General features: G+C 63.6%; 103 protein-coding genes, 3 tRNA genes and 1 pseudogene (2 of these 107 only partly in view). 56 read left to right on the top strand and 51 right to left on the bottom strand.

Annotation, left to right across the window (positions count from 1 at the left end):
• The 5 genes from FPZ54_RS06725 to FPZ54_RS06710 form a co-directional block, all read right to left on the bottom strand.
• Window positions 1-529: the 5' portion of an SDR family NAD(P)-dependent oxidoreductase gene (locus FPZ54_RS06725; RefSeq protein WP_145845928.1), read on the bottom strand. 257 nt of this gene lie to the left of the window's left edge; only the first 529 of its 786 coding nucleotides appear in the window; its start codon is at window positions 527-529; its stop codon lies off the left edge, out of view.
• Between the two features lie 4 nt (window positions 530-533).
• Window positions 534-1,736: a zinc-dependent alcohol dehydrogenase gene (locus FPZ54_RS06720; RefSeq protein ID WP_145845926.1), complete on the bottom strand. Its 1,203-nt coding sequence runs from the start codon at window positions 1,734-1,736 to the stop codon at window positions 534-536.
• Complete coding sequence (locus FPZ54_RS06715; protein WP_145845924.1) at window positions 1,736-2,344, bottom strand: SRPBCC family protein; 609 nt, start codon at window positions 2,342-2,344, stop codon at window positions 1,736-1,738. The genes FPZ54_RS06720 and FPZ54_RS06715 overlap by 1 nt, the downstream gene beginning before the upstream one ends.
• A 148-nt stretch (window positions 2,345-2,492) precedes the next feature.
• Window positions 2,493-2,663 carry a hypothetical protein gene (locus FPZ54_RS19765; protein ID WP_186456934.1) on the bottom strand — a complete coding sequence of 57 codons (171 nt, stop codon included), beginning with the start codon at window positions 2,661-2,663 and terminating at the stop codon, window positions 2,493-2,495.
• A gap of 84 nt (window positions 2,664-2,747) precedes the next feature.
• On the bottom strand, window positions 2,748-3,809 hold the full coding sequence (locus FPZ54_RS06710; protein WP_239019742.1) for a Crp/Fnr family transcriptional regulator: 1,062 nt from the start codon (window positions 3,807-3,809) through the stop codon (window positions 2,748-2,750).
• A 52-nt stretch (window positions 3,810-3,861) separates the two neighbouring features.
• On the opposite strand from FPZ54_RS06710, the gene mobC reads away from it, so the two are divergent.
• The 3 genes from mobC (at window position 3,862) to FPZ54_RS06695 (ending at window position 6,952) form a co-directional block, all read left to right on the top strand.
• Window positions 3,862-4,245, top strand: a complete 384-nt coding sequence (mobC, locus tag FPZ54_RS06705) for a plasmid mobilization relaxosome protein MobC (protein WP_145845923.1) — start codon at window positions 3,862-3,864, stop codon at window positions 4,243-4,245.
• Entirely contained in the window at window positions 4,242-5,789 is a 1,548-nt protein-coding gene (locus FPZ54_RS06700; RefSeq protein WP_145845921.1) for a relaxase/mobilization nuclease domain-containing protein, read from the top strand. The genes mobC and FPZ54_RS06700 overlap by 4 nt, the downstream gene beginning before the upstream one ends.
• A gap of 122 nt (window positions 5,790-5,911) precedes the next feature.
• On the top strand, window positions 5,912-6,952 hold the full coding sequence (locus FPZ54_RS06695) for a hypothetical protein (protein WP_145845919.1): 1,041 nt from the start codon (window positions 5,912-5,914) through the stop codon (window positions 6,950-6,952).
• A gap of 95 nt (window positions 6,953-7,047) precedes the next feature.
• Here the strand turns inward: FPZ54_RS06695 and FPZ54_RS06690 are convergent, their stop codons facing one another.
• Window positions 7,048-7,356 carry a hypothetical protein gene (locus FPZ54_RS06690; protein ID WP_145845918.1) on the bottom strand — a complete coding sequence of 103 codons (309 nt, stop codon included), beginning with the start codon at window positions 7,354-7,356 and terminating at the stop codon, window positions 7,048-7,050.
• A gap of 190 nt (window positions 7,357-7,546) precedes the next feature.
• Between FPZ54_RS06690 and FPZ54_RS06685 the strand changes: the two genes are divergently transcribed.
• Window positions 7,547-8,452, top strand: a complete 906-nt coding sequence (locus FPZ54_RS06685; RefSeq protein WP_145845916.1) for a hypothetical protein — start codon at window positions 7,547-7,549, stop codon at window positions 8,450-8,452.
• Between the two features lie 229 nt (window positions 8,453-8,681).
• Here FPZ54_RS06685 and FPZ54_RS06680 read toward each other — a convergent pair whose 3' ends face one another.
• On the bottom strand, window positions 8,682-9,086 hold the full coding sequence (locus FPZ54_RS06680) for a hypothetical protein (RefSeq protein ID WP_145845915.1): 405 nt from the start codon (window positions 9,084-9,086) through the stop codon (window positions 8,682-8,684).
• Window positions 9,087-9,373: 287 nt separating this feature from the next.
• Here FPZ54_RS06680 and FPZ54_RS06675 point away from each other — a divergent pair, with 287 nt between their 5' ends.
• Complete coding sequence (locus FPZ54_RS06675; RefSeq protein ID WP_145845913.1) at window positions 9,374-10,999, top strand: DUF6119 family protein; 1,626 nt, start codon at window positions 9,374-9,376, stop codon at window positions 10,997-10,999.
• 319 nt (window positions 11,000-11,318) lie between these two features.
• Here FPZ54_RS06675 and FPZ54_RS06665 read toward each other — a convergent pair whose 3' ends face one another.
• Entirely contained in the window at window positions 11,319-12,020 is a 702-nt protein-coding gene (locus FPZ54_RS06665) for a DUF2726 domain-containing protein (RefSeq protein WP_145845910.1), read from the bottom strand.
• 60 nt (window positions 12,021-12,080) lie between these two features.
• Here FPZ54_RS06665 and FPZ54_RS06660 point away from each other — a divergent pair, with 60 nt between their 5' ends.
• The 3 genes from FPZ54_RS06660 to FPZ54_RS06650 all read left to right on the top strand — a co-directional run bounded on the left by FPZ54_RS06660 (window position 12,081) and on the right by FPZ54_RS06650 (window position 13,801).
• Window positions 12,081-12,698 (top strand): tyrosine-type recombinase/integrase, encoded by a 618-nt coding sequence (locus tag FPZ54_RS06660; RefSeq protein WP_145845908.1) that lies wholly within the window; start codon window positions 12,081-12,083, stop codon window positions 12,696-12,698.
• A gap of 228 nt (window positions 12,699-12,926) precedes the next feature.
• On the top strand, window positions 12,927-13,142 hold the full coding sequence (locus tag FPZ54_RS06655) for a hypothetical protein (protein ID WP_145845906.1): 216 nt from the start codon (window positions 12,927-12,929) through the stop codon (window positions 13,140-13,142).
• A complete protein-coding gene (locus FPZ54_RS06650) occupies window positions 13,139-13,801 on the top strand; it encodes a DNA methyltransferase (protein WP_145845904.1) in 663 nt (220 codons plus the stop codon). The genes FPZ54_RS06655 and FPZ54_RS06650 overlap by 4 nt, the downstream gene beginning before the upstream one ends.
• A gap of 66 nt (window positions 13,802-13,867) precedes the next feature.
• Here FPZ54_RS06650 and FPZ54_RS06645 read toward each other — a convergent pair whose 3' ends face one another.
• Window positions 13,868-14,236: a hypothetical protein gene (locus tag FPZ54_RS06645; protein WP_145845902.1), complete on the bottom strand. Its 369-nt coding sequence runs from the start codon at window positions 14,234-14,236 to the stop codon at window positions 13,868-13,870.
• Between the two features lie 207 nt (window positions 14,237-14,443).
• Here FPZ54_RS06645 and FPZ54_RS06640 point away from each other — a divergent pair, with 207 nt between their 5' ends.
• Window positions 14,444-14,776 carry a hypothetical protein gene (locus tag FPZ54_RS06640; protein ID WP_145845901.1) on the top strand — a complete coding sequence of 111 codons (333 nt, stop codon included), beginning with the start codon at window positions 14,444-14,446 and terminating at the stop codon, window positions 14,774-14,776.
• Window positions 14,777-16,148: 1,372 nt separating this feature from the next.
• Here the strand turns inward: FPZ54_RS06640 and FPZ54_RS06635 are convergent.
• Window positions 16,149-17,930, bottom strand: a complete 1,782-nt coding sequence (locus FPZ54_RS06635) for an SIR2 family protein (protein ID WP_145845899.1) — start codon at window positions 17,928-17,930, stop codon at window positions 16,149-16,151.
• Window positions 17,931-18,235: 305 nt separating this feature from the next.
• Here FPZ54_RS06635 and FPZ54_RS20315 point away from each other — a divergent pair, with 305 nt between their 5' ends.
• Window positions 18,236-18,367, top strand: coding sequence for a hypothetical protein (locus FPZ54_RS20315; protein WP_277872326.1), 132 nt, complete (start codon window positions 18,236-18,238; stop codon window positions 18,365-18,367).
• An 85-nt stretch (window positions 18,368-18,452) separates the two neighbouring features.
• Window positions 18,453-20,060: a type IV secretory system conjugative DNA transfer family protein gene (locus FPZ54_RS06630; RefSeq protein ID WP_145845898.1), complete on the top strand. Its 1,608-nt coding sequence runs from the start codon at window positions 18,453-18,455 to the stop codon at window positions 20,058-20,060.
• On the opposite strand, the gene FPZ54_RS06625 is transcribed toward FPZ54_RS06630, so the two are convergent.
• Entirely contained in the window at window positions 20,035-21,240 is a 1,206-nt protein-coding gene (locus FPZ54_RS06625) for a hypothetical protein (protein ID WP_145845896.1), read from the bottom strand. The two genes, FPZ54_RS06630 and FPZ54_RS06625, sit on opposite strands and share 26 nt — an antisense overlap.
• Window positions 21,241-21,735: 495 nt before the next feature.
• Between FPZ54_RS06625 and FPZ54_RS20455 the strand changes: the two are divergent.
• A pseudogene (locus tag FPZ54_RS20455) lies at window positions 21,736-22,752 on the top strand (recombinase family protein); the annotation flags it as partial.
• Between the two features lie 57 nt (window positions 22,753-22,809).
• On the opposite strand, the gene FPZ54_RS20020 reads toward FPZ54_RS20455, so the two are convergent.
• The 3 genes from FPZ54_RS20020 to FPZ54_RS06610 form a co-directional block, all read right to left on the bottom strand.
• Window positions 22,810-22,986, bottom strand: coding sequence for a hypothetical protein (locus FPZ54_RS20020; RefSeq protein WP_222428356.1), 177 nt, complete (start codon window positions 22,984-22,986; stop codon window positions 22,810-22,812).
• A gap of 271 nt (window positions 22,987-23,257) precedes the next feature.
• Window positions 23,258-23,333 (bottom strand) — tRNA-Thr (locus FPZ54_RS06615).
• Window positions 23,334-23,379: 46 nt separating this feature from the next.
• Complete coding sequence (locus tag FPZ54_RS06610) at window positions 23,380-24,240, bottom strand: hypothetical protein (protein WP_145845894.1); 861 nt, start codon at window positions 24,238-24,240, stop codon at window positions 23,380-23,382.
• Window positions 24,241-24,347: 107 nt separating this feature from the next.
• On the opposite strand from FPZ54_RS06610, the gene treF reads away from it, so the two are divergent.
• The gene (gene treF / locus FPZ54_RS06605; RefSeq protein WP_239019740.1) at window positions 24,348-25,928 is read left to right on the top strand and encodes an alpha,alpha-trehalase TreF; all 1,581 of its coding nucleotides are present in this window, start codon (window positions 24,348-24,350) and stop codon (window positions 25,926-25,928) included.
• Window positions 25,929-25,979: 51 nt separating this feature from the next.
• Here the strand turns inward: treF and FPZ54_RS06600 are convergent, their stop codons facing one another.
• Both FPZ54_RS06600 and FPZ54_RS06595 read right to left on the bottom strand, forming a co-directional pair.
• Complete coding sequence (locus FPZ54_RS06600; protein ID WP_145845893.1) at window positions 25,980-26,594, bottom strand: response regulator transcription factor; 615 nt, start codon at window positions 26,592-26,594, stop codon at window positions 25,980-25,982.
• A gap of 78 nt (window positions 26,595-26,672) precedes the next feature.
• Window positions 26,673-30,224 (bottom strand): CHASE domain-containing protein, encoded by a 3,552-nt coding sequence (locus tag FPZ54_RS06595; protein WP_145845892.1) that lies wholly within the window; start codon window positions 30,222-30,224, stop codon window positions 26,673-26,675.
• A 581-nt stretch (window positions 30,225-30,805) separates the two neighbouring features.
• Here FPZ54_RS06595 and FPZ54_RS20015 point away from each other — a divergent pair.
• Window positions 30,806-31,135, top strand: coding sequence for a hypothetical protein (locus FPZ54_RS20015; protein ID WP_222428355.1), 330 nt, complete (start codon window positions 30,806-30,808; stop codon window positions 31,133-31,135).
• Between the two features lie 98 nt (window positions 31,136-31,233).
• On the opposite strand, the gene FPZ54_RS06585 is transcribed toward FPZ54_RS20015, so the two are convergent.
• Window positions 31,234-31,310: transfer RNA gene (locus tag FPZ54_RS06585), tRNA-Pro, on the bottom strand.
• Between the two features lie 173 nt (window positions 31,311-31,483).
• Between FPZ54_RS06585 and yajC the strand changes: the two genes are divergently transcribed.
• The 5 genes from yajC to FPZ54_RS06560 all read left to right on the top strand — a co-directional run bounded on the left by yajC (window position 31,484) and on the right by FPZ54_RS06560 (window position 36,029).
• Window positions 31,484-31,825, top strand: coding sequence for a preprotein translocase subunit YajC (yajC, locus tag FPZ54_RS06580; protein WP_145845890.1), 342 nt, complete (start codon window positions 31,484-31,486; stop codon window positions 31,823-31,825).
• 17 nt (window positions 31,826-31,842) lie between these two features.
• Entirely contained in the window at window positions 31,843-33,480 is a 1,638-nt protein-coding gene (secD, locus tag FPZ54_RS06575) for a protein translocase subunit SecD (protein ID WP_145845889.1), read from the top strand.
• A gap of 11 nt (window positions 33,481-33,491) precedes the next feature.
• Window positions 33,492-34,478: a protein translocase subunit SecF gene (secF, locus tag FPZ54_RS06570; protein ID WP_145845887.1), complete on the top strand. Its 987-nt coding sequence runs from the start codon at window positions 33,492-33,494 to the stop codon at window positions 34,476-34,478.
• A complete protein-coding gene (locus tag FPZ54_RS06565) occupies window positions 34,475-34,837 on the top strand; it encodes an MTH938/NDUFAF3 family protein (protein WP_145849614.1) in 363 nt (120 codons plus the stop codon). The genes secF and FPZ54_RS06565 overlap by 4 nt, the downstream gene beginning before the upstream one ends.
• A 67-nt stretch (window positions 34,838-34,904) precedes the next feature.
• Window positions 34,905-36,029: a DUF3089 domain-containing protein gene (locus FPZ54_RS06560; RefSeq protein ID WP_145845886.1), complete on the top strand. Its 1,125-nt coding sequence runs from the start codon at window positions 34,905-34,907 to the stop codon at window positions 36,027-36,029.
• Here the strand turns inward: FPZ54_RS06560 and FPZ54_RS06555 are convergent.
• The 3 genes from FPZ54_RS06555 to FPZ54_RS06545 form a co-directional block, all read right to left on the bottom strand.
• Window positions 36,026-37,192: a glycosyltransferase gene (locus tag FPZ54_RS06555; protein ID WP_145845885.1), complete on the bottom strand. Its 1,167-nt coding sequence runs from the start codon at window positions 37,190-37,192 to the stop codon at window positions 36,026-36,028. The two genes, FPZ54_RS06560 and FPZ54_RS06555, sit on opposite strands and share 4 nt — an antisense overlap.
• Window positions 37,193-37,241: 49 nt before the next feature.
• The gene (locus FPZ54_RS06550; RefSeq protein ID WP_422396560.1) at window positions 37,242-37,625 is read right to left on the bottom strand and encodes a glycine zipper 2TM domain-containing protein; all 384 of its coding nucleotides are present in this window, start codon (window positions 37,623-37,625) and stop codon (window positions 37,242-37,244) included.
• Window positions 37,626-37,729: 104 nt separating this feature from the next.
• Window positions 37,730-38,056, bottom strand: a complete 327-nt coding sequence (locus tag FPZ54_RS06545; RefSeq protein WP_145845883.1) for a glycine zipper 2TM domain-containing protein — start codon at window positions 38,054-38,056, stop codon at window positions 37,730-37,732.
• Window positions 38,057-38,148: 92 nt separating this feature from the next.
• On the opposite strand from FPZ54_RS06545, the gene FPZ54_RS06540 reads away from it, so the two are divergent.
• Together FPZ54_RS06540 and FPZ54_RS06535 are read left to right on the top strand one after the other, a co-directional pair.
• Window positions 38,149-38,583 (top strand): cupin domain-containing protein, encoded by a 435-nt coding sequence (locus FPZ54_RS06540; protein ID WP_145845881.1) that lies wholly within the window; start codon window positions 38,149-38,151, stop codon window positions 38,581-38,583.
• 1,092 nt (window positions 38,584-39,675) lie between these two features.
• Window positions 39,676-40,419: a sulfite exporter TauE/SafE family protein gene (locus FPZ54_RS06535; protein ID WP_145845880.1), complete on the top strand. Its 744-nt coding sequence runs from the start codon at window positions 39,676-39,678 to the stop codon at window positions 40,417-40,419.
• A gap of 214 nt (window positions 40,420-40,633) precedes the next feature.
• Here the strand turns inward: FPZ54_RS06535 and dnaJ are convergent, their stop codons facing one another.
• Both dnaJ and dnaK read right to left on the bottom strand, forming a co-directional pair.
• The gene (dnaJ, locus tag FPZ54_RS06530; RefSeq protein ID WP_145845879.1) at window positions 40,634-41,740 is read right to left on the bottom strand and encodes a molecular chaperone DnaJ; all 1,107 of its coding nucleotides are present in this window, start codon (window positions 41,738-41,740) and stop codon (window positions 40,634-40,636) included.
• A 189-nt stretch (window positions 41,741-41,929) separates the two neighbouring features.
• On the bottom strand, window positions 41,930-43,843 hold the full coding sequence (dnaK, locus tag FPZ54_RS06525; RefSeq protein ID WP_145845877.1) for a molecular chaperone DnaK: 1,914 nt from the start codon (window positions 43,841-43,843) through the stop codon (window positions 41,930-41,932).
• Window positions 43,844-44,018: 175 nt separating this feature from the next.
• Between dnaK and FPZ54_RS06520 the strand changes: the two genes are divergently transcribed.
• Window positions 44,019-44,447 (top strand): copper chaperone PCu(A)C, encoded by a 429-nt coding sequence (locus FPZ54_RS06520; RefSeq protein ID WP_145845876.1) that lies wholly within the window; start codon window positions 44,019-44,021, stop codon window positions 44,445-44,447.
• A 16-nt stretch (window positions 44,448-44,463) separates the two neighbouring features.
• On the opposite strand, the gene FPZ54_RS06515 is transcribed toward FPZ54_RS06520, so the two are convergent.
• Together FPZ54_RS06515 and FPZ54_RS06510 are read right to left on the bottom strand one after the other, a co-directional pair.
• Entirely contained in the window at window positions 44,464-44,880 is a 417-nt protein-coding gene (locus FPZ54_RS06515; RefSeq protein ID WP_145845875.1) for a hypothetical protein, read from the bottom strand.
• Window positions 44,881-44,947: 67 nt separating this feature from the next.
• Window positions 44,948-45,490: a pseudouridine synthase gene (locus FPZ54_RS06510; protein ID WP_145845873.1), complete on the bottom strand. Its 543-nt coding sequence runs from the start codon at window positions 45,488-45,490 to the stop codon at window positions 44,948-44,950.
• Between the two features lie 46 nt (window positions 45,491-45,536).
• On the opposite strand from FPZ54_RS06510, the gene FPZ54_RS06505 reads away from it, so the two are divergent.
• Window positions 45,537-45,998 carry a vgr related protein gene (locus FPZ54_RS06505; RefSeq protein WP_145845872.1) on the top strand — a complete coding sequence of 154 codons (462 nt, stop codon included), beginning with the start codon at window positions 45,537-45,539 and terminating at the stop codon, window positions 45,996-45,998.
• 6 nt (window positions 45,999-46,004) lie between these two features.
• Here FPZ54_RS06505 and FPZ54_RS06500 read toward each other — a convergent pair whose 3' ends face one another.
• The 4 genes from FPZ54_RS06500 to FPZ54_RS06485 all read right to left on the bottom strand — a co-directional run bounded on the left by FPZ54_RS06500 (window position 46,005) and on the right by FPZ54_RS06485 (window position 52,012).
• Window positions 46,005-47,804 (bottom strand): hypothetical protein, encoded by a 1,800-nt coding sequence (locus FPZ54_RS06500; protein WP_145845870.1) that lies wholly within the window; start codon window positions 47,802-47,804, stop codon window positions 46,005-46,007.
• A gap of 111 nt (window positions 47,805-47,915) precedes the next feature.
• Complete coding sequence (locus FPZ54_RS06495; RefSeq protein ID WP_145845869.1) at window positions 47,916-48,218, bottom strand: hypothetical protein; 303 nt, start codon at window positions 48,216-48,218, stop codon at window positions 47,916-47,918.
• Complete coding sequence (locus tag FPZ54_RS06490; RefSeq protein ID WP_145845867.1) at window positions 48,215-51,418, bottom strand: type ISP restriction/modification enzyme; 3,204 nt, start codon at window positions 51,416-51,418, stop codon at window positions 48,215-48,217. Before FPZ54_RS06490 ends, FPZ54_RS06495 begins: the two co-directional genes overlap by 4 nt.
• 57 nt (window positions 51,419-51,475) lie before the next feature.
• Window positions 51,476-52,012 carry a hypothetical protein gene (locus tag FPZ54_RS06485; protein ID WP_145845865.1) on the bottom strand — a complete coding sequence of 179 codons (537 nt, stop codon included), beginning with the start codon at window positions 52,010-52,012 and terminating at the stop codon, window positions 51,476-51,478.
• 86 nt (window positions 52,013-52,098) lie between these two features.
• Between FPZ54_RS06485 and uvrA the strand changes: the two genes are divergently transcribed.
• The 3 genes from uvrA to FPZ54_RS06470 all read left to right on the top strand — a co-directional run bounded on the left by uvrA (window position 52,099) and on the right by FPZ54_RS06470 (window position 57,567).
• Window positions 52,099-55,161 carry an excinuclease ABC subunit UvrA gene (gene uvrA / locus FPZ54_RS06480; RefSeq protein WP_145845864.1) on the top strand — a complete coding sequence of 1,021 codons (3,063 nt, stop codon included), beginning with the start codon at window positions 52,099-52,101 and terminating at the stop codon, window positions 55,159-55,161.
• A 453-nt stretch (window positions 55,162-55,614) separates the two neighbouring features.
• Complete coding sequence (locus FPZ54_RS06475) at window positions 55,615-57,108, top strand: hypothetical protein (protein ID WP_222428354.1); 1,494 nt, start codon at window positions 55,615-55,617, stop codon at window positions 57,106-57,108.
• A gap of 60 nt (window positions 57,109-57,168) precedes the next feature.
• On the top strand, window positions 57,169-57,567 hold the full coding sequence (locus FPZ54_RS06470; RefSeq protein WP_145845859.1) for a cupin domain-containing protein: 399 nt from the start codon (window positions 57,169-57,171) through the stop codon (window positions 57,565-57,567).
• A gap of 490 nt (window positions 57,568-58,057) precedes the next feature.
• Here FPZ54_RS06470 and FPZ54_RS06465 read toward each other — a convergent pair whose 3' ends face one another.
• Both FPZ54_RS06465 and FPZ54_RS06460 read right to left on the bottom strand, forming a co-directional pair.
• A complete protein-coding gene (locus FPZ54_RS06465) occupies window positions 58,058-58,417 on the bottom strand; it encodes a DUF1622 domain-containing protein (RefSeq protein WP_145845857.1) in 360 nt (119 codons plus the stop codon).
• Window positions 58,414-58,926 (bottom strand): DUF421 domain-containing protein, encoded by a 513-nt coding sequence (locus tag FPZ54_RS06460; protein WP_145845855.1) that lies wholly within the window; start codon window positions 58,924-58,926, stop codon window positions 58,414-58,416. The genes FPZ54_RS06465 and FPZ54_RS06460 overlap by 4 nt, the downstream gene beginning before the upstream one ends.
• Before the next feature lie 118 nt (window positions 58,927-59,044).
• Here FPZ54_RS06460 and FPZ54_RS06455 point away from each other — a divergent pair, with 118 nt between their 5' ends.
• The 4 genes from FPZ54_RS06455 (at window position 59,045) to FPZ54_RS19760 (ending at window position 60,357) form a co-directional block, all read left to right on the top strand.
• Entirely contained in the window at window positions 59,045-59,479 is a 435-nt protein-coding gene (locus FPZ54_RS06455; RefSeq protein ID WP_145845854.1) for a hypothetical protein, read from the top strand.
• 243 nt (window positions 59,480-59,722) lie between these two features.
• A complete protein-coding gene (locus tag FPZ54_RS06450; RefSeq protein WP_145845852.1) occupies window positions 59,723-59,935 on the top strand; it encodes a cold-shock protein in 213 nt (70 codons plus the stop codon).
• Window positions 59,936-60,010: 75 nt separating this feature from the next.
• A complete protein-coding gene (locus tag FPZ54_RS06445; protein WP_145845850.1) occupies window positions 60,011-60,211 on the top strand; it encodes a hypothetical protein in 201 nt (66 codons plus the stop codon).
• A complete protein-coding gene (locus FPZ54_RS19760; protein WP_186456933.1) occupies window positions 60,208-60,357 on the top strand; it encodes a hypothetical protein in 150 nt (49 codons plus the stop codon). The genes FPZ54_RS06445 and FPZ54_RS19760 overlap by 4 nt, the downstream gene beginning before the upstream one ends.
• Before the next feature lie 9 nt (window positions 60,358-60,366).
• Here FPZ54_RS19760 and FPZ54_RS06440 read toward each other — a convergent pair whose 3' ends face one another.
• The 4 genes from FPZ54_RS06440 to FPZ54_RS06425 form a co-directional block, all read right to left on the bottom strand.
• Window positions 60,367-60,978: a hypothetical protein gene (locus tag FPZ54_RS06440; protein ID WP_145845849.1), complete on the bottom strand. Its 612-nt coding sequence runs from the start codon at window positions 60,976-60,978 to the stop codon at window positions 60,367-60,369.
• A 114-nt stretch (window positions 60,979-61,092) separates the two neighbouring features.
• Window positions 61,093-63,537 carry a TonB-dependent receptor gene (locus tag FPZ54_RS06435; RefSeq protein WP_145845847.1) on the bottom strand — a complete coding sequence of 815 codons (2,445 nt, stop codon included), beginning with the start codon at window positions 63,535-63,537 and terminating at the stop codon, window positions 61,093-61,095.
• A 134-nt stretch (window positions 63,538-63,671) separates the two neighbouring features.
• The gene (gene ligA, locus FPZ54_RS06430; protein ID WP_145845845.1) at window positions 63,672-65,804 is read right to left on the bottom strand and encodes an NAD-dependent DNA ligase LigA; all 2,133 of its coding nucleotides are present in this window, start codon (window positions 65,802-65,804) and stop codon (window positions 63,672-63,674) included.
• A gap of 20 nt (window positions 65,805-65,824) precedes the next feature.
• Window positions 65,825-67,954: a S9 family peptidase gene (locus FPZ54_RS06425; protein WP_145845843.1), complete on the bottom strand. Its 2,130-nt coding sequence runs from the start codon at window positions 67,952-67,954 to the stop codon at window positions 65,825-65,827.
• Between the two features lie 149 nt (window positions 67,955-68,103).
• Between FPZ54_RS06425 and FPZ54_RS06420 the strand changes: the two genes are divergently transcribed.
• Window positions 68,104-68,568 carry a hypothetical protein gene (locus FPZ54_RS06420; RefSeq protein WP_239019739.1) on the top strand — a complete coding sequence of 155 codons (465 nt, stop codon included), beginning with the start codon at window positions 68,104-68,106 and terminating at the stop codon, window positions 68,566-68,568.
• Window positions 68,569-68,761: 193 nt separating this feature from the next.
• Here FPZ54_RS06420 and FPZ54_RS06415 read toward each other — a convergent pair whose 3' ends face one another.
• Entirely contained in the window at window positions 68,762-69,304 is a 543-nt protein-coding gene (locus tag FPZ54_RS06415; protein WP_145845841.1) for a DUF3617 domain-containing protein, read from the bottom strand.
• 78 nt (window positions 69,305-69,382) lie between these two features.
• Window positions 69,383-70,594: an SH3 domain-containing protein gene (locus FPZ54_RS06410; RefSeq protein WP_145845839.1), complete on the bottom strand. Its 1,212-nt coding sequence runs from the start codon at window positions 70,592-70,594 to the stop codon at window positions 69,383-69,385.
• A 450-nt stretch (window positions 70,595-71,044) separates the two neighbouring features.
• Here FPZ54_RS06410 and uvrB point away from each other — a divergent pair, with 450 nt between their 5' ends.
• From uvrB to FPZ54_RS06385, 5 genes are all read left to right on the top strand, one after another.
• Window positions 71,045-73,234: an excinuclease ABC subunit UvrB gene (gene uvrB, locus FPZ54_RS06405; RefSeq protein WP_145845837.1), complete on the top strand. Its 2,190-nt coding sequence runs from the start codon at window positions 71,045-71,047 to the stop codon at window positions 73,232-73,234.
• Window positions 73,235-73,301: 67 nt separating this feature from the next.
• Window positions 73,302-73,718, top strand: a complete 417-nt coding sequence (locus FPZ54_RS06400; RefSeq protein ID WP_145845835.1) for a DUF2924 domain-containing protein — start codon at window positions 73,302-73,304, stop codon at window positions 73,716-73,718.
• Window positions 73,715-73,996 carry a type II toxin-antitoxin system RelE/ParE family toxin gene (locus FPZ54_RS06395; protein WP_145845833.1) on the top strand — a complete coding sequence of 94 codons (282 nt, stop codon included), beginning with the start codon at window positions 73,715-73,717 and terminating at the stop codon, window positions 73,994-73,996. The genes FPZ54_RS06400 and FPZ54_RS06395 overlap by 4 nt, the downstream gene beginning before the upstream one ends.
• The gene (locus tag FPZ54_RS06390; protein ID WP_145845831.1) at window positions 73,971-74,288 is read left to right on the top strand and encodes a HigA family addiction module antitoxin; all 318 of its coding nucleotides are present in this window, start codon (window positions 73,971-73,973) and stop codon (window positions 74,286-74,288) included. The genes FPZ54_RS06395 and FPZ54_RS06390 overlap by 26 nt, the downstream gene beginning before the upstream one ends.
• Window positions 74,289-74,339: 51 nt before the next feature.
• Window positions 74,340-74,885 (top strand): hypothetical protein, encoded by a 546-nt coding sequence (locus tag FPZ54_RS06385; RefSeq protein ID WP_145845829.1) that lies wholly within the window; start codon window positions 74,340-74,342, stop codon window positions 74,883-74,885.
• A 384-nt stretch (window positions 74,886-75,269) separates the two neighbouring features.
• On the opposite strand, the gene FPZ54_RS06380 is transcribed toward FPZ54_RS06385, so the two are convergent.
• The gene (locus tag FPZ54_RS06380) at window positions 75,270-75,833 is read right to left on the bottom strand and encodes a hypothetical protein (protein ID WP_145845828.1); all 564 of its coding nucleotides are present in this window, start codon (window positions 75,831-75,833) and stop codon (window positions 75,270-75,272) included.
• 65 nt (window positions 75,834-75,898) lie between these two features.
• Here FPZ54_RS06380 and FPZ54_RS06375 point away from each other — a divergent pair, with 65 nt between their 5' ends.
• Window positions 75,899-76,489, top strand: coding sequence for an NADPH-dependent FMN reductase (locus FPZ54_RS06375; protein WP_145845827.1), 591 nt, complete (start codon window positions 75,899-75,901; stop codon window positions 76,487-76,489).
• Between the two features lie 7 nt (window positions 76,490-76,496).
• Here the strand turns inward: FPZ54_RS06375 and FPZ54_RS19755 are convergent, their stop codons facing one another.
• A complete protein-coding gene (locus FPZ54_RS19755) occupies window positions 76,497-76,655 on the bottom strand; it encodes a hypothetical protein (RefSeq protein ID WP_186456932.1) in 159 nt (52 codons plus the stop codon).
• Complete coding sequence (gene mutS / locus FPZ54_RS06370) at window positions 76,655-79,231, bottom strand: DNA mismatch repair protein MutS (RefSeq protein ID WP_145849611.1); 2,577 nt, start codon at window positions 79,229-79,231, stop codon at window positions 76,655-76,657. The genes FPZ54_RS19755 and mutS overlap by 1 nt, the downstream gene beginning before the upstream one ends.
• Before the next feature lie 234 nt (window positions 79,232-79,465).
• Here mutS and FPZ54_RS06365 point away from each other — a divergent pair, with 234 nt between their 5' ends.
• Both FPZ54_RS06365 and FPZ54_RS06360 read left to right on the top strand, forming a co-directional pair.
• A complete protein-coding gene (locus FPZ54_RS06365) occupies window positions 79,466-81,724 on the top strand; it encodes an NADP-dependent malic enzyme (protein WP_145845825.1) in 2,259 nt (752 codons plus the stop codon).
• Between the two features lie 47 nt (window positions 81,725-81,771).
• Window positions 81,772-83,682 (top strand): CocE/NonD family hydrolase, encoded by a 1,911-nt coding sequence (locus FPZ54_RS06360; protein ID WP_145845824.1) that lies wholly within the window; start codon window positions 81,772-81,774, stop codon window positions 83,680-83,682.
• 47 nt (window positions 83,683-83,729) lie between these two features.
• Here the strand turns inward: FPZ54_RS06360 and FPZ54_RS06355 are convergent, their stop codons facing one another.
• Window positions 83,730-84,836 carry a lactonase family protein gene (locus tag FPZ54_RS06355; protein ID WP_145845822.1) on the bottom strand — a complete coding sequence of 369 codons (1,107 nt, stop codon included), beginning with the start codon at window positions 84,834-84,836 and terminating at the stop codon, window positions 83,730-83,732.
• 185 nt (window positions 84,837-85,021) lie between these two features.
• Between FPZ54_RS06355 and FPZ54_RS06350 the strand changes: the two genes are divergently transcribed.
• Entirely contained in the window at window positions 85,022-86,095 is a 1,074-nt protein-coding gene (locus FPZ54_RS06350; RefSeq protein ID WP_145845820.1) for an AI-2E family transporter, read from the top strand.
• Here the strand turns inward: FPZ54_RS06350 and FPZ54_RS06345 are convergent.
• From FPZ54_RS06345 to FPZ54_RS19750, 3 genes are all read right to left on the bottom strand, one after another.
• Complete coding sequence (locus FPZ54_RS06345; RefSeq protein ID WP_145845818.1) at window positions 86,092-86,880, bottom strand: SDR family oxidoreductase; 789 nt, start codon at window positions 86,878-86,880, stop codon at window positions 86,092-86,094. The two genes, FPZ54_RS06350 and FPZ54_RS06345, sit on opposite strands and share 4 nt — an antisense overlap.
• A 16-nt stretch (window positions 86,881-86,896) precedes the next feature.
• Window positions 86,897-88,042: an acyl-CoA dehydrogenase family protein gene (locus tag FPZ54_RS06340; protein ID WP_145845816.1), complete on the bottom strand. Its 1,146-nt coding sequence runs from the start codon at window positions 88,040-88,042 to the stop codon at window positions 86,897-86,899.
• 125 nt (window positions 88,043-88,167) lie between these two features.
• Complete coding sequence (locus tag FPZ54_RS19750) at window positions 88,168-88,326, bottom strand: hypothetical protein (RefSeq protein ID WP_186456931.1); 159 nt, start codon at window positions 88,324-88,326, stop codon at window positions 88,168-88,170.
• A 178-nt stretch (window positions 88,327-88,504) separates the two neighbouring features.
• Here FPZ54_RS19750 and FPZ54_RS06335 point away from each other — a divergent pair, with 178 nt between their 5' ends.
• From FPZ54_RS06335 to FPZ54_RS06290, 10 genes are all read left to right on the top strand, one after another.
• Complete coding sequence (locus tag FPZ54_RS06335; protein ID WP_145845815.1) at window positions 88,505-89,887, top strand: helix-turn-helix domain-containing protein; 1,383 nt, start codon at window positions 88,505-88,507, stop codon at window positions 89,885-89,887.
• A 125-nt stretch (window positions 89,888-90,012) separates the two neighbouring features.
• A complete protein-coding gene (locus FPZ54_RS06330) occupies window positions 90,013-91,083 on the top strand; it encodes an efflux RND transporter periplasmic adaptor subunit (protein ID WP_145845813.1) in 1,071 nt (356 codons plus the stop codon).
• Window positions 91,083-94,184 (top strand): efflux RND transporter permease subunit, encoded by a 3,102-nt coding sequence (locus FPZ54_RS06325; RefSeq protein ID WP_145845812.1) that lies wholly within the window; start codon window positions 91,083-91,085, stop codon window positions 94,182-94,184. Before FPZ54_RS06330 ends, FPZ54_RS06325 begins: the two co-directional genes overlap by 1 nt.
• A 38-nt stretch (window positions 94,185-94,222) precedes the next feature.
• Window positions 94,223-94,774 carry a TspO/MBR family protein gene (locus FPZ54_RS06320; RefSeq protein WP_145845811.1) on the top strand — a complete coding sequence of 184 codons (552 nt, stop codon included), beginning with the start codon at window positions 94,223-94,225 and terminating at the stop codon, window positions 94,772-94,774.
• 10 nt (window positions 94,775-94,784) lie between these two features.
• Window positions 94,785-95,096 carry an accessory factor UbiK family protein gene (locus tag FPZ54_RS06315; RefSeq protein WP_145845809.1) on the top strand — a complete coding sequence of 104 codons (312 nt, stop codon included), beginning with the start codon at window positions 94,785-94,787 and terminating at the stop codon, window positions 95,094-95,096.
• Window positions 95,097-95,207: 111 nt separating this feature from the next.
• A complete protein-coding gene (locus tag FPZ54_RS06310) occupies window positions 95,208-95,714 on the top strand; it encodes a type III secretion system chaperone family protein (protein ID WP_145845807.1) in 507 nt (168 codons plus the stop codon).
• A gap of 43 nt (window positions 95,715-95,757) precedes the next feature.
• Window positions 95,758-96,669 carry a glycerophosphodiester phosphodiesterase family protein gene (locus FPZ54_RS06305; RefSeq protein ID WP_145845806.1) on the top strand — a complete coding sequence of 304 codons (912 nt, stop codon included), beginning with the start codon at window positions 95,758-95,760 and terminating at the stop codon, window positions 96,667-96,669.
• A 34-nt stretch (window positions 96,670-96,703) separates the two neighbouring features.
• Window positions 96,704-97,351, top strand: a complete 648-nt coding sequence (locus tag FPZ54_RS06300; RefSeq protein WP_145845804.1) for a glutathione S-transferase family protein — start codon at window positions 96,704-96,706, stop codon at window positions 97,349-97,351.
• A 114-nt stretch (window positions 97,352-97,465) separates the two neighbouring features.
• Window positions 97,466-98,272: a pyrroline-5-carboxylate reductase gene (gene proC / locus FPZ54_RS06295; protein WP_145845803.1), complete on the top strand. Its 807-nt coding sequence runs from the start codon at window positions 97,466-97,468 to the stop codon at window positions 98,270-98,272.
• A 50-nt stretch (window positions 98,273-98,322) separates the two neighbouring features.
• Window positions 98,323-98,964 carry a hemerythrin domain-containing protein gene (locus FPZ54_RS06290; RefSeq protein ID WP_239019738.1) on the top strand — a complete coding sequence of 214 codons (642 nt, stop codon included), beginning with the start codon at window positions 98,323-98,325 and terminating at the stop codon, window positions 98,962-98,964.
• A 36-nt stretch (window positions 98,965-99,000) separates the two neighbouring features.
• Here FPZ54_RS06290 and FPZ54_RS06285 read toward each other — a convergent pair whose 3' ends face one another.
• Window positions 99,001-99,483: a MarR family winged helix-turn-helix transcriptional regulator gene (locus FPZ54_RS06285; RefSeq protein ID WP_145845799.1), complete on the bottom strand. Its 483-nt coding sequence runs from the start codon at window positions 99,481-99,483 to the stop codon at window positions 99,001-99,003.
• Window positions 99,484-99,541: 58 nt separating this feature from the next.
• On the opposite strand from FPZ54_RS06285, the gene FPZ54_RS06280 reads away from it, so the two are divergent.
• A complete protein-coding gene (locus tag FPZ54_RS06280) occupies window positions 99,542-100,630 on the top strand; it encodes a branched-chain amino acid aminotransferase (RefSeq protein ID WP_145845798.1) in 1,089 nt (362 codons plus the stop codon).
• Between the two features lie 93 nt (window positions 100,631-100,723).
• A tRNA-Gln gene (locus FPZ54_RS06275) sits at window positions 100,724-100,798 on the top strand.
• A 19-nt stretch (window positions 100,799-100,817) separates the two neighbouring features.
• On the opposite strand, the gene FPZ54_RS06270 is transcribed toward FPZ54_RS06275, so the two are convergent.
• Window positions 100,818-101,801, bottom strand: coding sequence for an aldo/keto reductase (locus tag FPZ54_RS06270; RefSeq protein ID WP_145845796.1), 984 nt, complete (start codon window positions 101,799-101,801; stop codon window positions 100,818-100,820).
• A gap of 121 nt (window positions 101,802-101,922) precedes the next feature.
• Between FPZ54_RS06270 and FPZ54_RS06265 the strand changes: the two genes are divergently transcribed.
• Entirely contained in the window at window positions 101,923-102,354 is a 432-nt protein-coding gene (locus FPZ54_RS06265; protein WP_239019737.1) for a MarR family winged helix-turn-helix transcriptional regulator, read from the top strand.
• A gap of 189 nt (window positions 102,355-102,543) precedes the next feature.
• Here FPZ54_RS06265 and FPZ54_RS06260 read toward each other — a convergent pair whose 3' ends face one another.
• The 4 genes from FPZ54_RS06260 to FPZ54_RS06245 all read right to left on the bottom strand — a co-directional run bounded on the left by FPZ54_RS06260 (window position 102,544) and on the right by FPZ54_RS06245 (window position 108,619).
• On the bottom strand, window positions 102,544-104,631 hold the full coding sequence (locus FPZ54_RS06260; protein WP_145845792.1) for an acetate--CoA ligase family protein: 2,088 nt from the start codon (window positions 104,629-104,631) through the stop codon (window positions 102,544-102,546).
• Window positions 104,632-104,821: 190 nt separating this feature from the next.
• Window positions 104,822-105,658 carry a p-hydroxycinnamoyl CoA hydratase/lyase gene (locus tag FPZ54_RS06255; protein ID WP_145845791.1) on the bottom strand — a complete coding sequence of 279 codons (837 nt, stop codon included), beginning with the start codon at window positions 105,656-105,658 and terminating at the stop codon, window positions 104,822-104,824.
• 111 nt (window positions 105,659-105,769) lie between these two features.
• Window positions 105,770-107,194 carry an aldehyde dehydrogenase gene (locus FPZ54_RS06250; RefSeq protein WP_145845789.1) on the bottom strand — a complete coding sequence of 475 codons (1,425 nt, stop codon included), beginning with the start codon at window positions 107,192-107,194 and terminating at the stop codon, window positions 105,770-105,772.
• A 33-nt stretch (window positions 107,195-107,227) separates the two neighbouring features.
• Complete coding sequence (locus tag FPZ54_RS06245) at window positions 107,228-108,619, bottom strand: MmgE/PrpD family protein (RefSeq protein WP_145845787.1); 1,392 nt, start codon at window positions 108,617-108,619, stop codon at window positions 107,228-107,230.
• Window positions 108,620-108,676: 57 nt separating this feature from the next.
• Between FPZ54_RS06245 and FPZ54_RS06240 the strand changes: the two genes are divergently transcribed.
• Window positions 108,677-109,945 (top strand): alpha/beta hydrolase, encoded by a 1,269-nt coding sequence (locus tag FPZ54_RS06240; protein WP_145845785.1) that lies wholly within the window; start codon window positions 108,677-108,679, stop codon window positions 109,943-109,945.
• Between the two features lie 213 nt (window positions 109,946-110,158).
• On the opposite strand, the gene FPZ54_RS06235 is transcribed toward FPZ54_RS06240, so the two are convergent.
• Entirely contained in the window at window positions 110,159-111,139 is a 981-nt protein-coding gene (locus FPZ54_RS06235; RefSeq protein ID WP_239019736.1) for an alpha/beta hydrolase, read from the bottom strand.
• A 62-nt stretch (window positions 111,140-111,201) separates the two neighbouring features.
• Window positions 111,202-112,194, bottom strand: a complete 993-nt coding sequence (locus tag FPZ54_RS06230; RefSeq protein ID WP_145845783.1) for a LacI family DNA-binding transcriptional regulator — start codon at window positions 112,192-112,194, stop codon at window positions 111,202-111,204.
• 81 nt (window positions 112,195-112,275) lie between these two features.
• On the opposite strand from FPZ54_RS06230, the gene FPZ54_RS06225 reads away from it, so the two are divergent.
• Entirely contained in the window at window positions 112,276-113,466 is a 1,191-nt protein-coding gene (locus FPZ54_RS06225; protein WP_145845782.1) for a cytochrome P450, read from the top strand.
• Window positions 113,463-113,831, top strand: the start of a protein-coding gene (locus FPZ54_RS06220; RefSeq protein ID WP_145845781.1) for a CapA family protein. The gene runs 753 nt beyond the window's last position; the window shows 369 of its 1,122 coding nt (coding positions 1-369); the start codon lies at window positions 113,463-113,465; its stop codon lies off the right edge, out of view. Before FPZ54_RS06225 ends, FPZ54_RS06220 begins: the two co-directional genes overlap by 4 nt.

Here is a 113,831-nt window from a genome sequence, read left to right as displayed (position 1 = left end):
TGGTGAGCGTAACACCCTCGACATCCTTCAGTTCGTTGCGCAGCGCTTCGGTGAAATTGTCGATGAAGGACTTGGTCGCGTTGTACACGGCGTTGAAGCTGCCGGGGATATAGCCCGCGATCGATCCCGTCACCAGCACCTGGCCTGTTCCGCGCGCCACCATGGCCTGAAGCACCTTTTGCAGCAGATAGATCGTGCCTGTGATGTTGGTGTCGATCGAATGGCGCCAGGCGGACACCTCAAGATCGAGAAATGCTCCGCCTGTACCGACGCCGGCATTGGCGACGAGGACGTCGACGGGTCTTCCCCCGACCGCGTGGAGCAGCCGGTCGACGCCCTCGATGGTGGACAGATCCGTCTCAAGCGATTCGACCGTGACACCGGCTTTGCCGAACGCCGCCGCCGCATTCTGGATCTGCGGCTCGTTGGCGACGACGATAAGGTCATACCCATCGGCGACCGCCAGTTTGGCCAGTTCAAAGCCGATACCGGTCGATGCTCCGGTTACGATTGCGAGCTTGTTGGTCATCTGGCTACTCCGCTGCGATCCGGGCGTCGGACGCCATTCCGGGCTTGAGGACGACCTTGGTCACCTCATTCTGGTTGTCGTGGAACATCTTGTAGCCACGCGGCGCCTCTTCGAGCGGAAGCGTGTGACTGATGAGGAACGTGGTATCGATCTTCCCTTCCATGATCGCGTTCAGAAGTCCGGGCATGTAATGCTGGACATGGGTTTGCCCGGTCTTGAGCGTCAGGCCCTTTTCCATGAACGCGCCGAGCGGGAACTTGTCGACGAAGCCGCCATAGACGGCGGGCATCGACACGCGGCCTCCCTTGCGGCACGCGACGATCGCCTGACGGATCGAATGTGCGCGATCCGTCCCAAGGAAGGTCGATGCCTTGATCTGGTCGATCACATTATCGACGAAGAAGCCGTGCGCCTCCAGCCCGACCGCGTCGATACAGGCGTCAGGTCCGATCCCGCCGGTCATCTCCATCAAGGCTTCATAGGTCTTGCTTTCCTCGAAATTGATCGTCTCGGCGCCGAACGTCTTCGCCAATTCCAACCGGCGGGGGAAATGGTCGATGGCGATGACCCGCTCTGCGCCCATCAGAAAGGCGGACTGGACGGCGAACAGCCCCACCGGACCACAGCCCCAGACCGCGACCGTGTCTCCCGGTTCGATCTCGGCATTCTCTGCCGCCATCCAGCCGGTCGGCAGAATGTCGGACAGAAACAGCACCTTGTCGTCGTCAACTCCGTCCGGAACCACCAGCGGGCCGACATCGCTGAACGGAATACGGACATATTCGGCCTGTCCGCCCGAATAGCCGCCGGTCATGTGGCTGTAGCCGAACAGCCCGGCCATCGGCTGGCCGTATAGTTGCTGCGCGATATCCTGATTGTCGGCGGGCAGGCCGTTGTCGCACGCCGAATATTGCTGCTTGCCGCAATGATAGCAGCTGCCGCAGGAGATGGTGAACGGCACCACCACCCGCTGGCCCTTTTTCAGGGTGGATTTGGGGCCCGTCTCCACGACCTCGCCCATAAACTCATGGCCGAGAATGTCGCCGGACTGCATCGTCGGGATATACCCGTCGTAAAGGTGCAGATCCGACCCGCAGATCGCGGTCGATGTCACCTTGATGATCGCGTCGCGCGGGTTGATGATTTCGGGATCGTCGACGGTATCGACGCGGACGTCGTGCTTTCCGTGCCAGGCGAGTGCGCGCATCAGTTCTTCCCTTCCTCGATCAGACGCCGGTTGCGCGCGCCCGTGGCGATTTCGCCGGTTTCCATCAATTGCTTGAAGCGGCGCAGATCGCGCCGGGCCTGGATCGCCGGTTCGCGCTGAAACATCTTGGCGATGACCTTGCCGATGATGCCGGCGGGCGGATCGTACAGGATCGTCGCGGTGACGATCGTCCCGCGATCGCCCTGGGCATCGCGAAAGTCGATGCGGCCGCTATTGGGTATGTCCGCGCCCTCTTCCGAAGCCCAGGCGATCATCTCGCCGTCGCGCTCTTCGGTGATGGCCGATGTCCACTCGACGGTCTTGTCGCCCGGCGCCTTCACGATCCAGCGCGACCGATCCCCGTCCAGCATCTCGACCGAGACAAGATTGTCCATAAATGTCGGAAGGTTGGTGAAATCCCGCCAATAGGCGAACAGCTCTTCGCGCGGACGATTGATCGTAACCGTGCGCCCGACCAGGGTATCGGCATCGCCGTCGCCAGCCTTGTCGATCAACGCATCCGTTGCGGCGCCGACCGCAGCCGATTGCCGCTTGGATGCGGACAGCGGCGCGTCGTCCGCGACCGCCGGGTCGAGGGGCTCGATCATCGCATATTCCTTTTGTGGATGGTACGGATTGAACGATGCACGACGGCGGCCCGTTCCATTCAGCCTGTCGCGGAATTGCCTCGCTTGGTCACAATGATGCGCATGAAATCACAATGTTTTGTGGACGTTAGTCAAACAAGACCCGCGTTCAGCCGCGCTCTACGATGGTGAGTTCGACCTTCTCGCCCGCCGCCAGCCGATCATAGCGCTCGGCCAGGATGAGATGCGCGTGGCGCGCCGAAATGTCCTGAGACGCCTGCGCCAGATCGCGTGATTTTGCAGCGCGCTGACGATAATAATCCCTGTCGTCGGTCGGCATTGTCCGTCTCCATATCAATGCCCACCCGGCGCCATATGGACGCGGCATGTCGGGGGCGTCATTAATCTGGGTAAGTTGGACTGCCTAAAGCGGATGCGGGGCCAGATAGAGATAGGATGGATCGAACTCGGCAACTTCGCGCAGCCCGTCCAGATCATGCAGCGTCACGCGCCCGCCGCGAAAGGTCATCAGTCCCGCTTCGCGCAGGCGCCGCAGCGACCGGTTGACATGGACGTCGGTCAGGCCAAGGCATTCAGAAAGGTCGACCTGGCTGAGTTTGAAGTCGAACCCGTCCGCTTCCGCCCTGCCGACAAGCGACAGTCGTACCTGCAATTCGCAGAACAGATGCGCCGTGCGGGCGATCGCGGTACGCCTTCCCATCGACAACACCCATTCGCGATGGATGGCGGCGTCCAGATTTGTCGCGAACCAGTAAAGCCGGCCGATGCGCGGATAGCGTTCGGTCAACTCGGTCAGGTTCGAATGGGGGAACAGGACGACGCGACACGGCGTGAGCGAAATGAGGTTATGGTCGAGCTGCTTCAGCGTGAAGCTGTGCAGATCGGCGAAATCGCCGGGCACGTGTAATTCGGTGATCTGGCGCCGCCCGTCGCTGAGGTCCTTGTAACGACCCGCGATTCCCTCGACCAGCAGCACGCTGACGTTCAGCGGCGTGCCTGCTTCGATAAAGGTATGATGCGCATCGAACGCACGGGACGGCCCCATCGCGTCGCGAATGGCACTCTCTTCTTCCGTGCTCAGCGCGTGGCGCGCACGGATTCGGGCAAAATGACTTTCAATCATCCGATGTCGCGAGGTGGCGTCCAAACGCCTCGAGAAAAGAACATTAGACACCCGGCGTCGAACATCGTCAATCACAATAGGGGCCGTGTTGCGCGTTCGGACCGGCCAGGTCTCGCCGGAAACCGCACTGCTCCCCGCGAAGGGGGGCGGGATGGTGCGCCTTGAAGGAGAGAGTTTGAACCAACTCTTCGCCACCTTGGCCGACTGGAACCAAGTGTTGTCCAATATCCCTTTGGAAGCAATGGAAGATTTGCCGGACCCGGAAAGCCCTGAACCGTCAGGGCCGTAGACGCCGGATAATTTCCGTAAACCCCCGAACCTCGTTTCAACCCGGCGCATCATGCCGCGCGTGTTTCACCGCGCGAGGATGGTGCGCCTTTGCCTTTTGTGACCCATGCCTGAGAAGAAAAAGCGCGAAGCGCCGCTATCCCTGCGGCTGTCGCGCGACGAACGCGCACGCCTTGAGCGTGACGCGGCAGGCATGACGCTGGGCGCATACATCAAATGGCGGCTGTTCGATCCGAACACGCCGCCGCCCCGCACAAGGGGCAAGGCTCCCGTGCGCGATCACGCCATTCTCTCTCACCTTCTCGCGATGCTCGGCAATTTGCGGCTGGCATCGAACGTCAACCAGCTCGCCAAGGCCGCGAATAGTGGATCGCTTCCCGTCACGCCCGAAGTCGCCGCCGCATTGATGCAGGCGTGCCGCGAGATTGCCGAGATGCGCCGGATGCTGATGAAGGCGCTCGGCCTCGACGCAGGAGGCGATTCGCCATGATCATCAAAGCATCGACGCGGGGGAACCCGCCTGCGCTGGCGCGGCATCTGCTCAACGACCGTGACAACGACCAGATCGAACCGCATGAGGTGCGCGGCTTCATGGCCGATGATGTCATGGGCGCGATGCGCGAACAGCAGGCCATCGGTCAGGGCGTCAAATCCCGCCAGACCTTGTTCTCGGTATCACTATCCCCGCCACAGGACCAGAGCGTCGATGTCTCCGTGTTCGAGAAGGCCATCGATGATATCGAGCTGTCGGTCGGCCTCAAGGACCAGCCGCGCGTCGTTATCTTTCACGAGAAGGAAGGACGGCGGCACGCCCATGCGGTGTGGTCGCGCATCGATGCGGAGAGCATGACCGCGATCCCGCTTCCCTTCTACAAGCAAAAGCTGATGGCGATTTCGAAAGACATCTATCTGGAGCAAGGATGGAAACTGCCCGCAGGCTATATCGACAAGGCCCAGCGTGATCCGCGCAACTTCGATCTCACCTTGTATCAGCAGGCCAAGCGTGAGGATGTCGACGCGGGCCGTCTGAAGCTCATGGCGAAGGAAGCATGGGCGCTCTCCGACAGTCGCGAAGCATTCGAGCAGGCATTGGAGGAGCGTGGCCTGTATCTCGCCAGAGGCGAGCGCCGCAGCCATATTGCGATGACATGGCGCGGACAGGTGATCGCGCTTTCCCGCTTGCTCGACCGCAAGACCAAGGAAGTGCGCGAACGGCTTGGTAATGCCGATGCGCTGCGCAGCGTCGAGGGCGCGCGTGCCTATATCTCCCAGCATATCGCGCCGACGCTGCAACGGGTGATCGGCGAAGCGGAACAGCAACGCGCCGCGCAGCTTGGTCCGGTCGAGGCCGAGCGGCTGGCGATGAAGGTTAACCATGCCGCCGAACGGCAACGGCTCGATACCGCGCTTGCGGCGCGGCAGGACGAGGAACAGCGCGAACGCGCAGATCGGATGCGGCGTGGGCTTGCTGGCCTGCTCGACCGCATCACGGGTCGCTACAACGAACTGCGCGACGAGAACGAACGTGCGGCATGGGCATCGCTCCAGCGCGACCGCGATCAGCGGCAACGGCTGGTCGCAGTGCAGCTTGCCGAGCGCCAGCAGCTACAGCAGCGGATTCTCGATATCCGCAATACGCATCATGATCGTGTTGCCGAACTGCACCGCGATCTTGCCCAGCTTCTCAACGATGACAAAACCGCCCAGCGCGACGAGCGGGCGCAATGGCTACGCGACAAGGAACGTGCGCAGCAAGATGATCGCCGCCGCTGGCTGGAGGAACAGCAGCAGATCGCGCAGCGGCACGACGTATTGCCCGATGAGAGAGCGACCACCCGGCACATCGCGACGGAGCCGGACAAGGATCGCCTGTCATGGCTGTTCGAGCAGCAGCAACGCCCCGACCTGAACGACACGGCACAGCGTGAGCGTGAACTATCGACGAACTTCAACGACCGCGCCGAATGGCTTCGTCGGAACATGGATCGCGACACGCCGCAGCCGGATATCGATTCCGGCCCTGATTTCTTCTAAGCCGAAGACGAGCATTCATTTGTAGATTTTTCGAGTATCAGCTGCCCCAATCATCATCTATCTAGCGTTAGACTATATCGCAGAAAAAATTGAAGGATCTTCGACACAACAAGGATTTTCGTATGACAGATGAAACTCTTGAACGTGTTGTGTTAAGATATCTAGCATCTGATGCTAGCGTTCCGAAGCGATTTCAGTCTCTTAGAAAAATTGTAGAACTAATGCCATTGCCTGAGGAGTGGTGGGAAGCAAGTTTAGGCGGCTTGGAACAGTATGATCTTGAAAAATCCCTTCTCCCTATTCTCGATGACCTGGCCAATCGAGGGCTAATCGAGACATATATCGGTGCTGGTGCGTCCGAAAAGGCATTCCGCTTAGGAAGCGAAGAGACGCCAGTAGGCGTGAGCGCCGCTACTGGTTCACGCGGTAATCACGTGGAGGCTGTACCCATAGAGCCTGAAAGCCACATATCTAGGACCGATCTTGACGACGATGACAAATGGCTTCTTAGGATTCTCGCTAGCCATAAGAGGCATACCGGCGACGACATTATTATCGTCCCGGATGCCTTTGAGAGGTTCGGAATACCGCTTCCCTCTCGATGGATACATGGTGCGCTGGAGAAGCTAGAAGTAGCTGGTTTTGTTAACCTTCCTCCCGAACTCGCGGAGCAGTTCAAAGGGCCATTGGTAACAGTCACGGAGCAAGGGGTGATGTTTGCGCGCCGCCTTGACCGTGAGAACGGCGTTGATGATGCGTTTGACCTGTTGCGGGCGAGTCCAGAAACGAAGGGGTCATCGCCGTCCGAAACAGGGGGGCAGGATGAAGGCGAAGCTAGCGATACACTTGTTGTTCTTGATCATAGCGACCAGCGATATCATGCCATTAAAGAAGGATTGGAATCTCTTTACGAGCAGGTACGTCAAGACAATGAGGTAGGCACTACTCCTGGAGAGCGAAATCGCATTCTGATTTCACTCTCAGCAGCCAAAGAGCTATGGTCATCAGCCGAGCTTCAACTGATTCAAATCAGAGTTGGGGTCATTATGGCTGTAGAAGATGCCACTCGTGCCCTGGTCGCCGTCGGAAAATCCGCAGTAAAGTCGATCATAATTGATATGATAAAAGATTATATTAAATCTAAAATTGGAATTACATTGTAATTGCAATATTCAGATTGCGCGTAATTATTTATTTTTATGATGGATTGAACGTCATATTTATTTAAAATATCAATTTTACCTGAGTTTGTTCGTCCCTAGCGACCGCCGCCGCCGCTTCGCATCGTGAACAGGAAGAACTGCCCCAGCATGATACTGGTCATCACGCCCAACACGCTGGTGAGGAAGGTCAGCATCGCGACGATGATCCACCAGAAGAACCAGCCGAGCGCCACCATCCACGATCCGTAGTTTTCCTCCATATAGCCCAGCACCCAATCCACCGTCGCGCCGTGGATCAGCGGCGTGAACACGAACGCGATGGCCACGGCCAGCACGATGGACAGCCATTTGATCACCCAGTTGCTGGGGCTGCCGCCCCCGCCATTGCCATTGTTTCCGATCATCTTCGTCTCCCGCGCCGTGGCGAGGCAGGATGCCCCGCTAGGGCTGGGAGAATATCCCGGCGCGAGATGGCATCCGGGGGGATAGGTGAAGGGCCGCAGTTAGGGATTTGTTAACCATTTCTTAGCGGATTTCCGCATATCATGGTTGTGGTCCCAAAAGAGCAAAACAGCGGGGCCATCGTGAGGGTGCATGGCGCTGGACGCCGCAGATATCGAACGGCTCAAAGCCGCCGTTCCCGCAGATCACAGGCCGCCGCGCGATGCGAGTGGCAGGCTCACCAATCATTTTTCATCATTAGATTCACTGCGTGAATCTAATGCCCTGCAGGGCAGCGAACTCGACCGCTTCAACTACGGCACGGCCTTTGTCGGCAGTTCCGACGAGGACGCCGCCAATCCCAATTTTCTGCTGACCGGAGGTCACGCCATCGCGCGCGCCGTCCAGACCGAACGGCAGGAGCGCGAAAAGCGCAAGGATAGCGACTTCATCTTCGATCAGGTGCGCCAGCAGCTTGCGCAGCGCCTTGCCGATCTACGCGCCGAACTTGTCGCCATTGACGAACGGCTAGAGCAAATCCGCCAGCGCCGCGAGCAGATCGGCGACGAGCTGGAGGCGCTTGACGAACTGACCCGCCTCAAGCGCAGCGGGAAGTTCGATCCGAACGATCCTGCCCATGCGCGACTTGCTCGCAATGCGAAGCTGACGCCGGAGGAACTGGCGCAGATGGATGTCGCCGCCCTTGTGCAGCGCCGTCAGCAGTTGGTGAAGCTGGACAGCGATCTCGATGCCGAATGGAACGCCCGCATGAAGCGGCGCGGTGAAGTCGTCACGGGCATCGGTCAGGCCGAGGCTGCACAGAAGGACATCGAACTTGCCGATACAGACGAAGCACGTCTGCTCGCGGAGCGCCGCGCGCAGACCGTGCTGGGAGCGCAGCAGCTAGGCGGTGCCGCCTATCGAACGCAAAGCCAACCCGCGAAGGTGATCGCCGCCGACGCGGTGGGCATCGCAGCGGAGAGCGAGAAATACAATCGTGCTGCGGTCGCCGGTCAACCCGATGTCACACGGGATGACATCAAATCCTTCTCGCCCTGATCCTCACCTGTAGTGGTAACCCTTACCCGCGCACGGCAGACAGCTTCGCGATTTCTGGACGCGCCGCGTTCGTGTGCTGGCACCGCCTATAGGCTCGTCCTCATAATAAGACTCCATGCCGCGCCCGTTGCAGCGGCCACATTCGATCTTGGTCTTGCCGAACATCTTCAATCCTCCAATCATAAATACCGAAGGGGTTGCGAACGGCAGCGCCGTCGCGACAGAATCGTCAGCCGTAATATTCGCGATTGATGTCGCGGATCAGGCGCGTCAGTTCCGCGCCGCTGATCGTATTGGGGTTGATCCCGTTCACCGTGACGTGCTGACCCTTGGCGTAGATTTCGATAGCGGGTTGCACATTGGCGGGGCCGATGAAGACGGCCTGCACCCGGTAGCCGTCATACACTGCCTGTTGGATCGCCGCCTTGAGTTTCGGCCAATTGGCCTTGGTAACGCCGAACAGCACCACAGCGGGACCGGAGCGCGTGAATTGTGCTGCTGAAAAGCGGACGGAATTGGGTTCGATATTGCGGGCATCCGATAGCGGGATGCTCACATCGGCGACACTTGCGGGGCGGTTTTGTGTCAACGCGCCATTTGGCGCGGCGGCAACGGCCAGCGCGGCGACCGACAACAACAAACGAGCATGGGAACGAAACATTGAACCCTCCCGGCATCAGCGGGAGGAATCTACCCTCGTGCAACACTATCGGCAAAACTGTTGCACACGTATTCTTGCGATATCAATACGTTATCGCCTTGTCTGCGGTCGCGGGCTGCTACCTGCCGCCGCCCCGACTGCGGCGTTCGGAGTTGATCCGAGATGTTGTCAGGCGCGCGATGGCCGGGCTGGTCAAGGCGTGAGTTGCAAGCCGCAACGCCCCTAGTTAAGCTCTTCTCTAGATAAGTCTCGGGGGAGGCATGGCTAAGCAAACCCATACGCTTTTTCTAGCGAAGCCCGACATAGACGATTTTGATCGACTACTGACGGAAAAAGCACGTGACCGCGTTGGTCGCGACGGAACGCAAATATTGGATATTGCCGATTTTGCCGATGGCGCACGGCTCTATGTTTTCGCTGGTGATTTTTTTACCCCGACGTGGGTTTTGGAACTCAGGAGGCATTTTCCCTTCGGAGGTAATATTGCATCATGCTCCGCCTGCGCCCTTTTGATGTTCAGAACAGAAGGCCGCATATTCATTTCGACCTATGCCCATGGCTGGATGCTCGTCGAGGAAAGCAACATTGAAGGGGACTTCGGACTTCGTGTTGCAATCAACCTTCTCAATGACAAAAAGCTCAAACGTTTGGAAAGAGCGAACCTCGGAGATGCCTTGCGCGGCGTCTCACTTTCGCCTTTCCAACGAGATTTCACTTCTTTTGGATTGGACGACGCACTCGACTTGGTACGGAAGATTAGTGGCACAACGCGTGATGAGGCTACAGCAGACAGCGTGACAGGCGCAAAATCCCTCAAGATCACGGGCGAATTTAGCATACCGGATTTGCCCGAGCTTGCCGTCGATGCACTGACGGCATTCGGCGCCGAGGCCTACAAAGATACGAGCTTCAGCGTCATTGATTTTGTCAGCCCCGTCATGGATCGCCGCTTGATCGGCCGTCTTGACGACCAAGCTTGTCAAAGCATCAAGGATGAAGCTGGGGAGTTTGAGCTAGGCTTACCGACCACAAATGACAGCGATAGCGTCGGCTATAAGTTTCACGGCCCGGGGCATCCGGGCACGCACCCCGAGTTGCTCTTGAGTAATTATATCGAAGCACTTGGCGACGAACTCGCTACGCTGACGCCGAAGATGCTGCGTGAACATAAAATTGGTTCGATCCATCAAGACGCCATGCGGAATCAGAAATGGAGCATCCGTCAGTCTCTTATAGGTTCAATTGTAGTCGATAACTCGCGCTTTGCCATCAACGAGGGTGAATGGTATCAGGTTGATCAGCTTTTCAAGAACGGCATTGAAGAGCGATTCCAGCAAACCTGCCATCATTGGGAACACGGCGCGTTCCCAATGATCAAAACCTACGACGCAAAGGGACGCACTGGAACGCTAGAGTCGGAGGAATCCTACAACCGGCGGCTTGCGAATCATCTCGGTGTTTGTCTGTTAGACCGCCAACTAGTGGACATTCCGGATATCCAGCGGTCTAACTTCGAAGTATGCGATTTGCTTGACGTTCCCGGCAAGCGTTTCCTCCACGTTAAGAAGAGCTCTCGCCGATCCAGCGTGTTGAGTCATTTTTTCAAACAGGGATCAAACTCGGCTCAACAGCTCAAGAGGTTTCCTGCGGCATGGGACGGTCTTCTCGCCATGGTGCAGGGTCTTTATGGAGATGGTATTCGACAGCAGCTTGCCGACACGATCGCGGATGATCGCCGATGGATCGTCGAATTTTTGATCCTCGATACTCCGCGTGCCGATGGTTCTTTTAACATTCCTTTTTTCAGTAAGATCACGCTCCGCAACGAGGCAATAAGCCTACTCGCACAGGAGTATGACGTTCGTCTGAGCTTCATGAATATCTGATCGGGCTGGCTCTGGCGATCTTCATTTGATTCTGACGATCATCGGGACGGAGCGCCAGCGCTCGGCTGCAACGGCGGGCTTGCTTCATCCAGTTGACGTTTTGGGGAAGCCGCAATTCATCAGGTAGGTATCTTTGCCGCCGCAAGACCTCAGCGGCTCGTAGCCGAGCGTTTGAAGATGTTCGACCTCGCTTTCGATCTCCTCCCTCGTTCTCAGAACGTGTTGGCCTGCCGCAAAGTAGAGTTCCAGCTCGTCGCACAAATCCTCAAGCACCATTCCTTCGCAGTAATCTCCTAGCGCACTCCACCCGAACGGAAGTTCACCAAGTCGGCCAAGGCTGGGCGTCCCGATATCCAGTCGCGCGCGCCCGAACACGAATTGCCCGCCGACCGGAATGCTGGCGAAGGCGATAAAGCTGGAATCCGCCTTTCCGAACATCGCTTCGGAAATCCACAGATGAGATATTTGCCCCGTCGGGTACACCGGCCTTCGTCATGATTTTGGTGAGGCGCCCTCGGGCCACCCCTGAGTAATTGAAGTCAGAGTCGAATATGTGCCTCGCATCCTTCTTAAGGAAACCGCTCATCATAAAGGGTTCGGTAGGATCAAGCTGCCCCTTCTCCTGCATTTCAAGGAACGCGTTGCCGAGAAAATAGGTGTGAACGAGATATTGGAGGAAGGTCACACCACCTCTGGTGCGGTTCAGCAGCCGCTCGTCAATCCTGAACAATGCCAATCCAGCTTGTAGAGCGATCTCGTCCTTCTTGGCATCGTTGATCGCGCTATGTCCGCCGCCATCATATTCGATAGCGAATGCCGGAACGTGGCTTTCGTTACAGACGCAGAAATCGAAATGGGCCTGCAAGGCGTAGCGGCTCAGGCCCGGCCCCGACAGCCTGCTTATGTCAACGACATCCGCGATACGCACCTTGCGGTAGATGTGAGCTTGATACTCCTCCGCTGCACCTACAATCTCATCGTGAACCTTTTGCTCACCCAAATTCGACAATCGCTTTAGCATACCTGCAATTATGCCTGTTGGCGGGATCGCGCGCCAGCGGATCGTCCGGCGTCAAAATTTTTGCTGCAACACTATTGCCGATTCTGTTGCGAATCGGAGATCATCGTACCGATGTCGTTTATCTGGAGCGGCGACTGGCAACCCTATGACCAGCAGGGCCGCCGTAAATATCTCAACGAGGCCGAACGCCAGCGGTTCTTGAACGCAGCCAATCGCTTGCCCTCAGAAGCGCGCGCGCTGTGCTATTTCCTGTCCTATACCGGCTGTCGCGTATCGGAGGCGCTGGCGGTTTGTCGTGAGCATATCGACATCGAGGCCAGCGCAGTCGTGATCCGCACCCTCAAGAGGCGCAAACTGACGTTCAGACGAGTCCCGCTGCCGCCGCCCTTCGTGACCGAGCTGCTGGCGCTGCCTGTGCTTGACAACGGGCAGCTATGGCAGTGGCATCGTTCGACCGCATGGCGGCACGTTACAGCGGCGATGGAGGATGCTCGTATCGCTGGACCTGTTCGCTGCCCAAAGGCGCTCAGGCACGCATTCGGGATGCGCTGCGCATCGGCGTCGATCCCGCCCAACCTTATCCAACGCTGGATGGGCCATGCCTCGATCCAAACCAAGGCGATTTATCTTGACGCGGTCGGCGTTGAAGAACGCGAGTTTGCCGAACGGTTGTGGTGAGGTTCGGGAATTGTCGCCTTTCCTCTGATCGTCGCGACCCAGCCCATCAGGCATCATCACGGGGATCATGGGCAGCGGCGCAGCGGGGTAAACCTGCTTCGTTTCGTTCCTGCCAACTCCAGCCCCTTCGGGCGCAACTGCGTTGCGAGGTGTGACCCCGCCGCTCTGCCGCCGCCCTGTCTTCTCCCCATGACGCCCGATGGTGGGCGCGAACAATAGGAGAAGAACATGACAAACGAAACTTCACAGACCCGCAAACCCGAATATCGTATCTATCATGTCGTCGGACAGGGTGACAAAGCCATCTGGACGCCGATAGGAGCTGCATGGGAACATCGCGACCAACTCGGTTTTGCTGTCAGGCTTGACCTGGTTCCACTGACCGGGCGCATCGTTATGCGCGTCATCGGCGAAACCACGGAAACCAATGGGGGTCAGCCATGACCCTCATTCTTCCCCGCAATAGCATCCTCCACGGCGATTGCTTAAAGGTGATGCCAACGCTCCCCGGCGCAAGCGTCGATATGATCCTGACCGATCCGCCCTATGTCACGCGATATCGCGACCGCTGCGGCAGGACCGTGCTGAACGATGACAATGCCGACTGGATCGAGCCTGCGTTTGCAGAGATGTATCGACTGCTCAAACCGGGAGGGTGTGCCGTCAGCTTCTACGGCTGGAACAGCATCGACCGTTTCGCAGCCGCTTGGACGAAAGCAGGATTCCACGTCCTCGGCCACATCGTGTTCCGCAAACGCTATGCGTCGTCGCGGGGTTATCTCGCTCGCCACCACGAAAGCGCCTATTTGCTGGCCAAGGGTCGGCCAAATGTGCTACCTCTAGGAGTCATCGGCGATGTGATTGATATGCCTTACACAGGCAACCGATTGCATCCTACCCAGAAGCCTGTCGCCGCGCTTATACCGCTGATCGAAAGCTTCTGCCCTAAAGGTGGCATCGTGCTCGATCCCTTTTGCGGCTCAGGTTCGTCGCTGCTGGCAGCAAAGCAGCAAACCCGCGACTGGCTCGGCATCGAACTCGACCCCGGCCACCACCGCACCGCCAGCGCCCGCCTCGCAAACGAAATGAGGGAAGCTGCGTAGCTTCCCTCATTTCCGATGGTTTCAGTGCGAAAGCGGAACCGGCTTTCCGGTCCCGCTCCGCCCCACTTACTCGACCATGACTGGCCTGCCGTCGATCTTGTAGGCGGCATCCCAGAGTTGAAGTCTCAGGAGATGAACGCCCCGGCTTTGCCGACGCGGCTTGCGCTTCGCAAACACCTTGATGTCGGTCGTCCAACTGAACGACAGTTCGTAGGCATAGGCTTCCTCGACAATATCGGGGTGAATGTAGATCGAAGCGCCATATTCATTCACGATTTTCCCGCCTCCTTCCGCAAAATCCAGTATTCGGCTCATCAGGAAGATAAAGCCGCCCATTCGAGTCATCTCATCTTCTACCAGCCGCTTAGCCAACGCCTGTTTGAAGTCAGGAGCCAACAAGATCGCAGTCGACGCTAATATTATGTGCTTACCCATCGCGCTATCCTTCGCGATGGAGGAAAACTACGTAGCCAGTTCGATCCTATAAGGCCTTAGGACCACCGGAATTCCTCCGCTTCCAGCCCACTCAGACTGCTCGCTCCCTGCTGCGCTTCAAGTTTGAGTTGACCGCACGGAAGCCGATGCGGCAACGTTCGCGAACATTCGGAAGAATGCGCCGATGAGCAGCTTGGGAAGCACCGCGTGCCAATCGACTACAGCGATCCTGATTGGCGCATTCTTGGGTACCCCTTTCCGCACGCAGGAGTGCATTATCACCCCAAAGCGGCCGAAGCCTTTGCCGGATCAAACAAAGGATTTATCGTCGATTCACACTACCTTTATGGATTGATAACGGGCGTTACCGTTGAACAACTGGCAGGAATGACACTTTCGACCACGCCGGGAGAAATTTATCAGCCGGGTATGAATTTTGAATCTGTTAAAATTTCAGAGCGATCAATCAGAACTAAAATAAATATCTGGAAGAGGATCATATCCTCAAGGCCTGAATTTTTATCTCATATATTCAATTGAATTTTTATCTCATATATTCAATAGAGTGATTAATGCGTCACAGCTTCCTGAATTGACTTATGATCAATTCGGTAAAGCTATGAAATTTTGCATACGGGAGGGATTGTTTGAGAAAATACATGAGTCTGAACGCTCCCGGCGGCAATTTAAATGGGATATGGGTCGGGAATGCTTCTATCGCTGTCCGGCAGGATTGACTCGTGACGAGTTCGTTCGGAAATTTAATGGAAAATCCACCTATGAATATTGGATGTTTAGGTGGAGGATATTTCTAGAAGAGGATAAAAAAGTGAGATAATATGCAGATGGTCAGAGGAGCGTGGCCCAAGTGTAACTAAGGATATTCACTTACTGGCTGACCGGTCGAAGAAAAAACTTCAATGCGTAAAATGCAAGTTTGAACCAACTAAATTTCTTAATCCCCTTTATATTGAATCAATACTATATTTTCTTTCTTCATCAAAAGAGGGAGATTCAACATACTTCTTCAGAAATTTCTGCATTGCATTAATTTGTTCTACGATAAGGACAGATACAGTTCTCTCGCTCGTATCGCTAGATGATTTATATACACGTATTCATATGCTAACTGATAAAGATAGAGGAATTTTTGAAAAGTTTAGATATCAAATTGATCTGAACACAATTCGTATGGCTAATCAAATATGTCATGCGATCATTGATTGTATTTTGTCGTATAAAAATAAATGATCTATCTTATTTATCAAAATCCACTGTTAGACGAGAATCAGACCCAAGCCCGATCTCAAAAACTTGATCTGGGTGCTCCACCGCGTACTGGACGGCAAACTGCATAAAATGGCTTCTTGCAATGGATCGCTTTACACACTGTGCATCGATTGCATCGACCCAAGCTATATCAAAGTTCTCAAGGGCGATGTCCCTAAATGTACCCGGCTCTGCTGCTCGGTTGGGGCCAGCTGGGTCCTTAGTGCTATGCCAATGCTTAAATGGTAACTTTCCTGAACTCATCAAATCCTCAGGTTGATGATATCATATATCATTCCTTACGTGCAACTTTGGATAAACGGATATTTGTGCGAGATGTGCCTGATAGGCTGGATCGCAAGATGTTCGAGGTACTACCTCGACACCTTGGCAAGGGAGACCCGCTGCGCGCCTCCCGTTGCATCCCTCCCGGCTTTTGGCGCTCTATCGCTCCCGTGTCCAAGCAGGCTATACGCCTTTTGGTCAGGGCCGGATCAGCGCCATCGGGGAGACTTCGCTCTCCCCGCAGGATCGTCCGTGACGATTCTTCCCCATCGACCAGCAACTAAGCGTCGTATCATCTAAGGTCCGGCAGGCCGATGGGCCAACCGAATGCATGGGTCGCGTAACTGGAACCGGAAACTCACCACGAAATTCGGCTCGCCATTCGGTTATAGTTGGTGAGCACCGAAGCGTAGTGCTCAGAGCTGCCGCGTGCAAATCCGGCTTCAAGAAGCGCCTGCCTGATCGGCTCGGATTCAAGCTCCTTAAATAGACGCTCCCGCGTGTCGGTATGCCACGCGGACCGACCGACTGGCATCCAGACGAAGTCTCGTCTCGACGCATCAGCAAGTGTTTGTTTGAGTGCTTCGGTTTCCACCGTATCTAGAGACGCGATGGACGCAAGGACTTCAAAACGCTCAAACAGCAGTTCGAAGTCAGGCACCATTCCCACGAAACTCTTTGACCAATTCTCGAAAACATCGCGCAAATGATCGCTTAGCGCGGTTTTCCGGCGATCCAGCCCCTCCAAGTGCTGCCAGAAATTGTTCTCGCCCCCCGCCCAAGCCGAAAGGAACAGCACCCTCACCGCTGGTTCTGATTCCCGATAGGGCTTAGGCATGGACGCCGTTAGAAGTCCGTGCAGCGCGGACCAGCGCGACGCACGCGTCAAACCAATTCCGTAGCTCGTGAAAATCAATACCGCGGGGTAAGACCGTAGCTCTATCCAAGCGGTCAGCCCGTTTCCTATTTGCCCAGCGTGCGATCTAATCGTTTGCAAGAGGTCCAGGACGAGCGGCAGTTCCGTGCCATCACCCCATCGACCAAGCGTGCCGGCCATCAGCGCCAGCGCTTCGGTGGCGGCCTCATATCGCTGTACGCGTGACACAATGTCGGCAGATGTGATTGATCCATGAGGCGCGAAATCACCAGAGTCTAGAACCTCAATCAGGCGCTTGCACTCGTCCACGAACAACTCATCCAACTGGATGCGATATTCGGGCTTGGCGAGGTAGCGCTTGGTCGTCCCGACTAACAGCTCGATGCTGCGCGGGTTTTGACGGCGTGATTTTTCGAGCGTCTCGACGCGCTGAGCAACCGAAGTGAAGAATGTATCCGCGTCGCCGATCTCGATCACCCGCGCCCGACGATGATCAATCAACTCCTGAGCGCCTGAGCCAATCCTGCCACGGGTAGCCCAGAACAGCGAGTAGCGCCTGTTTGGTGTGCGGAGCATCGCTGCGCGAAGGGCATGATCCCACTCCCCAGACCAACCACAAACAACCAAACCAAATTCGTCGAAAATTCGATCGAGTAAGGCGTCATATTGCACCGGATAACCCCGCAGTTCCTCATCTGTGTTGAGGATGCGAGCGTCCTTGTAGTCGCCATGAAGTTTGAGGATGTAGCACGTGCTATGCGTAATCGGCTCCGCGCCGTGCAAGGCATCAATCGAGGCGACGATAGTTGGTTCAACACCAACTTCGCGCAGGGCGTTCTCCATCAGGCGATCAAAGTTGGTTGTGATGATGACGCGTAAATGTCCTGTGCGGACCAACTGCGCGACAGCTCGGTGCGCCGCCGTCGGTATCTTTCGGCCCTCTTCTCGATCCTGCTCTGTAGGCTCGATATAGCTGTGGAGGATCGAACGTCGTTCTTCCGGAGACGAGGCCAATTCCTCCAGCAGAGTGGAATAGTTCGGTTCCTCGCCCGTCTCTTCGCGATACCACTGCGCCCAATCAGTCTGAGCCTCCGCGCCGCGTGCCTCCCCGACACGCCGGACCAAATCAAGCGTAATTTCCCAGCCTGTTGGAATTTCGGCAGCTCGCGATAGCCCGGAGCCAAGCAACAGCGCAAAAACTCCCCTGTTCTCGTATATCGAAAACGAGAGCTGCGTGATCGCGTCGTTAGCAAGAAGACCCATCAAAATCGACCAGTGTTACCCTAGGTTGACCAAGCCCGGATATTAGCACAATCGAACGACCGACGTCAGAAATTGCTGTGGTTTCGTCCAGTCTCACCTGAGTTATGGGATCAGGGCGGATATGAAGGGACGCAACACCCAACAACTCGTGATAGCGAGGGAATCGCCAACTCCGCATAAGAGCCGATTGAACGCAGCGGGATTCACCATCTCCGAAATTGGCTATCCCCCCGAACCAGCGCACCGGCTGGATTATCCGATCTCCATGCCGCTGATCCAAGCGGCATCAAAGACGGAGAACGGACATGGGTGAAATCATCAATCCTGATGAGTGGGAACGGGTTGGCAGCGTCTACCGCCGCAAGAAGAAGCGCTTCCCGTGGGGCTGGCTCTTCTGGGGTGGCGTCGCGCTGGTGCTGCTCCAGACCTGCTCATAACGGCAGGTAGCCAGCGGGCGCGGAAGGGCGGGAGGAAACTCCCGCCCTTTTCGTTTGGCTTTCCTCAAAATCATCGAGACAAATCATGATCGATCCCAAACGCGAAGACTTGCGCCACGGGATGGCGCGATGGGCCAATGAGCGCGACATCGAGTCCGCTGGCCTGTTCGACAAGGACGGCCTGTTCGTCGGTTACAAGGGCAACCGGCAGATGTTCCTGCGTTCCGACAGCCCCGGCATCGTCATTGCCGGATCGGGCGCGGGCAAAGGGCGCGACTGGCTGGTCGAAACGATCATTCGGGGCGGTATGCATCCGTTGCTGGTCTGCGATCCGAAAGGCGAACTTGCTGCCGTCACGATCAGCAGCTTTCTGCGCTGGAACGCCTTCGTCTATCTGTGGAACCCCACCGGCCTGCACGGGATGGCGAGTCATCGCTGCAACCCGCTCGATCTCCTGACCTTCGACAATCCTAATTTTCATGGCGATTGCGCGGACCTTGCCGCGTGCATGATCCCGCTGGTCGGCAGCGGCGGCAATCACGGCCATCATTTCGAGAAGAAGGCGCGGGAATGGATCACCGCGCTGCTCAAATCGCTAGTCGAGCGATGCGGCCATGTCACCTTTCCAATGCTCTGGCGCACGATCCAGTCGATCCGCTCGGACGCGGAAGCATGGGCCTTTCAGCTCGATGCGATGGATCACTCCCCGTTTCACGATGTTCGCGCCGCAGCCGCCGATATGTGGCAGGCGCAGCGCCATTCGACCTCGAACGAGTTCGGGCTGATATTATCGACCATCAAGGCCAACCTGTCGTTTCTCAACGATCCGGTTCTTTCCGCTTCGCTGGAATATCCCGACTTCTCGCTGCGCGACCTGACCTCCGAGCAACTCACCAGCCTGTTCCTGATGGTGCCGCGCCGCTACATCGCGCAATGGGCGTCCGTGCTGCGCGTGATGTTCGTCGTCGCGATGATCTACAAGGCAAGAGCGCCGCAAGCCCGACGCCTGACGCTATTGGTCGATGAGGCCGGTCAGATGGGCAGATTCGAAGAATTGCTCGCAGCCTTCACCATCGGTCGCGGCGAAGGTGTGAAAACAATCGCTGTTTTTCAAGATGTTGACCAGATTTCTAGAAACTTCGGGCGGGAAGCCATCACAGGATTCATCGGTTCGGCGCAATGGCGCTGTTTCTTCGGCGTGCGCGATTATCCGACCGCGCGATTGCTGTCCGATATGCTGGGCAGCGAGACCCTCGAATATACCGACAAGCTCCAGACCGACGCGGCGCGGCGCTTGCAGAACGAAGCAATGCGCAACTTCATGTCCGGCGGCGATCCCGCGAAGGCCGCCATCGACTATCACCACTATCGTGACGCCGCCAATGCGCGGACCAAGATGTCCCGGCTGCTGATGACCCCCGACGAGATCATCGGCATGGGCGATGGCAAGATGATCAGTTTCATCTCAGGCCTCGATTTGCCGCCGATCCTTGCCGACAAGTATCCCTATTACTCGACCAGGAGCCTCAATGGCCTATGGCTGCCCAACCCTTATCATCCGCCGCTGGACCGCGTTCGGCTCCCCGGCACGTTTGGCAGCACGGAGCGCCGCATCATCACAGAGCGCAGGCCGGAACTGGCGCACTACCCGCAATATCGCGACGGGATCAGCTATGTGGAGGGCTATCGCTAGCACCCGCTTCAACCAACTTCGGCAAATCCGCCAGTCGTGAGACGATCCTGTGTGCCTGATCCGGCAGTGCTTGCTTCAATATATGCGAAAAGCGGCGGTCGCCGCGCCAGAGATCGCAATACGGCAGATAAAACGAGTGTATGATATCGCCGCCCGCGCTGCGCTCCGGCGCATAGCCATCGCCCCGCAGGCCAAGATTGGCCATCATAAAGGCTGGAATAAAGCGGGTAAAATTTCGCCAGCATGACACTTCATTGGCGAGGTCTTGGCGATGGGCGTAAAGGTCAATGACAGCTTGCTCCAAACCAAATTCAGTCGCTTCGGATGATGCGAGGCGCAGCACCATTGACCCATATTCTGGGGCTGTTTCCTCGAAGCCTGACCGGATAAAATCCGGTGACAGTAGCGATATGTCTATCGCGCTTAACTTCTCCCTGCCTTCCATTAGGCCTGATTGTAACTTCGCCCCAAGACTGGACATCCATGCGGGGAAATCCTTCTTCCCGTCGTAGCCTTTGAAATAGGTGTGAATGAAGGTCGTGGGCGTGGCTATCGCCGAAAAGAGGCGCTTTGCGCCTTCCGACGGCGATATCTTATCCTCAAGAACGGCAATCAGCGAGCGTTGGACATCTGAAACTTTCAGGCCGTATTTGTCTGCGAATTCCGGTGCAGCCGCATTGACCATCTTGGTCATGCTCAGTTTGCGAACATGGGCTTCGATCGTTCGCCGCTGCTTTCGGTTAACGGGCGTGATGTCGGCGAGAGCCTCGTTTAGAGTTCGTTGAAATCCGCCCTTCAAATCGTCCAGAGCACCTTCAACGTTGGGAAACCAGTTCGCAGCTTCACTGAGCGGTGATGCGAGCAATGGGTGTTCAGACAGGTCGTTCTTTGCGGCTGCGACCGAAACCTCCCACGCGATCAGGCGTCCCGGCCAGATAAAGGCGTTGCTGCCGCATAGCATCTCCACGGCCTGAGCCTTGTGCGTCGTGGTCTCGGCATGATCTTCGTCATATTGGAGTAACTCGCTCAGCACGGGCATAGAATAGGCGAACTGCGCTACTCCCCCCTCCTTCAGGCGGATGAGCTGGTCAAAAATGCGTTCTGTCTGCGGGTCGCCCTTGCCTCGCAATACGTCGCCGAAGCGGGAATAGTCAGACGTATCGAGGTATACGGTTTGCATCGTCGGTCGCTTCTGCTCGCCAGACTTATATCTGCCAAACGCCGATTTGTCTCGACTTTTCGTTCCATTTATGTTCTAATCCCGGCAACATAGCCAGACTTGCACCCTGATCGGCCCGCCTCGTGCGGGCCTTTTCGTTTGTATCCCCCCATGAGAGCGGGATCGAGCGGCTATTCTTCCAATCACATCAACATATTATCGCGCTTGGGCTGACGCCCAGGCGCGGACGGGTTTTCGCGCCATGCTGCTATCCTACGATGATTTTCGGCCCTTCTTTGAAGCGCGCGGCATCGCGGAAGCCGATGGCCGCGCGCAACTCGAACTCTGTGAGGCGTTGCTCGATCCGTTCGTCATCAAGGCGCTTGAAAGCTTTGCGCTGGGGACAAGCGATGATCTTGGTTCCGATCTCCCGCCGCTTCAGCTAGAATTGGAGCATACCGCGCAACTGGATTTCAACGGCGCTGCCCAAGACGAGGCAGCCGGAAAGAAGGAGACATGACCAACGCGATCAACGGACAACAGGCGGTGATCTACTGCCGTGTGTCCGACCCCAAACAAAAGACCGATGGCCATGGCCTCGACAGTCAGGAAACCCGCTGCCGCGAATATGCAGAGCGCAACGACTATTTCGTCGTTCGCGTCTTCCGCGACGATTATACCGGCGCGAAATCCGACCGGCCTGAAATGAAGGCCATGCTCAAATTTCTGCGTGGCCAGAAGCAAACCTACTTCGTAATCATAGACGACCTGTCGCGCCTTGCCCGCGATGTCGTCGCGCACCAGCAACTCCGCGCCGCCGTCAAACGCGCCGGCGCGATCATGGTATCGCCCTCGCACCAGTTCCGCGAGGACAGCGATGGCCGCTTCGTCGAGAATGTCCTCGCCAGTTCCTATCAGCACCAGCGCGAGAAGAACGCCGAGCAGACGCTGAACCGGATGCGTTCGCGCTGCCTTGACGGCTTTTGGGTGTTCCAGCCGCCAATCGGCTACAAGTTCGCCGAAGTGACGGACAGCCGGGGCAAGAACAAGCTGCTCGTGCCGCATGAGCCGATGGCCTCAATCGTGCGCGAAGCGTTGCAGGGGTTCGCCTCAGGTCGTTTCGCGACACAGGCCGAGGTGCAGCGGTTCCTTGAAAGCCAGCCGGATTATCCGCGCACCTATCGCGGCGACGTCCACGGCCAGCGAGTCCATGATATGCTCAATCAGGTTCTCTACTCAGGCCATATCGAGGTCGCACGCTGGAATGTCCCGCTGCGCCCCGCGCAGCACGAGGCGTTGATCAGCTTCGAAACATTCCGCAAGATTCAGGATCGGCTCAAAGGCACGGCCAAGGTGCCGGGTCGCAAGAATCTGGGTGAAGATTTTGCGCTGCGCGGGTTCGTCACCTGCGGTTGCTGCGATACGCGCCTGACCAGCTATTGGGCAAAGGGCCGCAACAAGCACTACGCCTATTATCACTGCCCCAGCAAAGATTGCTCCGAATACGGCAAGGCCGTTCCGCGCGACCGGATCGAGGGCGAGTTCGAGGCCATCTTACAGGACATGAGGCCGACGCAGGATATGGTCGTGCTAGCCTATGAGGTGTTCCGCAAACTTTGGAATATCCGCATCGACGGGATCAAATCCCGCAAGAAGGGCTGGGAAGCTGAAATCCGTCAGATCGAGGGCAATGTCACCCAGCTTATCGACCGCGTGATGGACGCCGAAAGCCCAACGCTCATCAAAGCCTATGAAAGCCGCATCCAAGGGCTGGAGGTCCGCAAGGCCGAGCTTCGCGAAAGCCTGTCGAAATCAGGCCGGACGCCGAAGGATTTTGACGCGGCATTTAGAACCGCCATGACGTTCCTCGCAAACCCGCATAAAATATGGGTTTCCGGCAATTTTGCCTACAAACGAATCGTTCTGAAGCTCGCCTTCGCCGACAACCTGCAATATCTGCGCGGAACCGGGTTTAGAACCGCCGTAACCGCCTCTCCCTTCACGCTTTTATCGGATTTGTCCGGGGGAAGGGAGAAGATGGTGCCGGTTGCAGGAATCGAACCCGCGACCTTCGGTTTACAAAACCGCTGCTCTACCAGCTGAGCTAAACCGGCGCGGCGGGCCTGAGCGCGGCCCGCATCTGGATCGCGTTCCTTTGCGTCAAGCGATGCCGAAGGTCCAGCCCTCGCTGACTGCAATTTCGCGGGTCATGGCCGGCGGATGCCAAAGCGTCGCGTCATTCGCCGCGCGGCGAAGCCAGGCGGCGGTCAGAAGCGCATCGGTTGCATGGTCGGTATAGCGTTCGAGCGGTGCGTGCGGTCGTGACCCCAGCGCCGCAAGGCCGGCGTCCAGTGCCGTCGCGTCGCGCAATTTCGACCGGCCCTTGCGCAGTCCGGCGGCGCGGGCGGCGATGGCGGTATAGATTTCGACCACCACCGCGCCGCGGTCGGGCACCGGATCGAACGGCCAGACCGGCACCCGCCCGTCGAGCCGGTGGAGCAGCCGCATCCCCGCGAAACTCGCCTTGGCCACCTGCGCCGCCCCGATCGCGTCGAACACGGTCGATGGCTTGGTGCTGCCATCATGCGCCACCTCACATGCACGCCAATGGAGGAAGTCCGCCTTGGTCCCGTCCGCCGCGCCCAGATAGAAATGGGTGCCGCGTCGCGCCTCCAGGAACCCGGCGGCGCCCAGATCCGTTTCGTCGGATGCGGCGTCGACATGCGCCCAGAGTTGCCGCGCCGTGGTGCTTGCGGTCTCGCCGGGCAGATGCGCCCCGCGCGCCAGGAACGGTGCGGAGAAGCTGAAATCGAAGCCGATCAGCATCGGAATATCCGCGTGGGCGCGCACCCAATCGAGCACCTCGGCCCGCGACCAGAGTCCGCCGGGCGGTGACACCAGAACCGGCGCCGCATCGCCGCTGTCGCACACCCCTATCGCGATCCCGGGGTGCCGTGCTCCCTTCGCCCCCGACCAGTCGATCGCGGCGAAGCGGCGAAAATGGGTGGGGGAAGGAGGCATCGTCCGCGCACTGCACCCGATCGCCGCGCGTCGCAACCTGCACTATCTGGGACATTCCGGGCCGCTCGTTCATTATCCCGGCAGCATCGCAACGGGGAGGATCCGCCTTGCCACATTACGCCAGCGCCCGAGTGACACTCGCCGCAGCGCTGCTCGCTCTGGCACCGGGGTGTGCGACATCTCCGCTTCAGCGCGGCGAGGTTTCGCGTGCAGCCATAGCGCAAAGTCCCGCCCAGCTGTTCGGTCCTCTGTTCGTCGAGGTGCAGATGCGGCGCCTCTTCGCCGATGGAAAGACCTTCGTTGACGCCGTTCCCCGCCGCGATCCCCGGGCGATCCTCGCCGATTATCGCGTGGCCGCCCGCCGCACAGATGCCGAGCTGCGCGCCTTCGTACAGGCGAATTTCGACCTGCCCGCGGAGCAAGCCCCGGTCGCCGATCAGCCTTCGCGACCTTCGCGACCGCTGCTCCCGCATATCCGCGCCCTGTGGGACGATCTCGCCCGCCCGCCGGTGGAGCCCGAACCGGGCGGTTCCGCGCTCGCATTCGACGGCGCTCATGTCGTGCCGGGCGGGCGGTTCCGCGAAATTTATTACTGGGACAGCTATTTCACGATGCTGGGGCTGCGCGAGGACGGGCGGCGCGACCTGATCGAGGGGATGGTCGATGGCTTTGTCGCGCTGGTCGAACGGCACGGCCATGTCCCGAACGGCGCGCGCAGCTATTATCTCAGCCGTTCGCAGCCGCCCTTTCTCTACGCGATGATGGACCTGTCCGACATGCGCGACCCGGCGGTGCTCGGGCGCCGCCTCGACGCGCTGATCGCCGAACACGACTATTGGATGCGCGGCGGGCGGGTGGTGACGATGGCCGATGGTGCGCTACTCAACCGCTATTGGGACGATCTCGACACGCCGCGCGACGAGAGTTTCCGCGAGGATGTAGAGACCGCGCGTGCCAGTGGGCGCCCGGCCGCTACGGTCTATCGCCATCTGCGCGCCGCGGCGGAGAGCGGATGGGATTTCTCCTCGCGCTGGCTCGCGGACGGGCGCACGCTGGCGACGATCGACACGACCGATCTCGTCCCGGCCGATCTCAACAGCCTCCTCTACGGCATGGAGCGCGCCATCGCTGCGCGCTGCCGCGTGCTCGTCCGTCCCTGCGCCGCGTCGTTCGAACGGCGCGCCGATGCCCGGCGACAGGCTGTCGAGCGCTGGCTGTGGGACGATGCGGAGGGGCGCTATGGCGACTATGATCGCGATGCGGGTCGCATCCGCCCGGGCCTGTCCGCCGTCACCGCCTATCCGCTGTTCACCCGGCTTGCGTCGCCCCAGCGCGCCGCGCGCGTCGCCGCCACGATCGACGCGAAGCTGATCGCGCCGGGCGGGCTGCGCACCACGCGGATCGATACCGGGCAGCAATGGGACGCGCCCAATGGTTGGGCGCCGTTGCAATGGATCGCGGCGGACGGGCTACTGGCCTATGGCCATGACGGCCCGGCGCGCAGGATCGCGGCGCGATGGGTTGCGACGGTGCAGCGCGGCTATCAATCGAGCGGCAAGCTGGTGGAGAAATATGACGTCGAAACGGTGCGTCCCGGCGGGGGCGGAGAATATCCGCTTCAGGATGGGTTCGGCTGGACCAACGGAGTCACCCGCGCGATGATGGCGCGCTGGGGGATTGGGGATTAGGGACGGCGGCCCCGCTTTGCTCCGCCACCCGATCGGCCAGCGACAGCGTCCTTAACGCGGCGTCTCGATACCCGCCAGCACGGCGAGCCGGATCGCCTCTGCAAAGCTCGACACGTCGAGCTTGAGCATGATCCGCGCGCGGTGCGATTCGACCGTGCGGACGCTCAGCCCCAGCTTCTCGGCAACCTCGCGATTGGTGAGGCCATCGACGAGCAGGGACAGGATTTCGACCTCGCGCTCGCTCAGCGTATCCAGTCGCTCGCGATTATGATCGCTGGTGCGCTCTGCGGTCAGGTTGCGGTCGAGCGCCTGGAACGCGACCTTGAGCGGGCCCAGCAGCTTTTCCAGCGTGAACGGCTTCTCGATAAAGTCGATGGCCCCGCGCTTCAGCGATTCGACCGCCGAGGTGATCTCGCCCTGGCCGGACACGATGATCGCGGCGAAGCGCTGATGATCGAGCGATTTGAGCGCCTCGTTCCCCGACAGGCCCGGCATGTTCAGATCCAGCAGGACTACGCCGGGATCGGCGCCGTCCTGCGCGGCGGCGAGGAAACGCTCGGCCGAATCCCACGCATGAACGGTTACGCCGGGCAGCGTTCCGACCAGGCTTGCGATCACATCGCGTGCCAGATCGTCATCGTCAACGATGTGAATCGTGCGGGGCATGGGCGTTCGCTAACAAGAGTTGTTTCCGTAGATATACGGGGTACACGGCAAATGCACCATAGCCGTCCGCAGTCCAACTTAAGATGACACTTGCGGGGAGTGGGTTTCTAGAATCGTCAACAACTTGCGGGCCAGCGCTAGCCGTTCTTCGGGCGTCGCATCAATCATTGCGCGTTCGGTCTCCCGCGCCGCTTCCCCCGCCGCCGCGTCGCCGAAATGCGCGGCCGTTCCGGCGAGTTTATGTACTTCCGACAGTAGCTTGGTGACACGCTGCGTGTCGCTCGCCGCTACGGTATCGAAGGCGCGCAGCAGATCGACGAGTTCGGCGCGCCGCTTGGTATAGCGTTCTACCAAAACCGCCGGGATCGCGTCAGCAGGGGCGGGGGCAGGCGCGGTCCCGCTGGTCGAGGGGATCGGGCGGCTCCGCCTGGCCCAGATTGCGATCGCCCGCTCCAGCGCCTCTCGGCGCAACGGCTTGGCAAGATGCGCCTGCATCCCCGCGGCGATACAGGCATCGACATCGTCCTGATAGACGTTGGCGGTCAGCGCGATGATCGGCAGCCGATCTGCCGTGTGTCCGCTCGCGCGCAGTCTTTCGGTCGCGACCAGGCCGTTCATCACCGGCATCTGCACGTCCATCAATACGAGGTCATAGGGCGCCCCGTCGCGCTCGGCCTGTTCGACACGCGCGACCGCTTCCGCCCCGTTATCGACGACATCAAGCTCCAGGCCGAGCTGTCGGGCAGTGGCGCGCATCAACGCCTGGTTGATGTCGTTATCCTCGGCCAGCAGGATACGGGCCGGTGGAACGGTCAGCGAAGCGGGGGGCGCATCGGCGCCGCCGAAATCGGTCGCGCTATCGGGTGCGACGATGCAGGGCAGGGTGAAGAAAAAGGTGCTGCCCACGCCGGGCTTGCTCTCTACCTTCAGGCGACCGCCCATCAGTCGGACCAGCGAATCGCTGATCGCCAGCCCCAGCCCGGTTCCCACGCCGGCGGTGCGCGCGCTCGCGTCAATCTGGACGAACGATCCGAAAATATCGTCCAGCCGCTCCGGGGGAATGCCGACGCCGGTATCGACAATGGCGAACCGCATCCGCGCGCCATGGCGGCTGATCTCCAGCCGGATAAACCCGCGTTCGGTGAATTTCACCGCGTTGCCCAGCAGGTTGAGCATCACCTGGCGCAGCCTCAGCTTGTCGCCCATGATCCACCGCGGCAGTTTCGGATCGATCTGCAATTCCAGAAAGACCGCGCGCTGCCTGAGGCTCGGCAACAGCATCCGCATCGCCGAATTGGCCAGGTCGGTCAGGTCGATCGCTTCGCTCGCCAGCGCCATATGTCCCGCCTCGATCTTCGACAGGTCGAGAACGTCGTTGAGCAGCGACATCATGCTGGCGCCCGATTCGGCGATGATCTGGACATGGGCGCGCTGATCGGCGTTGAGCGACGTTTCGAGCAGCAGGTCGGCAAAGCCGATCACCCCGTTCATGGGCGTGCGGATCTCATGGCTCAGATTGGCCAGGAACGCCCCCCGCGCACGCGCCGCCTCCTGCGCCGCGTCGCGCGCGAGCAGCAATTGCGCGCGTATCTTGGTTTCGCTCGTCACGTCCTGGAGCACGCCGAACACCGTCGTCGCCCCGTCGGCGCCGATTTCCGCGCGGCCCATCGACGACAGATGCCGCACATCGCCATTGGGGCGCACGATCCGCGCGCGATACTGGAACTCCGTCCCATCGGCGATCGCTGCGGTCACGATCTGGCGGACCTGATCGCGATCCTCGGGGTGATAGGCCGCCGCCGCCTGCTTCCGATCGATCGGCGTGCCGGGTTTCCGCCCGTGGATGCGGTAAACCTCGTCGGACCAGAACAGGCTATCGGTTTTGCCATCATAGCGCCAATGGCCGACATGCACGCGCGCCTCGGTCAGCATCAGCATCCGGTTCGCTTCGGACAGTTCGGCGGTCGCCCGCTCCACCTCCCGCGTGACGATCGACTCGCGCCGGGCGATGATCGCAAGCACCGCGGCCAGCGCGATGTTGATGGTCAGGCCGGTGAGCAGCACCAGCAGCGGCTCGTTGCTCGCGACCCGGTTCTCGAACGCCTGGGTGCTGCGCCACTGAATGGTCCAGCGCCGCCCCTGCGCCTCGAATGTGCGTGATGCGGTAAACTGCGCGTTGCGGACGCTCCGGTCGTCCGGGGCGGTCGAATCATAGACCCGTTCCTCCCCACCATCGGCGCGATCGACGGAGATGCTCAGATCGAATTCCGTGCCCTGATACGGGGTCAACTGGCCAAGGAAACGGGGGGCTGTGAACGGATGATAGACCCAGCCGACAAAGCTGCGCTGTCGCTCGGCTGCGGTGCGCGGCGCGGCCGGTCCGCTATAGACGGGGCGGAGCATGATGAAGCTCGCCCCCGGGCCGCGATACTGGACGAAGGCGATGGGGCGCGAAACGATCGCCGTCCCCGAATCGCGGGCGCGCTCAGCCGCTTCCCGGCGCCGAGGATCGAACGACGCGTCCATCCCGAGCACCCGGCGGTTGGTCTCGAGCGGATAGATATATTTGACGACATAATGCCAACCCGACGCGCGCGCCTGATGGATAGTGTCGATCGCCAGCCCGTCGCGGGCCGCTTCCGCCTTGAATTGCTCCAGCCCGTCCTGGGGAACCGCCTTGATGAAGCCGATATCCCGGATTCCGGGCAGCGAGTGTTCGATATCGACCACCTGGGCAAAGGTGACCCATTCGGGCCAGGTCACCCGCTCGCCCGCGCTGAACAGCGCGGCGGCGCCGTCCAGGCTACGCGCGGCGGCGTTCAGCCGGCTCCGCAACGTCTGTTCGCTTTCGGCGGTCAGCGTTGCAAAGGCGGCTTCGTTGCGCTCATACACCCGCTCGCGCGCGATGGCCCAGGCGAACAGGGTGAGCGCCAGCCCCAGCCCGAAGCCCAGTGCCATGAAGCCGTACAGGCCGCGCACCGGATGCCCGTGCCAATAGGCGCGCAACTGCCGCCGCTCGCCGATCATCGCAAAGGGCGCCACCATCAAGATGCCGAGCGCATCCCCCAGCGTCCAGGTTGCGAGGCTCGACGGGAGCCGGTCGAGCGGGAAATCGCGCAGGAAGACCAGCCCGAAATGGCCGATGACCGAAGAGCAGAGCGCCGGGATGACGACGCCGAGCAGGATCGCTGTGACTATCGCGGAGGGCTGGGCGAAATCGATCCGCGCGCCGAACCGGCGTCGCAACAGCCATTCGGCGGCCAGTGCCTGAAGCGTCGCACCGGTCGCGGTGACCAGCGCGAGCACGCCCGTTCGCTCCAGATCCCCGCCCATCGACACGCCCAGCGCGACGTTGAGCACATAGGAACCGACCCAAACGCCCGGCCACAGCCAGCGACCATAGAGCAGCAACGCGCCCACCCCGACACCGGAGGGGAACCACAGCATCGTCACGCGGGCAGGGGGAATGGCAAGCTGTTTGGCGACCAAGCCGCTGATGGCGAAGCAGATCGCGAGCAGCAAAATCGCCTGGACCCGGTATCGCCAGCCGCGCGCGGGAACGACAAATGGAGGTGGTTCCGGAGCGCCATCGGCTCCGGCGGCGGTGGACCACGAAGGGGCGCCCGTCATTTGCACGGCACCGGCCTACACCAGCCCGACGCGTGCTGCATCCCCGCAATGTTACGGGATGCGTTACGGTTGGCGTGCGATATCGCGTGTGCGCCTGGCGTGGGCCGCTGTTCGTGGTAAGCTGAAGCCAACAGGGTGGAGGCATAACGTTAATGAGCATTTTGGAGTTTTTGAGCCAAGACGAACTCGACGACTTAGATGAAGATCCTCGGACCGCGTTCATGCAGCTCGTAAACAACGCTCAGCGGAGTTTGTCTGCGAAGGTCAGCTCGTTAGACCCGGAAAACCAATACGAGTGGCAAAAAATCGAGGAGCTTCGCTACAGTTTCATGAACGTTGTGGTCGCAGCGGCCAAAAGGTTCGAAATTGAGCCGTTTCACTCGATGGACGTTCCTCACTAATCCAACTTCAGGGACGGTGATCATCGACAGTTTAAATCTGACTTAGATCATTATGTCACGCAGCTAGTACTGGACAATAGTCTCCGCTCGAAACGAGATTCCGTCGAGGTTCTGCCTAAGACCAAAGATCAAATTCGAACGTACGTTAGTGGTCTTCGGCAATGCATCGAGAACGGCAACATGACAGAGGCCAAGCGCGAAGCCTTGCTCTCAAAGCTAGATGCATTTGAAAAGGAGTTGGAGAAGCGCCGCTTAAACATGCTCGCGGTGGCGCGTCTCACGTATCTTATCCTGGCTGTTCCCGGCACGGTGTGGGCGTCAGTAGACATCACCCATAAGCTTACCACGAGCATTATGCAGACCGTCGCTGAGGCGAAGGCAGCCGAGGAAGAGACTAAACAGCTTCCCGCGCCCGCACCGCCTAAGGCTTTGAGTGCTCCTCGCAAGGGACCGACTCCTGCTGCGAGTTGCGGCTTTTCCGATGACCTTGGTGATGACGTGCCGTTCTGAGAACTGCGCAAGACGCTTACGATGGGCTTACGCGTGGCCGTCACGGACCGCCTTCACCCCAAGTGGAGGGTGTAAATGGCTATAAATAAATGAAAAATTGGTCGGGGCGACAGGATTCGAACCTGCGACCCCCACACCCCCAGTGTGATGCGCTACCAGGCTGCGCTACGCCCCGACCGAAGGCAGGCCCTCTAGGCGCGGGCGCCGCGCGATGCAAGGGGGATCGGATATGGTGGTGCGGGGTCGCGACAGTTGCGCGGCCGCAACACTCATGGTAGCGCCCGCGGCTTGAACCGGGGGGCCTCGCTCCCCACCATTCAGGCCCACTAGTCCAGGCCCGGGAAACCCATGATCATCACCCCAGCATTTGCACAGGCCGCAGGCAGCGCGGCAGGAGCCGGCAGCGCCGCCGGATCGTTCCTTTCGATCGCGCCGCTCGTCCTGATCTTCGTCGCCTTCTACTTCCTGATGATTCGCCCGCAGCAAAAGCGGATGAAGACGCTTCAGGCGTCGATCGGGGCGATGAAGAAGAACGATACCGTGGTCACCGCCGGCGGGCTGGTCGGCAAGGTCGTCTCAGTCGACGACGTCTACGCCAATGTCGAGATCGCGCCGACCGTGAAGGTCAAGGTGGTCAAGGCGACGATCGTCGAGGTCCAGCCGCTCGGCGGCAAGCCCGCGAACGACTGACCGGGATCCGCACGCAGATGCTCGATTTTCCGAAGTGGAAGATATGGTCGGTCTGGCTGACCATCCTCGTCTTCACCTTGTGCGCCGTGCCCAGCTTCATGCCGCAGAGCGTGCGGGCCAACTGGCCGGGCTGGGTGCCCCAGCCGACGGTCAATCTCGGCCTCGACCTTGCGGGCGGCAGCTACATCCTGCTCGAAGCGGACATGTTCGATTTCTCGCGCGTGCGGCTCGCCGCCAAGCGTGACGAGATCGAGACGGAGTTCCGGCGCCAGGATCCGCGCATCGACATCGGCGACATTTCGCTGCGCGACAATCGCATCACCTTCATGGTGCGCGACGCGAGCCAGGTGGATGCGGCGCGTGAGCGGCTGCTGACGCTGGCGGGCAGCGGCGTCGGGATGACCGGCCAGCGCGAATGGACGATCGAGGTGCGGGATTCGACCCGCTTCATCGTCACCCCGACCCAGGCGGGGATCGCCCAGGCGATCGATCAGGCGATGAACGACGCGCGTGAGGTGGTGGATCGCCGCATCAACGCGCTCGGCACGCTCGAACCGACCATCGTTCGCCAGGGCGCGGATCGCATTGTTGTCCAGGTGCCGGGGCTTCAGGACCCCGAAGCGCTCAAGGCGTTGCTCGGCAAGACCGCGCGGCTCGAATTCAAGCTGGTCGATATCACCGCCAATCCGGCCGACATTGCGCGTGGCGTCGCGCCGATCGGCAGCGAGATCATGCCCTATCCCGATGCCCCCCCCGGCATCCCCTATATCGCCTATCCGACCCAGGAAGGGCATCAGCCGCAGATCGCGCTCAAGCGCCAGACGATCGTCAGCGGCGACCAGCTGATCAACGCGCAGCAGGAATATAACCAGAATCAGGAAGTCGTGGTCGGCTTCACCTTCGATGCACAGGGCGGCCGCCGCTTCGCGCAGACGACGCAGCAGAATACCGGCAAGCCGTTCGCGATCATCGTCGACGGATCGGTGATCTCCGCGCCGAACATCAACGAACCGATCCTCGGCGGTCGCGGCCAGATTTCCGGCGGCTTTACGGTCGAAAGCGCGAACCAGCTCGCCATCGCGCTGCGCTCGGGCAAGATGCCGGTTCAGCTCAACGTGGTCGAGGAATCGACGATCAGCCCCGAACTGGGCGCCGAATCGATCGAAAAGGGGATCATCGCGGGCATCGTCGGCACCGCCGCGATCGTCGTGCTGATGCTGCTCGCCTATTTCCGCTTCGGCATCTACGCCAATATCGCGCTGGTCGTGAACGTCATCATGATCATCGGCATCATGGCGCTGTTCAACGCAACGCTGACGCTACCCGGCATCGCCGGCTTCGTGCTGACGATCGGCGCGGCGGTGGACGCGAACGTGCTCATCAACGAGCGCATTCGTGAGGAATTGCACCGCGGCCGCGCCAACAACGCGGCGATCGAGTTCGGCTACAAGGAGGCGAGCCGCGCCATTTTCGACGCGAACGTCACCAATGTCATCGCCGCCTTCATCATGTTCATCTTCGGCGCGGGGCCGGTGCGCGGCTTCGCCGTCGTGCTGACCATCGGCATCGTCACCTCGGTCTTCACCGCGGTCACCTTCACCCGCCTGATGGTTTCGAACTGGCTCAAGACCCGGCCCAAAGAGCTGGTGATCTGAGGATTATCGACATGCGTCCCTTGAAGCTCGTTCCCGACAATGTGAACATCGACTGGATGCGCTGGCGCCATATCGCCACCGCCATCACCGTCGCGATGGTCGTCGTGTCGATTACCCTGCTGGTCATGCGCGGCCTCAATTTCGGCATCGATTTCGTCGGCGGCCAGAATATCCGCGTCACCTTCTCGCAACAGGTCGATATCGATTCGCTGCGGATGCGGGTGGATTCGCTCGGCTATGGCGAATCGACCGTTCAGCAATTCGGCTCCGCGCGCGAAGTCGCGATCCGTATGCCGGTGCCGGGCGATGATCCCGAGGCCACCGCACGCGCCGTCGCGCAGGTGCGGGCGATGGTAGAGACCAACTATCCCGGCGCGCATATCGCCTCGGTCGAGGCGGTGTCGGGCAAGGTATCGGGCGAATTGTTCCAGAAGGGCGCGATGGCGCTCGGCTTCGCGATGCTCGCGGTCGCCATCTATATTTGGTTCCGCTTCGAATGGCAGTTCGGCGTCGGCGCCCTGCTCGCGCTCGCGCAGGACATGATCGTGACGCTCGGCTTCTTCGCTGCGACCCAGCTCGAGTTCAACCTCAACACCGTGGCGGCGTTGCTGACGATCATCGGCTATTCGCTCAACGACAAGATCGTGATCTTCGACCGCGTGCGCGAGAATTTGCGAAAATATCGCAAGATGGAGATCATCCCGCTGCTCAACCTCTCGATCAACGAGACGCTGGCGCGTACCGTGATGACCTCGCTGACGCTCATCACCGCACTCGCCGCGCTGGTGATCCTGGGGCCCGACGTGATCTTCGGCTTCTCGCTTGCGATGCTGCTCGGCATCGCCATCGGCACCTGGTCGTCGATGTTCGTCGGCAACGGCATCCTGATCCAGTTCAAGGTCGGTCCGGGCAGCTTCAAGTCCGAAGAGGAAAAGGCGGCCGAGGCCAAGGAACAGGCCAAGGCGACCGGCCAGGTCAGCTTCAAGGACATGCCCTGAGGGTCGACAAGACCCGGGTCGAAGGGCCGGTTGTCTCGGGCTTCAGCGGCCGGGGCTTCCGCGTCGATGAGGGCGTCTATGACGGGCTGCTGCTCACCCCTGCGCGCGCGGAAGGCTGGGCGCCCCCGCCGGTCGATGCCCTGACGCCCGAGGCCTTCGCCCTCCTGCTGGCGATGGACCCGCTGCCCGAATTCGTCCTGCTCGGCACCGGCAGCCGGTTGCGGCGCCCGTCGCCCGCACTGGAAGCGGCATTGCCCTTCGGGATCGAGGTGATGGACAGTCGCGCCGCCGCGCGCGCCTGGGGCGTGCTGCGCGCCGAACTGCGCTGGATCGCCGCCGCGCTCTACCCCCTGGACTGAGCATACCCGATCTTCCAATATGGCTCGAAGTGCGGCATGACCTCTGTAAGAACAGAGGGAGAGGATCATGCTGACTGCCGCAATCGCACTCGCCGCCGCCCAGGCCGCCGCACCCGCGACCGCCGACTATCGCGATACCGCCAACTGGCTGTGCCGTCCCGGACGCCAAGATGCCTGCACCGTCAATCTCGATGCCACGGTGGTAGCGCCAGACGGCACCCGCACCGTCGAGCCGTTCAAGGCGGCGGCAAACCCGAAATTCGATTGCTTCTATGTCTATCCCACCGTGTCGACCGACGATACGGGCAACAGCGATCTCGTCATCGACGATGCCGAACGCCGCGTCGCGATGATCCAGGCGGCGCGCTTCCGCGAAGTGTGTCGAGTCTTCGCGCCGATGTACCGGCAGGTGACGCTGAAAGCGTTGCGCGACATGATGGCGGGCAAGCCGCTCTCGGCAAATCCTGCGCTCGGCTATGCCGACGTCAAGGCCGCGTTCGACGACTATATGAAGCACGACAACAAGGGGCGCGGCGTCGTCCTGATCGGCCATAGCCAGGGCGCACGGATGATTTCCGAACTGCTTCAGCGGGAGTTCGACGGCAAGCCCGATCGGATGAAGCAGATCATCTCGATCATGCCGATCGGCTTCAACCTCGATGTCACGGCGGGGCAGCGCACCGGTACGCTCAAATCAATCCCGACCTGCGCCAGCGGGACCGAAACGGGGTGTGTCGTCACCTATGTCAGCTTCCGCTCGACCGTCCCGCCGCCGGCGAAGACACGGTTCGCCCGCACGACTGCGCCGGGGATGCAGGTCGCCTGCACCAATCCCGCCGCGCTCGGCGGGGGCAGCGCGACGCTCGACGCCTATCTGCCGACCGGTTCGCTGCTCGGCACCGCGCCGCCGGTCGAATGGAGCAAGGGCGGCGCGACCGTGACCACGCCCTTCGTCAAGCTGCCCGGCATGGTGACCGGCGCCTGCGTGGAGAGGGGCGGGGCGAGCTATTTCGAAATCACGCTGAAGCCCGACCCTGCCGATGCGCGCGCCGATGACATCCCGGGCGATGTGATGGTCGGACCCCAGAGGCTCGACGACTGGGGCCTGCACCTTATCGACATGAACCTCGCGCTAGGCGACCTGGTCGACCTCGCCAAAACCCAGGCGGCGGCGTGGGAGAAAAAGCGCTAACCGCGCACCAGCCCCACCAGGTGATCGTAAAGCGCCGCGCTGTTCGCCTCCCAGGTGAACCCCGCGGCGCCCGTGCGTACCGCGTCGGACGACGGCGGTTCCGCAATGAGCCCGCCGATCGCTTCCGCAAAGGCCGCCGCAGTCCGCGCGACGATCCGGCCATGGTCGGGCGCCGTCACCAGTTCGCGCGCGCCGCCCGCATCGGGGATCACCACCGGCGTCCCGCTCGCCAGCGCCTCGACCCAGGCGTTGGCTAGCCCTTCGGACGAGGAGGCGAGCGCCATCACATCCGAAGCAGTCAGCAGATCGGGCAGCGTGTCATGCGCCACACTTCCGATCAACGTCACCCGGTCGCTCAACCCCAGCCGCGCGATCTGCGCCGCCAGCCTCGGCCGTTCAGGGCCTTCGCCCGCGATCATCAGCCGGACTCCGGGCAGAGCTGCCATCGCCTCGATCACGATCTCATGCCCCTTGCGCGGGATCAGCGCGCCGACGCTGGCGACCAGCGGGCCGGCGATGCCCAGCGCCGCCTTCGCCGCCGCCCGGTCGCGCGGGGCAAAGCGGTCGAGGTCGACGCCGGTGCGGTGGACGCGGATCTTCGCCGCATCCATTCCCAGTGCCACCATATCGGTGCGCATCGAGTCCGACACGGCGAGCAGTCCGTCGGCCGCCACGCCCGCCGCGATCACCTGTCCGCCCGTCGCGCTGCTGTGGCCCCAATGATGAATGTCCGCGCCCCGTGCCTTGATCGACACCGGCACGCCGAACGCACGGCTCAACGCGACTGCCGCGACGCCGTCGGGAAAGAAAAAGCTCGCATCGATCACATCGAACGCGAAATCGCGGCGGATCCTGCGCAGCAAGGGCTTGAGGCGTAGCGTCAGCATCCGCGCATGAAAACGCCCGCCGGTTCCGGGGAGATTTGGAAAGCGCGGTCGCCACGTTTCGACGCCCTTCCAGACCTCATGGGCGGGGAGGGCGGACAGGGCGGCATAATGGCCCATGCGCGACAGCGGCCAGGGGGGCACGCCGATCGGCGCCACCAGTTTCAGCTCGACATCGGGATGCGCCGCCAGTCCCAATGTCTGGCGCTCCACGAACACCCCGAAATTGGGCCGCGAAGCGTCCGGGTACAGCGACGAAAGGGTGAGCACGCGAAGCATTGCCCGCGCACTACACCTTTCGCGTTAACTTAGCTTTGCGCGACGCGGATCAGCGGCAGCGCACTTCGCCCTTGTCGACCTGCGACCCGACCACCGCGCCGCCTGCGGCACCGATGACCGTGCCGAGCGTCTTCGATCCGCCCGGAGCGATGATGTTGCCCAGCACGCCGCCCGCCAGGCCGCCGATGATCAGACCCGCGGTGCCATCGCTGCGTTTGCAGTAATAGCGGCCGTCGCGGCCGACATAGACGCGATCGCCGCGACCCAGGCGTCGCTCCTGATAATTGCCGTCGCGATAATAGCGCGGCGCATCCCAGTAATCGCCTCCGCTGGCATAGCCGGGACGGTCGGCGCCATAGCCAGTGCACGCGCCAGTCATCGCCATCGCGGCGGCGCTGAGCGCGATCGCTCCCGTCTTCATCGGATTAATCATTGGGCATCTCCCTAACCATTGACGCCCCCCACACATGTTCCACGAACGAAACGGGGCGCGGAAATATCCCGCGCCCCGCCAATTTTCTGGATTTTATCTCGATGTTAGCGGCAGCGCTTCTTGCTCCCGCTGCGCTCGATCTCGCGCCCCGCGACCGCGCCAGCTGCGGCGCCGAGCAGCGTACCCACGGTCCGGTCGCCCCGGGTGTCGATCGTCCGGCCGACCAAGGCGCCGGCAACGCCACCGACCACCAGGCCGGTCGTTCCGTCGGACTTGCGGCAATAGCGGCGTCCGTCGCGGCCCTTCCACTCACGATAGCTGTAGCGCTTCTTCTTGCTCTGCGCCTGTGCCTCATTCGACATATTGGGGACCATCACCGTCGCGGGAACGGCCAGCGAAGCGGCGCCAAGCGCCAGCATCAGGTTACGCATCGTACATACTCCATCTTCCTGAACACCCCGCCCCAACGCGGCGCTTCTGGCGTGGGTTTCATGAACGGAACATTTCGTGCAGTTCATCTTGGATGCAGGAAGCACGAACGCTCATCGCCACGCTCGGTCTCGCCCCGCACCCGGAGGGTGGCTGGTACAAGGAAACCTGGCGCGCGCCGCCATTGGTCGCAGGCGGGCGGTCCCCCGGCACCGCGATCCTGTTCCTGCTCGAACAGGGCCAGCAGTCGCACTGGCACCGCGTCGATGCCGACGAACTATGGCTGTGGCACGCCGGCGCGCCGCTCGATTTGAAGATTGGCGATGCGGCGGACGCCAATCCAGTCACGATCCCGCTTGGCGGCGACGTCGCCGCTGGCTACATGCCCCAGGCGCGCGTTCCCGCGACTCGCTGGCAGGCTGCGGACGCGCATCGCGGCTGGGCATTGGTCAGCTGTATCGTCGTCCCCGGCTTCGACTTTGCCGGGTTCGAACTGGCCCCGCCCGACTGGTCCCCGCCCGAAAGCTGAAACCACTCCCGCGATCCACGTTATCCACAGATGGTAACGTGCATTCAGCGCTTCGTCCGACTCGCAAGTCGTGACAGCATCGTCAGGCAGGCAGATGAGGAAGCAGCGGGAAACCAAAGCGAAATCAACTGCTTGTCACGGACTCCCCTGCGATGGTGCCTTCGGGAAACCGCGCAGGACGGGACGGGGACGCCACCCCGGGAAACCGCGATTTCGATGTTCGCATCGGTTTGGCGGCGACGAAACGGACAGGCGTCCGACGGCATCCTCCGGTCTAGCGCCGGGGATGACGGGCGGAAGGGCAGGGGCCGATGCCTTCGGGCAGCGGTTCGGACCGGAAGCCTTGGACGCAAAACCCGTCTTCGGACCGGGTGGAGCGGGTTGCAGCGGAGGAGCATCGCCCTCGGGCATGTTCGGAAGATGCAACCACAGCCGCGACGAACACCGTCAACCCTTCGGGGCGACAGGATCGGCGCGAGGCCATCGAGCGAAACGACCCCTTGGGGATCGTGCCGCAGTGATGACCGGACCGCGATACCGGAACGCCGCAAGGCGCGAAGGATCGCAAGGACATCGAGGCGGGTTGGCGGCTCTCCGGAGCCGCGCCCGTCCCGGTGACCGGCCAGCGGCCGCACGCCGGACGCTGGAACGCATGGCTCCGCATCCCTTGCCGGTTAGCGGAACCGTGCCTGCCGCCGCCGCAGCGCGCCCGTCTCCCGGATGGGCAAGCGAGCGGGTGGCGACACCGGGGGGCTGACGGAAACGTCGGCCCCCTTTTGGTTTCAGGGCGGCGCAGAGGCACACCCTCCGTCTCCCTCTCGCCTTCAGGGGAGAGGGCCGGGGAGAGGGGGACTCTGCCACAAGCGAAAGCCCTGAAGTTCCAGGCCCCTCCAACCCCCTCCCCGCAAGCGGAGAGGGGGCGATACGCTCCCCCACAACTGTCACCCCGGATTTGTTCCGGGGTCCACCCTGCTTCACCTCCGGCGTTCGAGCCTCCTGCTACGCGCTTGCCCCCCGGTGGACCCCGGCCCAGGGCCGGGGTGACAAAATGAGGCTGGACCACTGGAGCGATGTCGCTACCGCCTGTCCTCAATGTCCGTCGACTCCCTCCACCTCGCCCTCGCAGCCGCGATGTTCTTCGGCGCATTGCTCTATTCCAGCGTCGGGCATGGCGGCGCATCGTCCTATATCGCGCTGATGGCGTTGTTCGGCGTGCCCGCCGCGACGATGCGGCCCACCGCGCTGGTACTCAACCTGATCGTCGCTGGCCTCGGCTCTATCCGTTATGCCCGCGCAGGGCTGTTCCGCTGGCGGACACTCTGGCCCTTTCTGGCGGGAGGATTCCCCGCGGCGTTCGTCGGGGGGGCGATCCATGTTCCCCCCGAAATCTATCGCCCGATCATGGGTGCCGTCCTGCTCTTTTCCGCCGCGCGGATGCTCTGGCCGCGTGAACTCAGGGCCGAGCGCGAATGGCACGATCCTCCGATCTGGCTCGCCATCCTCGCGGGTGCGGGCCTCGGCCTCCTTGCGGGCCTGACCGGCACAGGTGGGGGCATCTTCCTCTCGCCGCTGTTGCTGTTCCTCGCCTGGTCGGCGCCCAAGCCGGCATCGGGCGTGGTCGCGGTGTTCATCCTCGCCAACTCCGCCTCGGGCCTTGCGGGCAATCTCGCCTCGGTCGGCAGCCTGCCCCCCGAACTCCCGCTCTACGCGGTCGCGGTGCTCGCGGGTGGCCTGATCGGCACGACGCTCGGCATCAAATTACCCCAGAAATGGGTCCTGCGCGCGCTCGGCCTCGTCCTGCTGGTGGCGAGCGCCAAGCTGTTCGGGGTGTATTGAACTGCGTTCGCCGGCAGAGACACACGCTGTTCCCCGGCGAAGGCCGGGGTCCAGTATCACGGAGCGCGAGGTGTAATCCGCCGCTCCAGATCCATCGCAACTGGACCCGGGCCTTTGCCGGAACAGCTCAGGCGGAGCCCAGCCTACGGCCTGCGCAGCGTTCGGGCTCGCGACGCCGGTTGTGGTGGCTGCCAGCATCAGCAGAGACGGCGCTTCAGCCGCCAACCGCCTTTTTCAGCTTGTCGAAGAACCCTGTCGACACCGGGCATTCCTCGCCCGTTTCGAGCGCGCGGAACTGTTCGAGCAATTCGCGCTGCTCGCAGGTCAGTTTGGTCGGGATTTCCACCTCGATCCGCACGACCAGGTCGCCGCGTCCACGGCCCTGCAGCACGGGCATACCCGCGCCGCGATGGCGCACCTCGCGCCCGCTCTGGGTGCCGGGATGGAGGGGGATGCGGTGGACCTCGCCATCAGGTCCGGGAATTTCGATCTCGCCGCCCAGCGCAGCCGTCGTGAAGCTGATCGGCGCGCGCGCGAACAGCGTCGTGCCTTCGCGTTCGAACAGCGAATGCGGCCGGATATGGATGAAGATATAGAGGTCGCCCGGAGGGGCACCGCGCGCGCCGGCCTCGCCCTGGCCGGACAGGCGGATGCGCGTGCCTTCGTCCACGCCGGGCGGCACATTCACCGCCAGCGTCACCGTCTTGTCGACGCGCCCCTCGCCGCGACAGTTGCGGCACGGATCGGCGATCGTCTGTCCCGCGCCATGGCAGGAGGGACAGGTCCGCTCGACCACGAAAAAGCCCTGCTGCGCGCGCACCTTGCCATGGCCGCGACAGGTGGCACAGCTCTTGGCCATCGTCCCCGGCGAGGCGCCGGTGCCTCCGCATGGCTCGCACGGGCCAGACACGTCGATGGTGATGTCGGTCTGCTTGCCGTGAAAGGCGTCTTCCAGCGTGATTTCCATGTCATAGCGCAGGTCCGCGCCGCGCCGGGTCTGGCCGCCCCGTCCGCCACCGCCCATGAACTCGCCAAACATGGATTCGAAGATATCGGCAAAGCCGTCAAAGCCCTGACCGCCGCCACCCATGCCCTGCGGCCCGGCATGGCCGAACCGGTCATAGGCCGCGCGCTTCTGCGGGTCCTTCAGGACGTCATAGGCTTCGTTGATTGCCTTGAACTTGGCTTCCTGCTGCTTGCACCCGCCATGTTTGTCGGGGTGGCACTGGATCGCGAGCTTGCGAAACGCCGACTTGATCGTCGCGTCATCCGCATCGCGCGAACAGCCTAGCAGTTCATAATAGTCAGTCTGGGTGGTCATTCAAAAAGCCCTCTCCCCTTCAGGGGAGTTCGGGGTCGGATCGTCTCCCAGACGATCCTGAACCGTGCGGGGCACGGTTCACCCCGAACTGGTTGGGAGAGGGGCAGTAATCGCAGTGGTGAATCCTGCATTGCCCCACTCCCCCTCTCCCCGGCCCTCTCCCCTGAAGGGGAGAGGGAGGGGGTGTGATTACGCCTTGTTGTCGTCCACCTCGGAGAATTCGGCATCGACGACTTCCTCGCCGCCAGCCTCACTCCCCGCAGCCGCGCCGTCCGCGGCCGGGCTGGCTTCGGACTGCTGCTGCTTCTCATAGATCGCCTGGCCCAGCTTCATCGCGACCTGGGCAAGCGCCTGGCTCTTCTCGTTCATCGCATCCGCGTCGCCGCTCTCGACAGCCGCCTTGGCCGCGTCGATCGCCGACTGGATTTCGCCCTTCAGCGCGTCGTCGACCTTGTCGCCATTCTCGGCGAGCTGGCGTTCGGTGGTGTGGATCAGGCTTTCGGCGTTGTTCTTCGCCTCGGCCGCCGCACGGCGCTTCTTGTCCTCTTCGGCGAACTGCTCGGCGTCGCGCACCATCTGGTCGATGTCGCTGTCCGACAGGCCACCGCTGGCCTGGATACGGATCTGCTGCTCCTTGCCCGTGCCCTTGTCCTTGGCGGACACGTTGACGATGCCGTTGGCGTCGATGTCGAACACGACCTCGATCTGCGGCACGCCGCGCGGGGCAGGGGGGATGCCGACGAGGTCGAACTGACCCAGCATCTTGTTATCCGCCGCCATTTCGCGCTCGCCCTGGAACACCCGGATCGTCACCGCCTGCTGATTGTCATCGGCAGTCGAATAGACCTGGCTCTTCTTGGTCGGGATCGTGGTGTTGCGGTCGATCATGCGGGTGAACACGCCACCCAGCGTCTCGATGCCGAGGCTCAGCGGGGTCACGTCGAGCAGCAGCACGTCCTTGACGTCGCCCTGCAGCACGCCGGCCTGGATCGCCGCACCGATCGCCACCACCTCATCGGGGTTCACGCCGGTATGCGGTTCCTTGCCGAAGAACTCCTTCACGATCTGGCGCACCTTGGGCATCCGCGTCATGCCGCCGACCAGCACCACTTCGTCGATCTGCGCGGCCTTCACGCCCGCATCGGCCAGCGCCTTGCGGCACGGCTCCAGCGTGCGCGAGATCAGGTCGTCGACCAAACGCTCCAGCTCGGCGCGGCTAAGCGTCTTGACCAGATGCTTCGGACCATTCTGGTCCGCGGTGATGAAGGGCAGGTTGACCTCGGTCGTCTGCGCCGAGGACAGCTCGATCTTCGCCTTCTCGGCGGCTTCCTTGAGCCGCTGCAGCGCGAGCTTGTCCTTGGTCAGGTCGATGCCCTCGGTCTTCTTGAACTCGTCGGCGAAATACTGGACCAGCTTGGAGTCGAAGTCCTCGCCGCCCAGGAAGGTGTCGCCATTGGTCGCCTTCACCTCGAACACGCCGTCGCCAATCTCGAGGATCGAGATGTCGAACGTGCCGCCGCCAAGGTCATAGACCGCGATCGTCTTGCCGTCGGTCTTCTCGAGGCCATAGGCCAGCGCTGCCGCGGTCGGCTCGTTGATGATGCGCAGCACTTCGAGGCCCGCGATCTTGCCCGCGTCCTTGGTCGCCTGGCGCTGTGCGTCGTTGAAATATGCAGGAACGGTGATGACCGCCTGGCTTACCGTCTCGCCCAGATAGCTCTCGGCGGTTTCCTTCATCTTCTGAAGGATGAACGCGCTGATCTGGCTCGGCGAATAATCCTCGCCGCCCGCCTTGACCCATGCGTCGCCGTTCGCACCCTTCACGATCGTGTAGGGGACCAGCTCGGTGTCCTTCTTGGTGATGGGATCGTCAAAGCGGCGGCCGATCAGGCGCTTGACCGCAAAGACGGTATTGTCGGGGTTGGTGACCGCCTGGCGCTTGGCCGGCTGGCCGATCAGTCGCTCGCCGTCCTTGGCGAAGGCGACGATGGACGGCGTGGTACGCGCGCCCTCTGCATTCTCGATCACCTTGGGCTTGCCGCCCTCCATCACTGCCACGCAGCTGTTGGTCGTGCCGAGATCGATTCCGATAACCTTACCCATGAGTCCTCATTGGCCCCCGTGTGCTAAATCAAGTTAATCCAGTGCGTTACCGCGCCCCTGAAGCGGCAACGCGGCCTTCACAAGGGGCGATATAGGAGTGCCGCGCCTTGCCGCAAGCCCATGCCCACCCTAGGAATTTCCATAAGGTTCCCGAATCGGGAGGAGGAGTTCGACGATGCGGTCTGCGATGATGGCGATGGCGGCGGCGGTGACGCTCGCCGGATGCGAGCAGGCGCAGCTTGGGGTCGAGGATGCGTGGGTGCGGCTTCCTGCCGTATCCGGTCGTCCGGGCGCTGCCTATTTCACCGTAAAGGGCGGTGCGGACGCGACCAATCTGCTCGCCGTGTCCAGCCCCGTCGCGCTGCGCACCGAGTTGCACGAGATGAAGCATGAAGGCGGCATGATGACGATGGCGCCGATCAAGGATGTGCCGATCGCCGCGCGCGCCACCGTGGCGTTCCAGCCGGGCGGCAAGCACGTCATGCTCTACGACATTTCTCCCAGCGTCCGCGCCGGGACCAAGGTCCCGCTCCGCATTGCCTTCGCCAACGGCCAGACGATCGAGCTCGAGGCCGAAGTCCGCGCGCCCGGGCAGGAGAAATAGGGCAACGCGTCGTGGATCAGCCGCTGGGTTCGCCCCCGGCGGTTATGCGCGGTTCCCATAATCGCGAAAATACCGAACGATAATGCCATGCGAGAATGGCGAGCCAGACGGGCCAGATCGTGCCCCAGACATAGCTGTGCGTCAGAAACCAGTGAAAGCCCGCAATCACCAGCACGGGCGGCGCCAGCAGGATCAGCCCGATGGGTGCCGATCGGTCAAACAGCATGGCAGTGCCACCGATCAGAAAAACGACGATCAATGCCGGGTTCATGAACCCGGACTCGTTCAACGCCTCGGTAAAGCGGGCGGCAGCAGCTACTGTTTCGGGCGGGTGTTGCCCCCCGAACTGGACCAGGATCATGATCGTCGAGAGGATGAAGAAGAGGCCGAGCAGGACTCTGGCGATCGTCCACCCATAGCGTCGATACTGCATGGTCGAAAGAATAGCGTCGCGTTGTCGAAAAGAGCAACGGAATTCAACTTGCGCGGACTGCGCCAGATCATGTTTCCCGCCAGTTCCCCGGCGCCACCCCGTCCAGCGACCAATCGCCCACACGCCCAAAAATCCTTTGGCGCACCAGCCGCAGCGTCGGATGCCCTACCGCTGCGGTCATCCGCCGTACCTGCCGGTTGCGGCCCTCCCGGATCGTGAGCGAAATCCAGCAATCCGGCACGCTCTTGCGAAACCGCACCGGCGGGTCGCGCGGCCACAGATCGGGCGGGTCGATCCGCTCGACCTCCGCCGGCAGCGTCAGCCCGTCCTTCAGCCGCACGCCGCGCGCCAGCGCCTCCAGCGCCGCCGCATCGGGTTCGCCCTCGACCTGCACCCAATAGGTCTTGGCGACCTTGTGCCGCGGGTCCGCGATCCGCGCCTGCAACCGCCCGTCATCGGTCAGCAGCAACAGCCCCTCGCTGTCGCGATCGAGCCGACCCGCCGGATAGACCCCCGGCACATCGATATAGTCGGCCAGCGTCGGATGCCCGCTCCCCTCATCGGTGAATTGCGAGAGCACGCCCCAGGGCTTGTTGAACAGAATGAGCATCGACCCAGCCCTAGACACAAGCCGCGTACGCATCCACCTCTGCCGCATGACTCACCGCCGCCCGCTTACCCCCGGCGAGATCGCCCTTTCGCGTAGCGTCTTCGGCGATGCGATCGATTACGCCAGCGCGCGCGTCGCCAACCGCAAATGGATCTTTTTCCAGCCGAAACGCGTGACGATGGCACCGCTCGGCTGCATCCATTTCCACCCCGCTGGCGGCAATTACCGCGACGACTTCGCCGATGCCCATCTCGGCCTGCAAGGGCATTTCATCCACGAAATGACCCATATCTGGCAGCATCAGCGGGGCATCTTCCTCCCGCTCCGCCGCCACCCCTTTTGCCGCTACGATTATGCGCTGAAGCCCGGCTGGACCCTCGACCGCTACGGGATCGAGCAACAGGCGGAGATCGTCCGCCATATCTTTCTGCTCGGCCGGGGCGCCGTCATTCCCGGCGCCCCGCCGATCGCGCACTATCGCAGTATCCTGCCCTTTACGCCGGGTTGAACGGCTTCAATCGGGGCGTTCCAACTCCCGTTGAACCGGGCGTTGCGTTGATGTGCTCGGAGAGGGGGCTGGACGGGGCGGGGGCGCCGCCTGAGGCTGCGGTTGGGGGCGCGGCGGGGGTTGGACCTGGGGTTGGGGCCGTGGTTGCGGGCGCGGCTGTGCGATCGGCGGTCGGGGCTGCTGGACAACCGGCGGCCTTGGCGCCGGACGCGGCTGCATTACTGGAGGGCGCGGCTGGGGCCGAGGCTGCGCCACAGGTGGCTGGGGCTGAGGCTGGGGCTGCGCCACTGGCGGCTGAGGTTGCGCCACGGGCGGACGCGGTTGAGGGCGCGGCTGCGCGACAGGGGGACGCGGTTGCGGCTGGGCAATCGGCGGCTGCGGAGTCGGCCGGGTCACTGGCGGGCGCGGCCGCACCACCACCGGGCGCTGCGGCTCGCGCTCGCGGATCAGTCCGTTTCCGGGGGGACGACGGTCAGGATCGACCTGTCCCGGTCCCCCCGGAACGCCCGGCCGGTCGGGTCGTGGCGTGGGGCGCGGCTGTGCCTGAACCGGCGGCGGGGTCGGGGTCGTGACCGGCGGACGCGGTCGCGTGGGCGGAGTGCCGACCGGCGCGTCGGGCCGTGCGCCCCCGGGCCTTCCCGCGCCAGGACCTTCGCCCGGTCGCGTCACCGGCGGGCGTCCGGAACCGGGCCTTCCGGCACCGGGTTGCCCAGTTCCCGGTCGATCGCCATCCGGCCTTCCGGTATCTGGCCGCCCCGGGCCCGGACGACCACCCTCGGGCCGTCCGGCCCCCGGGCGCCCGGCTCCCGGCCGTCCACCCTCGGGCCGTTCTGCTCCCGGACGCCCGGCTCCCGGACGTCCTGCTCCAGGCCGACCGCCCGCGCCATCGCGGCGCGGCGGGCGCACACCCAGCGCAGGCCTGCCCGGCCGCTGCACCCCGATCGCGGGCGGCGGTCCGCGGAACCCGCCGCGCTGCCAGTCGCGGAACCGGTCGCCGTCCATCCGTCGCCGTATCCGCTCATTGCCCAGCCGGTTGCGCCAACGCGCCGCTTCGGCGCCGCTGCGCCACCGCTGCCAGCCCGGGTGCCGCGATCGCCCGCTTTCCCAGCGCAGCCGCAGGTCGACCACCGTCGCGATCTGCCCGGCCCACCATCCGGCATCGACCGCATCCCATTGATCCTCGCCGTCCGCCGCCTCGCGCATCGCGACGCCGCGCGCATAGAGGTCGCCCGCCAGATCGTCGTGCAGATCGGCTTCGGCCGGGGATAGCACCGCGCCGCCACTGTCATACACCGCTGCCAGCCGCTGACGCGCATAGGCGAAGGACAGCCGCGCCTCCTGCACCAGGAACGGCGCGTCCGCATCGGGCTCATAATAGAAATAGCGGATCGATCCGTCGCCCAGCGCTTCGGCCAGCACCAGATGGCCGGTCTCGGTCGACCATCCCCAGGCTTCGTCGCGATCGAAGTCGAACACGAAGTCCGGCGGCGCATCCCCGATCGCCTCCAGCAGCCCATCGGCGGTGTCGATCCAGTAATAATCCGCCGCCTGCGCCTGCCAGCCGGACTGTGCGGGCACCGGCGCGGCATAGGAAGCGGGGGCAGCGGGAGCAGGGGCGGGGGAGGGCGCCCGATACGCCCCGCTCGCCACCGGCGGAGCTGCGGCGGGGCGCGCGTCATAGACCGGCGCCGGATCGACGGGCGGGGGCCCATAGCCCGCGCTCGGCCCCTCGGCGGTACATCCCCCCACCAGCGCCAGCCCCAACGCCGCCAGGCTCGCCCCCATTATCCGCCGCGTGTCGCTCACATGCCCTCTCCCGAAATCATGCTCGCATCATCGCGGATTCCGTATGAACGGCAACTGCATGATTTTCGGGGGAGAAGCGTGTGTCTGAAAGCGTCGGAAAGGGTGGGGCGGTCAGGCGGCCTTCAATCGCTCAACCTCGCGCATGAACTCCATGCAAAGCTGATCGGCTTCATCCTCGGGCAGCCAGCGCGCCATCTGCGGAAAGATGATCTGGACCACCCGCGCACGCCGCGCATCCCACGGCATCGTTTCAGCCGCCCGCGCGGTTTCCAGAAAGCGATGCAGCCGCGCCCGTGCCAGTTCCGGGGTCGGCATCTGCGGCTCCCGGGCGGATGCCGTCATCTTGCCATCGCCCTCGCCGAACAGGCTTCCCTGGGCGGGCGTATGGCCAAACAGATCGGGCGTGTCGGTCATGCGTCCTCATCTTGGTCCGGGGCGGCATCGTCCAGCCCCAGTTCCTCACGCGTCAGACTATCCGCCAGCGTGTCGGCCAGCACAAGGTCGGCTGCGTCGAAACTGTGGAGAAGTGCGGCGATCCGTGCCGCCACATCGCGCAGCTCCCGGACGAACGCCAGATCGGCGGCAACGCCTTCGCGCCCTTCGATCCAGCGCGGCAGCACGCGATAACCGCTCACGGCAAAACGCCAAACGGGTTCGGGGATGCCGGTGATCCTGCCGCTGCCATTCTCGCACAGCGTGATCGCGCCATCGGCATAGCCGGCGGCCACGCCGCTGGCGACCGCGCCGGTCGGCTCGCTCGCGATGGCGCACAGCCCCTGCGGGATTTCAGGAAGACGCGCAAAGGTCTCGATCTCGCGAATGTCGCAGCCGATCGCCACTGCGCGGGTGAACACTTCATGGTCCGCCGGAAAGGCGACATGCGGGAAGGTGTCCTCCAGGTCTTCGGCGAAGCGGTGAGTGTAGCTGGTGGCGGACAACAGGCACAGGATCGCGTCGAACACATCCGGTGCAGTGACCGGTCGACCATAGGCGAGCGAAAGTCCCTCGATCAGTGCCGGGTTGAGGTTGGTGGCATCGGGGCCAGAGCGCCGGTCGTAGAGCGGGAAGGCGTAGCCGCCATTGCTGCCTTTGATGGAGTGGTAATCAGGCAGTAGGCCGTGACACCACACGGCAGGGCCGGCACCGGTATTCGATTTTAGCGAGTAAAGGCAGACGTTGTTGTGCCCCCAAACTTGCTGAAGTTCAGGTCTCAGAAAATCGCCATAGGCGGAGTGATTGTAGAGCACGCGGTGATCCAAGGGCCGATAAGAGACGCTCCGAATGTTCGTTTCATTGAACGGGATGAGCCGGGCTTGGGCAGACTTCTTATCGCGACTATCGTGAAACATCGCGCGTGCCTCGCCGTGAGGAGCAGCTAAAAACCGGCGAATCTGTGCGGTGAGCGCATGAGCGGATGTAGCATAAATGAATGAGTCACGTTTGGTTTGAATGCCCCCTCGGGTGTAGGCAAATACTTGTTTGAGATGCACGCCGTTGAAATCAGTAAACGGTAAGGGTCGAAACGATTCCAGAAGATCGTTTTCTACGCCTTCGGCCGCTTCGAAAGTCCCCGCTTCCGAATGGACAGCGAGGCGCACTAACTTCGCTCGCCGCGAGAAAAGGTCATCCGACCAACTATCGAAATACCGGACCTCCGCCAGTTCGCCTTCGGCCTTGCTGCCATCCGCAATCGCCAGCGTGATCGCGGTGCCGACCATGATATTGAATACGCCCTGATCGCTCGCCACGTCGCCGCGTGGCCCGGCGCGCACATCGCCGCGCAGGTCGATCACCTCGATCCGGTCGAACTTCTCGCGCATCATCTTGCGCAGGCCAGCATAGGGCCACCCGGTCAGGAATTTGCGATTGGTGATGAACGCGATCACCCCGCGCTGCGGCGCATTCTCGGCCTCGAACAATTTCCAGATCGCCCAACGCCAGAAGGCGACCGAGAATTCGGGGAAGGTATTGAGCTGGTTGCCCTGTCCCGCGTCGCGCACCGGCCGCTTCAAATCGTCCCACAGATCGTCCATCCAGCGGCCGACCAGCGTTTCGTTCTCGCCTTCCTCCAGCCGCTTGTACGGCGGATTGCCGATGATCGCCAGGATCGGCTCACGCGCCTTCACCTCGTCGGCGGCGTGCCGCTCATCCGCAATGCCGTCCGACACGAACCCCAGCGGACCGGCCGGTGCCGCCGCACCCGGCTGCGCCAGCGTATCGGTCAGGTAAACGCCCAGCCGCGGTAGCTCCAGCGGTTCCCCCTCATCGCCCTCGCGCCGCGCCCGCAATGCATGGTGCAACCGGTAATGCGCCACCGCATACGGGCCGACCAGCAACTCGAACCCAAACATCCGCCGCGCCAGATCGCGCAGCGCCATCCGCGCCTCGACCGGCCCGTTGGCGGCTTCCACCTGGTTGCGCACCCGCTCGGCAATGCCCAACAGGAAGGTGCCGGTCCCCGTCGCCGGGTCCAGGATCGTGACATTCGGGTCTTGCAACCCCTGCGTGTTCAGATTCTCGCGCAGCGCCCGGTCGAGCGCCCCGGCCATGTACCGCACCACCTCGATCGGGGTGTAATAGACGCCATAACGCTCGCGCGCCGCCGGATCGAACGTCTCCAGAAAGTCTTCGTAGAAATACAGGATCGGGTCACGCCCGTCGGGCCGGATCGCCAGAATTTCCGCGGCGAAGCTGTTCACCGTGTCCAGCATGACATCGAAGCCGATGCCGACGTCCTGAACCACTTCTTCCATCGAAAGGACGCGCAGCGCGGTGCGCATCAGCGGATGTTCCTCCGGCATCCGTTCCCACGCGCGGTGATCGACCGGCCCGTCCGTTCCTTCGCGCACCAGCAGCAATCCGAACGCCAGCGTCTGGGCAAACGCAGCGGAAAACAGCGTGTCGAAATCATTCGCGGAATAACCGCCCGCCTCCGGGTGGGCATAGAGCACGTCCCGAAATTCTTTCCGCACCTGCATCAGCGCGGCCCGGTCGTTCTGCTCGGCGTGGAGTTCGGCCAGCCGGTCCTGCACGATCCCGCGCACCAGCCGCGCTGAATGGGCCAGCAACTGCGCCAGATGCTCCGCATCGCGCGCGGCAGGCGCATCGGCTGCGCAGACTCGGGTCAGCAGGTTCAGAAACGCATCGGGATTTTCGTTCGCGATCAGCCGGTTCGCCTCCGCGTCCGCCGTATCGGGGCGCAGCGCACGGGCGGGAACGACGATTGCGAAGCCGACCTCCGCGTCCCGTTCGAACAGTCGGAACTCGCTGAAATTGCTGATGCCCCAGCTCGGCAGTTCGCCGAACCGCTGAAACTGTGCCTTGTTATGCCCTCTCCAGCGAGTGGGGTCGCCCGGCTGATCGGGGGCCTTCAGCTCGATGAATGCACGGGCAGGGGCACCCGGCCGAACCAGCGCGATGTCAGGACGTCCGACGCCGGGATTGCGAAACTCCGGCACGACGGTCAGCGCGGGTGCGGCAGGCAGCAACGGCAACAGCGTCTCGATCAGTGCCTGAAATGCCGGCGCGAGCCCGGTCTCCGGCACCTCGGCATTTGCGCGCCGAACGTCGCGAATCCGCTGTGCGAAGGCTTGAAGTGCTTGTGTAACTGGCATCGTTCCCCCTCCTGCTACGCTAATCCCCAACCCCTTCCCCGCAAAGCGCTTTCACCCTCACCCCCGCTCCAGCTCGCGATACAGCGCCATCCAGCGCGGGTTGATCGCGTCCAGCCGCGCCTGGTCCTGCGGCGTCAGCGCATGGTCCATCCCCGGTTCGCCATAGGCGTTGAGGATATCGGCCCGCTGGATCGACAGCGCGACATAGTCTTCCGCGACCGCGTTGCCCGGTTCGGCCATCAGTCGGTTGGGGCGAAAGCGCGTCGGATCGAACACCGCGCCCGGATCGCTCAGGAACAGGATGCGCGTCTGCCCGTACAGCATCGGCGTCACATCGTGCAGCGTCCCGTCGGCGCGGCGACACACGGCGTGGTGCTCCGCCTCCAGATAGCGGCCCGGCCAGCGCCAGATGATCCAGCCATAGGCGACCGACCCGCCATGCCGCTTCACCGCCGCCGCGGCATTGTCGAAACAATAGGCGATCTGCGCGCCCTCGCCGGGGACGACATCGACATATTCGGGCATCCCCGGCGCGATCGTCGCGCAAAAGGCGAGCACCGCCGCGTCGATGCTTTCCGGCGTATCCGTACCCACTCGGCCCTTGTCCCTTGTTTTGCAGCCGCCATCTAAGCGAGCTGTCACCTTGCACCTATCGAACAAATCTGGAACAAACCAGCCCCATGGCTTTGACTCACATTTCCGTACGTGGCGCGCGCGAGCATAATCTCAAGGGCGTGGACATCGACATTCCGCGCGATACGCTGACCGTCATCACCGGCCTGTCAGGCTCGGGGAAGTCGAGCCTCGCCTTCGACACCATCTATGCCGAGGGGCAGCGCCGCTATGTCGAGTCCTTGAGCGCCTATGCGCGCCAGTTCCTCGAGATGATGCAGAAGCCCGATGTCGAGCATATCGACGGCCTCTCGCCCGCGATCAGCATCGAGCAGAAGACCACCAGCCGCAACCCGCGCTCGACCGTCGCGACGGTGACCGAGATCTATGATTACATGCGCCTGCTCTGGGCGCGCATCGGCATCCCCTACAGCCCCGCGACCGGCCTGCCGATCGCCGCGCAGACCGTCAGCCAGATGGTCGACCGCGTCCTCGCGCTGCCCGAGGGGACGCGCCTGCTGCTGCTCGCCCCGGTCGTGCGCGGCCGCAAGGGCGAGTATCGCAAGGAGCTGGCCGAATGGCAGAAGGCCGGCTTCCAGCGCGTCCGCATCGATGGCGAAACCTGGCTGATCGAGGACGCCCCCGCGCTCGACAAGAAGTACAAGCACGACATCGAGGTGGTGATCGACCGCCTCGTCGTCCGCGACGACATCGCCACGCGGCTCGCGGAGAGCTTCGAAACCGCGCTGAAACTGGCGGATGGCCTGGCGTACGTCGACCTGGTGGATACCACGGTAAGCTCCCTCTCCCCTTCAGGGGAGAGGGTCGGGGAGAGGGGCAGTGCGGTTCGCGAAGCCCCACAGGCGTTCACCCACGACGTCGCCCCAGCGAAAGCTGGGGCCTCCAGCGAAGGCGCGATGCCGCCAGAGACCCCAGCTTCCGCTGGGGTGACGAAGGGCGGCATGAAAAACACCGGCATCCCCGACAACCGCATCGTCTTCTCCGAACGCTTCGCCTGTCCGGTCAGCGGCTTCACCATCGCCGAGATCGAGCCGCGCCTGTTCTCCTTCAACGCCCCGCAGGGCGCCTGCCCGGCATGCGACGGCCTCGGCGAAAAGCAGATCTTCGACGAAGACCTCGTCGTCCCCAACCACGATCTCAGCATCAAGAAGGGCGCGGTCGTCCCCTGGGCCAAGTCCAACCCGCCCAGCCCCTATTACATGCAAGTCCTCGGCAGCCTCGCGCGCGAGTTCGGCTTCAGCCTCGACACCCCGTGGAAGGACCTGCCCGAGGAGGTCCACTATCTCATCCTCCACGGCAGCCGCGGCAAGCCGGTCACGCTCACCTTCGTCGACGGTCGCAAAAGCTACGACGTGAAGAAGCCGTTCGAGGGCGTCATCGGCAACCTCAACCGCCGGATGCTCCAGACCGAAAGCGCGTGGATGCGCGAAGAGCTGAGCAAGTACCAGGCCGCGCACCCGTGCGAAACCTGCCACGGCGCCCGCCTCAAGCCCGAGGCGCTGGCGGTCAAGGTGGCGATGCGCGACATCTCCAGCGTCACCCGCCTGTCGGTCGCCGACGCGGTCCCCTTCTTCAAGACGCTGCCCGACGCGCTCACCCCGCAGCAGCAGGAAATCGCCCGCGCGATCCTCAAGGAAATCGACGAACGCCTCGGCTTCCTCAACAATGTCGGGCTCGATTATCTCAACCTCGATCGCACCAGCGGCACGCTGTCGGGCGGCGAGAGCCAGCGCATCCGCCTCGCGTCGCAGATCGGCTCGGGCCTCTCCGGCGTCCTCTACGTCCTCGACGAGCCCAGCATCGGCCTGCACCAGCGCGACAACGACATGCTGCTCGTCACGCTGCGTCGCCTGCGCGATCTCGGCAACACCGTGCTGGTGGTCGAGCATGACGAGGATGCGATCCGCAGCGCCGACTATGTCATCGACATGGGGCCGGGCGCCGGCGTGCATGGCGGCGAGGTCGTGGCGCAGGGCACGCTCGAACAGGTGCTCGCCAGCACCGACAGCGTCACCGCCGACTATCTCTCCGGCCGCCGCGAAGTCGCGGTCCCGAACAAGCGGCGCAAGGGCAATGGGAAGAAGCTCACCGTCCACAACGCCACCGCCAACAACCTCACCGGCGTTACCGCGAGCATCCCGCTCGGCACCTTCACCTGCATCACCGGCGTGTCCGGATCGGGCAAGTCGAGCTTCACCATCGACACGCTCTACGCCGCCGCCGCGCGCGCGCTCAACGGCGCCCGCGTCCTCGCCGGCAAGCATGAGAAGATCACCGGCCTCGACCATCTCGACAAGGTGATCGACATCGATCAGTCGCCGATCGGCCGCACCCCGCGCTCGAACCCGGCCACTTACACGGGCGCCTTCACCAACATCCGCGACTGGTTCGCCGGGCTACCGGAGGCGCAGGCGCGCGGCTACAAGCCCGGCCGGTTCAGCTTCAACGTCAAGGGCGGCCGGTGCGAGGCGTGCCAGGGCGACGGCGTGCTCAAGATCGAGATGCACTTCCTCCCCGACGTCTACGTCACCTGCGACGTATGCCACGGCCAGCGCTACAACCGCGAGACGCTGGAGGTGAAGTTCAAGGGGCGCAGCATCGCCGACGTGCTCGACATGACGGTCGAGGATGCGGTGGAGTTCTTCAAGGCCGTCCCCCCGATCCGCGACAAGATGGCGATGCTCGCGGAGGTGGGCCTCGGCTATATCAAGGTCGGGCAACAGGCCACGACCCTGTCCGGCGGCGAGGCGCAGCGCGTCAAGCTCGCCAAGGAACTCTCCCGCCGCGCCACCGGCCAGACGCTCTACATCCTCGACGAACCCACGACGGGCCTGCATTTCGAGGACGTCCGCAAGCTGCTGGAGGTCCTCCACGCGCTGGTCGAACAGGGCAACACCGTGGTGGTGATCGAGCATAATCTCGACGTGATCAAGACCGCCGACTGGATTCTCGACCTCGGCCCCGAAGGCGGCGTCAAGGGCGGCGAGATCGTCGCCGAAGGCACGCCGGAAAAGGTGGCGAAGGAACCGCGCAGCTACACTGGGAAGTATCTTGCGCCGTTGCTGGAGCGGGGCGGGGTGAAGGCGCGGGTTGAGGTGGCGGCGGAGTAGGGCGACGTAATCGGGAGGGCACGAATATGGACGAACATGAAGTCAAAGAGATTCAAGCGAGGCACAAACGGCGACCCAGTTTGTCGCTGGAGGAGAGGCAAGTAGAAGCTCTCGAAGACATTGCCGACTCTCTGCTAGGCCTGATTGAGCGGCTTGATCGAATAGGCGATAATATTAGCTAGGCGCTAGGCTAAAAGTGTAGCTGTCGAGCTTTGGTCAATGAAGGTTCCAGCGGCGCGCAACCGACTGGACGGTTGCTGGATGCGCGGTCAATCTAAGGAAGTTTGAGTCACGTCCATTCAGAACGGTGTCTAAATCCGAAATGATGTAACCGTGAGTTGACAACCCTCAGGCCCAATCACACAGTGAAGATTGAAAAATTGGGGCATCGCGATGAGTCTGTCGAAAGATCAGGTTAGAAAGCTACGGAGAGCTATCCAAGAAAACGTCCGCGTGCAGCTTGATACTGAGAGCATAGAATACGTTGACGTTGCCCATAACGTTATCGACGCTGCTGCTAAGCAGAATCACGCAATTTTTGCGCGTCGCGGATGCGGAAAGACATTGCTGCTCCATTCATCAAGGAAAGAGACCGCCGAGGGCGTGGCAGTTGTATATTTAAATTGCGAAGTTTTTAAGCAGCACTCTTTCCCTAACGTTCTCATCGAGATTTTGCGGTCACTTTTTTCGGAAATACGGTCTCACGCTACTGGTTGGTTCGGGCGTAGCAAGAAGATTCGAGATTCTGTAGACGATATACTCAGTAAATTGGACGCCATACAAGCTGAGCAGGATCAGGTCGAAGAGGACATTCGCCAGCTAGAATCAACGTCGGCCACTGATGGTGTAAACCTCAATGCGGCCATTGGCGGCGATCAGGTGAAAATCTCTGCAGGAGCGCAATCGTCGCAAGTTCGCCGCGATGAGATTGAAAAAACCTATAAGTTATATCGTGATAAGTTGCAGAAGCTTGAGCTGTGGCTTCCAAAGCTAAAGCGAGATATAGCGGAATTTTTATCAAGCTCCTCTAGAGCTAAAATAATCTTCATTCAAGTTGATGATCTTTATCATCTTAGAAGGACAGACCAAGCCTTCGTTGTAGATTATCTGCATAGGTTGTGCAAAGATTCTCCTATATACTTTAAAATAGCGACGTTGAGGCATGCTTCGGTGCTATTCGTTGATCGGCAGGGTCAGCCTATCGGAGCTCAAGAGCGACACGACTATCAGGCAATAAATATCGATTATACATTCAGCGATTTCGACCGGACCGAGAATCAGAATTGGAAGATTTTAAAAAATTTCGGACAGCGGGCTGATTTGTCCGAGGATCAGCTTTGGTCGCTTTTTAAAGGTGAGGGCTTCAGCCGGTTGGTGATGGCCGGCGGCGGTGTTCCTCGTGACGTCCTGTCTCTGTTTCTAGAAATTCTGTCCGAGACCGACATTGAAGCCGGTAGCCAGATTGGGAAAGATGAGGTCAGGGCGCTCAGTAAGAAAAATTGGGAACGCCGCATTGAAGAGTTAAAGCACGACGCTCAAGATGATGAGCAAGGCGCCTTACTTCGTGCGATATATTTGATCAGAACGTTTTGTCTCTCCAAGAAGGTTAACGTATTCCTCGTTAGTGAAAAGGAAATGCAGGAGAACGATGTCTGGAGGGCTGTAATTCATAGGTTGCTAGATTATAGGATCATACATAATTGCGCAACGGCTCTTACTCACAAGTCCGGGAATCCGGGTAGCTACAGTGCGTATTCGATAGACATTGGGTCATATGCTTTCATGAGAAAGCTTCAGGATAAGTTCACTGAAATCGATTTTAAGGCGAGTAATGCAAAAGATCGAATGAGATCTGCGCCTATTCTGTCGCCAGGCGATATTGATACGATGGCGCGAGATTTGCCTAAAAATCCGGAGGCGGCCTTGTTCGATGAGCCACGGGAATGAGCTTTGATTGTGGCTGTGTAGCTTGAAACATTCATACCAAAGTTCGCTAGAGCGCCCCCCATGCCCCGCCTCGACACCCAATTCGCCCATCTCGGCCTCAACGCCACCGCCACCGTCGAACCGCCCTTCGACGGCATGGAATGGTACGAGGGATACGGCCAGCGCCACGCCGCCGACGGGATCGAGGGGCGCCTCGTCTCGCAATACAGCTTCACCGAAAGCTGGGCCTCCTGGGAAGTCCATCCGCACGGCGCGGAGCTGGTCATCTGCACCGCGGGGGAAATGACGCTGGTTCAGGAACTGCCCGACGGCACCACCACCACCCGCGCAACCCTCACCCCCGGCGACTATGCCATCAACCCGCCCGGCGTCTGGCACACCGCCGACGTGCCCCCCGGCACCACCGCCACCGCGATCTTCATCACGGCGGGGGAGGGGACCGAGCACCGCCCGCGCTGACCTTCCGGTTCGTGCCAACCCTGTCCCGATCGCCGCACCCGCCCCGAAGCGTGATCGTCCGGCAAGGGGCGCTGGAAAATTCGCTTTCCTACAATCCCCCTCCCGGCATATCTGGATGGTCCTCTCCGTCGCGAAAGGACCCCCAGTGCCCCCGCACCCAGTGCTCCCGTACATCGTCTCTGCCCCCGCCGCCTCGACGCGCGTCCCGCCCGGCACATGCGCAGCCACATCCATGCCGCGTCGCGGGCGACGCGATGGTGTCAGGGTGTCGCGATGGCGTCCTGTCGGTGTCGCATCAATGGCGTATGGGTGTCGCGAAGCTGTCGCGTCGCCGCCGCGCCCGCGTCGCGCAGGGGTCGCGACACTGGCGCTCGGGTGGCGCGTCGGCGTCGTCTTCCCGTCGCGTGCCCGGCGCATTGCGGTCGCGTTGGCGTCCGCATCGCCGCCACAGCCTCGTTTTTCGTCAGTTTCGTCGGACGCCTGTCGGCGTTCAGCCGCCCTCCGCCCGCTGCCACGGCCATTTCCCCTCGATCTCCAGTTCGAGCGAAAAGCTCAGGAAGGTGCGGATCGCGACGATCCCCGCCAGCACCGCGACGCTCTCCAGGCTTGGTTCGACCGCGACCGTGTTGATGATGTCCGCCGCGACCAGCAGTTCCAGCCCCAGCAGGATCGACCGGCCCAGATTGGAGCGCAGCGCGCGATAGCTGTCGGTCTGGCCGTGTCGGGCGACATCGCGGGCAAAGCGCAGCGCGGCCCAGATCGCGCCGGCCAGGATCACCGCGATCCCCGCCAGCTCGACCCAGCGGGTGATCCAGTGGACGAGCTGCAACAGCCCCGCATCGTCGATCATCGCGCCACACCCTCCAGCACATCCAGCTCCGCCACGCGACCGGCGCTCGCGGCGATCACGCTCAGGCTCCCGTCGGTCTCCAGCACCACCGCGGCCGCGTCCGCGATCCGTCCGATGCCTTGCTGGCGCAGCGCGGCGGCGACCTCGTCCGCGGTCACCCGTTCCGCCGCCATCGCCTCGGGTCGCAACACGCCATCCTTCAGCAACAGTCGCGGCTCGGCCCGCACCGCATTGCGAAACCACCGCCAGCGGATCGACGCCCGCGCCACCGCATATTGCAGCCCCGCCAGCATCGCAAAGGCCAGCGCCCCCTCGGCCAGCGCGACGTCCTTGCTCAGCAACACCGTCGCCAGCGTCGACCCCAGCGCCACCGTCACCACCAGGTCGAACGCATTGAGCTTCGCCAGCGCACGCTTGCCCGCCGCGCGCAGCACGACGATCAGGATCGCATAGGCGGACAGCGTGATGACGATGACCCGCAGCAGCTCATATCCGGTATCGAAGAACATGCCCCATCAAGTCCCCGCGTCCCGGCTTGTTCCCTGCCGCACCCGCGCCGCATCCGGAACCCGAACGGTCTCCGCGCTGTTCTTGCATCATTCCCCCGTCAGTTCAGCGAGATCGACCATGGCCACCCGCACCGCATCGCCCAAGTCCAGATCCGGCACCCGGCCATCCGCCCCGCGCAAATCCCGCGCGCGCAAGGCTTCGGCGAAGACGCAGGAAACGGTCGGGAAGGGCGGAGCGACCACCGCCGTCGCCGGGGCGCTTCGCCGCAATGCATGGCCTCTGGCCGGGGCGCTCGCCGCCGGAGCCGCCGCTGCGGCTGCGATCTTCTTCACCCGCCGCGATGCCGATGCCCCCGCGTCGGGCCACCCCGCGCCCGACCTCGAGCGCGACGACCATCCCGGCCCCGACGACCGCGCCGCGCCCCATTTCCGACCGGATATGGATGCGGAGATGACCGCGGCGGACCGCGCGGCGCTCGCCCCTGCGCTGGAACGACCGACGCTGGTCGCCGGCAGCGAAACCGACACGGCGGCGCCCGTCACACGTCCTTGACCCGGCGGCGCGGGCTGGGCCGATCCTGAAGATCCGGCGTCGCGATCGGGGCGGGGCAGGGGCTGGCCTCTCCCTCTTCCTGGGCGCGCTCTTGTAAATTCGGGGGAATGCACGCATATAGGGGCTGCTACAGTCGCAAATCGACGGTCTTCGGTGCTTTGCGGCCCCTTCTTCCTTCTTTCCCTGCCTCCGCAGCGCGAGGTCCGCCCACACGGGGCGCGCCGACAATAGAAGGAAATGATCATGAGCATCACCGGCACCGTAAAATTCTTCAATGCCGACAAGGGCTATGGCTTCATCGCACCGGACAATGGCGGCAACGATGCCTTCGTCCACATCACTGCGGTCGAGCGCGCCGGCATGGCGACGTTGAACCAGGACCAGCGCGTCAGCTACGAGCTGGAGCAGGACAAGCGCGGCAAGATGGCCGCGGTGAACCTCCAGTCGGCTGACTGATCGATTTAGGTCGATTGTTTGGGGCGGCGCGTTTCGGCGCGCCGTCCACCCATTTGCAGCAAAAGGGGAATGCCCATGGCCACCCAGACGCTCACCTATCGTCAACATGCGGCGAAATGCCGTGCCGATGCGGACTCGGCGACGCTTGAAAATGTCCGCGACCGCAATCTGCGTGCCGAGGCCGCCTGGCTTGCCATGGCGGACCGACAGGAACGCACCGAAACCGCCCGCGCCCAGCGCGAGGCTGCCGTAATCCCCAGACAGGAAACCCAGTGAAGTCCATTTTCAACAAGACGTTACAAACTGTACCCCATGGCCGCGCGACGATGCGTCCGCCGCTTACCTTTCTCGCCCGCCGCACTGCGGACGATCTCCGCGCCGCCGCGATCGCCCGTGCCGCCGTTGCCGAAGTGATCGGCTGATCCGGTCGGCTACGCCACGACCCAGGCGTCCAGGATGCCGGTGGCCAGCAGCATCACGATCGCCGCGCTCAGCATCGCGATATTCCACCCCCGCGATTTCACCCGCAGCAGTGCGATCAACAGAATGATGAGCGCCAGCGCGCTGCCCATATAGGCCAGATCGGTCGTGGTCAGCGTCGCCTCGCTCTCGGCCGCCGCCTCAACCGGGGCGGCAAACTCCAGCGCGATCTGGCCGATCCATGCGCCGATATTGGCGGTCAGCAGCCCGCCGATCACAAGATGGTTCTGCTTGTCGTACCAATGGTTGAAATCGGGCCATTCCTCCGGTTCGTCCGGAAAGATCAGCGTCGCGGCCAGATAATAGACGCCGACCAGCGCCAGCACATAGACCAATGTGATGTAGTTGGCCGCGATCTGGTCGCGCGCCTCCCATGCCATCAACCAGAATGAGGTGAGGTCGAGCACGACCAGCACGCCCAGCAACGGCGTCAGCCACCCCACCTTGATCGCCCGGCTGCCGCGCTTGAGCTTGAGCGTCCGTGAAAAGCCGCCCAGTACCTCCGCAATGGCAAGGCCGAGCAGTAGGCCGAACACCGCAAAGACCAGCTCGAATGGCGACATGCGCTTCCCCCATTTGCCGGCCAGCTTAACCTGCTCCGCCCAAAAGAAAACCGCCGCCCCGGTTGCCTGGGACGGCGGCCTTTCCTTACCCCCTTACGGGGGTGTCGAGGTCGATCAGAAACCGACGACCAGCGAACCGACGATCGCGCGCGGCGAACCGATGTTCACGAAGGTCGAGGTCGTGGTCAGGCCCGACGATGCCGAACCGATATAGGATTCGTCGAACAGGTTGGTGATGTTCAGCTGGAAGTAGCTGCGCTCCAGGCCCGCGCTGGCGAGCGAGTAGCGGATATCGAGATCGGCCACCGTGTAGCCCGGCAGGGTCACGGTGTTGATGTCGTTCAGGAAACGCGAACCGGTGCGCTTGACCTGCATTCCGATGTCGAAATCGCCCAGCGAACCCTGAACGCGCGCACCGAAGCTGTGCTTCGGCGCACCCCCCTCACGCTTGCCTGCAGTCGCGGCGAAGCTGGTGGCGCCGGTCTGGACATCGTCCTTGATCTCCGAATTCAGGACCGAACCGAAGAGATAGACCAGTACTTCCGGGATCGGCCGTGCGGAGATGCTGCCGTCGATGCCCCACTTGGTGACTTCGCCCAGGTTGCGGGTGACCGAGCAATCGCAATCGGGGTCATAGGCGCTGGCAAGGCGGTTGGTGTACTTGGTGTACCAACCGGTCAGCTGCGCCTGGACGATGCCCGACTGATAGCGGACGCCCGCGTCGAAGCTGTCCGAGGTCTCGGCGGCCGGCTTCGCCTGGGGATCGCCCTCGTCGAAGTAGAGCGCGCCGTACAGGACGTCCGTGCCCGGAACCGAAAGGTTCTTGGCGTAGCTGGCGAACACGCTCACCGGCTCGACGATGCGATAGGTGAAGCCGAGGTTCGGCAGGAACTTGTTATAGTCCAGCTTGCGCGACTGCGGCGGAGCGAAGGTCGGGTTGGCCGTCGCATAGGCGGCTTCGCGGCTCGGGTCGGTGAGGCAGTCGACGAAACCACCGGCCGAGGTCGTGAAGCAATACTGGTTGAGATCGCGGGTAAAGAACGGCAGGCGACCGCCGATCTGGACCGAAAGCGCCTCTTCCATGAAGCTGCCGCGATACTCACCGGCGATCTGGTGCAGCGTCGCATAAGACAGGCGGTTACGATCGTTCAGTTCCACGCCGTCGGCGGTCGTGATCGGATTGTTGACCGGGAAGACATCATCGACTTCGCCGTTCGACAGGACGAAGCCCGACTGGCCGGTCTGGCGATGACGCGCGCGGTCGAACGTGTACGACAGGCGGATGCGGTTGCTCTCGTCCAGCTCGTAGGAGAGGTTGGCGATCACGCCATAACGGCGCGTCTGGGTCTGGCTGGGCGAGGAGACGCGAACCTGATCAAGCAGATCGCCGTCGCCGTTGAGGTCGCGACCGAACGCATAGCGGTTGCCGATATAGCCATAGAGCGGCGTGCCGCCGAGGGTGCGGGCCGTCGGGCTTTCATAGCCGACGGTCAGACCGCCGCCATTCGCCTTCACATATTGGAAGCTCGGATCGACGGTCAGGATCAGGCCGTCCGACAGGGTGAAGCGCGAGTTGATGCGGATGTTGCCCGTGTTCGACGGGTTGAACCGGCGCTCGAACTCGTTGCCGCAGCCATTCGGCGTGTCGGCGACGCCAGCCTCGGGCGTGTCCGTGTTGCACGGATAGGCGATCTCGTAGAAGCGGTCTTCCGGAGCAAGGCCGCCATTATTTCCGATCGTGACGTTGTTGTAAGGCGAACCGTTAAAGTTGTTGCGGTTCTCGTTATAGTGGCCCGAGATGGCGATGAAGTCGCCATTGGTGCCGATCGGCTGATAGATTTTGCCGTTATACTGCTGCTTGTCGACGCCACCATAGTTGGAATAGGTGCTCTCATTCGTCGCGCGCGACGCCGAGAACCAGGCCTTCGTGCCAAAGCTGGTGAACGTGCCGGTGTCGAGCATCACGAAGCCGCGATGATAGGGGCGGTCGCCCGGGTTGCCGCGTGCGATGATGTTGCCATAGCTCACGACGGCCATCGCGCCGAGATCGTCGCTGGGCATCCGGGTGCGGATGTTGATGGTGCCGCCGACGGCCGAAGCGGTCGGGCTGTCGACATCGGTCGAACCCAGGTTGACGTTGACCGATTCCAGCGTTTCCGGGTCCTGCTGCTGGTTGGTGTACAGCGCATAGTTGCCCGAATCGTTGAGCGGAATGCCGTCAACGGTCTGCGAGATGCGATCCGAAGAGAAGCCGCGGATCGTGAACGAGCCACCCAGCGAGCCGAACGGGTCGTTGTTGGTGAAGCTGACGCCCGGGACCAGGTTGATCATCTCGTTGACGGTCTGGCCGGGGGTCTGGCGCAGCATCAGTTCACGGCTGATCTCGACCTTCGCCTTGGGCGAGTCCGGAATGTTGACGCCGCCGACGCCGGTTTCGGCCGAGCCGGTGATGACGATTTCGCCCTCGTCGAAATCGACCGAGCCGGTGGACTGGGCGAATGCCGCAGCCGGAAACGAGAGCGCAGCAACAGCCGCGCCGATAAGCAGATGGTTTCGCATTTTGGTCCCCTGATAGGATGGGCTTTTCAAAGCCTGCGCAAGCGGTGTGTTTCACCGTCTCGGCTGCCCATGGGGAGAGTTCTTTGCGGTATTGTTACAATCGTATCAAGTCCATTGTGCGTTGCAAAAAAGCATCACCCGGCGGACGCCACGATTTCCGCCCATTTCCCTTCGTCGATCACCTGGATTCCAAGCTCGGCAGCCTTTTTCAGCTTCGATCCGGCGCCCGGTCCGGCGACGACCAGATCGGTTTTTGCGGACACCGAACCCGCGACTCGGGCGCCCAGCGACTCGGCCTGGGCCTTTGCTTCGTCGCGACTCACCGTCTCCAGGGTGCCGGTAAACACCACCGTCTTGCCGCTGACCTCGGACGCGCGCGCCTCGACGACATAGGGCGGCGGGCTGACCTGTTCCAACAGGTCGTCCCACACGCTGCGATTGTGCGGCTCGTGGAAGAAATCGGCGAGGGCATGGCCCACCGCAGCGCCCACATTCTCGATGCCGATATGTTCGGCGATCGCCTTGTCCAGCCGGGTGCGGTGCTTCGCATCGGTTTCGCCGATCGCGGGGGGCGTGGCATCGCGCAGCGCGATGATCTCGTCCGCCAGCGCGGCGAGGGCGGGGAGGGTCTCCAGCCGCTTCATCAGGTCGCGCGCGGTGATCGCGCCGATATGCCGGATGCCCAGCCCGAACAGCAATCGCGCAGCATCCGGCGCGCGCTTCGCCTCGATCGCCGCGAGCAGATTGTCGACCGACTTCTCCTTCCACCCCTCACGCGCCAACAGCGCGTCGCGATGGCGTGACACGCGGAAGATATCGGCGGGTTCCGCGATCCAGCCCAGGTCCAGAAACTCGGCGATCGTCTTTTCGCCCAGCCCCTCGATATCCAGCGCGCCCCGGCTGACGAAATGCTTGAGCCGCTCCAGCCGCTGCGCCGGGCAGATCAGCCCGCCGGTGCAGCGGACATCGACCTCGCCCTCCTCGGCGACCGCTTCGGATCCGCATTCCGGGCAGTGATCGGGAAAAGTCCAGCGGTCGCGCTTCGCGTCCGGGGTCAGATTCTCGACGATCTGCGGGATCACATCGCCCGCGCGCTGCACCACCACCCGGTCGCCGGGCCGCACGGCCAGCCGCGCGATCTCGTCGGCATTGTGCAGCGTCGCATTGGTCACGGTGACCCCGCCCACCGTCACCGGCTCCAGCCGCGCGACGGGGGTCAGCTTGCCGGTGCGGCCGACCTGGATATCGATGGCGTTCAGAGTCGTCTCCGCGCGCTCGGCGGGGAATTTGTGCGCAATCGCCCAGCGCGGCGCGCGCCCCACGCTTCCCAGCCGCTCCTGCCAGTCGAGCCGATCCACCTTGTAGACCACGCCGTCGATGTCGAAGGGCAGGTCGGCGCGACCCTTCTCGATTTGGCGATACACGGTCAACGCGATCTCGGGCGTATCGGCGATGCAGAACATGTCGGAAACCGGAAAGCCCCACGACGTGATCGCCGCCACGACCTCACCCTGGGTCTCGCCGGGAAGGCCCGACACCTCGCCCCAGCCATGCGCCAGGAACCGCAACGGTCGTGCCTGCGTCACCGCCGCGTCCTTCTGGCGCAGCGACCCCGCAGCGGCATTGCGCGGATTGGCGAACTGGCGCGCTTCCTTGCCAGTCTCCTCCGCCTCGGCGAGCAGCCGGGCGTTGAGTGCCAGGAAGTCGTCCTTGGCCATATAGACCTCACCGCGCACCTCGAACACATCGGGGGCGTCGGCGGGCAGTTCGGTCGGGATATCCGCAATCGTCAGCGCATTCGCGGTCACATTCTCGCCCACCCGCCCGTCGCCGCGCGTCGCCGCCAGCACAAGGCGGCGCTTCTCGTACCGCAGCGAGCAGGACAGGCCGTCGATCTTCGGCTCTGCGGTCAGCGTGACCGCCACGTCCTCGTCCAGCTTCAGGAATCGGCGCACCCGTCCGACAAACTCGATCACCTCCTCGTCCGAAAAGGCGTTGTCGAGGCTCATCATCGGCTGGGCATGGGTGACCTTCGCCAGATGCCCCGCGGGCGCCGCGCCCACCTGCCGCGACGGCGAATCCGCCCGCACCAGCGCCGGAAACGCCGCCTCGATCGCCGCGTTGCGCCGCATCAGCGCGTCATAGGCTGCGTCGCTGATCTCCGGCGAATCCTCGGTATGATAGAGGCGGTTGTGGCGCGCGATCTCGGCGGCCAGCCGCTCCAGTTCGGCTTTGGCTTCGGCGTCGGTAGCAGGCAGCGTATCCATGGCGCTTCGCTACCGCCCGATCACTTCACCTTCAACTGGTCGAGCGCGAACGCCAGATATTCCGACTGCTCCTTGAACCGCTCGAACCGGCCCGACTTGCCGCCATGCCCGGCCTCCATATTGATGCGGAAGATCAGCGGGTTGGAATCGGTCTTCAACGTGCGCAGTTTTGCCACATATTTGGCCGGCTCATAATATTGCACCTGGCTGTCCCACAGCCCGGTGCCGACGAAGATTGCCGGATAGGCCCCGCGCTTCAACTGGTCATAGGGCGAGTAGCTGAGCATATAGTCATAGCTCGCCTTGGTCTCCGGATTGCCCCATTCGTCATATTCGCCGGTGGTCAGCGGGATGGTGGGGTCGAGCATCGTCGTCACGACATCGACGAACGGCACCAGGCTGACGATCGCGGCATAATCCTGCGGCGCCATATTGGTGACCGCGCCCATCAACAGTCCACCCGCGCTGCCACCCATCGCCGCGACGCGGCCCTTCTTCGCATAGCCCTGATCGACCAGATAGCGCGTCACATCGATGAAGTCGGTGAAGCTGTTCTTCTTGTTGAACATCCGCCCCTGATCATACCAGGCGCGGCCCAGTTCCTGCCCGCCACGGATATGCGCGATGGCATAGACCATGCCCCGGTCGAGCAGGCTCGGCAGCATCGGCGAAAAGCCTGGATCGGTCGAATAGCCATAGCTACCATAGGCATATTGAAACAGCGGCGCGGTGCCGTCCTTCTTGAACCCCTTGGCATAGACCAGGCTCACCGGCACCTTCGTCCCGTCGCGCGCGGTCGCCCACAGGCGCTCGGTCACATATTTGCTCGCGTCATAGCCCGGCACCGGCGTGACCTTAAGCGTCCGTCGCTCCCCGGTCTTCATGTTCGCCTCGATCACCGTCGCGGGCGTGGTCAGCGAATTATAGGTATAGCGGACCCAGTCGGTCGCGGTCTCGGCATTGATGCTCAGCCCCATGGAGTAGGCCGGCTCATCCGCCTCGACAAAGCGCGACGAGCCGTCATTGTCCAGCAGCCGCAGCCGCTTGTTGCCGCCCGACCGCTCCTCGATCGCGAGATAGTTATCGAACGGCTGCACGCCCGCGATGAACACCTGCGCGCTGTGCGGCACGACATCCTTCCACGCCGCCTTGCCCGCACCCGTCGCGCTGTCGGCGACGGTCATCAGCCGATAATTGGGCGCATTCCAGTTGGTGCGGATGATCCAGCGGTCACCGACATGGTCCGCGCCATACAGGAAGTCGCGCTCGCGCGGCGCGATTACGGCAAAGCTGGTCGGGTTGGCGACTGGCGCACAGCGCTGTTCGTCGCTGACCGTCTTGCCGGAATAGATACAGATGAACTTCTCCGAGCTCGTCGTCCCGATGCCGAGCGAGTAGGTGTCGTCCTTTTCCTCATAGACCAGCCGGTCGGCGGTCGCCGGGGTGCCCAGCACATGCGCCTTGACCCGCTTGCCCAGCAAGGTGACCGGGTCCTTTTCGATATAGAAGATCGTCTTGTTATCGCCCGCCCAGGCAAAACCCGCCTGGACATTGGGGATCGCGTCCTCCAGCGTCTTGCCGGTGGTCAGGTCCTTGACCTTCAGCACGAACTGCCGCCGACCCACCTTGTCCTCTGCATAGGCGAGCAGGCGGTTGTCGGGGCTCACCCCGCTACCGCCGATCTGGAAGAAATTGGCGCCCTTGGCCATTTCGGGCTGGTTGAGGAGGATCTCTTCGGGCGCATCCATGCTGCCCTTGCGTCGCGCGACGATCGGATAGCTGCCGCCAACCTCGTAGCGGGTGTAATAATAATAGCCATTGTCGAGATAGGGGACGCTGCTGTCGTCCTGCTTGATCCGACCGGTGATCTCCTTGAACAGCGCTTCCTGCATCGGCTTGGTCGGTGCCATCACCGCATCGGCATAGGCATTCTCGGCCTTGAGATAGGCGAGCATCTCGGGGTTCTTCCGCGTATCGTCGCGAAGCCAGTAATAGTCGTCCTCGCGCACCGCGCCGAACGGCGCCTTCACCTGATGCGGCTTCTTGGCGGCGACGGGCGGGGCGGGGGGAGTTTGGGGAGTCTGCTGTGCGGCGAGCGGCGCGGTGATCGTCAGAGCGGCGGTCGCGGCGAAAAGAAGCGGACGATACATGCGAATCCCCTTGGTCGATGTGGTGCGCGAGCGTGCTGGAAAGGCGCACACACGGCAAGCTGTCCCTGTTTAGGTAGTTTCCGCAAGTTGAGCGCTTGAGCCGCACAGCCCGACGATGGTAAGCCCTGCGCACCGGGGAGGGGTTTCTGGTGACTGATCACGCGATGCGCGCATCCGCGCCGCATTATGATACGACGCTCGATCGTGCGGGCCTCGCGCTTGCGCTGGGCGGCGCACTGGGCGGCGTTGTCGTCCTGCTTCTCGTCGTCGCGGCGGGGCAGCGCGAGCCGCTGTCGCTATTCGCCTCATGGGTGCTCGGCACCGTCTTTACGACGCTCGGCATCACTGCGGTCGGCGCGCCGCTCTGGCTGATCCTGCATCTCGCTGGCTATCGCCGCGCCTGGCACGCGGCTGCGCTCGGGGCGCTGGTGGCGCTGGTGGTATTCGTTGCGGGCCAGACCTATGGCTTCGGGCTAATCGATGCGCCGATCAGCGACACGCGCACCTGGCTGTTCCGCTGGGCGAGCGCGCTTGCGACCAGCGGCCTGCTGGCCGGGGTATCCGCGGGCATCGCCTACGCCATGTGGCGCGTCGCCTATCGCCGGGTAGTTTAGGGCGCTTAATTCCTCCCCTGAGCTTTGCTCAGGGGAGGGGGACCGCCCGCGAAGCGGGTGGTGGAGGGGCGGCCGCGCAGACGGCCGAACCCAGCTCGACAAAATACCGCCGTCTGCGACGGCGGCCCCTCCGCCAGCGCTACGCGCTGCCACCTCCCCTGCGGGGCAGGGGAGGATCTAACGGGTAAACCCCCTACGCTTTCCCCGCCGGGCAGTCGCCCAGCCTTTTGCCGCTCGTCTTCGCCTTGATCTTCATCACCTGCGCGCCGCCCGGCATGGTCGTCTCCATGTCGTTCTCGATTTCGAAGCTGTCGCGGGTGAAGCTGCCGGTCATCCGCATCGTCATCTTGCCGCCCTCGGCATCGCACAGCAGCGTCCCGTCGATCTTGCCGCCGGCCATGGTGAACTTTTCATAGGTACAGCGGCCTTGGCTGTTCGCCAGCACCTCGGCGGGTGGCGACTTGGCCTGTTCTGGCGCGACGCAGTTCCTCCCGACCTGCTTCTTGTTGAGCATCAGCTGAATCATCTGCTCCTTCATCTGCGGGGCCAGGCCCGGAATATCCACCGACACCGTCTCCACGGTCGTCTCCCACTCCCCCGGATTGAACCGCGCGCCACCCGCCTCATCGACCTTCTTGGCGACCTCCTCGGGCGAGGCATTTGTGACGGACACATCGTCCCCGCCACAGGCGGCGAGGGCGAGGGCGGCGAAAGGGGCGATGGCGGGGATGCGCATGAAAGGTCTCCTCTCAGTTTCCGGCCAAGGCTGAACCGGCGCGCGGCAAACCGCAACAGACGAGGTGCAGGGGGCGCCTCAGTCGTCCGCTAGAAGCTCGACCGAGCCTCCCCAAACCCATCCCTCTGCGAGTTCTTCGGTGAATGTGTCGGCATAAATGACACGCAGCCAGCGCCCGTTCTTCTCCTCGATGGCTAACATTGTGTTGGCACTTAAACGCGCAATACGCTTGGCTTTCTGCTCAGGTGCTGCGCGAACGTTAGCGGCTTCTGGGACGAAGGCTCTGGGCAACGCATTGATACGGGTCATCTCGGCGAGCGCTGACGCTTTCGCAATGGCGGTCTCAACATCACTCATGCGCTGACGAATTTCGATGCGTTCGACCGCATTCGCCGTCGCTTCGTCCCCAGCGCGATCCTGTTCGGTATAGTCGCCCCACCCGGCGATCATTGCGTAAGCACTAAACACAAACCAGAGGAATTGTACGAGTTGCCATGCATCATATATCCCAAACGATTTGCCGTCGCCGCTTGGTTGATCGAGCTTCGTGCTGATTTCCAAAAATGCTTGGGACACCGACGTCTGGTTACCGAAACCATAGGTGTCGCGCATCGCCTCCCAAACAGCACTTTCTCGGATGCCACTTGTCAGCATTACTTCGTCAAGTTGCGAGAATTGCTCGGACATTCGGCGCATTTGCTGAGCGAGGGTAGATTGGACGCCCAGTGAAGCGGAAATTTCGCGGATACTGGGGATGGCGCCGCGCATCGCTTTGCTGGCTGCTTCAATGTGAGAATTGATGCCTGCGCTGGCCCTCAAGAGGGCGGATTGCTGCTCCGCGATCCGGTCGAAAACGCCCAGTTCTCGCATATGCTTCGAAAACTCGCTGTATGGCTCATCCAATGTGGCCATAGCCGAAGAAATATTGTCCTGGAACGCCTTTGCCGAAGCCAAACTTCCTACGTCGAATGATTTCCGGCGTATATCTTCAGCTTGGATATATTGCTGAATTGCACCGATATTATAAGGCATGAAGGCCCGTTTGAAATTCTCTTGGGCGGTCATCGCCTCCTGCGCGGCCTTGCTAATCGTCGACTGGTCCAAGAGCTTCAATCGCTTCTGCTCTTCCTCTAGAATTCTCTGAATCGATCCTCCCATCGCTTGATCTAAGAGCCTTCGGCGCTTTTGCTCCTCCTCGATAAATCGTCGAGCGGAACCGCCCATCGCATCGTCGATGAGACGTTTCAGTCTTTTCTGTTCTTTGAACGGATCGAAGGGATCATCAGCCATCCATCGTTTATAACTCCGAGGCCCCGAGATTCCAGCGCCCTAATGTAATTACATCGTCTTCAAATCCGGATCCTTCGGAGCCGGTAGGCTCCAAAGCGCGCCAGTACGTTCTTTTTTTGTTCACCCCATTATGCTATCTTCGCGCTACGGAGGTCCACCCATGCATTACGCTTCCAACGTCAGTCACTTGTCAGCGGCGCGTATCCGACGCCTCAGTGTCGCACCCGCGTCGCGTTCCAGCCAAATCATGTCGCGCAACGGTCGCATCGGTGTCGCGTACCCGGCGCTCTACTGTCGTGTCACCGGCGCGTTGCTGTCACGTTCCCGACGCGTCCCTACCGCTGTCCTCTGGGGGACCATCGTGGAACCCCCTCGTTTTTGTCAGGTTCGTCGGAACGACTGACAGCTTCCCCCATTTGCACCCCTATTTGAAGGCCCCATATTCCCCCAATGGCGATCCAGATCCGCACCAGCCTTGCCGAGCCCGAAACCGGCCCCGGCTTCGTTCCCCACCGCCCGAACCGCCCCGAAAAGAGCGAGGGGGGGCGGCCGTTCAAGCTGGTCAGTGACTATTCCCCCGCCGGCGACCAGCCGACGGCGATCGCCGAACTCACCGAAGCGGCCTTGGCGGGGGAGCGCGATCAGGTGCTGCTCGGCGTCACCGGCTCGGGCAAGACCTTCACGATGGCGAGCGTCATCAACAATCTTCAGCGCCCGGCGCTGATCCTCGCCCCCAACAAGATCCTCGCCGCGCAGCTCTATGGCGAGTTCAAGAGCTTCTTCCCCGAGAATGCGGTCGAATATTTCGTCAGCTATTACGACTATTACCAGCCCGAGGCGTATGTCCCGCGGTCCGACACCTATATCGAGAAGGAAAGCTCGGTGAACGAGGCGATCGACCGGATGCGCCACTCGGCCACCCGGTCGCTGCTCGAACGCGACGATGTCATCATCGTCGCCTCGGTGTCCTGCCTTTACGGCATCGGCTCGGTCGAAACCTATTCGGCGATGATCTTCGACCTCAAAAAGTGCCAGGTCGCCGATCAGCGTGAGATCATCCGCAAGCTCGTCGCGCTGCAGTACAAGCGCAACGACGCCGCCTTCGCCCGCGGCAATTTCCGGGTGCGCGGGGACAGCCTCGAAATCTTCCCGTCGCACTATGAAGACACCGCCTGGCGGATCAGCTTCTTCGGCGACGATATCGAGGAGATTACCGAATTCGATCCGCTGACCGGCTCAAAGGTCGCGAGTCTCGACAGCATCCGCGTCTACGCCAACTCGCACCACGTCACTCCGGGGCCGACGCTCAAACAGGCGATGGAGGCGATCAAGCACGAGCTCGCCGAGCGGCTGAAGGAACTGCACGCCGAGGGCAAGCTGCTCGAGGCGCAGCGGCTGGAGCAGCGCACCAATTTCGACCTCGAGATGATCGCCGCCACCGGCAGCTGCGCGGGAATCGAGAATTACAGTCGCTTCCTCACCGGGCGCCTGCCCGGCGAGCCGCCGCCGACTTTGTTTGAATATCTCCCCGAAAACGCGCTGCTGTTCGTCGACGAAAGCCATCAGACCGTGCCGCAGATCGGCGCGATGGCGCGCGGCGATCATCGCCGCAAGATCACGCTAGCCGAATATGGCTTCCGCCTGCCGAGCTGCATCGACAACCGGCCGCTGCGCTTCAACGAATGGGATGCGATGCGCCCACAGACCGTCAGCGTTTCGGCGACGCCGGGCGGGTGGGAGATGGAGCAGACCGGCGGCGTGTTCAGCGAACAGGTGATCCGCCCCACCGGCCTGATCGACCCGCCGGTCGAGATCAAGCCGGTCGAGGAGCAGGTCCAGGACCTGATCGTTGAGTGCCGCAAGACCGCCGAGCTGGGCTACCGCACGCTGGTGACGACCCTCACCAAGCGGATGGCCGAAGACCTCACCGAATATATGCACGAAGCGGGGATCAAGGTCCGCTACATGCACTCGGACGTCGAGACACTGGAGCGGATCGAGCTGATTCGAGACCTGCGCATGGGCGTGTACGACGTGCTGATCGGTATCAACCTGCTGCGCGAAGGCCTTGATATTCCTGAATGCGGCCTGGTCGCGATCCTCGACGCGGACAAGGAAGGCTTCCTGCGTTCGGAAACCTCGCTGATCCAGACGATCGGCCGCGCCGCGCGCAACGTCGATGGGCGCGTCATCCTCTATGCCGACCGCATCACCGGCAGCATGGAGCGCGCGCTCAACGAAACCAGTCGGCGCCGCGAGAAGCAGGAGGCGTATAACCGCGAACACGGCATCACCCCGACCACGATCAAGCGCAATATCGGCGACATCATCGCCCATGTCGCGTCGAAGGATCAGGTGACTGTCGAGATCGAGGATGGCCCGGCGCACATGGTCGGCCACAACCTGCGCGCGTACATCGAAGAACTCGAAAAGAAGATGCGCAATGCCGCCGCGAACCTGGAGTTCGAGGAAGCCGGCCGCCTGCGCGACGAGATCCGCGCGCTGGAAGCCGAAGAACTGGGCCTCCCCGCCGGCGAGCACAAGGCGCCGGTGATGGGCCGCAGCAACGAAGGCAAACCGGGGACGCGCAAGGGCCGCTTCGGCAAGGTGCAGCGCAAGTGGGGCGGGGGGAAGCTGTAGCTATCTACGGTCTCTATTGACGATTAGTGCTATTAGCACTATTGCGCGCAATTGCGGAGACCGATCGATGCAGCAGATTGAGATAGACTTCGAGGTTTGGAAGGAGCTCACCATCAGGCGAGCGCACGAGGGGCATAGCTATAACGATGTTTTGCGCGACCTCTTAAATCTCAAGCCCGCCACCCACCAACAACACGCCGATGCGCCCGTGCCTCTATCAGGAAAGCATAAGGGATTCGCCCTGCGGGACGGAGAACTTGTCGAGGGCACGCAACTGCGCGCTGTCTACAAGGGCGAAGAACACCGCGCCTATATCCGAGAGGGGCGTTGGATAGACGAGGATGGGCGCGAGCACTCCAGCCCGTCTGCGGCAGCTAGCGCTATCAGCGGCACTAACGTTAATGGCCTGCGTTTCTGGCACGCGAAACGTCCGAACGATCGAGATTTCACGCGCCTTGATATTTTGCTGGCTACAACGAAATGATCCGCTCGTTCACAGAACCGGAAACCGAACGCATCTGGCTCGGCGAACGCAGTCGCAGGCTGCCATCGGACATCCAGCGCAGGGCGTTGAATCGGATGAGGTTCCTTGATGCGGCCACCAACCTCGATGATCTGCGGAACCCACCCAGCAATCGCCTGCACGCGCTCGATCGGGACCGCGCGGGGCAGCACAGCATTTCAATTAACGCACAATGGCGTATATGCTTCGTCTGGAAGGACGGAGACGCGTACGATGTCGAAATCGTCGACTATCACTGACGGCGACTGGCTGGAGAACGACCATGCCGGATACCTGCTAGCATCCGAGTTCTTGGAACCGATGAACTTGACTGTCGAGGCGCTGGCGGAGGCGATCGCGATCGACGCGGGCCGTGTGCAGGCGGTGATCGACGGCCAACGTCCTGTCGATGCCGAATTAGATCTTCGGCTCGGGCGCTATTTCGGCATGTCCGAAGGTTTTTTTCTGCGCCTCCAGGACCGGTACGAACTCCTTGAAGCCAAGCGCGCCTTGAACGGTGAACTCGATCGCATCGTCCCGCGTGCAGCCTGAACCGGCGACGGGCGGTTGAGCCGTTCTCTCGCTTCGCCCATAAGGCGCGACATGCGTTCTTTTCTTGCCCTCGCTTCGCTCGCGGTTCTCGCTGCCTGCGCCTCCGTCATCCCGCCCGCCCCGGGGCCTGCTCCAGCGCCCCCGGCTACGGTGCCCGCGCCGACGCCGGCTCCGGCTCCGGCGACACCGCCTCCGCCCGCATTCGGCGGCGACTGGCGGGACTGGCCGGTGGCGCGCGGAACCTGGGTGTATCGTCAGGACGGGCAGGGGACGATCGCCTTGTTCGGGGCGCGCGAAAGCGATGCGGAACTGACGCTGCGCTGCGACCGGCTCACCCGCCAGGTCTATCTTTCCCGCCGCGGCGCCACGCCGGGGCCGATGACGATCCGCACCTCGACCACCGCCCGCGCGCACACCGCGCGTCCTGCCGGTGGCGCCCAGCCCTATATGGCGGTCGCGCTGGCGGTGAACGATCCGATACTGGATGCGATCGGCTACAGCCGTGGCCGGTTCGTGGTGGAGATGCCGCCGCTCGCGCCCCTGGTCGTTCCGACCTGGGCAGAGGTGCAGCGGGTGACTGAGGATTGCCGCCGCTGAACCCTTCGGATTCATCACGCCGGAAAGACAAGAATCGCGCAAATTTAATTACATTACAAGCCTTGTTCTGCTTCCCACATTGATTCACATTCGCCCTCGTACCCAGGCTGAGGTACGGTGTTTCAACAAAGCGAAAGGAGGTGATCCGATGTCTCATGGTTCAGCAGTGAGGTCGGTTCAGTTCGTTCGGGAGACGCGCCGCTAAGCGTCTGCGTCGGATGGAAGCCCTCCATCCGAATGGTGCTCGGGAGGTATCCTCCTCCAATCAACGGCACCGCAGATGCGACACGTGGTCCGCATGGTCTCCCGGGCTGGAGCTCTCCGGCCGCTGACCATGTCGGAGGTCACCGGGTGCCAGGGATGGCCCCGGTGGCCTCTTTCATTTCAGAGCAGATAGACGATGAGATAGCGCGCCACGAGCGCCGCCATCACCACCATATTCGCTCGCCGCCCGCGCACCAGCATCGCCGCGATCATTAGCCCGGCGAGAATTGCGGTCAGCGTTACCGACAATGGTCGGCTAATTACGATAGCGAGCTCAGGAAGGGTGGCGTAATAGCCGAGTTGGCAGATCAGCAGCGCCAGCATCGCGCCCAGTACGATCCGCCGCACACGAAAATAGTGGTTGTCCAGATCGGTATGTTCGGCGGGTTCGCGGGGAAAGACGAGATGCGCCGCCAGATAATAGGCGCTCGCGAAAATCGTAACCGCCATCAGCGAATGGCCCGAAACCCCGACCGCATCCCGCGTAACCCAGGCCGCCTGCCAGAAGGACAGGAGATCGAGCAGAACGAAAATGCCCAGCAATGGCGTGAGCCACCCGATCCGCACGGATGAGCTGGGCCGCAGCCGCGCCTCGATCGCGCGGGCGAGGCCGCCCAGCACCTCGACGATCGAGAGGCCGAGCAGCAGCCCGAACAGTGCAAAGATGAACTCGAATTCGCTCATGCAATTTCCCCCCGCGCCGATTATCCATGAGTGCAACGCCAAGTCGAGCAAAAGGGGTGCCGCCGATGTCCGACACGATTCTCGTTTTCTATGGCTCCTATCGCCGGGACCGGATGGGCATCCGCCTCGCCCGCTGGGTGACCGCGCGGCTGAACGAGCGCGGCTGCGACACCGAACTGATCGACGCCAAGGCGGTCGGCCTCCCCATGCTCGACCGGATGTACAAGGAATATCCCAAAGGCGAGGCGCCCGAAGCGATGGAGACTCTGGCGCGCAAGATCGTCGCGGCCGACGGATTCCTGTTCGTTACCGGCGAATATAATTGGGGGATGCAGCCCGGCCTCAAGAATCTGACCGACCATTTCCTGGAGGAATGGTTCTGGCGGCCCGCGGCGATCGCCAGCTATTCGGCGGGGCGGTTGGCGGGCGCGCGCAGCAATTCGATGTGGCACCCGACGCTCACCGAAATGGGAATGGTTGTCACCTCCTCGACGCTCACGGTTGGGCAGATCGGCAAGACGCTCGATGCGGACGATCAGCCGCAGGGGGAGGGCGGCGCCGCGCTTGAGCGCGCATTCCCGCGCTTCGCCGATGATTTGCTGTGGTGGGTCGAGGCGGCAAAGGCGCAACGCGCACGCCGCGATCCGCCCTATTGAGCCAGGTTCAGACGAGCAGCCAGATCAACCCTGCGACCAATGCGACGGGAAGCGCGACGAGCAGCAGCATGGTCGCCACCACCGCCCATGCCCGGGTTGAGCCGAACCCGGCCTGGGCGCAGCGAAAGACGACCTGGATCAGCCCTACGAACCCTGATTCCCGCATCACTCGTCCACCAATGTCTTGAGCCGATACAGCGCGTCGAGCGCCTCGCGCGGACTCATCGCGTCGATATCGAGCGAAGAGAGTTCGGCGCGCAATGTATCGACGGGCTCTTCCGCTACGGCCTCCATCGCTGCGAACAGCGGCAGATCGTCCAATCCTGCGGCGATCCCGCCCGTCTTCTCCCGCCCGGCTTCCAGCTTGGCGAGCACCGCCTTGGCCCGCGCGATCGTAACGGGGGGCAGCCCCGCTAACCGCGCGACGGCAAGGCCATAGCTACGATCGGCCGGTCCTTCCGCCACCTCGTGCAGCAGGACCAGATCGCCCTTCCACTCGCGCGCCCGCACATGGTGGAGCGACAGCGCCTCGCAGCGCTCCGCCAGCCGCGTCAGCTCGTGATAATGGGTCGCGAACAGGCAGCGGCAGCGATTATCCTCGTGAATGGCTTCGACCACCGCCCAGGCGATGGCGAGGCCGTCATAGGTCGAGGTGCCGCGTCCGACCTCGTCCAGAATGACGAAGCTGCGCGGCGTCGCCTGCGCCAGGATCGCGGCGGTTTCGACCATCTCCACCATGAAGGTAGAGCGGCCGCGCGCGAGATTGTCCGACGCGCCGACGCGGCTGAAGAGCCGGTCGACCAGTCCCAACTTTGCTCGCGTTGCGGGGACATAGGCGCCAGCCTGTGCTAGTACGGCGATCAGCGCGTTCTGGCGCAGAAAGGTCGATTTGCCGCCCATATTCGGCCCGGTGACCAGCCAAAGCCGGTTGGCTTCGGACAGGATGCAGTCGTTTGCGACGAACCGTTCGCCGCTCTTCGCCAGCGCGGTTTCGACCACCGGATGCCGTCCACCCTCGATCTCGAAACAGGGGTGATCGACCAGCGCCGGTCGCGCCCATCCGCCTTCCGCCGCGCGCTCCGCCAGCCCCGCCGCGACATCGAGCCGGGCGAGCGCGTCTGCGGTCGCAGCGATCGCTTCCCGGCGGTCGAGTGCCGCGGCGGTGAGGTCTTCGAGATGCGCAGCCTCGGCCGCAAGCGCATGGGCGCCTGCCTGGGTGACCTTGAGCGCAACTTCGTGAAGCTCGGGCGCGTTGAAGCGGACCACCCCCGCGAGTGTCTGGCGGTGGGTAAAGCCGCTTTCGGGGCGCATGAGATCGTCGGCATGTTTCGCCGCAACCTCGATATGATAGCCGAGCACGCCATTATGTTTGATCTTGAGCGCGCTCACCCCTGTGCGCCCCCGATAATCGGCCTCAAGCGCCGCAATGGCCCTCCGTCCGCCCGCGCCTGCGTCCCGCAAATCGTCGAGTGCGGCGTCATAGCCCTCGGCGATATACCCGCCGCCATTGGCATCGATGGGCGGGGAGGGGACCAGTGCACGCTGGAGCAGGTCGATCAGCGCCCCATGGCCGCGCATCTGGGGGATCAGGTCGGCCAACAGCGCTGGCGGCGTCGCGATTCCGTCGAGCCGCTCGCCCAGCCGCCAGGCGCCGTCCAGCCCGTCACGCAGCTGGCCCAGATCGCGTGGCGATCCCCGGCCAGCGGCGATGCGCCCCAGCGCCCGACCGATATCGGGCAGCGCGCGCAAAACGCTGCGAATTTCGTCCCGCAGCCCGGGCTCGTCATGGAAATGCTGCACCAGATCGAGCCGCGCATCGATCGCGTCGCGATCCATCAGCGGGGCGGCGATATCCTGTCCCAACAGCCGGGCACCGCCGCCGGTGACGGTGCGGTCCACAGCGTCGAGCAGACTTCCCCTGCGCGTGCCAGACTGACCTTGCGTCAGCTCCAGGCTCTCGCGCGTCGCGGCATCGATCGCCATACAGGCGTCGGACCGGGTGATGCGCGGCGGGCGCAGGAACGGAAGCGATCCCTTGGCGGTATGCTCGAGATAGGCGAGCAATCCACCTGCCGCCGAGAGCGCGGCGCGACTGAACGACCCGAAGCCGTCGAGCGTCGCCACGCCGAATTGCTGCTTCAGCCGGGCTTCGCCGCGCGCGCTGTCGAACTCGCCGCGCGGGCGCGCCGTGGTCGCCAGCATTGCCGCCTCGCCCTGTTCGGCGGTCACCACTTCAGCCGGATTGAGCCGCGCGATGGCGGCGCCCAGCGCGTCGGCGCTGCACTCGAGAATCTCGAACCGCCCGGTGGAGATGTCTGCGGCCGCCACCGCGACTTCACCACCCGCCTCGCCGATCGCGACGCACCAATTGGCGGCGCGGCTGTCGAGCAGCGCCTCCTCGGTCAGCGTCCCGGCAGTGACGACGCGAATGATCGCGCGCGCGACCAACGCCTTGGATCCGCCGCGCTTCTTTGCCTGTTCGGGCGTCTCGGTCTGTTCGGCGATGGCGACGCGATGTCCCGCCTTGATGAGCCGTGCCAGATATCCCTCCGCGGAATGCGCGGGAACGCCGCACATCGGGATTTTCTCGCCCGCATGTTCGCCCCGCGCCGTCAGCGCGATGTCCAGCACGGCGCTCGCGATCTTCGCATCATCGAAGAACAATTCGAAGAAGTCGCCCATGCGGTAGAAGAGCAGGCAATCCTGCGCCTCCGCCTTGAGGGCGAGGTACTGCGCCATCATCGGGGTGGGAGCGGCGTCGGCCATTGCCGCCGGGTAGCTCACCATCCGACATGCGACAATGGGCGGAGCGTCGTCGCCCAAATGATTCGTGTGGATGAACGGACTGTGTGAGACTTCGCACAATCCATGCGCGAGCCGGCGGGCAATGGTCGAAACGCGATCGTGGGCGTCACCGTCGACGCGCGTTGCAAAATGCGCGCGCTCGACCCTAAAGGGGGCGACCGGGAGAGAAGAATGAGCGAAGAGTCCAACGTCCAGTTTTCCGAGCGCGAGGCATTGCTATTCCACTCGGAGGGGCGCCCCGGCAAAATCGAGATCATCGCGTCCAAACCGCTGACGACGCAGCGCGACCTGGCGCTTGCCTATTCGCCCGGGGTCGCGGTGCCGGTGCAGGCGATCGCCGACGATCCCGCCACTGCCTATGATTATACCGCCAAGGGCAATCTTGTGGCGGTCATCTCGAACGGGACTGCCATTCTGGGGATGGGCAATCTGGGTGCGTTGGCGTCCAAGCCGGTGATGGAGGGCAAGGCGGTGCTCTTCAAGCGGTTTGCCGACGTCGATTCGATCGATCTCGAGCTGAAGACCGAGGATGTCGATCGCTTCATCGATGCGGTCGAGCTGATGGAGCCCAGCTTCGGCGGCATCAACCTTGAGGATATCAAGGCGCCGGAATGCTTCATCATCGAGCAGACGCTGCGCGAGCGGATGAACATTCCCGTCTTCCATGACGACCAGCACGGCACCGCAATCATCACCGCCGCCGGCCTTATCAACGCCTGTCTGCTGACCGGCCGCAGCCTTGCCGACATCAAGGTGGTGGTGAATGGCGCGGGCGCGGCGGCGATCGCCTGCACCGAGCTGATCAAGGCCATGGGCGTGCGGCACGACAATGTCTTGATGTGCGACCGCAAGGGCGTGATCACCCCGGATCGCGAGGGCGTGAACCAATGGCAGTCGGCGCACGCGGTTGCCACCGACCGTACGACGCTGACCGAAGCGCTGGTCGGCGCCGACATCTTCCTGGGCCTCTCCGCCGCCGGCGCGCTCAAGCCCGAGATGGTCAAGGACATGGCCCCCGCACCGATCATCTTCGCGATGGCCAATCCCGAGCCCGAGATCCGGCCCGAACTTGCAAAGGGCGTGCGTCCCGACGCGATCGTTGCGACCGGCCGGTCGGACTATCCCAATCAGGTAAACAACGTGCTCGGCTTCCCGTTCATATTCCGCGGCGCGCTCGACGTGCGCGCGACCGCGGTGAACGAAGAGATGAAGATCGCCGCAGCCCAGGCGATCGCCGAACTGGCGCGCGAGCAGGTGCCCGAGGAAGTAGCGCTCGCCTATGGCAAGGCGCACAGTTTCGGTCCCGAATATATCATTCCCGCGCCGTTCGACCCGCGCCTGATGGAAGTCGTGTCGATGGCCGTCGCCAAGGCGGCGATGGATTCGGGAGTCGCGACCAAGCCGATCCTCGACATGGCGGCATATCGCCACCAGCTGCGCGGTCGCCTCAACCCGACCACGTCGGTGCTGACCCTCGCCTATGAAGGCGCCCGCGCGCATCCGAAGCGGGTGATTTTCGCCGAGGGCGAAGAGGAAGTCGTGCTGCGCGCCGCCATCGCATTCCGCGACGGTGGATACGGCACGCCGGTGCTGGTCGGTCGCGACGACGTGCCGGAGCGGCTGCGTGCGCTGGGCGTCAGCGATCCCGACAGTTTCGAACTGCACAATAGCCGCAACTCGCCGCTGGTCCCGGCGATGGTCGATTTCCTATACCAGCGGCTCCAGCGCCGCGGCTATCTGCGCCGCGATTGCGAGCGAATGGTCAATCAGGATCGCAACATCTTCGGCTCGCTGTTGCTGCAGCTGGGCGAGGGCGATGCGATGATCACCGGCGTCACGCGCACCTATTCGCAAACGATGCGCGAGGTGCGCCGCGTGATCGACGTCAGCGAGGGGCGTACCGCGTTCGGCGTGCACATCATGGTCGGCCAGTCGCACACGGTGTTCATCGCGGACACCACGGTGAACGAACGGCCCAGCGCCGAGGAACTGGCCGACATTGCCGAGCAGACCGCGCAGGTAGCCCGGCGCATGGGCCATGAGCCGCGCGTCGCGTTCCTGAGCTACTCGACCTTCGGCAATCCCAAGGGCGCGTTCCTCGAGAATATCCGGGATGCGGTGAAGGTGCTCGACGCACGCGGCGTGGGCTTCGAGTATGAAGGCGAAATGGCACCCGATGTCGCGCTCAATCCGCGCCAGCTTGCCAACTATCCCTTTGCCCGCCTCTCCGGTCCCGCCAACATCCTGATCATGCCGGGCCTCCAGTCCGCGCATATCTCGGCAAAGCTGCTGCGCGAACTGGGTGGCGACAGCATGATCGGTCCGATGCTGGTCGGCATGGAAAAGCCGGTGCAGGTTGCGCCGATGACCAGTAGTGCCGGCGACCTGGTGACGCTGGCGGTGCTGGCTGCCGGGGGGATTGCGCGATAACGATTTAAACGATCCGGCAGCAAGCCAATGAAAATGGGGATGTTCAGATGCTGAAGCGACTGGCGCGCGACAATTTGAACATCCTCGCGGCGATCGCGCTGGCGGTCACGATGGGCGGGTCGGTCGTCGCGCGCAGCACGCCGCCGGTGACACAGGCCGTCGATCTGACCGATCAGGTTCCGGCCGGTGCCACGATCGGCGATTATGTCGGCGAGGACGTGATGATCCCGATGCGCGACGGCATGAAGCTGCACGTGCAGGTGTGGCGGCCGAAGACGATCGATACGCCGCTGCCGATCCTGCTGAGCCGCTCGCCCTATGGGTTCGGCAAGGCGCAGGTCACCAACATGCTGACCGCATCCTACAAGGAGCTGGCGGACGATCGGTTCATCTTCGTCCTTCAGGACATTCGCGGGCGTCTGGGATCGGAGGGGACGTTCGTCAATCTGCGCCCCAGCAATCCGGACAAGCGTGGCGTGGACGAGTCCACCGACACCTATGATACGATCGACTGGCTGGTGAAGAACCTGCCCGCCAACAACGGCAAGGCCGGGGTGATCGGCGTATCCTATGGCGGCTGGACCGCGGCGCAGGCGACGATCGGGCCGCACCCCGCGCTGAAGGCGGTGTCGTCGCAGGCGTCGCCCAACGACATGTTCATCGGCGACGACTTCCTCCACAATGGCGCGTTCCGGCTGGACTATGCGTGGAGCTGGGTCAGCGCGCTGGAAACCGACGGTCGGACGATGAAGCGGTTCGATTTCGGCGGCGAGAAGGATGCCTTTGCCTGGTATCTGAAGCAGCAGGATCTGGCCACGCTGGACCAGCAGCATCTCGGGTCCACCATGCCAAGCTGGCAGAATTTCGTGAAGCACCCGAGCTATGACGCCTATTGGAAGGCGCAGCGGACCACGAATAACATGCCCGCCACCGTGGCCACGCCCAACCTGATCGTCGCCGGATGGTATGATCAGGAGGATTTCTACGGGCCGCTGTCGATCTATAAGGAGCAGGAAAAGGGCGACGCCAAGGGGCTGAACTATCTCGTCGTCGGACCGTGGAATCATGGCGGCTGGCGCAGCGCGGGCAAGTCCTATGGACCGTTCGACCTGGGCGATGCGACGGGCAACTGGTTCCGCAAGGAAGTCGAGCTTCCCTGGTTCCGCTACTGGCTCAAGGGGCAGGGGACGCTGAACCAGCCCGAAGCGCTGATCTTCCAGACCGGCAGCAATCGCTGGCAGCGGCTCGACAGCTGGCCGACGCGGCGCAGCACGACTGTGCGCAACCTCTATCTGCGCGCCGGCGGAAAGCTGTCGTTTGAGCCGCCGCGAGGGGGCGAGGCGGCGGCCGACAGCTTCGTCTCCGATCCGGCCGACCCCGTGCCGTATCGCGATCGCGCGTCGATCAAACCGTTCATGGCGGAGGGATCGACCTGGTCGACCTGGCTGGCCGACGACCAGGCACCCTTTACCCGGCGCAAGGACGTGCTGTTCTGGCAAAGCGATCCGCTGACGCAGGACGTCACCATATCGGGCGATGTCGCGGCGACGTTGTTCGCCAGCACCACCGGATCGGATGCCGACTGGGTGGTGAAACTGGTCGATATCTATCCGACCGGGGAGCGCGTGCCGGCGGAATTGCGCGGGCGGCAGCGGATGATCGCCAACGACGTGTTCCGCGGGCGGTTTCGCAAGAGCTACGAACGCCCTGAGGCGATCAGGCCGAACGCGGTGCTGGACTATCGCATCGACCTGCATTCCGCATCGCATCGTTTTGCGAAGGGGCATCGGATCGGGGTGCAGGTGCAGAGCAGCTGGTTCCCGCTGATCGGCCGCAACCCGCAAACCTATGTGCCGAACATCCTGCGCGCCAAGGCGACGGATTTCCGCAAGCAGACCCACCGCATCTATCACCGGCCGGGTCAGGCATCGGCGATCGCGGTGGCGGTCGTCCAGTAGCGACTGTTTGGCGCCGGCAACGCGATCGGTCGCGCGGCGCGCGCCTCTCACTCGGACAGGAAGACGACGCCCGGTATCGCGACCCCGCGCGCCGGATCGCCGAGCCGGCCGTCGGACAGGATGCGCAGGACCGCGACATTCCCCGATCGCTCGTTGGCGACGAGTATTTCCCGGCGATCTTCGCGCAGCAAGAACAGGCGCGGCCAGTGCCCGCCGCAATGGACATGCTGGAGCAGTGTCAGGTCGCCGTCGCGCGCAATCGCGAACACCGCGATGCTGTCATGTCCGCGGTTGGACAGATAGAGTCGCGTTCCTGCGCGGTTGACCGCGATATGGGCGCCGGACGAGGCATCGTCGAACCCGGCGGGCAGGGTTGAGAGGGTCTCGCCCGCCATAAAGCCGCCGTCTGGATTTGCGCTCAGGACGGTGACCGTATTCGCCAGTTCGGCCAGCAGATAGGCGACCGGGAGGCGCGGGTGCCAGGCGAGGTGGCGCGGCCCCGACCCGGGCGTGGCGCGATAGGCGACCATGCTCGCCGTGACGCGCCGCGATGCAAGATCGACGCGATGGGCGAACACCGCATCCGCGCCGAGATCGACCGCGTGCAGCAATCGCCCACCCTGAGCGAACCCAACCCAATGGGCGTGCGGCTCGCCTTGCCGGGGCTGGTTGGGACCGCTGCCCGAGTGGAGGATCGTCTGCGCTTCGCCGATCGGCAGCCCAGTCCTGCGATCAAGGCGCCACAGGGTGATGCTGCCACTTGAATAATTGGCCACGGCGAGTGCGTCGCCGTCGGGGCTGAGCGCGGCATGGCATGGGTCCGCGCCGAGCGTCGGAAAAGTGCCGAGCGCCTTCATCTCCCGATCATAGATGCCGAGCGCGCCTTCCTTTTGCTCGTCGAGCAGATAGCGCACCCGCCCGTCTTGCGATGCCACGCCGAACGAAGTGTTGCGGATCGCGCCTATTGGAGTTCCTGCCGCCCAACCATCGGAAGTGGCGATCATTGGAACCAGTCCCGGTCCCTTGCCGCTGGCATAGGTGCCGGCAATCAGGCGATCGGTCTCGCGGGTCACGGCCATCGCCGGGCTGCTGGCGAGGGCGAGCGTGCCAGCGAGAAAGCTACGGCGGGACGGGGCGAGCGGGGGAAAAGTCATAGCCGCTTGAAAGCGGTCCGCGAGCGCCCCGTCAACGGCGCTGATGGCGCATATCGACCCTCGGCAACGCATGGCGGGCTGCTCACGGACCCGCTGGCGACGCGACGCGTTGCGCGGTAGGGTCACGGAAGCAGGGCGTACGCCCGTTGCCACGACCCGCGCGCAGTGCCTGGAGACCTCACCGCATGACGACCCCCTCCGACCCGACTAGCAGCGCCTTTCCGACCGTCGGGCGGGTTGCCACGATCACCGTCACGATCCTCGCGATCATCGGCTTTGCCTGGATGCTGCTCGAACTGTCTGGCTTTCTCATGCTGGTCTTCGCATCGCTGGTATTGGCGGCGATTTTCGGTGTGATCACTCAGGCGGTCGGCCGGTGGACCGGTATCGGACGCGGCCCGGCGCTGGGAATCTCCGTCCTCCTGATCCTCGGGGTGTTCGGCGGTGCGTTCACGTTGTTCGGCTCGCAACTTGCCGGGGAGTTCGACACGATCCGGGAGAGCATTCCGCCGGCGATCGATCAGGTCCGGGCCTTTCTGGAACGCGCGGGATTGAGCGAGTCGGTACGCGACATGGTCGAGCAGGGGAGCAGCGACGTGTCGCGCCTCGCCAGCCAGGCCGGCGGCTATGTCCTGACGGCGACCAACGGAATCGCCAACCTCGTCCTGGTGTTCGTGGCCGCGATCTTCCTTGCCAGCGATCCGGCGGTGTATCGCCGCGGGCTGTTGCTGCTGATGCCCCGCCGTGCCGAGCCGACCATCGCGGCGGCGCTGGACGATGCGTCGCGGGGCCTGCGCGGCTGGATGGTCGGACAGGCGGTCTCGTCGCTGGTGGTCGCGGCCTTTACCTGGGCGGGGCTTGCGTTGCTCGGCGTGCCGGCGTCAGGCGGGCTGGGCCTGATCGCGGGGCTGCTCGATGTGATTCCGATGATCGGCCCGATCATCGCCGGGGTACCTGCGGTCCTGCTCGCCTTCACAGTATCTCCGATCACCGCGTTGTGGACTGTCGTGCTGTTCCTGGTCATTCAGCAGATTCAGGGCAATTTCCTGCAGCCGATGATCCAGAAGCAGGCGGTCGACGTACCTCCTGCGATCCTGCTGTTCGCGGTGGTCGCGGCGGGGCTGCTGTTCGGCTTTCTCGGCGTTCTTCTTGCCGCCCCGCTGACCGTCGTGATCTACGTTCTGGTGCAGCGCATCTATGTCCGCACCCTGCTGGGCAAGGACATCCAGATCGCTGGCCAGGTCGAGGACGCCAGCTAAGCGTCGATGCTGATCCCAAGCGACGCGTTGACCAGCCCGCCATCGACCACCAGCGTGTCGCCAACGACATAGTCGCTCGCGCGGCTGGCGAGGAAGATCGCGGCACCGGCCATGTCCTCCGGCGTGCCGATGCGGCGCATGGGGATGCGCTTGGCCACTTCGTCCCCGTGGTCGCGGGCGGCGCGGTTCATCTCGCTGGCAAAGGCGCCGGGGGCAAGGCTGGTGACGATGATCCCGTCGCGGATCAGCCGCGCGGCCATCCGCTTGGTGAGGTAGATCAGCGCCGCTTTCGATGCGTGATAGCTGTAGGTTTCCCAGGGATTGAGCCGCAGCCCGTCGATCGAGGTGATGTTGATCACTTTTGACGGCGCTTCATGGCTCGCCCGCGCCTTGAGCAAATCGTGCAGCGCCTGCGTCAGGAAGAAGGGCGATTTGACGTTGAGGTCCATGACCTTGTCCCAGCCGCTCTCGGGGAATTCGGTGAACTCGACGCCCCAGGCCGCACCGGCATTGTTGACGAGGATGTCGAGATGGTCCTCCCGCTCGGCCATGGCGGCGGCGAGTGCCTTGCACCCCTCGACGGTCGACACGTCCATCGGGAGGGGGATGCAGTTCGGGCCGAGTTCGGCTGCGGTCTCCTCACAGGCCGGAGCCTTGCGCGAGGAGATATAGACCTTGGCGCCCTGGGCGATGAAGCCTTCGGCGATCATCTTGCCGATGCCGCGGCTGCCGCCGGTGACGAGGGCGGTCTTGCCGGTGAGGTCGAAGAATTTGCTGGTGTCCATCTCAATCTCCCTTTGCTCAGCCGCCGCGCTTCAACGTTTCTCTCGCGATAATCAGCTTCTGGATCTCGCTGGTGCCTTCGTAGATGCGGAACAGGCGGACGTCGCGGTAGAGCCGCTCGATCCCGTAATCGGCGATATAGCCTGCGCCGCCGAAAATCTGCACCGCGCGGTCGGCGACGCGGCCGACCATTTCGGTGGCGAACAACTTCGCCGCAGCGCTTTCCATCACGACATCCTTGCCGGCATCTTTCGCGGCGGCGGTTTCGAGTACCAGCGCGCGGGCGGCCAGCGCCTCGGTCTTGCTGTCGGCGATCATCGCCTGGATCAGTTGATGCTCGGCGATCGGTTTGCCGAATTGCTTGCGCTCGCTGGCATAGGCGACGCAGTCGGCGATGAGGCGTTCGGCGACACCTACGCTGACCGCGCTGATGTGTAGGCGGCCGCGGTCGAGGACGCGCATCGCGATCTTGAAGCCTTCGCCCTCTGCGCCCAGCCGATTGGCGGCGGGGACGGGGACATCGTCGAAGTTGACGTCGGCGACCTTCGCGCCCTTTTGCCCCATTTTCTTCTCGGGTTCCCCGATGGTGACGCCGGGCAGGCCGCGGGGGACGAGGAAGGCGGAGACGCCGCGCGCGCCGGGTTCGTCGCCGGTGCGGGCCATAACGGTGAACAGTGACGCCTTGTCGGCGTTGGTGATGTAGCGTTTGGTACCGGAGAGGCGATAGACGTCGCCATCACGCACTGCGCGGGTCTTTACCGCGCCGCTGTCGCTGCCAACATCGGGTTCGGTCAGCGCAAAGCTGGTGACGATCTCGCCGCTCGCGATTTTCGGCAGCCACTCTGCCTTTTGCTCGGGGGTCCCGGCCATGACCAGGCCCTGGCTGCCGATTCCGACATTAGTGCCGAAGGTCGAGCGGAAGGCCGGGGTGGTGCGCCCGAGTTCGAGCGCGACGCGACATTCCTCAACCATCGTCAGGCCAAGCCCGCCATAGTCCTCGGCGATCGACAGACCGAACAAGCCCATTGCCTTCATTTCGTCGACGATATGCTGCGGGATCGCGTCGGCCTCCTCGACCTCCGCCTCGAGCGGGCGCAGCCGTTCGGCGACGAAGCGGCGTACCATGTCGATCAATGCGTCGAACGTCTCGGCGTCGATGCTCATATCTGGCGATCCTGCTCCATACCCTGTTTTCGAATCGAGGGATTAGCAGCGTGAAATGACGGACGCAAATGCCCGCCGGAACCGGTCCGGCGGGCATCGTTCCTCCCCAGGAAGGCGGGACCGCGTCAGCCGAGGCGGCCGAGGCGGTGATAGAGGTTGGCGAACTGAACCGACCGGGGATCGTCGGCGATCTTGCGGGTGTAATCGGCAACCGCCTCCTTGAGCAGGGCGAAGTCGGCGGTCGAGAAGACCGGGCGGGCGGTCGCGGGTTCGGGGGTCTTCATGGGCTTGCTCCTGTAAATCATCGTGCATTCTGTATGACTCTCGAATAGCGATCCTGACAATTTTGATCCGTTGTCAGCCTGGTCATGGTGTAGATCACGGGTGACAGCGCGTTGGATGGTATGTAAATAATTGACACAACGAATAGTTCGCACATATCGGGAACGAGGGCTGTAGGACATGGCGGAGCGCAAATTGTTCGCGGGACATGCTGTGCGGCGGTTGCGGCGCGGGCAGGGGCTGACCCAGGCGGCGATGGCCGAGATGCTGGGCATTTCGGCGAGCTATCTCAACCTGGTCGAGCGCAACCAGCGGCCCTTGTCGGCGACGTTGATGCTGGCGCTGGCCGAAACGTTCGACTTCGACCCGCGCAGCCTGTCCGCCGGAGAGCCGGGCGGAGGCGAGGAGGCGATGCGGCGACGGCTGGCTGATCCGCTGTTCGCCGATATCGAGATCGACCGGACCGAACTGACCGAATGGCTGGCGGGCGCGCCCGGCGGGGCGGAGGCGTTCGCGCGCGCCTATGACCGGATCGGGACCGGTGGCGTCGCGGCGGCGGGGGAGGGCGAGGACCCCGGCACGGCCGTGCGGCGCGAAGTGGAGCGGTGGCGCAACCATTTCGCCGATCTGGACGCGGCGGCCGAGACGCTCGCGGACGAACTGCGCATCGCATCGAGCGACCCGTTCGGTGCGATGGCCGAGCGGCTGCGCGTCAAACATCAGCTGGCGATCCGGGTGCTGCCGATCGAGGTGCTGTCGGGGCTTCGCGTGCGGCTGGACCTCCATGCCCGGCAATTGCAGCTGTCCGAGGCACTCGATCCGCCGAGCCGCGTATTCGCGCTCGCCCGCCAGCTTGCTAGCGAGGCGCGCGGCGAGATCGAGGCGCTGGTGCGCGGGGCGGGTTTTGCCGACCGCGTGGCGGAGCGGCTCTATCGCCGTCACCTGTCAGGCTATTTCGCTGCGGCGGTGATGATGCCCTATGCCCGCTTCCTGCGCGCGTGCGAGGCGACGGGCTATGACCTGGAACTGCTGCGCCGCCGCTTTGGCGCGAGCGCGGAACAGGTGGCGCATCGCCTGACGACGCTCCAGCGGGTGGGCGCGCGGGGGCTGCCGTTCTTCATGCTGCGGGTCGATCGAGCGGGGCAGGTATCGAAGCGCTTTGCCGGGGCGAGCGGGTCGCCATTGGTCGAATCCGCAGTGCCCTGTCCGTTGCTCGATGCCTATGCGGCGTTCGCGCGGCCCGACGAGCGGATCGTGCAGCTGGTCGAACTGGAGGACGGGTCACGCTGGTTCACCAGTTCGCGCTGCGTCGCGCCGCCGGGTGGCTGGGCGGGCGCAGTGCGGGCGCGCTTTGTCGTCACGCTGGGGCTGGCGGCGCAGGCCGCGACCGGGCTGGCAGCGGCGCGCGGCCTCGATTTCGGGGGGGAGGCGATTCCGGTGGGTCTGGGCTGCCGCGCCTGCACCCGCGAATGCCCGCAGCGCAGCGCGCCGCCGACCGGTCGCGCGATGCTGATCAACGAGCGCGAGGCGGGGGTTTCGCCTTTCGGTTTTGCAGGAGACTGAAGCGCAAGCATGTTTTCGGAAACCAAGGGTTTCTTCGCGCTTGCAACATCGTTTGACACACTTTTGCGACAAATTGGTTGGAATGCTTGTCCTTTCCCCCGGGTATCCGTAGCGCGTTGATCCACATGCGAATGATTTTCACTTTGGCGGTTTCGGCCGTGATGCTTGCGGCGTGCGGCGGCGGCGATGCCGCGCAGAAAAAGGGCCGCGAGGCGCCGCTCGTCACGCTGGCGGCGGTGCAGCCGACCCGTTTCGTCGAACGGATCGACGCGGTGGGCACCGCGCGGGCGAACGAGCAGGTGACTCTGACCGCGCCCGTCACCGAGCGCATTCTGCGCCTCAATTTCGAGGATGGCGCCTATGTCAGCAAGGGGCAGGTGATCGCGGTGCTCGCGCAGGGGCAGGAGAGCGCGCAGCTCGCCCAGGCCAATGCCCGCGCGCGCGAGGCGCAGCAACAGCTCGATCGGCTGGAGCAGCTGCGCGAGCGGGGCTTTGCCACCCGCAGTGCTGTCGATGCGCAACAGGCGCTCGCGAGCCAGGCAACCGGCCAGGCGGCCGAGGCGCGCGCGTCGATCGGCGACCGGGTGATCCGCGCCCCGTTCGGCGGCTGGGTATCGCTGCGCAATATTTCCGCAGGCGCGGTGGTGAGCGCCGGAACCGAGATCGCGACGGTCAGCGATGTCAGCCGGATCAAGCTCGACTTTGCGGTGCCGGAGACGCTGCTCGGTCAGATCAAGCCGGGGCAGGCAATCGTCGCCACCGCCGCCGCTTATCCCGATCAGCCGTTCCGCGGCACCATCGCGACGATCGATCCGGTGCTGAACCCACAAACGCGCGCAGCAACGGTGCGGGCGATACTCGCCAATGGCGACCGCAAGCTGAAACCCGGCATGTTGCTGACGGTCGCGATCGAAGCGGAGGCGCGCACCTCGCTCGCCGTTCCCGAACTGGCGGTCGTGGGTGAGGGCGAGCGCAGCTTTGTCTTCACCGCGCAGGACGGCAAGGCGAAGCGCGTGCAGGTCCGCACCGGACTGCGCCAGAACGGCATGGTCGAGATCGTCGATGGGCTGGCCCCGGGGACGCGGGTGGTGACCGAGGGCGTGGTCAAGATCGCCGATGGTCAGGAGATCCGCACCGGCGGCTCCGGCAACGCGACGCCCAAGGCCGCGGCCAAGACCGGCGGCAAGGCGGGCTGATGCTGCTTTCGGATGTTTCCGTCCGCCGGCCCGTCTTTGCGGCGGTGATGGCGATCCTGCTGACGATCGTTGGCGTGGTCGGGTTTCTGAGCCTGTCGGTACGCGAATATCCGGACACCGATCCCCCAATCGTCTCGGTCGAGACCGCCTATACCGGCGCCGCAGCGACAGTGATCGAGGCGCGGATCACCCAGCCGATCGAGGAGGCGCTGTCGGGCATCGAGGGCATCCAGACGATCACCTCGCGCTCGCGCGACGGCGTCTCGGATATCTCGATCGAATTCCGCCCCGGACGCGACATCGACGCGGCGGCGAACGATGTACGCGACCGGGTGGGCAGCGTGGTCGAGGATCTGCCCGAGGAAGCGATCGCGCCCGAAGTGCGCAAGGTCGACGCCGATGCGTCGCCGATCCTGTTCCTTGTGATCTCCCGCCCCGGCTGGTCCAACCTGCAGCTGTCCGATTATGTCGACCGCAATCTGGTCGACCGGTTCAGCACATTGGACGGTGTGGCGCGCGTGTTCATCGGCGGCGATTCGCGACCGTCGATGCGGGTGTGGCTGGATGCGACCAAGCTGGCGGCGTTGCAGCTTACTCCGGCGGATGTCGAAACCGCGCTGCGCTCGCAGAATGTCGAACTGCCCGCCGGGCGGCTTGAATCACAGCAGCAGAACCGCACGTTGCGCGTCGATCGCCCCTTTGCGAGCCCCGAGAGCTTCCGCAATCTGGTGGTGGGGCGCGGGTCCGACGGCTATCTGGTGCGGCTGGGCGATGTGGCGCGGGTCGAGACCGGCGCGGAAAACCCCTATAATTCCTTCCGTACCAATGGTGAGTCCGGCGTCGCGCTGGGCATCGTGCGGCAATCGGGCGCCAACACTCTGGAGGTCGCTGCGCGCGCCAAGCAGGTCGCTGCCGAAATGGCCGATCAGTTGCCCGATGGCATGACGATCGAGGTCGGATCGGATGATTCGCTGTTCATCGACCGGGCAATCGAGAAGGTGTGGCAGACGCTGGCCGAGGCGGCGGTACTGGTGGTGCTGGTGATCTTCCTGTTCCTCGGCTCGTGGCGCGCGACGCTGATTCCCGCGGTGACGGTGCCGATCTGTCTGCTCGGCGCGTTCGCCGTGCTGTGGCTTGCCGGCTTTTCGATCAACCTGCTGACGCTGCTCGCGCTGGTGCTGGCGATCGGCCTCGTCGTCGACGACGCGATCGTGGTGCTCGAAAATGTCTATCACCGGATCGAGGAAGGCGAGACCCCGCTTGTTGCCGCGTTCCAGGGGACGCGGCAGGTTGGATTTGCGGTCATGTCGACCACGATGGTGGTGTGCGCGGTGTTCGTGCCGATCTGCTTCCTTGCCGGACAGACGGGGCTGCTGTTCCGCGAACTCGCCGTCGCGATGATCGGTGCGATCGCCTTTTCCGGCTTCCTCGCGCTCAGCCTGACGCCGATGCTGTGCTCGAAGATGCTGCGCAAGCAGGAGCGCGGGCGCTTCACCGGATGGATCGACGACAGGTTCCAGCGGCTCGAAAATTTTTACGCGCGCTGGCTGAGCAAGGCGATCGACAAGCCGCTGATCCCGCTGATCGGCGTGCTCGCATTCCTGACTGCTGCGGGCGCGAGTTTTGCGACGCTTCAGGCCGAACTCGTTCCCGCCGAGGATCAGGGCATCGCGCAGGTCACGATCAGCGCGCCCGAAGGCACCAGCTACGAACAGATGGAACGCTATATCGCGTCGACCGAGAGCAAGCTGCTCCCGCTGCTGGACGAGGGCGTGGTGCGGACGATCATCACCCGCGCGCCGGGCAATTTCGGCGGCGGCGACGATTTCAACAGCGGATTGTTCATCTTCTTTCTCAAGCCATGGGAGGAGCGCGAGGCGACGACGCAGGACATCGCCGCGCAGGTCAACCGCATCCTTGCCGACGAACCTGCGGTGCGCGGCAATGCGCAGGTGCGGTCAGCACTGTCGCGCGGACGCGGACAGCCGATCAATTTCGTGCTGGCGGGGCCGACCTATGAGGGGCTGGTCGCCGCGCGTGACCGTATCCTCGCGGCGGCGGCGGATAATCCGGGGATCATCAACCTCGATTCCGATTACAAGGAAACCAAGCCGCAGCTTCGCATCGATGTCGATACGACGCGCGCGGGCGATCTGGGCGTGTCGGTGGATGATGTGAGTCAGGCGTTGCAGACGCTGTTGGGCTCACGCCGCGTCTCCACCTATGTCGATCGGGGCGAGGAATATCGCGTGATCGTGCAGGCGGACGATGACGGGCGCTCGACGCTCGCGAACCTCGCCCAGATCCATGTCCGCGCGCGCGACGGATCGCTGATCCCGCTGTCGAACCTGGTGACGACGCGCGAGGCGTCCGGCCCGCGCGACCTCGGCCGCTACAACAAGCTGCGCGCGATCACGCTGTCTGGCGGGATCGCGCCGGGCTATTCGCTGGGCGAGGCGCTGACCTTCCTCGAGGAACAGGCGGCGCAGGCGCCCGAAGTCGTGGCGGTGGGCTATCGCGGCGAGAGCCAGGCGTTCAAGGAAACCGGCGGGTCGATCCTGCTGGTCTTCGGCCTGACGATCCTGGTCGTGTATCTGATCCTGGCGGCGCAGTTCGAGAGCTTCGTCCATCCCGGCGTAATCATCATGACCGTGCCGCTGGCGGTGGCGGGCGGGCTGCTCGGCCTGTTCTTTTTCGGCAAGACGCTCAACCTCTACAGTCAGATCGGTATCGTCATGCTCGTCGGGCTCGCGGCGAAGAACGGCATCCTGATCGTCGAATTCGCCAATCAGCTGCGCGACGAGGGGAAGAGCATTGCCGAGGCGATCCGCATCGCCTCCGCCCGCCGCCTGCGCGCGATCCTGATGACGTCGATCGCGACGGCGGCGGGCGCGGTGCCGCTGATGCTGGCGAGCGGGGCGGGGGCGGGCGCGCGCTCGGCGATCGGCGTGGTGATCGTGTTCGGGGTGATGCTGGCGACGTTCATCACATTGTTCCTGATCCCGATCCTGTATAGTAGGCTTGCCAAGTGGACCGGTTCGCCCCAAGCGGTGAGCCGCGAACTCGAAGCGGCCATGGGGGCGCCGCAACCGGCGGAGTGACCGCCGGAAACGGGCCGGAAACGGATTGAGGAGCGGCGATGGAAATTGCGTCCAAGGGGCAGTTGCGGTTGGCGTTCCTGAGATGGGCGGTGGTGACCGTTCCGTTCATCCTGTTGCTTGGCTTCACCTCGGCACGCATTGCGCCGACCGGGTCCGAGAATGTCTGGTACCAGATGCTGGAGAAGCCCGAGCTGACCCCGCCCGACTGGGCGTTTCCGGTGGCGTGGACGACGATCTATGTCCTGATGGGCCTGGCGCTGGCGATGATCATCAACGCGCGCGGATCGAAGCTGCGCGGCCCGGCGCTGGTGCTGTTCGCGGTGCAGATGGCCGCGAACCTCGTCTGGTCGCCGCTGTTCTTCGGCGCGCATCAGGTGTTCTGGGCGTTCGTGCTGATCGGCGTGATCCTGGTGCTGGCTCTCGCGACGACCATTGCGTTCGGGCGGATCCGCACCGGCGCGGCGATCCTGATGCTGCCTTATCTCGCCTGGCTCTGCTTCGCGGGATATCTCTGCTATCAGATCGACCAGCTCAATCCCAATGCGGAGACCCTTGTCCCGGCGCAGTCGGCGCCCCAGATGAGTATCTGAGGAGCACAACATGCAGAGCGACAACCGCATTTTCGACGATTTCGTAAAGGTTCTGAACGGCGCGGCCGGCACCATGGCGGGCATGGCCCGTGAGGGCGAGGCGGCGGCGCGCGAGCGGTTCAAGACCTTTGTCGGCGGGATGGATTTCGTCGCGCGGGACGAGTTCGAGGCGGTGAAGGCGATGGCTGCTGCGGCGCGCGACGAGAATGACGCGCTGCGCACGCGGATCGAGGCGCTGGAGGCGAAGCTCGCCGGGGCGGTCCCCGCTCAGCCCGCAGCTGCGAAGGCGACAAAGCCGAAAAAGAGTGCTCCGGGCACCTGAATCGCGCTTTTTCCACATCTATTTCGACCGCATTAACGTTAAGCGGCTTGTGCGCTGCGGCGTCGCTTGGCACCCATGCGCCAGGCAAGGGCCGGGCGGAGGACGACCGGAATGCTCGACGAGAGCGAATATGAGCGCGACGACGATGCCGCGCCGATCGACATGCTGGAAAGCTATTACGCGGCGCATGGCTGGAGCCATACGCGCGAGGACGATGAGGTCGTCGCGCGCGTCAAGGGCAGCTGGACCGAATATGAGTTGCGCGCGATCTGGCGCGAGGATGATGGCGTGCTCCAGTTCCTCGCCTTCCCCGACGTGCGCGTCGCGGACGAGCGGCGCAGCGACATTTACGAGACGATCGCGCTGGTCAACGAACAGTTGTGGGTCGGCCATTTCGAGCTCTGGTCGTCGAGCGGAATCCTGCTCTATCGCCACGCGGCGATGATCCCGGGCGAGGATGGCGGATCGATCACGCTGCAGCATACCGAATTGCTGGTCGAAAGCGCGATCGACGAATGCGAGCGCTTCTACCCGGTGTTCCAGTTCGTGCTGTGGGGCGGCAAGACTCCGCGCGAGGCGATCGCCGCAGCGCTGATCGAGACGCAGGGCGAGGCTTAGGACTCTAACGCGTTCTTAAAAGCGAGCGGTTAGCTGGGGTCCCATGACCAGCGCCGCTCAGGATCGTCACGACGAAGCACCGGGACCGGGAGGCGAAACGGTTCACGGAGAGGTCACTCGCCGCCGCTGGCGGAAGCAGTGGCTTGCATTTTCGTTGCTGCTCCTGTTCGGCCTTCTCGCGCTGTTTCAATGGTGGATCGAACGCCCTTCGCTCACTCTGGGTGGACAGGCTGTCGATCTGAACCTGCCAATCGATCTGATCAGCCATGCCGGCGCCGGGCTCCCGGTCGCAACCTACAGCAATTCAGTTGAGGCGCTCGATCTCGCGGTCGCACGCGGGCATCGCGCGATCGAGATCGATCTTCACGAGACGCGTGACGGCCACCTGATTGCCGCCCATGACTGGGACGAGACCTATCGCGAACTCCATCCGGCATCGTTGCCGGGGTTGTTCCTGCGCCCGCTCATAGGGGTCGCCGCGCCAAGCCATTCCGAGTTCATAGCGGAGCGGATGCGAGGCGGGCTGACCCCGCTGGATGCGGCCCATCTGGCGGCATGGCTAAAGGCGCATCCGGCGGTGTCGATCGTGACCGATGCGAAGGGAGACAATCTGACGACGCTGCGGACGCTCCTTGCGCTGGGCATTCGCCAGGAACAGATCATTCCGCAAATCTATTCCCGGGGCGAACTCGCCGCAGTGCGTCGCCTGGGCTTTGGGCGGGTCATCTATACCTTGTATCGCGACATCGGAATTCCGCTACAGGAGGTCGCCGAATTCGCGCGCGCAAATGGCGTTGCGGTGACGATTCACGATGCGCGCGCGTCCCCGGCGGCCATCGCATTATTCCGGCGGCGTCAGGTGCCGCTTTACGTGCATACCGTCAACGATCCGGAGCGCGCGAGAATCTTGGCTGACTGGGGCGTGACGGGGGTCTATACCGATTTCCTGTACTGATCCTCCGGCCGAAGGCCATAGTGACTGCACGACAATGGATCCGATCATCACCGCATTCGCGAGCGCTCCCGACCGCGGTAGAGGGTTGGCACGCGATTTTCGCGTTCGCTGGGCGCTCGAAGAGCTGGGGCAGGCCTATCAAGTGCGGCTGCTTTCCTTTGCGGCACTGAAGGAACCTGGGCATCGCGAATTGCAGCCCTTCGGCCAGATTCCGACGCTCGAAGTCGATGACGTGGCGGTGTTCGAGACCGGGGCGATCATCCTGCATCTCGCCCAGCGGCACCCCGGCCTGTTACCTGTCGGCACGGCGGCGCGCGCCCGCGCGCTGAGCTGGATGTTCGCGGCGGTGAGTACGATCGAGCCGCCAATCGTCGAGCGATCGATGGCGGCGATGTTGGAGCGGGACAAGCCCTGGTTCGCCGAGCGTATGCCGATGCTCGACGAGCGGATCCACCGGCGGCTGGACGAACTGGCGGCACATCTGGGCGGTTCGGAGTGGCTGGATGGAGCGTTCAGCGCAGGCGATCTGATGGTCGTGGATGTCATGCGTCGGTTAAGCGGATCGGGACTGCTCGAGGCGCATCCCAGCGTGGCGGCCTATATTGCCAGGGCCGAGGCCCGGCCGGCGTTCCAGCGTGCCTTCGAGGCCCAGCGGGCGGTGTTCGAGGCACGCGGAGCCTGACCTGCGCGCAACCGAGCGGAGTGTTTCGGACTTGACCGTCGGCCCGGCTTCTTCTTCGTGGGACGACATGCGGGTCGAAACCCGTCGAGCGATGACGAACGGAGCGTAAGCGTGATGACGGCCCCGAAAACCCTCTGGCTGATCGGCTGCGGCACTATGGCCGGCGCAATGCTGCGGCGGTGGATCGCGGCGGGGGCGGTGCGCGGGGCGGATGTGTTCGTGCTCAATCGCCGGGAGCAGGACCTGCCCGAGGGTGCGACGCAGGGGCGGGCGCTGCCCGAGGGGGCTTTGCCCGACGCAGTGATGCTGGGGGTGAAGCCACAGCAACTGGACGGGATTGCCGGACAGGTCGCGACGCGGATTGCAGGCGTACCGTTGCTCGTCTCGATTCTGGCGGGCGTCGAGGAGGCGGCGCTGGCCGCACGGTTCGATGCGCGGGCGATCGTGCGGGCGATGCCCAACCTGCCGGTGGAAATCGGCAAGGGCGTTGTGGCGCTGCAGTCCGACAGCGCGGATGCCGCCGCCCGCGCCGCCGCGCAGACGCTGATGGCGCCGCTCGGCCTTGTCGAATGGGTCGATGCCGATCGCTTCGACGCGGTGACCGCGCTGGCGGGGAGCGGGCCTGCCTTCGTCTATCGCTTCATTGATGCGCTGGCGGCGGCGGGCGCGGCGATCGGCATTCCGGCGGACCAGGCGTTGCGGCTGGCGCGCGCGACGGTCGAGGGTGGAGCGCTTCTCGCAGCCGGGGCAGGGGACTCGCCCGCAGCGTTGGCCAATCAGGTGGCCAGCCCCGGCGGATCGACGCGCAAGGGACTGGATGTTCTGGATGATGGGGATGCACTTGTGCGGCTGCTGACCGAAACGCTTGCCGCGTCTGCGCGCCACAACATCGAAATGGCGGCAGCCGCCGCGCGTCGCTGAGCGGGAACGCCCTGCCTCGCCCGAACGTTGTCGCGCCAGATATTCCTTTCATGGAGGCGATGATGGCGACCAAGGCACAGAGCAGAGCGACGCAAGCAGACAATCAGCCCCGCGATAGCAAGGGCCGGTTCAAGGAAGAAGGTGGCTGGGGCGGCAGCTTCGGCAAGATTGCGGGCGCCACGGCAGCCGGGGCGGCACTGGGCGTATTGGCGATGCTGGGGCGCAAGGCGGCGGTCCAGTCGCCGACCGTGCTCGCCGGCGACTGGATGGACGGTCTGATCGCCGAGCATCAGGCGACGCTCAAGCTGCTCGACACGATCCAGGCGACCGACGACAGCGCGACGGCGCGGCGCAAGATGCTGTTGATGCAGCTCAAGCACGCGCTCGCCAAGCATGCGATCGAGGAAGAGAATGTGATCTATCCAGCGCTGCGCGAAGCGGGGAAGGTCGAGGCGGCCGATGAGCTCAACAAGGAGCATGGCTATGTGAAGCAGCATCTCTACGAGCTGGAAAACATGCCCGCCGCGAGCCCGCAATTCCTGGCGACGATCGCGAAACTGCGCGCTGAACTGGAAGAGCATATGGCGGACGAGGAGGAGCGGCTGTTCCCGCAGCTGCGCGCCAGCCTGTCCGACGAGAAGAACGCCACGCTGACCAAGGCGATGAACAAGGAAGGGTTCAAGGTCGCCTGAAGCCGATCGGCCCTCTCCTGCGCGGAGAGGGCCTTTTCATTTACCGAGATCGGAGATGCGCTTGCGTTCCGCCTCGGGAACCAGCCCTTCGAGCACGGCCCAGAAGCCACCAACCGCGCCCTGACCGGCGGAGCTGTACGCCGCCGCCATCTTGTCGCGCAGCGCGTCGAACAGTTCGGCCTCCAGCCTTGCGCCCTCCGGCGTCAATCGCAACAGGCGCTGGCGGCGATCCTCGCGGCCCGGGCGTGTCTCGATCAGCCCGCGTTCGGCGAGATCGCCCAGCACCCGGCCCAGCGACTGTTTGGTGATCGCGAGCAGCGCGATCAGCTCGCCCACCGTAATGTCGGGCTGACGCGCGATGAAATAGAGCGACCGGTGATGCGCCCGGCCGAGACCCTGCGCCGCCAGCCCCTCGTCGATCGAGCGCGTCAGATGGCTGTAGCCGAAATAGAGCAGCTCCACGCCGCGCCGGATTTCGGCTTCGCGCAGGAACAGCGGGGACGCAGTTGGGACAGCCATGTTGACCTGTTTTGCCATCGGCCTTAGGCGTGCGCAACGATAGATTCAGGAGATTGATGTGAGCAGTCCGACGTTTTACGTTGAAGCCAACCCGGCTCCTGTCGCGGCGAACGAGCGCACACGTCTGTTGGCCGACCCCGGTTTCGGCAAGCTGTTCACCGATCATATGGCGATGATCCGCTGGTCTGATGCGAAAGGCTGGCACGACGCGAAGATCACCGCGCGCGGGCCGCTGATGCTCGATCCCGCCACCGCCGTGCTGCATTATGCGCAAGAGATTTTCGAGGGGCTGAAGGCGTATCGACTCGCCGATGGCGGCATTGCGCTGTTTCGGCCCGAAGAGAATGCCCGCCGCTTTCGCGAGTCCGCACAGCGTATGGCGATGCCCGAACTGCCCGACGACCTGTTCATCGGATCGATCGAAGCGCTGGTAAAGGCCGATGCGAACTGGATCCCCGACCTGGAAGGCGGATCGCTGTATCTGCGCCCGTTCATGTTCGCGAGCGAGGTGTTCCTGGGCGTGAAGCCGGCCAGCGAATATCTCTACCTCGTCATCGCATCGCCCGCCGGCGCCTATTTCAAGGGCGGGGCAAAGGCGGTGACGATCTGGGTGTCCGATCACTATACGCGTGCCGCGCCGGGCGGCACCGGTGCCGCCAAGTGCGGCGGAAACTATGCCGCCAGCCTGGTCGCACAGGCGGAGGCGATCAGGGAAGGATGCGACCAGGTCGTGTTCCTCGACGCGGCCGAGCGCCGCTGGGTCGAGGAACTGGGCGGCATGAACCTGTTCTTCGTGTTCGACGATGGCAGCATCGTCACCCCGCCGCTGACCGGCACGATCCTGCCCGGGATTACGCGCGAGTCGATCATCTCGCTCGCCCGGGAGCAGGGGATCACCGTGCGCGAGCAAGCCTATGCGATCGACCAGTGGGAGGCCGATGCCAAGAGCGGCAGACTGGTCGAGACCTTCGCCTGCGGTACCGCGGCGGTGGTGACGCCGGTCGGCACGGTGAAGAGCCGCGACGGCGCGTTCACCATCGGCAGCGGCGGGCCGGGGCAGATCACCGAAGCGCTGAAGGCACGGCTGACCGCGATCCAGCGCGGCGAGGCGCCCGATCCGCATGGCTGGGTGCATCGGTTTGGTTGAGTGCGGCGGCACAGGCCCGCGTAGCGGCGGGATCCACTAAACCCTCTTTTCACATGCGGCGCGGCACTCTAAGGGCGTCGCTTCCGCGACTGTTGGGGCGTAGCCAAGCGGTAAGGCAGCGGTTTTTGGTACCGCCATGCGCTGGTTCGAATCCAGCCGCCCCAGCCATCGCGATGATCGCCGACCCTCAAAACTCCTCGGTATCGATCTCGGCCTGCGTCGCGGCGGGATAGCGGGGGCCGGCGATTGCGCCGGGATCGAACAGGCGGTCCAGCTGTTCCACCACGCTATCGGAAAGCGGGGCCGTCGGGGTGCCGATATTTTCCGCCAGATGCTCCGGGGAGGTGGTTCCGGGGATCGCGACGACATGCTCGCCGCGCGCGAACAGCCATTGCAGGCAAAGCTGGGCCGGGGTGACTTCGAGTGTCGCCGCTATGGTCTTTAACTGTGCGAACAACTCGAGATTGCGGGCGAAATTCTTCGGCTGAAAGCGCGGCATCGACCGGCGGATATCTTTCTCCAGCAGGCTGTCGGGCGAAGCCACGCCGCCGGCGAGAAAGCCGCGCCCAACCGGGGAGAAAGCGACCAGCGTCGCGCCCAGTTCGCGCGTTGCGTCGAGGATGCCGAGCTCGGCATTGCGCGACCAGAGCGAATATTCATTCTGGACCGCAGCGATCGGATGCACGGCATGGGCGCGACGCAGCGTGGCGGCGGAGACTTCGCTGAGGCCGATCGCCCGCACCTTGCCCGCCTCGACCATCCGCGCGAGCTCGCCGACGGACTCCTCGATCGGCACCGACTTGTCCCAGCGGTGGAGATAATAGAGATCGACGCGGTCGGTGCGCAGGCGCTCCAGGCTGATGTCGATCTGCGCGCGCAGCGTTTCGGGGCGGCCGTCGATCACGCGCTTCCCATCGACGATCGACATGCCGCATTTGGATGCGAGGAAAAAGGCATTGCGGCGGTGGGCGATGGCTTCGCCGATCAACGTTTCGTTGGCGCCGCCGCCATAGAGCGACGCGGTGTCGAGATGGTCATAGCCGAGATCGAGCGCCTGATTGAGCAGCCGCACCGCGTCCGCACGCGCGGGCGGGGCGCCATAGGCGTGGCTGAGCGACATGCAACCCAGCCCGACGGGATTGACACTCGAACTTCCCAGACGACGCTTCATATTGCCTCCATGTATCGAGCCCTCTCCTTGAAGCGCTGATGCAGGCGCTTCAACCCTTGCCGCATTGACGAAGTCGCTGAAATCGTGCTCTCGCTGAACCATGGCAGGGGAACAGGAGAATGTGGGTCCGCTCGGCCCGCTGGTCGGTTATCATCTGAGGCGTGCCTTCGGGGCGTTCGCCGCCGATTTCGCCAACGCCATGGACGGAACCGGGATGCGTCAGGTTCTGGTCGGCATCTTGGCCGTGGTGTCGGGCAGTCCGGGCATCAACCAGGGCGCGGTCGGACGGGTGCTGGGTATCAAGCGCGCGAACATGGTGTCGCTCATCAACGAACTGGTCGATATGAAGCTGATCGCGCGCGTGGTCGATCCGGCCGATCGCCGCGCCTTTTCGCTGACCATCACCGATAGCGGGCGGGCGATGCTGACCGATTGCCTCGCCAAGATCGAGGCGCATGAGCAGCAGATGCTCGCGGGGTTCAGCGATGAGGAACGGGCGATGCTGCTCGACCTTTTGTCCCGGATCGAGCGGCGCGACCCGGCGATCGCCTAGGATCGTTTTTCAGTTATGCGGCACCGGCCCGCTCCCCCACCCGGCCACCCATTGAGTGTACCTTGTGGGTGGCCGGGTGGGGCTAGCCCCGCAAAGTACGACTTTGCGGGGACCCCGTGGGGGAGCGGGCCGGTGCCGATTCAGCTCTGCTGAAACGACTCTAGGATCGGCGCGCGGGGGGTCGGTAGATCACTGCGCCAGAATCAGCGCATCGAGTGCGACGACGCCTTCGCCCCTTGGATAGACCACCACCGGGTTGAGATCGATTTCGCGGATCGACGGGGTGCCCGCCAGCACGCGGCCGAGGCCAGCGATCAGCGCCGCCACCGCATCGACATCCAGCGCGGGCGAGCCGCGATAGCCGTCGAGCAGCGCGCCCTGCTTGAGCGCGCGCAGTTCGGCGACGATGGCGCCAGGCGTGAGGTCATGCGGCAGCAGCCGGACGTCGTGCAGCAATTCGGCCGTCACTCCGCCGAATCCTGCCAGGATTACCGGCCCCCATTCGGGGTCGTTGCGCGCGCCGATAATCAGCTCGACCCCGCGCTTTCCCATCGCCTCGACCTGCGCGCCGTCGAGCGCGATCGCGGCGTCATAGGCGGCGACATTGGCGAACAGCCGATCCCATGCCGCATCGAGTGCGGGATCGTCGGCGATGTTGAGGATGACGCCGCCTGCGTCACTCTTGTGGCTTAGATCCGCCGACTGCGCCTTGATCGCGACCGGATAGCCGACGCGCGCGGCAATGGACTTCGCTTCTGCGACGGTGGTGGCGAAACCGCCGGCGGGGAAGGGGATGCCTACCGGTGCGAGCAGTTGCTTTGCGCGATATTCGGGGATCACGCCCGACGGCAGGTCGAGCGCGACCGGATCCGCATCCGCCGTTGCAAAATCGCGCTCCGCCAGCTTGCCAAGGTGCCGTAACGCGCGGAATGCGCGGTCGGGCGACGGGAAATAGGGTACGCCGATCGCGCGCAGACCCTCGATATACTCCGCAGGGACCTCGGCTCCGTCGTCAATGCCAGCGAAGATCACCGGCTTGTGCGGGTCGAGCGCCTTTACCGCATCGATGATTGCGGGGAATTTGCGCGCGCAGGTCGCTGGGTCGGTCTGGATAATGCCGAACACCAGCGCGGCATAGTTGTCATCCGCCAGCAACGGGATCAGCGTGCGGCGGTACAGGTCCGGATCGACCAGCGCCTGCGCGGTCAGATCCATCGGGTTCGACACCGGGATGAAATCGGGGATCGACGCGCGCATCGCCTCCGCTGTCGCGCCGTCCATCGCGGGCAGGTCGAGGCCGATCGTCTCGGCGAGATCCAGTGTCAGCGCCTTGAACGCCCCGCTCTCCGTCAGCACCGCCGTGCCGCCGCGCCGCACCGGCTTGGCGCGCACCGCCAGCTCGACCACATCGCCCAGCGCTTCGAGGCTGTCGACCAGCACCACGCCGGCGCGCTCGACCTTGGCCTTCATCAACTGCCAGTCGCCCGCCATCGCGCCGGTATGCGTCGCTGCGCTTTCGCGGGCCGCGCTCGACGTGCCGGGGTGGAGCAGGACGATATGCTTGCCTGCCGCGCGTGCCTGTTCGGCGAGCGCGAGGAAGCGGGCGGGCTTGCGGAATTGCTCCACGATCATCGCGATCGCGGGAGTGGCCGGGTCGTTCAGCAGATGCTCGACATAATCCTCGACGCCCGATGCGGCCTCGTTGCCGGTCGACACCGACACGGTGAGACCCAGCCCCTTGGCCATCAGCGTCGTGCCCAGCACGACCGCCATCGCGCCCGACTGGCTGACGATGCCGACCGCAGGCTTGCCGGTCAGGTCCAGCACCGGCGTTTCGACGAACGTCAGCGGCACGCCCGCGGCATAGTTGACCATGCCCAGGCAGTTCGGCCCCTCGACCACCATCCCGTGCTCGTGCGCGATCCGCGCGACCTCGGCCTGCGCGGCCAGCCCTTCCTCGCCGCCCTCGGCAAAGCCGGCCGAGAAGATGATCGCTGCGCCGACGCCGCGCGCGGCGAGCGCCTGAACGGCGGGCAGTACCGCCGGACCCGGGATGGCCAGCACCGCCGCATCGACCCCTTGCGGCAGTTCGTCGATCGACTTCAGGCATGGCCGCCCGTCGATCGTGTCGCGCTTGGGATTGATGAGGTGGATGTTGCCCGCATAGCCGTGCCGCTCGAGGTTCTTGAGCACCGAATTGCCCAGCGCACCGGGCGTAGGGGAAGCACCTACGATCACGACCGAACGCGGGGAGAGCAGGCGGGAAAGGTCGGGCATTGTTACGCTATCCTGATTCCTCCCCTGAGCTTGTCTCAGGGGAGGGGGACCGCCCGCGAAGCGGGGGGTGGAGGGGCCGCCGCGCAGACGGCGGGTTCGCTTTGAGAGGTTTCCCGCCGACTGCGTCGGCGGCCCCTCCGTCATCGCTGCGCGATGCCACCTCCCCCAGCAAGCTGGGGGAGGAATAGGCTCAAACCTTCACGCGATCCTTGTCATACGCGCCCAGGCCCGGCTTGTAGCTCTTCTCGTCGATGAACTGCTTGATGCCTTCCTTGCGGCCGTCATTGTCATAGCTGTTGGCCGCTTCCTGCGCGCGGATCAGATAATCCTCGGCATCGTCATAGCTCATGATGCCGACCCGGCGCACCGCGTCCTTGGTCGCCTTGAGCGCCACCGGGTTCTTCTTCAGCAGCACATTGGCGACTTCGGTCACCCGCTCCTTGAGCTGGGCGAGCGGGAGCGATTCATTGACCAGCCCCCAATCGGCGGCAGTCTTGCCGTCGATATTCTCGCCCATCATCGCGTGATACATCGCCTTGCGGAACGGGAGCAGCTCGGTCGCCACCTTGGTCGCGCCGCCGCCGGGCAGGATGCCCCAGTTGATCTCGCTCAGCCCGAACTGCGCCTCATCGGCGGCAAAGGCGAGATCGCAGGCGAATAGCGGGCCGTATGCCCCGCCAAAGCACCAGCCATTGACCATCGCGATCGTCGGCTTCTGGTACCAGCGCAGGCGGCGCCACCAACCATAGGCTTCGCGCTGCACCCGCCGCGTCGCGCCCAGGCCCTGCGCCTCGGTCTCGCGGAAATATTCCTTGAGGTCCATGCCGGCGCAGAACGCCTCACCCTCGCCGGTCAGCACCAGCACCCCGACATCGTCGCGGAATTCGAGCGCGTCGAGCACCTCCATCATGTCGCGGTTCAGCGTCGGGCTCTGCGCGTTGCGCTTGTCCGGGCGGTTATACTTGACCCAGGCGATGCCGTTTTCGATCGTATAGGCGACGACGCCGTTGGTGCTCAGTTCGGTCATCTACTTCTCTCTTTCCCTGTTCGTCATCCCAGCGAAAGCTGGGATCTCATGCCGCAAGCCGTACGATCACGGCTGGAGGCCCCAGCTTTCGCCGGGGCGACGGCTTTGATCTCAGATCGGATAATGGCCCGGCTCGGTCTCGATCGTGATCCAGCGCAGTTCGGTGAAGCTGTCGATTCCGGCCTTGCCGCCGAACTTGCCATAGCCCGACGCCTTGACCCCGCCGAACGGCATCTGCGCCTCGTCATGCACGGTCGGGCCGTTGACGTGGCAGATGCCCGACTTGACCTGCCGCGCGACCTTGAGGCCGCGCGCGGTGTCGCGGGTAAAGACCGATGCCGACAGCCCATATTCGGTGTCATTGGCCAGCTCGACCGCATGAGCCTCGTCGCGCGCCCGGATCACGCCGACGACCGGACCGAAGCTCTCGTCGCGGAACAGCTTCATCTCCGGGGTCACGTGATCGATGACATGCGCGGGCATCAGCACGCCATTGGCGTCGCCGCCATTGACCTGCACCGCTCCGTGCGAGACCGCATCGGCGATGAGCGATTTGCAGTGATCGACGGTCTTCTGATCCACCACCGCGCCCAGCGGGGTCTTGCCCTCGCGGGGATCGCCGACCGCCATCGTTCCGACCTTTGCCGCAAACTTCTCGACGAACGCATCGGCGACGGCCTCGACGACGATGATCCGCTCGGTCGACATGCAGATCTGGCCCTGATTCATGAACGCGCCGAACGCCGCGGCCTTGACCGCCTCATCCAGGTCCGCGTCTTCCAGCACGATCAGCGGCGCCTTGCCGCCCAGTTCGAGCAGAACGGGCTTCAGATGCTCCGCCGCGCGCTTGGCGATGATCCGGCCAACCGCGGTCGATCCGGTGAAGTTGATGCGGCGCACATGCGGGTTGTCGATCAGCGCGCCGACGATCTCGGCGGCGTCCTGCGGGGCATTGGTGACGATGCTGACCGCGCCCTTGGGCAGCGCTTCGTCAAACGCTTCGGCGATCAGGCTGTGGGTGCGCGGGCATTGCTCGCTCGCCTTGAGCACCACGGTATTGCCGCACGCCAGCGGCACCGCGACCGCGCGCACGCCCAGAATGATCGGCGCGTTCCACGGCGCGATGCCCAGCATCACGCCGACCGGTTCGCGCAGCGCCATCGCGATACAGCCGGGTTTGTCCGACGGGATCACCTCGCCGCCGATCTGGGTGGTCAGCGCCGCGGCCTCGCGCACCATGCCGACAGCTAACATCAGGTTGAACCGCGCCCAGCCCTCGGTCGCGCCGATTTCGCCCATCATCGCATCGACGAACTGGTCGGCCTTCGCCGCAAGCGCATCGGCAGCCTTGTTCAGCGCCGCGCGGCGGGCATTGGGGCCGAGCGCCGACCATGCCGGGAAGGCGGCGGCGGCGGCTTCGACGGCGGCATCGGCATCGGCGACATTGAACGCCCTTGCCTCGGTGGCGACCGCTCCGGTCACCGGATTCATGCGGGTAAAGGTGGCGCCGGGAGCCGGCGGTGCGATCGTAGCCATGAACCTCTCCTCTATATTGTTATGCTATATAACCTAAATTATGGCCGCGCAAGCGGGTTGATCGATCAAATCGCGGGCGGACGCATCGGCCGGGAATGCAAGGACGCGGGCTGCCAACTCTCCTGCCGAGGCGGATGCGATTGGGCGCGCCGCATGGGCGGCGCAATCGACGAATTTGGCGATGAGCGACCTATCGTCCATTGGCCGATCTGGATGCCCTGCCGCCTGCATCACCCGGTGGGTCAATACTGCGCCGTCCTCGAGCGTGACGGTCAGCGACCCGCTCGCCGCCTCGCCACGGCCCCAGTCGGGATTGCGTCGCTCGACCACCTTGTGTGCCAGCGTGCGCGTCGCCGGATCGGCGATCCGTCCCGTCGCGAAACTGTCGAGCGTCACCGCGCCGTCGATCAGCGCCGCCGCAACGGTATAGGGGATCGAGAATTTCGCCTCGATCGCGCGTGCCGGTGCGGCCTTTACCGGCTGGGGGCGGATCAGCATCTCCTGAATCGGCCCGGTCTCGGCCTCGATCCGCACCACGCGCGCCGGGTCGACCCGGTCTCGCAGCGCCAATGCCGCCTCGATATAGGGATGCGTGCCGCGACAGGCGGGCCAGGGCTTGAAGCTGACGCGATCGCCCAGAAACTGCGTGCCAAGCCCGTCGAGCAGCGCGCCGCGGGGCGGGCCGCCGCCATAGATGGCGAAGAAGCCCGCGCGGCCCTCCAGCGGTTCGGCAAACGCGCGCGCGCCCGCCTTGGTGAGCAATGCCGCCTCGACCGCTGCGCGCGCCACCAGCCCCTCGCGCACGCCGCGCATCGGCGATGTGGCGTCATATTTGATCTCGCTCGGGAAACTTCCCTGCACCAGCGCGAGGCCCATGGCATGGCGGATCCTGTCGGCGTCGAGGTCGAGGAAGCGCGCACAGGCGGCGGCCGTAGCGATCAGATTGACCAGTGGCGGCGGGTACCAGCCGCCCTCCTCGAACGGGCGGGGCGGGGCGAGCGACAGGCGGCAGGCGAAATCGCTGCCCAGCGCCATGGCGGTCAGGAAGCTGCCGAACTTCGCGTCCGCGTTGGCATCCGCCAGGGCGAGCAGGGCAGGGACCAAAGCGGCGTTGGGATGTGCGGGTCCCGCATCGAATGTGTCGCCGAAATCGAGCGCATGGGCGAGCGCGCCATTGGCGAGCGCCGCGAGCGCGGGGGTGCTCGTCGCGTCAAAGCCAATCAGGCGCGAAGGGCCGGGAGTGGCCAAGGCATGGGCGCGATAGGGCGCCGCATCTTCGCCCAGCCCGGTAGCGCCGAGCGTGACGCCGAGCGCGTCGAGCAGTGCGCGGCGGGTCGCCTGGAGCGTCGCGGGCGGGAGCGCGTCGAGGCTCGCGGCGGCGAAATGGTCCGCGACGGCCTGGGAGATTGCTTTATTACAAAACATTCTTTGCAAACGCTTTCATCGGCTTTATCGCGATTGCAAGCAAAAAGGAGAGAGGCAATGCGGCGCGGCGCGATTTGGGCGGTTACGGCGATGGCAGTCGCGGTGTGGGGATGCGCGTCGCCGGTGCGACCCCAGCCGATCGCCTCGGATACGCTTCCCGGTGGCGCGCGCTGGGACGCCGAGGTTCCGGCGAACTGGAACGGGACGCTGCTGCTGTACAGCCGCGGTTATTCACCGGTTCCGGGCGACCCCGCAGCAGCGCCAAAGCCGCATCGCCAAGCGCTGCTCGATGCGGGCTATGCGATCGCCGGGTCCAATTACGGCAGCGGCGGCTGGGCGCTTGAACAGGCGGTCCCTGCGCAGCGCGCGACCATCGCCGCCTTCGCCGCGAAGCATGGCAAGCCGAAGCGCGTCATCGCCTGGGGCAGCTCGATGGGCGGACTGGTCAGCACCGCGCTCGCCGAGATGAAGGGCAGCGGCATCGACGGGGCGGCGCCGATGTGCGCTTCGATCGGCGGGTCGCTGGGCATGATGAACATGGCGCTCGACGGCGCCTATGCCTTCCGCACGCTGGTTGCGCCCGACGCGGGCGTCCGTGTGACCCGAATCGATGACGATCGCGCCAATGGCAAGCGGGTCGGCGACGCGCTGGCGGACGCGGTCAAAACGCCACAGGGCCGCGCGCGGGTCGCGCTGGCGGGCGTGCTGGCCGGGATTCCGGGCTGGACGAGCCGCGACCGACCCCAGCCCGGCGCGAGCGACTATGCGGCGCAGGCGGAGGAGATTGCGCGCTCCTTCGTCATGGGCGTGTTCCTGCCGCGCACGGATCAGGAAGCGCGTGCTGGCGGGGCGTTTTCGTGGAACACGGGCATCGACTATCGCGCGCAGCTCGACCGGTCCGGGCGGCGGGCGATGGTCGAGGCGATGTATCGGGCGGCGGGGCTGAAGCTCGAGGAGGATCTCGCGGCACTCAACGCGGGCGAACGGATCGCGGCGGACCCCAAGGCCGTCGCCTATATGCGCGCCAACTACACGCCCAATGCCCGACCGCGGGTGCCGCTGGTGGCGGTGCAGACGATCGGCGACGGCCTGACCGCGCCGGCGATGCAGCGCGGCTATGTCGAAGCCGCGCGGGGCGATGTTAAGAGCCTGTATGTCAACGCGGCGGGCCATTGCACCTTCGACACGCCGACCGTGCTGGCGACGATCCGCTATCTCGACGCGCGGCTGGATAGCGGGAAGTGGCCGCAGGCCCCTGCGGCATTCGTCCCGCACCAGCCCGCGCCGATGCTGCGTCCGTGCTGGCGCGGCGGGAAATGCCGCTGACCATAGTTGCCGGTCTACGCCGCACATTCCTCCCCTGATCTTGCTCCGGGGAGGGGGACCGCCCGCGAAGCGGGTGGTGGAGGGGCGCCGCGCAGACGGCCGTGAACAGCTCGGCAAAAATCCGCCCTCTGCGAGGGCGGCCCCTCCGTCAGCGCTTCGCGCTGCCACCTCCCCTGCGAGGCAGGGGAGGAACAGACGCATCACGCACTGCGATCAAATCCCCTTGCGCTCGATCTTCCACTTCGGGTCCTTGCACAGCTCGCAATCCGCGCCCGCGAACATCTTCCCCGCCTCGGCATCGCCGCGCAGCTGCCAGTTGAGCCAGGCGACCGAAAAGCGCGCGACATCGCCGCCATTCTCCTCGCGGAAGGTGCCGCCATGGCCGACATCGCCATCGACCAGCACGACCGGGACATGGTCGATCCGGGCAACATCGTCGGTGCCGTTGGGCCAGGCGATATCGCCCTTGCCGCCCAGCACATAAAGGGTGGGGGTGTGCAGCGCCTTCAGCATCGATTTATCCACCGTCATGCCGGTGATCGCCTGCTTCCCGTCGTTGAACACGCCGCTATTGTGGACGATCACCGTGCGGAACCGCTTGTCCGCGCTGCCCTCGATCGCCTGCAATCCGCCACAGCTATGCCCGGCGATCGCGGCCTGTGCCGGATCGATCAGCCCCTTGTAACGGCTGCCGTCGCGCGCATTTTCGGCGAGCGCCCAGTCGAGGCCCTTCACCACATCCTGCGTTGTTGTCGCTGGAGCGGGCAGGCGACCGGTCACCGGATCGGGACCGCGGGGTTCCGATCCGGCCGGGCGGGGGACGGCGCCGGGTCCGCTGCGAACCTTGCCCGGTGCGACGACCAGATAGCCATGCGAAGCGATTTCGGCGAGGTGGAAGCGGGCGCTCGCCCCGTCGTCGGCGCACCCGCCATTGCCCCAGACCACGACGCCGAGCCTCTTCCCGCCCAGCTTCGACAGGTCAGCAGGGCGATAGACGACATGATCGGGGAGGGCGGGATCGACCTCCTTGATTGCCGCGAACGGCCCGGTTCCGGGCGTGTCGGGACGTTTGGCGTCCGCCGCGCGCAACTCGGCGAAGCGGCGTGCAGCCTCCGGGTCCGGCGCCTGCGCCACCTGCGCCATCGCGCTCCCCGACAGCAGCACCAGTCCAAGCGCGATCAAACCCGTCCGCATCGTCCGTCTCCCATTTGGTTATGGGATAAAGCTAACGGGGGTGCCGGGCGATGCAAGCCCTTTCATGCGCTCTCTCTCGCGATGACCCGAAAACCGACATCGACGCGTGTTTCGACGTCCGCCCCCGCCGCGCGACCGCGCAGAACGCGCATCACCTCGCGCGCGATTCGGGCGCCGTCGACATCGACCGAGGTGATCGTGGGGCGCATGTCGCCCGCCATGCGCAAATTGCCAAAGCCGGTGACGGCGAGCTGATCGGGAACGCGAATCCCCGCCGCCTGCGCCTCGACGATCAACCCCTGGGCGATCCAGTCGGACCCGCACACGACGATGTCGGGTCGTTCGGGCAGGTCGGCGAGCGCGCGATAGGAGAGTCGGCCTTGCCCGAAATGGCTGGGGACATTGACGTCGAATCGCGTCGGCTCGGGGCCGCCATCGTGCATCCAGCGGGCGATGAAGCCCCCTGCGCGCCGTTCCGAACGGGTCGATTTCGGCACCACGAGATGCGGACGCCGATAGCCGCGCTGGCGCAGGAATCGCGCCAGTTCTTCGCCGGCTTCGCGGTGCGAAAAGCCGACCGCGATATCGATCGGGTCTTCGGGAAGGCCCCAGGTTTCCACCACCGTGATCCCTGATGAACGCAGGCGCGCCCGCGTCTCCGGCTCCGACACGATGCCGGTCAGGATGATCGCATCGACGCGCCGCGCCAGCGCCATGTTGATCTCCCGCACAAGCCGGTGATTGTCCGGCCCGGTGAGCGAGAGCATCACGCTGTTGCCGTCGGTCGCCAGCTCGTCGATCATCGCCTCGACCGTATCGTTGAAGATCGACTGGGCGATGTCGGGCACCAGCACCGCGATCAGGCGGCTGCGGTTGCTGGCAAGCGCGGTCGCGGCCAGATTCTGGACATAGCCGGTCTGTTCGATCGCCTCGCGGATGCGCGCGCCTGTTGCGGCGGCGACCACCTCCGGACTGTTGAGATAGCGGGAGACGGTTGCGGCGGAGACACCCGCCAGCGCCGCAACATCGTCCAGTCGTGGGTTTCGCGCTGCCATGGCGGCATTCCTACACAACCAAATGTCAAAATCACCAAAAGGTTCTTGCAAGCGCTTGCATTGATCCGTATCAAAACTGTTATGACGCATGACTTCGATCCCCTTGCGCCCGAAACATTCGACAGCCCCAATGCCGATTATGCCCGGCTGCGGGCGCAATGCCCGGTCGCACACAGCGATGCCTGGGGCGGCTTCTGGGCGCTGATGAAGCATGACGATGTGTCCGCCGCGGCTGTGGACTGGCAGACCTTTATTACCTCGCAGCAGAATGTCGTCCCCAAGGTGGCATTTACCGGGCGCCGCCCGCCGCTGCACCTCGATCCTCCGGAGCACACCCCCTATCGCCGCGCGATCGCGCCCCTGCTGACCGAGCGCAAGGTCGCGAAGCTGGAGCCGGTCGTGCGGCGAATTTGTCGGGATTTGCTTGGCCAGATGGTGGCGAAGGGCGGGGGCGATGTGGTCGCCGATTATTCGGCGCACATGCCGATCGCGGTGTTCGCCAACTGGATGAACCTGACGCCCGATGCGGTTGCGGAGCTGACCCGCGTGGGTCAGCGCTACAATATCGCGGTCCAGTCGAACGATGTCGACGCGACCAAGGAATCGAGCCTGCTGCTCTACGACATGGCGCGCGGCATCGTCGCCGATCGCAAGGCCGCGCCGCTGCCGGTGGACGAAGATGTGACGAGCGCGCTGCTCGCCACCCGCGTCGATGGCGAACCGCTGCCCGAGGAGATGATCGTCGGGACGATCCGCCAGGTACTGGTGGTCGGCATCATCGCGCCGAGCGTGATGATCGGGTCGATCGCGGTGCATCTGGGTCGCGACCGCGCGTTGCAGGCGCAGTTGCGCGCCGACCCGTCGCTGGTCCCGGCTGCGGTCGAGGAGTTCCTAAGGCTCTACACGCCCTATCGCGGGTTCGCGCGCACCGCCGTTACCGACGTGACGATCCGTGGGCGCACCATTCCTGCGGGCGAGCCGATCGCTCTCGTCTATGCCTCGGCCAATCGTGACGAGGATGTGTTCGAATGCCCGCATGAATTCCGCATGGGGCGCCCAAACATGAAGGAGTCGCTGGCGTTCGGGCGGGGCACGCATTCGTGCGTCGGTGCCGCGCTAGCGACGCTGGAGCTGAATGTGGCGGTCGAGGAACTGCTCGCCGCTGCGCCGGGCTTCACCCTCGCCGCCGAGCCGAAACCGACACGCTTCCCCGAAATCGGTGCGCTCAGCGTGCCGGTGGCGTTCGAGCGGGCGGGCGAGGGCGCGGCATGACCCATGTCTTCCTCGCCGCGGGCGATCTGGCCCCCGATCGCGACGATTACGACGAGAGCTATGTCGCAACCCGCGACGTGCTGCACGCCGCCGACATCGCCTTTGCCCAGCTTGAGACGAGCTTTGCCGAAAAGGGCGTGCGGCTGCCCCAGGCGCGCCATGCGGTGCTGGCGCGACCCGATGGCGCCGACGCTCTCGCCCGTGCCGGGTTCGACGTCATCTCGATGGCGGGAAATCATGTGCTCGACTGGGGCAATGACGCCTTTTTCGAGACCAAGGCCAATCTCGAGCGCGTCGGGCTGAAGGTCGTTGGCGCGGGCGCGAATATCGCCGAGGCGCGCAAGCCGGTGAAGATCACGCTGGGC

This window comes from Sphingomonas suaedae (assembly GCF_007833215.1).
GTDB lineage: Bacteria > Pseudomonadota > Alphaproteobacteria > Sphingomonadales > Sphingomonadaceae > Sphingomonas > Sphingomonas suaedae.
This window is presented reverse-complemented; position numbering and strand designations above follow the sequence as displayed.

Coding starts and splice junctions, on each gene's coding strand:
- FPZ54_RS06535 (WP_145845880.1), top strand. CDS start 39,676: ATGTCCGTCGACTCCCTCCACCTCGCCCTCGCAGCCGCGATGTTCTTC.
- FPZ54_RS06695 (WP_145845919.1), top strand. CDS start 5,912: ATGACAGATGAAACTCTTGAACGTGTTGTGTTAAGATATCTAGCATCT.
- FPZ54_RS06250 (WP_145845789.1), bottom strand. CDS start 107,194: ATGGCTACGATCGCACCGCCGGCTCCCGGCGCCACCTTTACCCGCATG.
- FPZ54_RS06415 (WP_145845841.1), bottom strand. CDS start 69,304: ATGCGCATCCCCGCCATCGCCCCTTTCGCCGCCCTCGCCCTCGCCGCC.
- FPZ54_RS06425 (WP_145845843.1), bottom strand. CDS start 67,954: ATGTATCGTCCGCTTCTTTTCGCCGCGACCGCCGCTCTGACGATCACC.
- FPZ54_RS06465 (WP_145845857.1), bottom strand. CDS start 58,417: ATGATCGACGATGCGGGGCTGTTGCAGCTCGTCCACTGGATCACCCGC.
- FPZ54_RS06550 (WP_422396560.1), bottom strand. CDS start 37,625: ATGATTAATCCGATGAAGACGGGAGCGATCGCGCTCAGCGCCGCCGCG.
- FPZ54_RS06380 (WP_145845828.1), bottom strand. CDS start 75,833: ATGAGCGAATTCGAGTTCATCTTTGCACTGTTCGGGCTGCTGCTCGGC.
- FPZ54_RS06285 (WP_145845799.1), bottom strand. CDS start 99,483: ATGGCTGTCCCAACTGCGTCCCCGCTGTTCCTGCGCGAAGCCGAAATC.
- FPZ54_RS06685 (WP_145845916.1), top strand. CDS start 7,547: ATGGCGCTGGACGCCGCAGATATCGAACGGCTCAAAGCCGCCGTTCCC.
- FPZ54_RS06400 (WP_145845835.1), top strand. CDS start 73,302: ATGCAGCAGATTGAGATAGACTTCGAGGTTTGGAAGGAGCTCACCATC.
- FPZ54_RS06435 (WP_145845847.1), bottom strand. CDS start 63,537: ATGCGAAACCATCTGCTTATCGGCGCGGCTGTTGCTGCGCTCTCGTTT.
- FPZ54_RS06225 (WP_145845782.1), top strand. CDS start 112,276: ATGACGCATGACTTCGATCCCCTTGCGCCCGAAACATTCGACAGCCCC.
- secF (WP_145845887.1), top strand. CDS start 33,492: ATGCGTCCCTTGAAGCTCGTTCCCGACAATGTGAACATCGACTGGATG.
- mutS (WP_145849611.1), bottom strand. CDS start 79,231: ATGATGGCGCAGTACCTCGCCCTCAAGGCGGAGGCGCAGGATTGCCTG.
- FPZ54_RS06345 (WP_145845818.1), bottom strand. CDS start 86,880: ATGGACACCAGCAAATTCTTCGACCTCACCGGCAAGACCGCCCTCGTC.
- FPZ54_RS06270 (WP_145845796.1), bottom strand. CDS start 101,801: ATGAAGCGTCGTCTGGGAAGTTCGAGTGTCAATCCCGTCGGGCTGGGT.
- FPZ54_RS06610 (WP_145845894.1), bottom strand. CDS start 24,240: ATGCCTCCTTCCCCCACCCATTTTCGCCGCTTCGCCGCGATCGACTGG.
- dnaK (WP_145845877.1), bottom strand. CDS start 43,843: ATGGGTAAGGTTATCGGAATCGATCTCGGCACGACCAACAGCTGCGTG.
- FPZ54_RS06595 (WP_145845892.1), bottom strand. CDS start 30,224: ATGACGGGCGCCCCTTCGTGGTCCACCGCCGCCGGAGCCGATGGCGCT.
- FPZ54_RS06240 (WP_145845785.1), top strand. CDS start 108,677: ATGCGGCGCGGCGCGATTTGGGCGGTTACGGCGATGGCAGTCGCGGTG.
- FPZ54_RS06260 (WP_145845792.1), bottom strand. CDS start 104,631: ATGCCCGACCTTTCCCGCCTGCTCTCCCCGCGTTCGGTCGTGATCGTA.
- FPZ54_RS06315 (WP_145845809.1), top strand. CDS start 94,785: ATGCAGAGCGACAACCGCATTTTCGACGATTTCGTAAAGGTTCTGAAC.
- FPZ54_RS06675 (WP_145845913.1), top strand. CDS start 9,374: ATGGCTAAGCAAACCCATACGCTTTTTCTAGCGAAGCCCGACATAGAC.
- FPZ54_RS06340 (WP_145845816.1), bottom strand. CDS start 88,042: ATGAGCATCGACGCCGAGACGTTCGACGCATTGATCGACATGGTACGC.
- FPZ54_RS06560 (WP_145845886.1), top strand. CDS start 34,905: ATGCTGACTGCCGCAATCGCACTCGCCGCCGCCCAGGCCGCCGCACCC.
- FPZ54_RS06665 (WP_145845910.1), bottom strand. CDS start 12,020: ATGCTAAAGCGATTGTCGAATTTGGGTGAGCAAAAGGTTCACGATGAG.
- FPZ54_RS06375 (WP_145845827.1), top strand. CDS start 75,899: ATGTCCGACACGATTCTCGTTTTCTATGGCTCCTATCGCCGGGACCGG.
- FPZ54_RS06545 (WP_145845883.1), bottom strand. CDS start 38,056: ATGCGTAACCTGATGCTGGCGCTTGGCGCCGCTTCGCTGGCCGTTCCC.
- FPZ54_RS06600 (WP_145845893.1), bottom strand. CDS start 26,594: ATGCCCCGCACGATTCACATCGTTGACGATGACGATCTGGCACGCGAT.
- FPZ54_RS06690 (WP_145845918.1), bottom strand. CDS start 7,356: ATGATCGGAAACAATGGCAATGGCGGGGGCGGCAGCCCCAGCAACTGG.
- FPZ54_RS06445 (WP_145845850.1), top strand. CDS start 60,011: ATGGCCACCCAGACGCTCACCTATCGTCAACATGCGGCGAAATGCCGT.
- FPZ54_RS06540 (WP_145845881.1), top strand. CDS start 38,149: ATGCAGGAAGCACGAACGCTCATCGCCACGCTCGGTCTCGCCCCGCAC.
- FPZ54_RS06325 (WP_145845812.1), top strand. CDS start 91,083: ATGCTGCTTTCGGATGTTTCCGTCCGCCGGCCCGTCTTTGCGGCGGTG.
- FPZ54_RS06490 (WP_145845867.1), bottom strand. CDS start 51,418: ATGCCAGTTACACAAGCACTTCAAGCCTTCGCACAGCGGATTCGCGAC.
- FPZ54_RS06350 (WP_145845820.1), top strand. CDS start 85,022: ATGACGACCCCCTCCGACCCGACTAGCAGCGCCTTTCCGACCGTCGGG.
- FPZ54_RS20015 (WP_222428355.1), top strand. CDS start 30,806: ATGACAGAGGCCAAGCGCGAAGCCTTGCTCTCAAAGCTAGATGCATTT.
- FPZ54_RS06290 (WP_239019738.1), top strand. CDS start 98,323: ATGGAGGCGATGATGGCGACCAAGGCACAGAGCAGAGCGACGCAAGCA.
- FPZ54_RS06720 (WP_145845926.1), bottom strand. CDS start 1,736: ATGCGCGCACTCGCCTGGCACGGAAAGCACGACGTCCGCGTCGATACC.
- FPZ54_RS19755 (WP_186456932.1), bottom strand. CDS start 76,655: ATGCGGGAATCAGGGTTCGTAGGGCTGATCCAGGTCGTCTTTCGCTGC.
- FPZ54_RS06470 (WP_145845859.1), top strand. CDS start 57,169: ATGCCCCGCCTCGACACCCAATTCGCCCATCTCGGCCTCAACGCCACC.
- yajC (WP_145845890.1), top strand. CDS start 31,484: ATGATCATCACCCCAGCATTTGCACAGGCCGCAGGCAGCGCGGCAGGA.
- FPZ54_RS06330 (WP_145845813.1), top strand. CDS start 90,013: ATGCGAATGATTTTCACTTTGGCGGTTTCGGCCGTGATGCTTGCGGCG.
- FPZ54_RS06310 (WP_145845807.1), top strand. CDS start 95,208: ATGCTCGACGAGAGCGAATATGAGCGCGACGACGATGCCGCGCCGATC.
- FPZ54_RS06555 (WP_145845885.1), bottom strand. CDS start 37,192: ATGCTTCGCGTGCTCACCCTTTCGTCGCTGTACCCGGACGCTTCGCGG.
- FPZ54_RS06635 (WP_145845899.1), bottom strand. CDS start 17,930: ATGGGTCTTCTTGCTAACGACGCGATCACGCAGCTCTCGTTTTCGATA.
- FPZ54_RS06460 (WP_145845855.1), bottom strand. CDS start 58,926: ATGTTCTTCGATACCGGATATGAGCTGCTGCGGGTCATCGTCATCACG.
- FPZ54_RS06395 (WP_145845833.1), top strand. CDS start 73,715: ATGATCCGCTCGTTCACAGAACCGGAAACCGAACGCATCTGGCTCGGC.
- FPZ54_RS06645 (WP_145845902.1), bottom strand. CDS start 14,236: ATGGGTAAGCACATAATATTAGCGTCGACTGCGATCTTGTTGGCTCCT.
- FPZ54_RS06450 (WP_145845852.1), top strand. CDS start 59,723: ATGAGCATCACCGGCACCGTAAAATTCTTCAATGCCGACAAGGGCTAT.
- ligA (WP_145845845.1), bottom strand. CDS start 65,804: ATGGATACGCTGCCTGCTACCGACGCCGAAGCCAAAGCCGAACTGGAG.
- FPZ54_RS06335 (WP_145845815.1), top strand. CDS start 88,505: ATGGCGGAGCGCAAATTGTTCGCGGGACATGCTGTGCGGCGGTTGCGG.
- FPZ54_RS06385 (WP_145845829.1), top strand. CDS start 74,340: ATGCGTTCTTTTCTTGCCCTCGCTTCGCTCGCGGTTCTCGCTGCCTGC.
- mobC (WP_145845923.1), top strand. CDS start 3,862: ATGCCTGAGAAGAAAAAGCGCGAAGCGCCGCTATCCCTGCGGCTGTCG.
- FPZ54_RS06255 (WP_145845791.1), bottom strand. CDS start 105,658: ATGACCGAACTGAGCACCAACGGCGTCGTCGCCTATACGATCGAAAAC.
- FPZ54_RS20315 (WP_277872326.1), top strand. CDS start 18,236: ATGGGTGAAATCATCAATCCTGATGAGTGGGAACGGGTTGGCAGCGTC.
- FPZ54_RS06515 (WP_145845875.1), bottom strand. CDS start 44,880: ATGCAGTATCGACGCTATGGGTGGACGATCGCCAGAGTCCTGCTCGGC.
- FPZ54_RS06520 (WP_145845876.1), top strand. CDS start 44,019: ATGCGGTCTGCGATGATGGCGATGGCGGCGGCGGTGACGCTCGCCGGA.
- FPZ54_RS06410 (WP_145845839.1), bottom strand. CDS start 70,594: ATGGCTGATGATCCCTTCGATCCGTTCAAAGAACAGAAAAGACTGAAA.
- FPZ54_RS06700 (WP_145845921.1), top strand. CDS start 4,242: ATGATCATCAAAGCATCGACGCGGGGGAACCCGCCTGCGCTGGCGCGG.
- FPZ54_RS06630 (WP_145845898.1), top strand. CDS start 18,453: ATGATCGATCCCAAACGCGAAGACTTGCGCCACGGGATGGCGCGATGG.
- FPZ54_RS06655 (WP_145845906.1), top strand. CDS start 12,927: ATGACAAACGAAACTTCACAGACCCGCAAACCCGAATATCGTATCTAT.
- FPZ54_RS06625 (WP_145845896.1), bottom strand. CDS start 21,240: ATGCAAACCGTATACCTCGATACGTCTGACTATTCCCGCTTCGGCGAC.
- FPZ54_RS06715 (WP_145845924.1), bottom strand. CDS start 2,344: ATGATCGAGCCCCTCGACCCGGCGGTCGCGGACGACGCGCCGCTGTCC.
- FPZ54_RS06235 (WP_239019736.1), bottom strand. CDS start 111,139: ATGCGGACGGGTTTGATCGCGCTTGGACTGGTGCTGCTGTCGGGGAGC.
- dnaJ (WP_145845879.1), bottom strand. CDS start 41,740: ATGACCACCCAGACTGACTATTATGAACTGCTAGGCTGTTCGCGCGAT.
- FPZ54_RS06320 (WP_145845811.1), top strand. CDS start 94,223: ATGGAAATTGCGTCCAAGGGGCAGTTGCGGTTGGCGTTCCTGAGATGG.
- uvrA (WP_145845864.1), top strand. CDS start 52,099: ATGGCTTTGACTCACATTTCCGTACGTGGCGCGCGCGAGCATAATCTC.
- FPZ54_RS06365 (WP_145845825.1), top strand. CDS start 79,466: ATGAGCGAAGAGTCCAACGTCCAGTTTTCCGAGCGCGAGGCATTGCTA.
- FPZ54_RS06245 (WP_145845787.1), bottom strand. CDS start 108,619: ATGTTTTGTAATAAAGCAATCTCCCAGGCCGTCGCGGACCATTTCGCC.
- FPZ54_RS06305 (WP_145845806.1), top strand. CDS start 95,758: ATGACCAGCGCCGCTCAGGATCGTCACGACGAAGCACCGGGACCGGGA.
- proC (WP_145845803.1), top strand. CDS start 97,466: ATGACGGCCCCGAAAACCCTCTGGCTGATCGGCTGCGGCACTATGGCC.
- uvrB (WP_145845837.1), top strand. CDS start 71,045: ATGGCGATCCAGATCCGCACCAGCCTTGCCGAGCCCGAAACCGGCCCC.
- FPZ54_RS06710 (WP_239019742.1), bottom strand. CDS start 3,809: ATGATGCGCCGGGTTGAAACGAGGTTCGGGGGTTTACGGAAATTATCC.
- FPZ54_RS19750 (WP_186456931.1), bottom strand. CDS start 88,326: ATGAAGACCCCCGAACCCGCGACCGCCCGCCCGGTCTTCTCGACCGCC.
- FPZ54_RS06455 (WP_145845854.1), top strand. CDS start 59,045: ATGGCCACCCGCACCGCATCGCCCAAGTCCAGATCCGGCACCCGGCCA.
- FPZ54_RS06230 (WP_145845783.1), bottom strand. CDS start 112,194: ATGGCAGCGCGAAACCCACGACTGGACGATGTTGCGGCGCTGGCGGGT.
- FPZ54_RS06360 (WP_145845824.1), top strand. CDS start 81,772: ATGCTGAAGCGACTGGCGCGCGACAATTTGAACATCCTCGCGGCGATC.
- FPZ54_RS06440 (WP_145845849.1), bottom strand. CDS start 60,978: ATGTCGCCATTCGAGCTGGTCTTTGCGGTGTTCGGCCTACTGCTCGGC.
- FPZ54_RS06300 (WP_145845804.1), top strand. CDS start 96,704: ATGGATCCGATCATCACCGCATTCGCGAGCGCTCCCGACCGCGGTAGA.
- FPZ54_RS19765 (WP_186456934.1), bottom strand. CDS start 2,663: ATGCCGACCGACGACAGGGATTATTATCGTCAGCGCGCTGCAAAATCA.
- FPZ54_RS06495 (WP_145845869.1), bottom strand. CDS start 48,218: ATGACCGACACGCCCGATCTGTTTGGCCATACGCCCGCCCAGGGAAGC.
- FPZ54_RS06505 (WP_145845872.1), top strand. CDS start 45,537: ATGACTCACCGCCGCCCGCTTACCCCCGGCGAGATCGCCCTTTCGCGT.
- FPZ54_RS06355 (WP_145845822.1), bottom strand. CDS start 84,836: ATGACTTTTCCCCCGCTCGCCCCGTCCCGCCGTAGCTTTCTCGCTGGC.
- FPZ54_RS06390 (WP_145845831.1), top strand. CDS start 73,971: ATGTCGAAATCGTCGACTATCACTGACGGCGACTGGCTGGAGAACGAC.
- FPZ54_RS06650 (WP_145845904.1), top strand. CDS start 13,139: ATGACCCTCATTCTTCCCCGCAATAGCATCCTCCACGGCGATTGCTTA.
- secD (WP_145845889.1), top strand. CDS start 31,843: ATGCTCGATTTTCCGAAGTGGAAGATATGGTCGGTCTGGCTGACCATC.
- FPZ54_RS06510 (WP_145845873.1), bottom strand. CDS start 45,490: ATGCTCATTCTGTTCAACAAGCCCTGGGGCGTGCTCTCGCAATTCACC.